We start from the raw sequence: 111,375 nt of genomic DNA on the forward strand, positions 1-111,375 counted from the left end.
TGATCGAGCACTTCAACTTCAAACGCGAACTGTTCACGCTGGCGCGCCGCGCCAACGGCGACTGTCACTACCTCGACAAGCACACCCGGCGCTGCACCATTTACGCCCAGCGGCCGGACACCTGCCGCAACCATCCGCGCATCGGGCCGCGCCCGGGCTACTGCGCCTATCGCAAGAAAACCACCGCATGAGCACGCCGCAACCCAACAATCCGCTGCACGGCGTCACGCTGGAAAGCATGCTGACCGAACTGGTGGCCCACTACGGCTGGGCGCGGCTGGGCGAACTGATCGAGATTCGCTGCTTCAACCACGACCCCAGCATCAAGTCCAGCCTGACCTTTTTGCGTCGCACCCCCTGGGCACGCAGCCAGGTCGAGGCGCTCTACCTGCAGCTCAAGCGCGCGCCCGCCGCCCCGGCGGGCGGCAAGGCCAGCTTCATCAAGCCACGCCGCGGCTGAACACCTAACGCCGGCCGACCACCTCCCCACGCCACACTCAAAGAAAACGGCCCGCTCAGCTGCTGCCGACCGGGCCGTCACCTTCACCGCATCGCCTCCAAGGTTGGCCGAAGCCTCGACCAACCCCGGCTGACACTCAGAACAGCAGCTCCTTGACGTTCTCCACCGCATCACGCGCCGGTGGTGTCTGGCCATCCTGAGGCTCGGCACCACCATTGCTGGCATCGCTGGCCGCACTGCCACCCGGCACGGTACCGGAGTTATCCAGTCGTAATTCCGGATTGGTGTGCTGGAATTCCTCGTAGTAGAACTCGTCGCCACCGCGCAAGCCGCCCCCCGGACGCACCACCACCCCTTGCGGCGGCGGCAGATCGATCTCGGGCGCGCCCTTCAGCGCATTGGCCATGTAATTGATCCAGATCGGCAGGGCAGCCGTGCCGCCGTAGCCGTAGCGGCCCAAGCTGCGCGGCTGGTCATAGCCGACCCACACCACCGCGGCCAGGTTCGGGTTGAAGCCAGCGAACCAGGCATCGCGAAAATCGCTCGTGGTACCGGTCTTGCCCGCCAAATCCTGCCGCCCCAACGTCATGGCCCGGTTGGCGGTACCGAAGCGCACCACATCCTTCATCATGCTGGTCATGATGAAGGCGTTACGCGGATCGATCGCCTGCGGCGCATTCTGGCCCGCCACCGTCGGCACGGTCTTGGCCAGCACGCGGCCGTTCACATCCTCGATACGGTCAATGAAGTAGGAACGGGTACGATAACCGCCGTTGGCGAAGGTGGAATAACCCTCCGCCATCTGCAGCGGCGTGGCCGACCCCGCCCCCAGCGCCATGGTCAGGTAAGCCGGGTGCTGCTTGGCGGCAAAGCCGAAGCGCTGGATGTACTGCTGGGCGTAGTCGGTGCCGATGGCCATCAGCACACGGATCGACACCAGGTTCTTCGACAACGCCAGCGCACGGCGCATCGAGATCATGCCGGCGAACTTGCCATCGTCGTTCTTCGGTTCCCAACGCTGCCCGCCCAGCGCCTGCGGATCGATCGTCAGCGGCGCATCGTTGATCAGCGTCGACGGTGTGAAACCCCGCTCGATGCCGGCCGAGTAGATGAACGGCTTGAAGGTCGAACCGGGCTGACGCCAAGCCTGGGTCACGTGGTTGAAACTGCTGCGGTTGAAATCGAAGCCCCCGACCAGCGACTTGATCGCGCCGGTGCGGGTATCCATCGACACGAAGGCGCCCTCCACTTCCGGCATCTGGCCGATGCTCCAGTCCCCCTTGTTCTCGGCCCGCACGCGCACGATGGCGCCCGGCCGCAGCTGCTGCGCCGGGGTGAGCTTGCTACTCAGTGCACGGCGCGCAAAATCCAGGCCGCGTCCGCTCACCGACACCTCCTGCCCGCCGCGCAGATACACCTTCACCGCGCGGTTCGACGCTTCGAGCACCACGCCCGGCTGCAGGTCGCCGCTATCGTGAATCTCCGCGAGCGCCTCGTCCAGCGCCTCGATCCGGTCATCGCCCTCCAACCCGGACAGGTCGACGAAACCCTCCGGCCCGCGGTAGCTGTGGCGGCGGTCGTAATCCATCAGGCCGGCACGCAGTGCGTCGTATGCCCACTGCTGATGCTTGCTGTCGATGGTGGTGAAGACCCTGAAGCCCTGGGTGTAGGCCTGGTCGCGGTAACGGTCATACATGGCCTGGCGTACCATTTCCGCCACATATTGAGCCGGCATGCTGGCTTCCGCCCCCTGACCCGCCACGTGCAGTTTCTCCGCCAGCGCGTTGTCGTACTGTTCCTGGCTGATGAAGTTCAATTCGTGCATGCGGCGCAGCACATACTGCTGACGCAGACGGGCCCGCGCCGGGTTCACGATCGGGTTATACGCCGACGGCGCCTTGGGCAGGCCGGCGAGCATGGCCATTTCCGCCACACTCAAGTCTTTGATTGATTTGCCATAATAGGCCTGCGCCGCCGCGGCAAAGCCGTAAGCACGTTGCCCCAGGTAGATCTGGTTGAAATACAACTCGAGAATCTGGTCCTTGGAGAGCGCGTGCTCGATCTTGAAAGCCAGCAGTGCTTCGTTAAATTTGCGGCTAAAAGTCTTTTCACTGGAAAGGAAGAAATTTTTTGCCACTTGCATGGTGATGGTACTGGCACCGGAGCGCGCATGGCCTGATACGATATTGCCGACGGCGGCACGCATCACGCCGACATAATCGATACCGCTATGCTGATAGAATCGATCGTCCTCGGCGGCCAGCACGGCCTCCTTCATCAGCACCGGGACCTCCTGGATGCGCATGAATGAACGTCGTTCTTCGCCGAATTCGCCGACCAGCTGGCCATCCGCGGCAAAGACGCGGAGCGGCATCTTCGGCCGGTAATCGGTAAGGACGTCAAGACTGGGAAGACGCGGATACGTTATGATGATTGCGATTGCCAGGCCACCTGCAGCAAGGATGGCACCGCCAATAAGCAAGCCGGCAAAAATCGCAAAAATTCGTTTAAGCATGATCAGAATGGGCTTTCGCTGGAAAGCGGATTATAACGTCTTGTAAGTCAGGACAAGACACAACATTAGATTGCGATACCGTCCCGACGGATCGCCACTTAAAAATACTTGGGGCCCTCACCGATGCTATCCGACAAACTTGGATTCGGCGCCAACTGGTTGAGCCAGCTTGGATTAGGGAAATCCAGCAATGTTCCGCTGCTAGGACTGGATATCAGCAGCAGCGCCATCAAGCTGGTAGAACTTTCCCGTTCCGGCAACAGCCTGCAAATCGAGCGTTACGTCAGCGAGCCCCTGCCCAAGGAAGCGATCACCGAGGGAAACATCAACAATATCGAAGGCGTGGCAGAAACCATCCGCCGCGCCTGGCAGCGCCTCGGCAGTTCGGCCCGCAACGTCGCCGTCGCCATACCCACCACCATGGCGATCTACAAGAAGATCCTGGTGCCGGCGAACCAGGCCGACGACCTCGAAGCACTGGCCGAAACCGAAGCCAACCAGATCATTCCCTTCCCACTGGAAGAGGTCAACCTCGACTACCAGATTCTCGGCCACTCGCCGGCCAGCGTCGACGACCTGGAAGTCCTGCTGTGCGCCGCCCGCAAGGAGAAGGTGGAAGAACGGGTGGCCGCGGCGGAAATGGCCGGACTCAAGGTCAAGATCGTCGACGTCGAGTCCTTCGCCATGATGACCGCGTTCGAGCAGATCCAGTTGCACTTGCCGGAGCAAGGCCACAACCAGACCTTCGCCCTGTTCGATATCGGCAGCAGCAAGCTGCACTGCAGCGTGCTGCGCAACGGCCAGCAGATCTACTTCCGCGAACAGGCCTTTGGCGGCCAGCAGCTGACGCGCGATATCCAGCGCCGCTACGGCATCTCGTTCGACGAAGCCGAATCCGGCAAGCGCGCCATGACACTGCCCGACGGCTACGAATCCGAACTGCTGCACCCCTTCGTCGACTCGCTGGCGCAGGAAATCCAGCGTGCCCTGCAGTTCTTCTACACCACGGTCAGCGTCTCGCAATACCTGCGAGTCGACTACATCCTTCTGGCCGGCGGCTGCAGCATGTTGAGCGGGCTTGACGACACGGTGGCCGCACGCACCCAGATCAGCACCATGATCGCCAACCCCTTTACCACCATGGTGCAGTCCTCCTCCATCCGCCTGAAGGAACTGCTGCTCGATGCCCCTTCGCTGCTGGTTGCCTGCGGCCTGGCCATGAGGAGGTTCGACTGATGATACGCATCAACCTGTTACCGCACCGTGAGCAGAGCAAGGAAGCCCACCGTCACCGCTTTCAGCTTCTCCTTGCGGCCGCCATCTTCGTCGCCGGCGTGGTGGTGGCCTCGAGCTATTTGGTGCTGAACAGCCGGATCGACCACCAACAGCATCGCAACCAGTACTTACAGGATGCCATTGCCCAACTGGACGGCCAGATCAAGAAGATCGAGGGACTCAAGAAGGAACGCGACGAACTGCTCGCCAGGAAACAACTGGTCGAACAATTGCAGCAGGGTCGCAACGAGGCCACCCACATCTTTGACCAGCTGGTACGCCAGACCCCTGACGGCGTCTACCTCAGGGACTTCAGACAGACCGGCCGCAGCTTCGACCTGTCGGGCTACGCCCTGTCCGGCGCACGCGTCTCCAACTATATGCGCACCCTGGCGCAATCCACCACGCTCGACGCCCCGGTCCTGGTCGAAGTCAAGGCCGCCATCGTCAACAACCAGCGTGTCAGCGAGTTCACCCTGCGGCTGGGCATGAAGGGACAAGAAGCAGCGGCCCCCGCCCCAGGGAAGAAAGGAGCACGGCCATGACGCTCGACGAATTGCGCAACCTCGACCCCAAAGACATGCCGAACTGGCCGCTGCCGGCCCAGTTCGGGGCCTTGGCGTGCCTGATCGGGCTGGTCGTTTTCCTCGGCTATTACCTGGTCCTGGGAGATCAGCTCGATACTCTGAACAGCGCCCAGCGCCAGGAAGAACAGCTCAAGCAGACCTATCTCGACAAAAAACGCCAGGCCGTCAACCTCGCCGCGCTGGAGCAGCAGCTGGCCGAGATTCAACGCTCGTTCGGCGCCCTGCTCAAGCAGCTCCCCAGCAAGTCCGAAATGGAATCCCTGCTGACCGAGATCAACCAGGCCGGCATCGGCCGCGGCCTGCAGTTCGAACTGTTCCGCCCCGGCGGAGAAATCAAGTCCGCCGAAATGGCCGAACTGCCTATCAGCATACGTCTGACCGGCAATTACAAGGAACTGGCATCCTTCGTCAGCGACGTCGGCCAGCTCTCGCGGATCGTCACACTGAGCGACATCAAGCTCACTCCTGCTGACAGCAAGACGGGGCCGACAGCCTCCCCACGGCTGAACCTGGAAGCCACGGCCAAAACCTACCGTTCGCTGGAACCGGAAGAGCGCCTCGCCGCCCTCAACAAGAACAAGAACGAGGCCAAGAAATGAACAAACCTGGCTTCTTGTGCCTGCTACTCCTCCTCTCCGGCTGTGGCAGCAGCAGTACCGACGACCTCGACCGCTGGATGAACGAAGCCGGCAAGGGCCTGGCCGGTCAGATCGACCCCATTCCGATGGCGCAACCCTATCAGCCCTTCGTGTACCAGGCCTTCGACCTGCGCGACCCGTTCGACCCGCAAAAATTGCTGGCCGCCAAGCGCCAGAACAGTGCCAACGCGCCAGACTTCGATCGTCCGCGCGAGACGCTGGAAAACTACGACCTGGACAAACTGAAAATGGTCGGCATCCTGAAGCGTGGCGGGGTGACCTACGGCCTGATCCGTACACCGGAGAACACGGTCTACCGGGTTCAGCCTGGCAACTTCGTGGGGCCCAATTTCGGGCAGATCAAACACATCTCCGAAGCCGGAATCGAGTTGGCCGAAACGGTGGAAGACCTGAACGGCGAATGGGTACAGCGCACAACGACCATGTACCTCGTAGAACAAGGGCAGAAATAATGAACACGCATGCCATCAAACTGCTATCCGGACTGGGTCTTGCCCTCTCCTTCAGCCTGGCCCATGCCGGCGTTGCCATTACGGGGATCAACATCAGCAAAACCGACGGCAACGAACAGGTTCTTCAGCTGACTTTCGACGGTCCGGCCCCCAAGCCCAACAGTTTCGCCATCTCCAATCCCCCCAGGATCGCGCTCGACTTTGCCGATACCGAGATCAAGCTACCCAATAGCTTCACCGAACTGGGCAACCCCCTGGTTCCCTCTGCCGTTGCCATCGCCAGCAATGGCCGAGCTCGTATCGTATTGAATCTGGCCAAGAACGCCTCCTATTCCACCAAAGTCAGCAACAATACGCTGCTGGTCAGCCTGAACAGCAACCTGCAGGCAGAGCAGCGGACCGCCGCCCCGCTGGACACCACCCCCGCCAGCCCGACACCAACGGCAAGCACCCCCTACCGCACACCACTCGCTCTCGACTTCCGGCGGGGCCATAACGGCGAGGGCCGGGTCGAGATCAACCTGCCATCGAACGATGTCCCGGTGGATATCAAGCGCCAGGGCAAGAACATCGTGGTAGACATCCAGGGCAGCAACCTACCCGCCGACCAGGATCGCAAGCTCGACGTCACCGACTTCGGCACCCCGGTCAGCAAGATTGATCCCATGAACCAGGGCAAGAACAGCCACATCGTCATCCAGCCACAAGGCGACTGGGACTATTCCTCGTACCAGACCGACCGCAAACTGGTAGTCGAGGTGAAGAAACTGACCCCGGACCAAAAAGCACAGAACGAGCTGGACAAGCCGGTCTACAAGGGCGACAAGCTCTCGCTCAATTTCCAGGATATCGAAGTCCGTACCGTGCTGCAGGTCATCGCCGAATTTACCGGGCTCAACATCGTCACCAGCGACTCGGTCAACGGCAAGATCACACTGCGCCTGAAAGACGTACCGTGGGATCAGGCACTCGACCTGATCCTCGACAGCAAGGGCCTGGACAAGCGGCGTAGCGGCAACATCATCCGCATCGCCCCGCGCGAAGAGCTGCTGGCCCGGGACAAGCAGGTTTACGAGGCCAAGAACCAGCTCACCACGCTGGAACCGCTGCGCTCGGAAACCTTCGTGCTGCGTTACCGCAGCGCCGAGGATTTCAAGAAAATCCTGGAAGAAGACAGCAAGGGGGGAACCGGTAGCGGCAGCGGACGGCGCAGTACCCTGCTCTCCGATCGTGGCAGCGCCCTGATCGACCCCAAAACCAACACCCTGATCATCAACGATACGACAACGGTTATCGACAAGATTCGCGATCTGATCACAAAAACCGACACCCCGGTCAAACAGGTCGTGATCGAGGCACGCATCGTCGAAGCCACCGACAACTTCAGCCGCGAACTGGGCGTCAAGCTGTCATACGACCGAATCGGCCGTCTGAGTCTGGGCGGCAATATTGCCGGAGCCGGCAACGGCAGCCTCACCGACACCTTGGTGAATCTACCGACCAACAGTGCGGCTACGGGAACCATCGGCGCCGTCTACAAGGCCGGTGCCAGCCACCTGATCGGCCTGGAGCTGCAGGCATTGCAGACCGAGAGCCAGGGCAAGATCGTCGCCAGTCCGCGGGTGCTGACTTCCGACCGTACCGAGGCCACCATCGAGCAGGGTCAGGAGATCCCTTATCAGGAAGCCACCTCCAGCGGAGCCACCTCCACTTCATTCAAAAAAGCGGTACTGAGCCTGAAGGTGAAGCCGCAGATCACCCCTGACAGCACCATCCTGATGGACATCCAGATCAACAACGACACCGCCGACTTCGCCAACCTATCGAATGGGGTTCCCTCGCTCAAGACCAAGAAGGTCAATACCCAAGTGCTGGTCGAGAACGGAGGTACCGTGGTGATCGGAGGTATCTACACCCAGGACGAAAATGAAGGCCTCAGCAAAGTGCCTCTGCTCGGTGACATTCCCGTGCTGGGCGCCCTGTTCCGGAGCCGGACGAAGAAAGATAACCGCACGGAGCTGCTGGTTTTCCTGACGCCACGCGTCGTCAGCGATTTCGACATCAACAGCCGCTAGGACAGCGCAGACGATCGAGCGTGCTTCCGTTACAATGCCTGCCATGGATACACTGGCAGGCAATTTTTTTCTTGTCGGACTGATGGGGGCCGGCAAGACGACGGTAGGCCGTGCGCTGGCGCGCAAGACCGGCAAGACCTTTTACGACTCCGATCACGAAATCGAGGCGAAAACGGGCGTCAAGGTCGCCACCATCTTCGAAATAGAAGGCGAGCAGCGTTTTCGTGATCGGGAGAGTTGTGCCATCGCCGAACTGGTGCGACGCGACAACATCATCCTGGCGACAGGAGGCGGGGCCATCCTGCGCCCGGAAAATCGCCAGTTGCTGAAAGCCAATGGCGTCGTGATTTACCTGCGCGCCAATATCGATGACCTGTTGGCCCGAACCCAGCATGACCGCAATCGCCCCTTGCTCCAGACCGCCGACCCCAAGGCCAAGCTGGAAAGTCTGCTCAAGGAACGCGACCCGCTCTACACCGAGGTGGCGGACCTGATCGTCGACACCACCCAGCAAAACGTCAACCTGCTGGTCAGTCAACTTGAAGCACAGCTGTTCGAGCGCCAACACCGCCATCAAGACTCCCGACCATGATCACTCTAGACCTGAAGCTCCCCGACGCCCACTACCCTATCCATATCGGCCGCAACCTGCTGACGCGGACCGATCTGCTCAAGCCCCATCTGCCCATTCCCAGTGTTGCCATCGTCACCAATAGCACCATTGCCCCGTTGTATCTTGCTCCGCTGGAACAGGCTCTCAAGGAGGAAGGGATTGCAACGCGCGTCGTCGTGCTGCCCGATGGCGAGTCGTACAAGACCTGGGACACCCTCAACCTGATCTTCGACGCCCTGCTTTCCGGCAATTGCGAGCGCAAGACCACCCTGATCGCACTCGGGGGAGGCGTCATCGGCGACATGGCCGGGTTTGCCGCCGCCTGCTACCAGCGCGGGGCGCCGTTTATCCAGATTCCGACCACACTGCTCGCCCAGGTGGACTCGTCGGTCGGAGGCAAGACCGCCATCAATCATCCGCTCGGCAAGAATATGATCGGGGCGTTCTACCAGCCGCGTGTGGTCATCGCCGATATGGTGCTGCTGGATACGTTATCAGACCGCGAGCTGTCTGCCGGCTTGGCCGAGGTCATCAAGTATGGCCTGCTGGGTGATGCCGAATTTTTGGCCTGGCTGGAAAACAACATCGAACAGCTGCGGGCTCGCGACCCCGCTTCGCTCGAATATGCCGTGAAGCGCTGCTGCGAAATGAAGGCGGAGATCGTCGGGCAGGATGAAAAGGAAAGCGGCGTGCGCGCCTTGCTGAACCTGGGCCACACCTTCGGCCACGCCATTGAGGCCGGGCTGGGATACGGAGCCTGGTTGCACGGCGAGGCGGTGGCGGCCGGAATGGTCCTGGCAGCAGCGACCTCACAGGAGCTGGGCTGGCTGAGTGCCGCCGACGTCGAACGCGTGATCTTGCTCATCCAACGTGCAGGCCTGCCCGTCAAGGCTCCTGACCTCGGCCTGACAAACTGGCTGGAGCATATGGGGCACGACAAGAAAGTCGAACAAGGTAAATTGCGCTTCGTGCTGCTGAAGCAGCTGGGCCAAGCTGTCATCAGCAGCGAGGTCAGCCATGACGTGCTGCAACGGGTGTTAAGCGGACAGAACGTCACCGCTTGAGGCACCGACACTACGAATTTCTACGGATTGATCGGCCCGGCGACTAGACTTGATAATCCTCCGACCGCTTTTAAATAGACAGGGGGAAAAGCAATGGACGTTCTGGCAGGATTGACCGCAAGTTTGGTGCTCATGGTGGCTTTCTCCCTTCTACGCAAGCTGTGGAAGACGATCACGTATAAGCCGCCCAAGGCCCGAGGCATCGACCCCGTGGCCGAAGCCGAAGTGTTCCTCGCCTATGGTAAAACCGGCGAGGCCGTCAGGGTACTCAAGGACGTGCTGGACGAAGATCCGGATAATATGCCGGCCAAGGTCGCCCTGCTCCGTGCCTACTCCAGCAACCGCAATGCCAAGGCTTACTCGCAGTTGGCACGCGATGTCCACGCTCGGCTTCACGGCCAACCGGTCTGGAAGACCATTCAGCAGAATGGCCGGGACCTCGACCCGGCCAATCCCTTGTTCAATGCCTGAACCTGCCTGAACCTACCAGATTGAACAGCAAGCCGAATCAATGACAAAAGCCTGTCGCATCCGACAGGCTTTTGTCATTTTGTGCAGCCGCCGTGGGCTCCGAAAAAGAGCCGCTGCCACCGCTCACAGGCGCCAGTAGCGCGCCCCGGCCTCCACCAGCGCCGCTTTGTCGAGCCGGCCCTTGACGTCGATGATGACCGGCACGCCGCGGCATTGGCGCAGCCAGTCGGTTGCCGACAACTCGGCAAACTCGTGATGTGCCACCGCAACGATCACCGCATCCGCCGGAGCCAATTGCGCCATCGGCACCAGATCGACGCCATACTCGTGGCGAGCCTCGGCGGCATCGGCCTGCGGATCCGCCACCTGTACCTGGACACCGAACTCGCGCAGTTCGGTTACCACGTCGATCACACGCGAATTACGCAGATCAGGGCAGTTTTCCTTGAAAGTCAGGCCCAGCACCGTGACGGTACTGCCGAGGATGTTGATGCCGGCATGGATCATCTCCTTGATGGTGCGCTGCGCGATGAAGGTGCCCATGCCATTGTTGATGCGGCGTCCGGCATGGATCACCTGCGGGATGTAGCCCAGTTGCTCGGCCTTGTAAGTGAGGTAGTACGGATCGACGCCGATGCAGTGGCCGCCCACCAGCCCCGGGCGGAACGGCAGGAAGTTCCACTTGGTACCGGCCGCTTCCAGCACGTCCAGCGTGTCGATGCCCATCTTCTCGAACAGCACAGCCAGCTCGTTCATCAACGCGATGTTGAGGTCGCGCTGGGTATTCTCGATCACCTTGGAAGCCTCGGCCACCTTGATCGACGAGGCCTTGTGCACGCCGGCCGTCACCACCGAGACATATACGTTCGCTACAATCTCGAGTGTTGCCGCATCCTGACCGGAGACGACCTTCTTGATCTTGGTGAAGGTGTGTTCCTTGTCGCCCGGATTGATACGCTCCGGGCTGTAGCCGACGGTGAAATCCACCCCGCACTTGAGACCGGATACCCGCTCCAGGATCGGCACGCAGACTTCCTCGGTCACCCCCGGATAGACGGTGGATTCGTACACCACGATCACACCAGGACGCAGCGCCTTGGCGACACTCTCGGACGCTTTCTCTACCGGCGTCAGGTCAGGTTGGTGCGCATCGTCAACGGGGGTCGGCACAGCAACGATATGGAAATCGGCTTCGGCCAGCACCGCGATGTCGTCGGTGTAGACGATATCGGCGGCAGCCAATTCGGCATCGGCCACCTCCAGGGTACGATCATGTCCGCTCCTGAGCTCGGTCAGGCGTTGCGGGTTGATGTCGAAGCCGATCACACGGCTTTTCTGGCCGAAGGCAACGGCGACAGGAAGGCCTACATAGCCCAGGCCAACGACGGAGACTTTGCGATCCGGCACGATTCGATTCCCACAAAAAAAATTCTCCGAATTATACACCGCGACACCCCCTTCATTAGCCTATGCCGTTACAGCTGCGGCTTTCGAACGATAACTTTTGCGGCAAAAGGCGGGCACGAGCGCGATGGCACGTGGTTTGGGTATAAAATCGCTTTTTGAAATTCACTCACGACCCTGATGACCTGCTTGTTACGCTCCCTAGGGTGGCGCTCCGTCAGTCCAGAAGACTATAGCCTTGCGTATAGAAAATATGGTGGAAGCGTCATCAACCATCCGGACATTCTGGCCTTCATCAACCGCCGCTTCGATTGTGCTCCCTCCTACTGGGGCAAACCCGGCTCGCCAGGAGAATTGTCGGCTGTCGTGGCCACGTGGGGAGCCTACTTGGCCGGCGAGAAAGAGGCTCTTAAGCGGTTTGGCATCGACACTCGCTTCGACTTTGGCACCCCGGAAGTCGTGCTCCCGCTAGCCCCGGATTTCCGATCCTCCTTACTGTTTCGCAGCAAGCATCTTGCCCTTGATCATCAGCCCCAGATTGCCAACCTCAGTCAGCGCAACCGGGGTCGTACGCTCTGCTTTGCCAAGGGCCTGGGGGAGAACGGGATGTCCAAGCGCAGTTGCCAGCGACGCCGCAACGAGGCGAAAAAACTGCTCGAAGCAGGAGGAGAAATCCAGCCGGTGTCTGCATTTGACCCGGATCAACTAGCGACCCTCTACTCACATCTGTTCGAGAAACGCTGGCAACGCCCGTACCCTCTACGGCCTGGCTTGACAGACATGATGTCTAGCTTACGGCACCTCATGACTGGCCACGTTATCCTGATCAAAGGCCAGCCAGTTGCGTTTCAGTTCCTGCTCGCAGCACATTCCGGCAATCATTACTCCGTCGAGTACATTAATGGCGGGGTAGATCCGGCTGCTCACGAGTTTTCTCCAGGTACTGTGCTGACGTGGCTGAATGTCGAGCAAAGCTGGAATCTGGCCCAAGAGTTGGGGGCTCAATTGCGCTACTCATTCGGACGCAACTCGGCCGATTACAAAGCCCAATGGGCCTATGAAGTCCCTCTTCTGAGAACGATCACCCTGTGATGAACGCTGTCCCATCCCCTCGCCGCATCCTGGTGATTAAATTGCGCCACCACGGTGACGTCCTGCTGGCGACCCCCGTTGCCAGAACACTCAAGAGCCGCTTTCCCACATCCCGCATCGATATGCTGGTCTACAAGGAAACGAGCCCGATCCTGGATGGCAACCAGGATCTTGAACACGTCTGGACACTGGATCGCGGACTGCGCGGCTGGCGCAGACTGGCCCACCAAATGCGCCTGCTGATGACTTTGCGTCAACAACGTTATGACTGGGTCATCCACTTGTCCGACCAGTGGCAAGGTGCCGTACTGGCCCGCCTGCTGTCCAAGCAGAAAGCGATCGGTTTCGATTACCCGAAACGCAAAGGCAGCCGCTGGGCACAATTCTTTACCCACCTCGCCCCGGTGGCTCCCAGCAATACCTGCCATACGGTGGAGCAGAACCTGATGGCTTTGCTCCCCCTCGGCATTACCGCCCATGCCGATGAGGCTCGCTGTCATTTGCCCGTGACCGATGCCAGCCTGACATCGGTCAGGCAAAAGCTTGCTGTGCTCGGGGTGAAGACACCCTATATTGCCGTACATCCCGCATCACGCTGGTTCTTCAAATGCTGGGAAGACGAACGCTTCGCCCAGGTGATCCAGACATTGGCCGAAGAAGGCTGGCCCATCGTACTGACCTCCGCTCCAGACCGACAGGAACGGGAATTGATCAAGGCCATCATGGGACACACCCGCTCGGAACAGATCGTCTCGCTGGCGGGACAGCTCAGCTTGCCGGAACTGGCCGCAGTGATCCATGATGCCCGCCTCTTCCTCGGGGTGGACTCGGTACCGATGCACATGGCTGCCGCACTGGGAAAAGACACGGTAGCGCTATTCGGCCCCAGCAAGGTCAATGAATGGCGCCCCTGGATGACCCGTTTCCGTCTGGTCTATGCCGCCGATTATGGCCCGCTCATCGACCCGGATGCCGTCGACACCTCGACGAACCAACGCTACTTGGCCAATATCCCGGTAGAGCCCGTATTGGCCGCGGCGCACGAACTGCTAGCACGTGGAAACCCCGCGGCATGAAGGCGCAGACCATCCTGTTCATCATCGATGGCCTGGCCGGCGGTGGAGCCGAAAAAGTGGTGCTCTCCCTGGCGGGGGCGATGGCGGTACGTGGCCATGACGTTACCATCGCCAGCCTGCGCAAGGAATGCGCTTATCCCATCCCGGAGGGGGTGACCTTACTCCAGGTGGAAGACCACTATCGCGGGCCATTCCGCCGGCAAACAGAAATTGGCCGACGTGCCAGGCAACTCGACCAAGCCCTGGCAGGATACTTTGCCGAGCGCCCCATCGATCTGGCGATCTCGAGCCTACCGAAGACCGACCGTATCGTTGCCGCATCGAAACGGCTACGAAATGCCTGGATGTGCCTTCATGGCGCGGTAGTGCAAAGTCAGTTGGGACGGCGCCACGGCATCTCGCGCTGGTTCAAGCGGAGGCAACTGACGGCGACCTATCACCAGCGCAAACTCCTGCTGGTCTCCCCCGGCCTACAGCAGGATCTGGCCCTGTTGCCGGCGATAACGGCACAATCCCTCGTCACCATTCCCAATCCGTTCGACTTTGGCGAGATTGCCCGGCTGGCCGCGGCGCCATGTCCGCTAGACAACCAACCGTTCCTGTTGCACGTCGGTCGTTTTCATCCTGTGAAACGTCACGATCGGTTGCTGCAAGCGTTTGCACGCAGTCATTACAGCGGGCAACTCGTTCTGCTGGGCAAAGGTACCAAGCAAGAAACTTCGACGATCCGGCACGAGATTGCACGCCTTGGCCTGACGCAACGGGTGCTGCTCGCCGGATTCCAGGAGAACCCCTACCCTTATCTGCGGGCAGCCGAAGCGCTGGTGCTGAGTTCGGACACGGAAGGATTCGGCAACGTCCTGATTGAAGCACTGGCCTGTGGCACACCGGTGGTCAGTACCGATTGCCCGTTTGGCCCCCGCTCAATCCTCAGCGGTCCTTTGGCCACGGGGCTGGCCGCATGCGATCCGGACAGCTTGGCAGCCGCGATCGACCGCGTCGTGGCCACCCCCCCGCAGCTCCCCCCGGGAGCACTGGACCGATTTGCCATCGACCATGTCGTCGACCAGTATCTGGCTCTCGCCACCCTCAACACCGCGACGGACGCTAAGCCATGAAACGACCTGCATTTATCATCACCATCGACACTGAAGGCGATAATCTGTGGGGCAGCCCAACAGACATTACCAGCCACAATGCCCGCTTCCTGCCTCGTTTTCAGGAGCTGTGCGAGCAGTATGACTTCAAACCGACCTATCTCACCAACTACGAGATGGCCATCGATCCGGACTATCAGCGCTTTGCCAAGGACGTACTGGCTCGTGGCACAGGTGAGGTCGGCATGCACCTGCACGCCTGGAACAGCCCGCCGTTGGTCGCGCTGACCAAGGATGACTACCGCTACACCCCTTATTTGATCGAATATCCTGCCGAGGTGATCCGGCAGAAAATCGACTTCATGACCAAGCTGCTGGAAGACACCTTCGCCACCAAAATGGTGAGCCATCGTGCCGGACGCTGGGCTTTCAATGAGTTCTACGCGGAAGAGCTGCGCCGTCACGGCTACCGGGTGGATTGCTCGGTGACCCCCGGCGTCGATTGGAGCCGCACCATGGGTAACCCCCAGGGTGTGGGCGGGACCAACTATCGAGACTTTCCACGCCAAGCCTATTTCATGGCGGAAGACGATATCGCACGCCCGGGCAATAGCACGCTGCTACAAGTCCCCATGACTATTCGGCCAAAATACTCGCCGCTGGTGGAGACATTGAAGAATGGCATGAATAAACTACGCGGCAAAGACAAGCCGCGTTCGATGCAGTGGCTGCGTCCACGGGGAGGGAATGCTGCCGAGATGATCGATATTGCCGAAGCCGCACTGAACCAGGGAAGTGACTATGTCGAATTCATGCTGCATTCGTCTGAGTTCATGCCTGGCGGTAGTCCGACATTTAAAGACGAAGCCTCGATCGATAGACTTTATCAAGATCTTCGGAAATTTTTCGACCACATCTCCAAACGCTGCAACGGGCAAACCCTGAGCCAGTACCATGACCACTTTGTAACAACCCTCGGCAATATGGCTCAATGATGGCTCCACCAGTTATCTCGATTATCTTACCGACGTATAACGACAAAGCTTATCTTCCTGCTGCACTGGAAAGTATCACGTCACAAAGCTACGGCAATTTCGAACTCATCATCATTGACGACGGCAGCAGCGATGGGGGCTGCAATCTGTCGCGAATACGCGAGCAAGGACCACCGAGTACGTTATTTCTGACAACCCAACCAAGGCGCAAGTAGCGCCCACAATCTCGGCTTAGAACGGGCTCGTGGAGAGTGGTTATGCTTTGTCGATAGCAATGACATTATTTATCATGACCTCTTACAAAACATGCTCCAGGTTGGCGCTAATCAAGAAGCAGACGTCGTAATATGCCATGCCTAGGTTTTCAACGATCAAGACTCTCCGACATTCAGCCAAAACGCTAAAATCGAGATTGAAAATCTCGATCAAACTACTGCGCTTGCCAAACTGCTCGACGGTACCCTGATACCAAACATCGGAGCACGCCTATACCGTCGACAGCCTACGCTTCGAGACATCACTGATCAATGGGGAAGACTTCGAATTTGGCTGTCGTGTCTTCCTCGCTAGCGTGCGCATATCAATCACCAACGAGTCGATTTATGCATATAGCAAGCATCCAGACTCAGTCCTCTCTACACCCAAACCGAAGCTGCTCGAAGATCGACTGGTATTCTGCCGCTTAATCCACAGGCATCTCATGCAAGCAGGGCTGGGTGAACGACTAAAACAAGGAATCAGGATCATGGCAGCCACTCATATTGGCTATTACGGGATGAAAGATCTGGTATGCGGCCAAAAAATCGACTGGGGTTGGTTTGATCGCATGCGGCAGCAATTATGGCAAGAATTTGGGTTACGCCAGAAAAGCATTCTGGCTTTGCCATTAGCCAAAAACCCCAAAAATGGCTAGCCTTGGCATTAAATCCATCTTTAATGGCACGCGCCTTTATTGTTTACCAGCATTGGAGCCTGCACCATAAAAAGAAACAAACCAAATCACTCAGCTTAGATAATCGAGCAAACACCCATAAAGGCTATCAAGGTACTGAGAATAACTCCGCACTTCCGCTAGAGAAGAAAGAGCCTCCATGCTGAATTTCTTATATTCATCATTATTGGCCGCAATACAAACCACTGCATCTGCGATCTGCTCAGGAGAAAGTAAGGCAGTAGGAATCAGCTCATCCTGATCAGGTGCATAAACAGTGTGAGAAAACGAAGTGCTAGCTCCCGTTAGCACCCCATACTCATGAATACCTAATTTTGGATTCAGCAATAAGCCGTTATAACCAGAGCGGACAATTTCAGGAAACCCATCTACTCGACTTGCAATCACTGGCACCCCATATGCCATTGCCTCCAAACAAACCAACGGCATGGTCTCATGCATTGAGGTACTGACAAATACGTCAATATCGCGATAAAACGATGGCATGTCATCGATCAGGCCCAGCAGACGCACGTGCCGCTCCAATCCTTCACGCCGGATAAGGGTTTCGAGTACCCCCTTCTCCGGTCCCTCACCCGCAATGACCGCCTCGACGGCGATGCCACGGGCCAGGAGGTGCTTCACTGCCAACACGACCAAGGGTACGGCCTTGAGCGGCACCAGCCTGCCGGCGATCCCAATCCGCAAAGGCCGTAATGGATCGCGCTCCTTTGGTTCGATGGTGGCCGAAAGCATGCCCCGGCGCAGCGGATTGGGGCATTCACGAATATCGAATGGCACGCCATGTTTCAGCTGCAGCATGCGCGCCGCAGCGTGCGAGGCGGCTATCGCACCATGCACATGAGGTAAAAAGCTGTCGAGTTGCCGCTGACTGTGGGTATACCAACTCATGCCGTGTTCGTAATAGATCAACGGACAACCCAGTTGCACATCGGAGCTACCCAAGTCGGTAAACTGGTTCCACACCAGCACCAAGTCCGGCTTGACCTGCCGAATCAGCTGCATCCGCCGCCACTGCCTGACCCCACGAGGTCGTCGTGGCAATTTGAAGCCGAGCCAGTGGCGCGGCGTGGCCAGCAGGCGACTGAATCGGCGCACCGGCTCGACAAAACGCGGAGCCAGATCGAGGCTATCCACAATGGTGTAGTGCTCTGCCGCAATACCCTCAGGTGGCATTGCCTGAATGAAGTCGACAAACATCGACTCGACCCCGCCGACCTTTTCCAGATCAATCAGATGCAGTATTTTCAAGCGCCGCATCAGGCCAGGTTCCTCCCAGCGCGCCGCACGGCCTGGCGGTAGGCCCCCAACATTCCCTGCATCATATAATCGAAAGACATGTATTGAAGGGCGTGCTGGTAAGCTGCTTCGCGCAGATTGGCCGCCAACCCAGGCTCAGCAAGCAAACGATCGATAGCTGCCGCAAGAGCCTCGGCATTGCCAGGCGGGCACAACAGACCGGTACGCTGATGATCGATCATCTCGGGCAAACCGCCCGTAGTGGTGGCAACAATGTTCTTTTTCATCAGGAAGGCCTGGGCCACCAGACGTGTCTGTGCCTCGGTCGCAACCGACGCCACGACAACGAGGTCGGCGACTGCCAGCCAATTCTCGATATCGGGCTGATAGCCTAGGAAGCGGATGCGCCCCGCGTCCAGTGCCGAGCCGGCCTCGTGCAGCACTGCCTCCTTATAATCGGCGGTTTGCCCGGTTGCCTCTCCCAACTGAATGCAGGTGATGCCGGCATGCCGTACCAAGAGTTCCTTACAGGCACGCACGAAGTAAAGTTGCCCCTTGTCCGGCCTGATCATCCCGACGTTGGCGATCACCATGTGGTCAAGCGGAATACCAAGCCGCTCACGCAAAGAGCGACCGTCCCGTTCGGGACTGAAGCGACTCTCGTCGACGCCAGCGGCCGCGACATACACGCGCTCGGATTCAGCTAGGCCAGCCTCGGCCAGCATCTCCCGGATCTTGCCGGCAGTCACCACGATGCCATCGTTGCCACGGCGCCAGATCAATCGACGCAACGCATCGGCTCGGATCGGATCGGTAACATGGCGCGAACGGACTACCGGCACCTGTTGAAGCCATTTCACATAGGCACCGTAGGTACTGTCACGATTGCCATGACAATCGAGCAATTCGATACGTTCTCGTTTGAGAAAGCGCGATAATTCTCGGTAAGTGACTGGATTGACCGAACCTCGGATTTCCATCGCATGCGTCGGCACCCCACGCCCGCGTGCCTGCTCCAGAATTGCCGAGCCAGGACGTGCGATCACCCAAGTCGGGTGCCCTTCCCTGTTGAGCCACTCACTCTGCTCGACAATCCGCAACTCCTGTCCACCCCAGTCCATCGAGGACTCGATGTGCGCAATGCGCATGTAACCACCACTCCTAACTGATCAACTCAAGATTCAAACGCAATCCGACACGGCCCTCTGACAATGCTCCGCAATAGAGCTTTCCACAGCAGCCACCTTGCCGGCCTTCTCGCCATGACACAACGAGAGCAACATCATCGACAGAAAGAAGAACATCTCCAGCATATGATCGCGCAACACGTCGTCGATCAGGCTGCGACCGGCATAGCTCAACACCAGCATGGAAAGGAAGAGGCCCGGCACCAAGCCGTCATGATAGAAGGCACGAAAACCGCAATACATCAAATAGGCAAGCACTATCAGCCACATGAGCAGCCCCGGGATGCCATTGGCCAATGCAAAATTGATGAGGCCGGAATGACTTTGGCTGGTCGTCTTGCTCTCACCATAGTGCCGTTCCACCATTCGGTGAAAGTTGTCCCCCGCAATGCCCTGCCCTAACGGCTCTTTCAGAACCAGCAGACTACCGATCTTGATCCAGGCCAGACGCTCGTAATTGGATACATCGACCGGCTGACCATTCGGCAGGATGGGCAGGGGATACGTTTCGCGGTCCCGCCAACTCTGGAAGTGTTCGGTATCGAGCGAAATCGGCACCGTCTGCAGAAACGTTTTCCAGCGTGGATCAGATTTCCACGATACAGAGGCAACCACAACAATGAGAGCCAGACCGACGAACAAGCCCGACAAGGTCTTGACGAATCCCCAGTCACGCCCTCGGAACAAGACTGCCATCATCGTTACGGATAGCACCATGCCCAACAGACCGATAGATGCGTTGCGTGTCGCGATGACAAGGCCACTGAAGAGGCAAACGCCCAGCATGAAAAGCAGCATCCCCCCGTGAATCGGCATCCAGCGACGCTTAAGCAGCAACCGTGCCGCCAACTCGGCGAACAGGAAACTCGCGACCAGATTGATATGGACACTCATCTCCATCCTCGAATAGCCAAGGCGGGTCTGCTGCCACGGCAAGCTTCCTTGCCTGAACCACTGCCATAGCACATCCAGAGACTGAAGGAAGGGCACCAACCACATGGCAACCAGCAGGTAGCAGAACAGCATCCGGCCTCGCCCATCGCCACCAGAACGCGGAGCAAACAGGGGAAGAACAAGTAACCCCATCAAGCCTGTCTGCAGTACACGAAACCACTTGCCATTGAATGTGCCGATAAAAGCCCATTGTTTTGGGGAGTGCCATATCCCCGTCGCCAATATCCAGAGCGACAAAATAAGGATGCCCCAACCGAGTACCCGGTACGGTGAGAGGTAGGCATTACGCTCCGCTATGGGCAGTTTAAAAAACAGGTACACCATGGAGCAGAACGCCAACAGCAACGGAAAGTTGCGGTGAAATGGCAGCTGGCCATTCGGAATCGGCCAGATGAAAGCTAACAGCATCAACAGACACCAGACCGCCCACGACAACCATGCCGGAGAGAACCGCGGCGAGACGGCAGGCATCAATACAGGGAGACCCATCACTTCACTCTCTCGCAGTATCTGCCCCCAACACACTGGCGTGGGCAGAGTGGTCATGAAATTGAATCGCGTGCAACTGCGCATAGCGCCCCTTCGCTGCCAGCAAGGTCCGGTGGTCGCCGACCTCTATAATCCGCCCCTGATCCATCACCGCGATACGGTCGGCGTTCTCGATGGTGGAGAGGCGGTGTGCGATGACGATGGTGGTGCGGTTCTGCATCAGGCGCTCCAGCGCCGCCTGCACCAGCCGCTCGGACTGGGTATCGAGCGCGCTGGTGGCCTCGTCGAGGATCAGGATCGGCGCGTTCTTCAGCAGGGCACGGGCGATGGCCAGGCGCTGGCGCTGGCCGCCGGACAGGCGCACGCCGTTCTCGCCGATCAGGGTGTCGAAGCCTTCCGGCATCGCTTCGATGAAGTCGAGCGCGTTGGCAGCGCGTGCCGCGGCGACGATCTCCTCGCGGCTGACCTGGCCAATGCGGCCGTAGGCGATGTTGGCGGCCACGCTGTCGTTGAACAGCACCACGTCCTGGCTAACCAGAGCGATGTGGCTGCGCAGGCTGGCCTGTTCGATGTCAGTGAGCGGCACGCCGTCCAGGCTGATGCTGCCGGCGTCAGGATCGTAGAAGCGCGGGATCAGGCTCACGAGGGTGGTCTTGCCGCTGCCGGAGCTGCCGACCAGCGCCACGGTTTCGCCCGGCTTCACGTCCAGGCTCAGGTCGGCGATGGCGTCGCGCTCAGCATGCGGATAACGGAAGCTGACGTGGCGGAACGACAGTGCGCCACGGGTTTCGGCCAGTCTTTTCGTGCCGAGATCGGCTTCCGGCGCCTCGTCGAGAAAGCCGAACACGCTCTCGGCGGCGGCCAGGCCACGCTGCAGCGCCTGGCTGATGCTGGTTATGCGCTTGACCGGCGCGAACAGCATCAGCATCGCGGTGAGGAAAGACATGAAATCGCCCGCAGTGAAACTGCCGTGCTGCGCACGCGCCGTGGCGAAGTACAGGATCAGTGCCAGTGCCATCGAGATCACCAGCTGGGTGACGCCGGTGTTGAGCGAGGACATCGAACTCTGCTTCACCCCATTATGGCGGATCGACTCGGCGGCGCGCTGGAAGCGCTCGGCTTCGTAAGCCTGGCCACCATAAATCTTGACCACGCGCTGGCAGTCGATGGTCTCGCCCAGCACCTGGGTCAGCAGCGCCATATTGTGCTGATTCTGGTGCGACAGCCCGCGCAGGCGCTTGCCGACCACGCGCACGATCAACGTCACCAGCGGCAACACAGCCAGGCAGATCAGCGTCAATTGCCAGTCGGTATACAGCAGCAGACCCAACAGGCCGAGCACGGTGATGCCGTCCTTGACCACGACGGTAATGATGTTGAAGCCGGCCTCGGTGACCTGGTTGACATCGAAGGCGATGCGCGACAGCAGCCGGCCGGAGGGATGGTCGTCGAAGTAGCGCACCGGTAGCTGCATCAGCTTGCCGAACATCTCCTCGCGCAGGCGCTGCACCAAGTGGCCGGACAAATAGCTGGTGGAGTACTCGTTGATGTAGCTGGTCACCCCACGCAGCACGAACAGGCCGACGATGGCGAGTGGCGTCCAGATCATCGCCGCGCTGTCCTTCTGGACGAAGCCGCCGTCGATCAGCGGCTTCATTAGCCGGGCGAACGCCGGTTCGGTGGCGGCCGCCACCACCATGGCCAGCAGGGAGGCAAGAAACACGCGCCAATAAGCGCGCAGATAACGCAGCAGCCGCTTGTACAGCTCCAGGCTGCCGATCGCTTTGGAATCCGGCATGCGGGTCAAGGTATCCAAGTAAAAACAGCGGATTATACCGCGATGTGGGGATCGGGGAGGAAACGTTGATAGACGTTAACCAATTGCGCGGCCATCGCCTCCAGCGTCAGCGGCTCGGCCGTGGCACGGGCGGCGGCGGCGAGCTCTGGCCAGTCGGCGTGGCGTGACAGCCAGGCGCGCAGCGCGTCGACCAGCGCCGCCTGGTCCAGCGCGTCGTGTACCCAGCCGTTGCGCCCCGGCTCGATCAGCTCGGCCGCGCCGCAGGTGGTGGTGGTGAACAGCGGCAAGCCGCAAGCCAACGCCTCGACGCAGACGTTGGGGAACGGGTCGTACAGGGTCGGCAGGATAAAGGCATCGGCCAGGCCGTAGTAGGGCTTGACGTCGCTCTGGGCGCCGGTGAAGCGCACCCGTTCGACGACGCCCAGCGATTCGGCCAACCTTTGGTAGCGCGCGGCGTGCTTGTCCTTGCCCACCACCACCAGGTACACCCCGTCCAGCGCGGCCACGGCGCGCACGGCGCGCTCCACGCCCTTGCGTTCGAAACCGGAACCGACGTAGAGCAGCGTCGGCGCCTCGGCGGGAATGACCAGCTCGGCACGCAGCCGGACGCGGTGCTGCTCGCGCAGGCGCGGGTGGAAAGTTTCGGTGTCGACACCGTTGTAGATCACTGCCAGCTTGCTCTCGGGCAGGCCAAAATGCTGCTGGATTTCGTGCTTGATCAGGTGCGCGTTGCAGATCACCAGCTTGAGGCGCGGATCGAGGAACATGCGTCGCTCGGCGGCACACACGTAGTGGTGATAGGGATTCAGCTTGAGCGCGCAGGCGGCCCAGCCGGACAGTGCACGGCGGCGGTGCTGCAGCCAGGCGGCGTGTACGCCGTCGCCGGCACGGTAGATGTCGCAGCCGGGGATGCGCTCGTGCGACTGCACCAGATCGAAGCCCTCGTGCTGCCACAACTGGCGGGCAGCACGGGCGAAGCCCCAGTCGCGCCAGACGTTGCCAAGGTAGAACGGGTCGGCGGTCAGCGCCGCCACCCCCTCGAGCTTCTCCCAGCGCCGTGCGATCAGGCTGACCTCCAGCGCGCCGTTGGCCTGCAGGGCTGCCAGGGCGCGGCTGACAAAACGCTCGGCGCCGCCGGCGGGGTTGTACTTCTGACGCACGATGGCGAGCCGCGTCATGCAGCCACCTCCATCAACGCATAGAGTGGGCGGACCATGGCCAGCTCGGCCTTGAGTTGGCCTAACATTCCGAGCGTTTTCCACTGGCGGTCGATGGTGAACACCTGGCTGACGGCGGGGTGCGGCGTGATCATGTCGCGCGTGTCGTGGTACACCCGCGCGTCGAGTTCGGCGGGCAGGGCGTATTGCTTCAGCACCGAGAACACCGGGGAGGTCAGCAGCACATCGCCGTGATGGCGCAGCTTGATGACCCGCACCCGCTTCACGGTGGCAAGATCGATGGCGTCCTTGAGCATAAGAAAAACAGCCGGCTGTGGGGCCCTTAAAATACGCCGACGCCGCCATTCCGCGAGCAGCGGAAGGCGGCGTCAGACCGGATGAATCGGGTCGCAGCGTCGCGCAGGGAACGCGCAACGCCACCCGAACGGTACGACTAGAGCGCCGGCTCAGCGTTCAATTGTTGTAGCAGGTCGGCAATCTTATCAGGGTCCTCGCTTCTCAGCATGCGTCCGACGAGCGGCGCGATCTGGTCGAGGTGGGTCTTGAGCACGATGTCCTTGACCGACAGCAGGTTGGCCGGGTGCATCGAGAATTTGCGCAACCCCATGCCCAGCAACAGCCGGGTCAGGCGCGGATCGCCCGCCATCTCGCCGCACACCGACACCGGCGTGCCGGCCTTGATGGCGGTGCGCAGCGTGTGCAGGATCAGCTTGATCACCGCCGGATGCACCGGGTCGTACAGGTGGCTGACCGAGTCGTCGTTGCGGTCGATGGCCAACGTGTACTGGATCAGGTCGTTGGTGCCGATGGAAATGAAATCGACGTGCTTGAGGAAGCTGCCCACCACCAGCGCCGCCGACGGGATTTCGATCATCACCCCGACCGGCAGCTCGGTGGAATAGGCGATGCCCTCGTCGCGCAACTCCTCGCGCGCGTATTCCAGCTGTACCAGCGCCTGTTTCAGCTCGTGCAGCGAGTTGATCATCGGGAACAGTATCTGCAGCTTGCCGAACATCGAGGCACGCAACAGCGCCCTGAGCTGGGCGCGGAACAATAGCGGCTCGGCCAGGCAGAGGCGAATGCCGGTCAGCCCCAGCGCCGGGTTGTCAGCCACGCCGTGATTGAGCCAGCGCGGATTCTTGTCGGCGCCCAGGTCCATGGTGCGGATGGTGACCGGCAGGCCCTTCATGTTCTCCACCACCTTGCGGTAGGCCTCGAACTGTTCGTCTTCGGACGGCAGCGTGTCGCGGCCGAGGAACAGGAATTCGCTGCGAAACAGGCCGACACCGACCGCGCCGGCGGAGAGCACCCCTTCGACATCCTGCGGCAGTTCGATATTGGCCAGCAGGTCAATCGGGGTGCCGTCGAGGGTCTTGGCGTTGGACTTGCGGATCGACGACAGCTTGCGCCGGGCATCGCGCCAGGCACGCTGACGGCGGCGGTACTCGGTCAGCACCACCTCGTCCGGGTTGATGATGATGACGCCGCTCTGTCCGTCGACGACGATCATCTCCTCTTCGCGGATCAGCTCGCGCGCGTGGTGCAGCGCGATCACCGACGGCAGGTCGAGGCTGCGGCCGAGGATGGCGGTATGCGAAGTGGTGCCGCCGACGTCGGTGACGAAGGCGGCGAAACTGGAATCCTTGAAGTACACCATGTCGGCCGGCGACAGATCGTGCGCCACCAGGATCATGTCGTCGTCGAACGCCTCCGGAGCGGCCAGCGACGAGGCCTCGCCCTTGAGGTTCTTGAAGATGCGCTCGACCACCTGCAGCACGTCGTGCTTGCGCTCGCGCAGGTACTCCTCCTCGATCGCCTCGAACTGTTCGACCAGCGCATCGCATTGCAGCTTGAGCGCCCATTCGGCGTTGCAGCGCTGGGTGGCGATGATGTCGCGCGGCTCGCGCGAGATCGCGACGTCGCCCAGCAGCATGATGTGCAGCGACAGGAAGGCGCCCAGCTCGGCCGGGGCGTTTTCCGGGATGCTGCCCCACAGCATCTCGAGTTCCTTGCGGGTCGCCTTGACCGCTTCGTCGAAACGGGCGATTTCCTCCGGCACCTCGTCCGCCACCAGCACGTAGTGGGTCACGTCGTCCATGCTGCGGGACATCAGATGGGCACGCCCGATGGCCACCCCGCCGCCGATGGCAACGCCGTGCATGATGATGCTCATGGTCCCCGTCCCTCCGTTACCCGGCAGTTATCACTCTGCCTCGTCAAAGCGGTTGTTGATCAACGTCATCAACGCGTCCAGCGCGGCCTGCTCGTCGTCGCCCGCCACTTCCAGCAGCACGGTCGAGCCCTTGGCCGCGGCCAGCATCATCACCCCCATGATGCTTTTGCCGTTGACGCGACGGCCGTTGCGCGAGATCCAGACCTCGCTCTTGAAACGGCTGGAGGTCTGGGTGAACTTGCTGGAGGCACGCGCGTGCAGCCCGAGCTTGTTGATGATTTCAACCTCTGATTTAAGCATTTGCCTCCCCGGCAATAATATTGATCACGCCTTCCAGTCCGCCGGTCACGGCCTTCTTGACCACCAGATCCAGCGGCTGGCTGCTGTAACACAATGCCCGCACCAGCATCGGCAGGCTGACGCCGGCAATGGCCTCCACCCGCCCGCTGTCGACCAGGCGACTGGCGATGTTGGACGGCGTACCGCCGTACATGTCGGTCAGCACCAGCATTCCCTCGCCCTGGTCGAGCTGCTGGATCAGCGCCCGCGCCTGAGCCAGCTTGCGGTCGGGGTCGTCGTTCTTGTCCACCGCCATGGTCGCCAGGTTTTCCGGGTTGCGGCCCAGAATGTGCCGGGCACAATCGGCCAGGCTGTCGCCCAGCCCGCCGTGAGAAATAATCAGTACGCCAACCATGTCTATCCAGTTTCCTGCAACCGCCAGCCCGCGCGGAGAGTCCTTGTTTTGAAATCAGTTTCTGATTGTAACAGGCTCGCTTTCGATGCGGCGGTACCAACTGAGCGTTTCGGCCAACTTCACCACCTCGCCGATGATGATCAGCGCCGGCGACTGCACGCCATGCCGGGCGATCACCTCGGGCAGGCTGGCCAGGGTGCCGGTGACGGTGCGCTGGCGCGCCGTGGTGGCCCACTCGACCACCGCCGCCGGCGTCTCGGCCGGCTTGCCATGGGCGATGAAAGCGTCGCACAGCTCGCGCGCGGTGGAAACGCCCATGTACACCACCACGGTCTGCTCGGGACGGGTCAGCGCCGGCCAATCGAGGTCGATGCTGTCGTCCTTGCGGTGGCCGGTGACGAACACCACCGATTGCGCGTAATCGCGGTGCGTCAGCGGGATGCCGGCGTAGGCCGCCGCGCCGCTGGCGGAGGTGATGCCCGGCACCACCTCGAACGGGATGCCATGCGCCGCCAGCGTTTCGATCTCCTCGCCGCCGCGGCCGAAGGTGAACGGGTCCCCGCCCTTGAGGCGCACCACGCGCCTCCCTTCCTGGGCCAGCCGCACCATCAGCTGGTTGATGTCCTCTTGCGGCAACGCGTGGTTGGCACGCGCCTTGCCGACGTAGATGCGCTCGGCATCGCGCCGCACCAGCTCCAGCAGTTCCGGCGCCACCAGCTTGTCGTACAGCACCACGTCGGCCTGCTGCATCAGGCGCAAGGCGCGGAAGGTCAGCAGGTCGGGGTTGCCCGGGCCGGCGCCCACCAGGTAGACCGCGCCAGTCGGCTTGTCGTCGGCGCTGGCGAGACGCTTTTCCATCTCGGCACAGGCGGCCTCGTCGTTGCCCAGCATCACCGCGTCGGCCACCGGGCCTTCCAGCACCGATTCCCAGAAGATGCGCCGTGCCTCGACGTCGCCGAAGCGCGCCTTGACCCGGTCGCGGAAGCGCGCGGCGAAGCCGGCGAGACGGCCGAAGCCGGCGGGAATCAGGCTTTCCAGCCGGGCACGCAAGAGGCGCGCCAGCACCGGCACGCCGCCGCCAGTGGAAAGCGCGATCACCAACGGCGAGCGGTCGACGATCGCCGGGGTGATGTAGCTGGAGATGTCGGGATCGTCCACCACGTTGACCGGGATACCCTGCACCCGGCCGGCTTCGGCCACCGCCAGGTTGACGCGACGGTCGTCGGTGGCGGCCACCACCAGGCGCATGCCGGCCAGTTGTTCACCGCTGAAGCGGCCGTCGACGTGGCGGATTTCCCCCGCGCCGGCCATGGCGCGCAGTTCGGCCACCAGCTCCGGCGCCACCACGGTTACCGCCGCCTCCGCCGAGCGCAACAGGCGCACCTTGCGCAGGGCGACTTCGCCCCCTCCCACTACCAGGCAGGGCTCGCCGCGCAGTTTCATAAAGATCGGAAAATAATCCATTCAGGCGGCTCCCATCGATGCCCCAAGCATACTGCAAATGTTGTAAAAAAACGACGACCCGTGGAACTCGTCCGGAGCAACACAGGACGTCCTATGATACTGGAAGAGACTGACCGCCACGCAGAGGCCCGCTTGACACCGATTTTCCCACGCTGCACGACCGTATTTCTGCCTTTTCCAGCGGCCGCCCTTCCCTTCGGGTTAACCAGAGGTCGCCGCTGATGCCGTCATCGGGCTGGCTGCTGGCGCTACTGGCCATGCTGGCGGGCATGGCACTGGGTAGTGCCGTCACGACGCTGCAGCGCCGCCACCGTGAACGCCAACGCCGGCTGCAGGCCTGCGCGGAGATGGCTGCGCCTTGTCTGCTGCTGCACGCGGACGGCCGCATCCTGCAGGCCAACACCGCGGCGCGGCGCCTGCTAGGCGCCCCGCTCGCCCACCTCGACGACCTGCACCTGCCAGCCGCGGCCCGCAGTTGGCTGGACGAACACGGAGGCGGGGGCGAAACCCGACGCTGCGAGCTCAACCGCCCGGCCGCCGCCCCCCTCTCGTTGCGGCTGGAAAAGCGTCTTGCCGACCTCGATGGCCAGGACGCCGGCCTAACCTGGCTGCTGCTGCACGACATCAGCCAGGAGGAGGACGACGCGCGTGGCCAGCAGTTATGGCGGGAGGCCTTGCAAGATTCGCGCCTGGCACTGTTCGAGTACCGTCTGGCGCCGCGCCGCGTCTACGGCCGGGTGCTGGCGGCGGATAACGTGCTGGGGCTGCCGCCGGGCTGGGTCGACATCGGTTTCGACACCTGGCTGGAGCGGGTGCACCCGGACGATCGCGACGCTCTGCGCACCATGTTGGAGCACCCGGAGCAGCTCGCCACCGGCTCGGCCTACCTCGAGTTCCGCTTCCGCCACGGCCACGGCCATTGGGAATGGCTGGAGCAGCGCGCCCAGTTGTGCCACGAGGACGGACGTGTCAGCGCCATCGTCGGCCTGTGCCAGTCGATCTCCTCGCGCAAGCACGCCGAAATCGAGTTGCTGCGGCGCGAGCAGGTGTTCCGCACCCTGGTGGAAAACGCCGACGACGTGATCGCCCGGTATGACCTGAACCTGTGCTGCCAGTTCATCAACCGCAGCATCACCCGTTACCTGCCGCTGCCGCGCCACGAGCACCTGGGCAAGACACTGCGCCAGCAGGGCTGGCCACAGGGTGCGCTGGACACCCTGGAGCCGGCCTTCCAGGCGGTGCTGGCGCGGCACGAGGCACGCCATCTCGAGGTGGAGCTCGACGTCTTCGGCAAGGCGGCAACCTTCAGCATCCACCTGATTCCGGAGCTAGGGGCGCACGGCGAACTGGTGTCGATCCTGGCGATCGGGCGCGAGATCACCGAGCTGCGGCTGGGCTCGCGCCTGCTGGCCGACGAGAACGCGGTGATGGAAATGATCGCCAACAACCAGCCGCTGAACGATATCCTGACCCGGCTGTGCCGGCTGGTGGAGGCGCAGCGGCCGCAGGCGGTGTGCTCGATCATGCTGCTCAACGAGCAGAAGACCGAGCTCAACCTGGCGGCCGGGCCGTCGTTGCCGGCCAGCTTCAGCGGTTTTCTGCACGGCCTGACCATCGGCCCCGAGACCGGTTCCTGCGGTAGCGCCGTGTTCTCCGGCGAGCGGGTGGTGGTGAGCGACATCGCCCACGATCCGCGCTGGGAAAACTACCGCTATCTGGCGCTGCCGCACGGGCTGCGCTCGTGCTGGTCGACGCCGATCTACTCCAGCAGCCGCGAGATGCTGGGCGCCTTCGCCATCTACTACCCGACCCCACGCAACCCCGGCAAAACCGAGCTGCGCCTGGCTGACCGCTGCACCCATCTGGCATCGATCGCGCTGGAGCGCGACCGCCACGAGAAGCAGCTGTATTTCCTCGCCACGCGCGACGGCCTGACCGGGTTGCTCAACCGCCGCTCCTTCATGGAGGTCGGCGAGGCCGAGGTGCTGCGCAGCAAGCGCTACGGCCACGACCTGTCGATCATGATGATGGACCTCGACCACTTCAAGAACATCAACGACCAGCATGGCCACGCCACCGGCGACCAGGTGCTGCAGCACTTCGCCACGCTGTGCGGCAACACCTTCCGCCATGCCGACATCGTCGGGCGGCTCGGCGGCGAGGAATTCGGCGTGCTGCTGCCGTTCACCACGCTGGCCGAGGCCGGCATCCTGGCCGAGCGCCTGCGCACCGAGGTCGACGGCAGCGTGGTGATGGCCTGCGGCGTCGCGGTGCATTACACGGTGAGCATCGGCATCTCCTCGGTGTTCCCCGACGACAAGGACATCGACGGCCCGCTCTGCCGCGCCGACACCCTGCTCTACCAGGCCAAGACGCTGGGACGCAACCGCATCCGTTACGACGGCGACCCGCCGTCGCTGCCGCTGGCGGGGTAGAATGGCGGCTTTGCTTCATCGCGCCCCATCGTGACTCGCTGGCACTCGACCTACCTTCCCCATCCGCTGTACGCCCCGTTGCGCCCCTTCGCCCCGTTCGCCGACGGCGACGACTGGCCGAGCCAGACCGACTACGACCGCCTGCTGGAGCACGCCCGCGCCACCGGCTGCGCGGTACCGGACGGCCTGCGCTTCGTCTGCGACCTCGAGCCGCAGAACTATTACGAACTGCACATCGCGCAGAGCGGCGAGGTGCCGACCCGCTACGGCAACTGGCACGACTGGTTCAACGCGCTGGCCTGGCTGGCGTGGCCGCGCAGCAAGGCGGCGCTGAACGCGCGCCACGCCCGTGCCATCGCCCGCGGCGAGGTGCGACGCGGCCCGCTGCGCGACGCCGCCACGCTGCTGGACGAGTGCGGAATCGTCGTCGCCAGCGCCGACCCGGCGCTGACTGCTGCACTGGACGACATGCGCTGGCACGAGCTGTTCGTGGAAAGAAGGCACGACTGGGGGCGGCGCATCGGCGTCTTCACGCTCGGCCACGCACTGTTCGAGACCGGCCTCGACCCGCACCTGGGCTGGTGCGGCAAGGCGCTGGTGCTGCCGGTGGATGACGCCTTCTTCGGCCAACCCTACGACCGGCAACTGGCGCTGCTCGATCACAGCTTGGCCGAAGCGCTGGCCGACGACGGCTGGCTGGCGCGGCCGCGCGAGCTGTGGCCACTGCCGCTGCTGGGGATACCCGGCTGGTGGCCGGGCAACGAGGACCCGGCGTTCTACGCCAACACCGACTACTTCCGCCCGACGCGGCGCGCGAAGTCGGCCAGCGTTTCCTGATCGAGCCGTTCCAGCGCCGGCGCCAGCAAGTCGTCGAGCCCCTGGCCGATGTCGTCGTCGTAGCCGACGTCGGAACGGTAGACGAAGAGCTGGAACAGCTCCGAGAGCGGGATCGTCTCGAGCTTGCGCATCAGCACCCAACCGTCGCGCTGGCCGCGCTGGGCGTAACCCAGCTGCGCCAGCTTGTCGAGCACCAGCCCGAGTTCGTCGTAGCCCACCTGTACCTCGCGCCGCAGTTCCACCGGCGTCAGCGCCACGCCCTGGCGCTGCGCGGTGTCGAGCAGCAGCAGCACCTCCAGCGCGTCGAGGAAGCGGCGCCGCGGCTCGAAGCGGCGGCGCCACGCCTGCCCCTCCCAGTACGACAGCGAGGCGGTGAACACCGCCCCGGTCAGCACCACCAGCCACAGGCAGTACACCCACAGCAACAGGATCGGGATGCTGGCGAAGGCGCCGTACACCAGCTTGTACGACGCCACCTCGCCGATGTAGAAGCCGAACACCGCCTTGGTAACTTCCAGCAGCAAGGCGGTGGCCAACGCCCCCCACAGTGCGTGGCGATAGGGCACGAAACGGTTCGGCACCACGCGGTACAGCAGTGACAACACCAGCGTGGTCAGGAAGATGCTGCCGCCGCGCTGCAGCAGTTCGTCCAGCAGGCGCGAGTAGCGCTCGAAATGGGTCGCCTTGAGCAGCCAGTGCCAGCCGATCAGGCCGCCGCCGAAGGCGATCGGCCCCAGCGTCAGCACGCTCCAGTACACCATGCCCTGCTGCAGCCAGGGACGGCTGCGGCGCACGCTCCAGATGGCGTTGAAGGTGCGCTCGATGGTGGACATCAGCATCAGCGAGGTCAGCCCCAGCATGACGATGCCGGCGGCGGTCAGCTTCTCGGCGTTGTCTGCGAACTGGCGCATGTAGACGGTGATCACCTTGCCCGCGAACTCCGGCACCAGCGTCGACAGCAGCATCAGCTTGAAGCGCGCGCTGTAGTCGGCAAACACCGGGAACGCCGCCACCACCGTCAGCACGATGGTCAACAGCGGCACCAGCGCCAGCAAGGTGGTGAAGGTCAGGCTGCCGGCCACCTGCAGCACGCGGTGCGTGCCGACCCGGCGGGCGAGGAAACGGGCGAAGCCGCGGTAGGGTTCAATTCGATTGGCAAGACACATGAATGGATCAGAATTTCGGCAAAGGGACTAAAGAGTGCTCGGAATGACGGAAAATTCCGCCCGGCGCGGCAAACCCGCCGAATTGCACTCAGGGCCTATTTCAGCAGGCGAGCGAGCCCAAGCAGGTTGAGTGTCGCCGGAGCGCCGGAACCGGAATGTACACGAAGTACATAAGGATTCCGCATCGCTGAGCGAATTACTGCGTGCAAATCCATCGCTGAGCCAATCGAAGATTGGCACGCAGGGATTTGCTCAGCGAGAGATTCGCACGCAGTCCGCCGACGCTCAAGATGCAAAGGCGTAGCCGCCTGATGGAATGGGCTCTAAGATTGATGCTTATGGCTTTATGGTAACGATTCGGACGACGATATGCAGGATATTCTGGTTCTCTACTACAGCCAGCACGGCGCCACGCGCGAGCTGGCCCGGCTGATCGCCCGCGGCATCGAGAGCGTGCCCGGCTGCCAGGCGCGGCTGCGCACCGTGCCCAAGGTGTCGACGGTGTGCGAGGCGACCGAGGCTGCGGTGCCCGAGGCCGGCGCGCCCTACGTCGAACGGCGCGACCTGGCCGAATGCATCGGCCTGGCGCTAGGCAGTCCGACCCGCTTCGGCAACATGGCCGCGGCGCTGAAGTACTTCCTCGACGGCACCAGCGCGGAGTGGATGGCGGGCACCCTGGCGGGCAAGCCGGCCTGCCTGTTCACCACCTCCGCCAGCATGCACGGCGGCCAGGAGTCGACGCTACTGTCGATGATGCTGCCGCTCATGCACCACGGCATGCTGATCCTCGGCCTGCCCTACACCGAGCCGGCGCTGTCCTCGACCCAGTCCGGCGGCACCCCGTACGGTGTCAGCCACGTCGCCGGGCTCAACAACGACCGCCGCATCAGCGAGGACGAGAAGACGCTGGCCATCGCCCAGGGCAAGCGACTGGCCGAAGCGGCGCTGAAGCTGGCGGCCGGGCGCGGTTGAGAAGGCAACGAGGGCATTACCGTTACGCCGCTACGCTACCTTATTCAGTCCAAGCTGGAGCACATTGATGATGGGTTGCGCTACGCCTTCGAAGCCAAAATAGAGGTGAGTCACCCCACTCCCCCGTTGGCCCGTACCGCTTGGGCTGGGTGGGGCAAGGTTTTAAGCCGCCGCTTGTTTGAGCGATTTGACGTTAGCAAATGGTCCGCTGAGCAAATCTCCGCGTGCCAATCCATCGCTGAGCAAATCAAAGATTTGCACGCAGAGATTGGCTCAGCGATGGATTTGCACGCATGGAGTTTGGCGGCGCCTGGCCCCATCCTGACCACGCGGGAATTCACGGGCTGTCGGGGTCGCCTGGGGTTGCAAGGGGGCTGGCGAGACAGCTCCCTTGCCTGCCGGCGGTCAGTACCGCCCCTAAACGTCGTCCGCCTAAGAGAACACTTACGCAGTAGTTCTCAACCGTCGTCGCGCCCCCACGGCGCGACCTTCGCCAGCAACGCCATGCCCGGCAACGCCAGCAGCGTGCACAGCAGGAAGAACGGAGCCCAGCCGATGGCCTCGACCAGGTAGCCGGTGGCGGCGTTGGCCACGGTGCGCGGCACCGCCGCCAGGCTGGTGAACAGCGCGAACTGGGTGGCGGTGTAGGCCGGGTGCGTGGTGCGCGCGATGTAGGCGACGAAGGCGGCGGTGCCGAGGCCGACGCCGAGCGCCTCGAAGCCGATCACCAGCGCCAGGCGCGACAGCTCCGCCGCTCCGATGGCGGTGAACGGCCCCTGTCCGGCCAGCCAGGCAAAGCCCAGGATCGACACCACCTGCACCACGCCGAACGCCCACAGCGCGCGGTTGATGCCGAGCTTGATCATCCACACCCCGCCCAGCAAGCCGCCGATCACCGCCGGCCACAGCCCGGCATGCTTCGCCACCAGGCCGATCTCGGACTTGGTGAAGCCCATGTCGAGGTAGAACGGCGTGGCCAGCGCGGTGGCCATGCTGTCGCCCAGCTTGTAGAGGAAGATGAAGCCCAGCACCAGCGCGGCACCCTTGAGGCCGCTGCGGGTGAGGAATTCGTGGAACGGCTCGATCACCGCCTCGCGCAGCGTCTTCGGCGCCGCCGCGGCCAGTTTCGGTTCGCTCACCGCGAGCGTCATCGCTACCCCCGGCAGCATGAATAGCGCCGTGATCCAGAACACCGTGCCCCACGGCAGGTGGTCGGCCAGGATCAGCGACAGCGAGCCGGGAATCAGGCTGGCCAGGCGGTAGGCATTGATGTGGATGGTGTTGCCCAGCCCCAGCTCCTGGTCGCGGAGGATCTCGCGACGGAAGGCGTCGAGCACGATGTCCTGGCTCGCCGAGCAGAACGCCACCGCCAGCGCCAGCGCGGCGATCGACCACAGCTCCTGCTTCGGCGTGAACACGCCGAACGCCGCCATGGTCGCGATCAGGGCAAGCTGGGTCAGCAACATCCAGCCACGCCGGCGGCCGAACAGCGGCGGCACGAAGCGGTCCATCAGCGGCGCCCAGACGAACTTCCAGGTGAACGGCAGCTGGATCAGCGCGAACAGGCCAATCGCCTTGAGGTCCACCCCCTCGCTCCGGAGCCAGGCCGGCAGCAGGTTGATCAGCGTGTAGAGCGGCAGGCCCGAGGCGAAGCCGGTGAACACGCAGGTCAGCATGGTGCGCGAGAAGATCAGGTGGCGCCAGTCGATAGCGCGCGGCCGGAGGGCCTCCCCCGCGTCGCCGTCGGGACGCGCCCCGACCGGTCCTGCGTCCAGTACGTTTTCCCGTTTCTCGTCGCCAAACCCTCGGCTCATCGTGCAAATCCCTTCAAATTACAGCAGCAAGGGGCCGTGCCCCCGGCCAAACCCTCATCCGCGGCGCGCCACGCGGTAGAACGCCAGGCTGCCGCGCAGGTTGGGCAGGACACGGATGCGCCGCCCCTCGTTCATCACCACCCGCTCCAGCACGCCGATGCCGTTCTTGGCGCACAGCGCCTCGAAGTCGCCCAGCATGCACCAGTGGATGTTGGGGGTGTCGTACCACTGGTAAGGGATGGTTTCCGATACCGGCATGTGACCCTGCAGGATCTGCCAGCGGTTTTCCCAAAAGCCGAAGTTGGGGAAGGTAACGATGGCCTCGCGCCCGACGCGCAGCATCTCCAGCAGGATTTCCTCGGTGTGCTGCATCGCCTGGATAGTCTGCGACAGGATGACGTGGTCGAAGCTGCCGTCGTGGAAATCGGCCAGCCCCGCCTCCAGGTCGCCCTGCACCGCGTTGACGCCGGCGGTGACGCAGCGCGCGATGTTGCCGACGTCGATCTCCACACCGTAGCCGACCACCTGCTTGTGGCTCTGCAGATGGGCCAAGAGGGCGCCGTCGCCGCAGCCCAGGTCGAGCACGCGGGCGCGCGCGGGAATCCAGTCGGCGATCAGTTGCAGGTCGGGGCGCAAGGTCGTAGCGGAGTGCTGGCTCATGCCGCCACCTCCTTGGCTACACGGTCGAGGTAGGCGCGCATCAGGTCCACGTAGGGTTGGTCGGTCATCAGGAAGGCATCGTGGCCGTGGGTGGATTCGATCTCGCCGTAGGCCACGCGCTTGTCGGCGGCGATCAGGCCCTGCACCAGCTCGCGCGAGCGCAAGGGCGAGAAGCGCCAGTCGGAGGTGAAGCTCGCCACCAGGAAGTTGGCGGTCGCCTTCTTCAGCGCCACCACCAGGTCGCCGCCGTGGTCCTTGGCCGGATCGAAGTAGTCCAGCGCCTTGGTCATCAAGAGGTAGGTGTTGGCGTCGAAGTAGTCGGAGAACTTGTCGCCCTGGTAGCGCAGGTAGGACTCGATCTCGAACTCGACGTCGTAGCCGAACTTGTACTCGCCGGAGCGCAGCATGCGGCCGAATTTCTCGCCCATGCCGTCGTCCGACAGATAGGTGATGTGGCCCAGCATGCGCGCCAGGCGCAGGCCGCGGCGCGGGATGGCGTCGTTCTGGTAGAAGTCGCCGCCGTGGAAATCCGGGTCGGTGAGGATGGCCTGGCGCGCCACGTCGTTGAAGGCGATGTTCTGCGCCGACAGCTTGGGCGCCGAGGCGATGACGATGGCGTTGGCGGCGCGGTCGGGGTAGTCGATGCTCCATTGCAGCGCCTGCATGCCGCCGAGCGAGCCGCCGATGATCGCCGCCCAGCGGTCGATGCCGAGGCGGTCGGCGAGCCGCGCCTGCGCCATCACCCAGTCCGGCACCGTCACCACCGGGAACGCCGAGCCCCACGGCTGGCGCGTGGCCGGGTTGATGCTGGAGGGGCCGGTGGAGCCGTGGCAGCCGCCCAGGTTGTTGAGCGCCACCACGAAGAAGCGGCGCGTGTCGATCGGCTTGCCCGGCCCGATCATGCTGTCCCACCAGCCGGGGCTCTTGTCGTCCGGCTGGTAGCGGCCGGCGGCGTGATGGTGGCCGGACAGCGCGTGGCAGATCAGGATGGCGTTGCTCTTGGCGGCGTTCAGCTCGCCGTAGGTCTCAAAGATCAGCTGGTACGACGTCAGCGTCTTGCCGCAGGCCAGATCGAGCGGCACGTCGAACAGCGCCTGCTGGGCGCTGACGATACCGACCGACGATTCGGTTGTGGACATAGTGAAAACAGTGCCTCTTTGATATGGTTTTGTCGGCTTCAAGGCGTACGTGTTATGGCCGGTCCAGGCCGGCGCGGTTTTGACCGATTATATCTGCATCGGCTTGTGCGCATAGCACCGGCGCCGGATAATCGCCTCTCCTTCCCGCCAGGGTCCCCCATGATCGGTCGCCTGTTCAAGTTCTTCGTGCTCTGCGCCGTGCTCTACGCCGTGGCGCGCTGGCTGCTCAACCGCCGCCAGAAGGAGACGCTGCGCGAACTGTTCCAGACCCTGGCGCAGGCGCTCTTGATCAGCTCGCTGATCTTCGTCGGCCTCTACCTGGCGGGCTTCCAGCGGCTGTAGCCCCCCCCGAAGCGCGCCCCGCGCCAGACCGGCGCCGCGCCCCGGAATCCTTGATCCGGCTCAGGCCGGCGGCGCGGCAAAGCCGCTAGACTGCCGGCTTTTCCGCCGACGAGGCCGGCCGCGCATGGATCTGACCCGCCACCTTCACACCTTCGGCCATTACCTCAAGACCCGTTTCGGGGAAAAGGTGCACAAGCTGTCGCTGGCCGGCGACTTCACCTGCCCCAACCGCGACGGCACGCTGGACCGCGGCGGCTGCACCTTCTGCGACGTCAAAAGCTTCGGCCGCGACGCCGCCGCCCTCTCCATCGCCGAGCAGATCGCGCGCGAAAAGCACAAGACCGACCGCGCCCGGCGCTATCTGGCCTATTTCCAGGCCTACACCAGCACCTACGCCGAAGTGAGCACGCTCAAGGCGCTGTACGACGAGGCGGCGACGCAGAGCGACGTGGTCGGGCTGTGCGTCGGCACGCGCCCGGACTGCGTGCCGGACAGCGCGCTCGACCTGCTCGCCGGCTACCAGCAGCAGGGCTACGAGATCTGGCTCGAGCTCGGCCTGCAGACCGCGCACGACGCCACCCAGGAGCGCATCCGGCGCGGCCACGGCCTGGCCGACTACCGCGACGCGGTGCAGCGGGCGCATCGGCGCGGGCTCAAGGTCTGTACCCATTTGATCGCTGGCCTGCCCGGCGAGGACAATGCCCACGTGCGCCAGACGCTGGCCACGGTGCTCGACATCGGCGTCGAGGGGCTCAAGCTGCACCCGCTGATGATCGTGCGCGGCAGCCGCATGGCGGCGCAGTACCGGCGCGGCGAGATCGCCCCGCTGACGCAGGAGCACTACGCCGCGCTGGCGGCCGAGCTGATCCGCCACACCCCGCCCGAGGTGGTCTATCATCGGGTCTCCGCCACCGCGCAGGCCCCGACCCTGATCGCCCCGGCGTGGTGCGGCCCGCGCTGGCCGGCGCTGCAGGCGATCGCCGGTCAGCTGGCCGCCGCCGGGCCGCAGGGCAGCGCGCTCGGCCGCCCCTGGTCGGGTGCCTGAACGCGACGGCGCAACCGTTTTAGCCGCCGGCTGTCAGATCAGACCGGGTGCGCCGACTAAGGCGTATTCCCCGTGGAGATTGCCCATGCTGATCCAGAAGCCGTCCGACATCCCGCCCTCCGAGATCACCCCGGAAGCGGTCTACCTGAACCGCCGCAGCTTCATGCTCGGCGCCGCCGGCCTGTTGCTGTCGGCCGAGACGCTGGCCGCGCTCGCCGCCAAGAAGAGCCCGCTGTCGACCGGCGAGCCGCCCAACAGCCTGAAGGACATCACCGGCTACAACAACTACTACGAGTTCGGCACCGACAAGGCCGACCCGGCCGCCAACGCCGGACGGCTGAAGACGCGGCCGTGGAACGTGGTGGTCGACGGCGACGTGATGAAGCCGCGCAGCTTCGGCATCGAGGAACTGCTGAAATTCCCGCAGGAGGAGCGCATCTACCGGCTGCGTTGCGTCGAGGGCTGGAGCATGGTGATCCCGTGGATCGGCTTTCCGCTCGCCAGCCTGCTCAAGCAGGTGCAGCCCACCGGCCAGGCCAAGTACGTCGCCTTCGAGACGCTGCAGCGCCCGGCGGAGATGCCCGGCCAGCAGCGCCGCGTGCTGGACTGGCCGTACCGCGAGGGACTGCGCCTGGACGAGGCGCTGCACCCGCTGACCCTGCTGGCGGTCGGCCTCTACGGCAACCCGCTGCCGAACCAGAACGGCGCGCCGATCCGGCTGGTGGTGCCGTGGAAGTACGGTTTCAAGAGCATCAAGTCCATCGTGCGCATCCGCCTCACCGACAAGCAGCCACCGACCAGCTGGAACCTGGCGGCGCCGGACGAATACGGCTTCTACTCCAACGTCAACCCGGCGGTCGACCACCCGCGCTGGAGCCAGGCCAGCGAGCGGCGCATCGGCGAGTTCTTCAAGCGCAAGACGCTGCCGTTCAACGGTTACGCCGACCAGGTCGCCGGCCTGTATCGGGGAATGGACCTGCGCCGTGATTTCTGACAAGACCCTGCCCGCCTCCACCCTCCCCAGTGCTTCGGCCAACCTTGCCCGCCCCGCGTCACGGCCGCTCGCCCTCGCCAAGGCGCTGGTCTTCATCGCCTGCCTGCTGCCGCTGGCGCGCACGGCGTGGATCGTCGTCGACGGCCAGGCGGTCAACCCTATCGAGTTCATCACCCGCTCCACCGGCACCTGGACGCTGGTCTGGCTGCTGGCCACACTGGCCGTCACGCCACTGCGCCGGCTCACCGGCTGGAACGTGCTGCAGCGTTTCCGCCGCCTGCTCGGGCTGTTCGCCTTCTGCTACGCCGCGCTGCACTTCACCACCTATCTGTGGCTGGACCAGTTCTTCGACTGGCACGCCATCGTCAAGGACATCGCCAAGCGCCCCTTCATCACCGTCGGCTTCGCCGCGCTGTTGCTGATGACGCCGCTCGCCGTCACCTCGACCGACGGCTGGCTGCGCCGGCTCAAGCGCAACTGGGGGCGGCTGCACCGGCTGGTGTACGCGGTGGCGATACTCGGCGTCACCCACTACTGGTGGCTGGTGAAGAAGGACATCCGCCAGCCGCTGATCTACGCCGCGGTGCTGGCGCTGCTGCTGGGGCTGCGGCTCTACTGGCGCGCCCGCCCGGCCCGGCACGCGGCCCAGGGCAGGCCAACGACATGAAAAAGGCCGCCTCGCGGCGGCCTTTCGGCACGGAACGGACGACTCAGAGGGGAGAAAGAAATCGTCGCGAGCGATCCTCAGCGGGGTAAAGAGCAGCACAGGAACCGGAGTGGACATGGAGTCCATGAGGATTCCGCATCGCTGAGCGAATCTCTGCGCGCCCATCTTTGAAGATGGGCTCAGCGATAGATTCGCACGCAGAGCGCATGAACCCCGCTCAGGGGCGCGCAGCAGATTTACTCATCAGCTCTCACTCGATGGTCAGCCGGCGCGAAGTACCGCCGGCCTTCTTCGGCAGCGTCAGCTCCAGCACCCCGTCGTTGTAACGCGCCGTGGCCGTGCTCTGGTCCACTTCCTGCGCCAGCTGGAAGCTGCGCGACACCTGGCCGTAGTAGCGCTCGGAACGCAGCACGCGTTCGCCTTCCTTGGTCTCGGATTCTTTCTTCACCTCGGCAGAAATCTGCACCCGTCCGCCTTCGATCTGCACGCTGATGTCTTCTTTCTTCACCCCGGGAATCTCGGCGTGCACGGTGTACGCCTTGTCGTCTTCCTTGACGTCGAGTTTGATACCGCCGGCCAGGTCGGCGCCGGCTTCGAAGCCGAACGGCCGTACGAAGAAGCCCTTGAACATGTCGTCGAGCAACGGTTCAAGACTGGTGCGACGAATCAGGTCTTTCATGGTGTCCTCCTCTCGGGTTACAAGAAACAGTCCTCCGGCCGCCGGCATAACCGGTAGCCACTCACCTTAGGTATGGCCCTTAGCCGATGATTTTCAAGACCTTAATCCGGGCTGGCTTGACCTGGCGCAAATCGGCGGCGGCATCTTGGCAGACACGCGGTTTCGCCCTACCCTGTCACCCTTTCTACCGCCACAACAACAGCCATGAGCAAGGACAAGACCCCGGTGACCCAGGCGGTGCGCGTGCTGCGCGAGCACGGCGTGCCCTTCAGCCCCCATCTCTACGCCTACGAGGAAAAAGGCGGCACCACGGTGTCGGCGCGTGAACTGGGGGTCGACGAACACGTCGTCATCAAGACCCTGGTGATGGAAGACGAACACAAGAAGCCGCTGATCGTGCTGATGCACGGCGACCACGAGGTGGGCACCGGCATGCTGGCCAAACAGATCGGCGCCAAGAAGGTGAACCCGTGCGACCCCAAGACCGCCGACAAGCACAGCGGCTACCAGGTGGGCGGCACCAGCCCGTTCGGCACGCGCCACACCATGCCGGTGTACATGGAGGCGAGCATCGCCGAGCTCGACACGCTCTACATCAACGGCGGCAAGCGCGGTTTCCTGGTTGCCATCAGCGCCGCCGACCTGGTGCGCGTGCTGAAGCCGACGCTGGTCAACGCCGCCGCCTAGAACGGGCGCAAAAAAGCCGGCGCCTCGCGGCGCCGGCTTTGTGGAGGGTCGTTCGTCCTCGAAGCCTATCCTGGCAGGCAAGCGAGCCAAGGCAGGTTGGGCGCTGCCAGCACACAGGAACCGGAATGGACATAGGGTCCATGAGGACTCCGTATCGCTGAACGAATCTCCGAGGGCAATTCGCACGCAGTACTGCCGGCGCTCAAGATGCGAAGGCGCAGCCGCCTAATGGGATAGGCTCTCACCACCACCAGAACATCCAGCCCCAGGCGCTGTCCACCCAGGCCAGCGTGCCGAGGAACGGCAGCAGCGCCGCAAGCCAGCGCACGCCGCCGCGCCAGCGCCGCACGATACGCGCCGCCAGCCACAGCGACCACAGGTTGGCCACCGCCAACAACAGCAGGCGGAAATCGTTGACCCAGAACACCGGCACCCCTTCGTTCTTGAGCAGCGTCACCGTCAGTGCCGACAGGCCGAGGAACACGCCGCAGCCAGCGAGCGGGATCAACGCCTGCGCCAGATGATGGAAGCGCTGGCGCTGCCACGGGCCAGCCAGCCGCACCGCCAGCGCCAACAGCATGCTGATCACCGTGCCCATCGCCAGCGCGGTGGCAAACACGTAGCCCAGCAGCATGGCGCCGTCGAGCCAGGAGAAGCTGTCGTTCAGTTCCGGGTAGTGAGTCAGCAGCCACCACGGCGCGTTGCTCTCGAACGGCCACCAGATGTCGCGTTCGATCAGCCACTCCGCCGCCACCTGCTTGAGCGTGACGAACCAGGGGCTGGCGCTCCAGTGGAAGGCGCCGATCGCCACGCCAAGCAGGCCGTAGACGATCAGCAGCGTCTGCCAGCCGTCGGCCTCGCGCTCGGCCACTTCGACCACCTCCGCGCTGGGCGAGCGCAACGACAGCGTCACCGCGTCGCGGTGGCTGCTGCAGCGCCCGCACATGTGACAGCCGCTACCGCCCTTCATGTGGCGGATCGGCTGCAGCGGCGCGCAGTTGACCGCCTGGATGCGGATCACGTTCTTGTTGGCGATGGACGCCTGCCAAGCCTCTTCCTGCACCTTGAAGTGCAGTGGGGCGAGCTTGGACAACAGCCCGAACACGCCGTTGACCGGGCACAGGTAACGGCACCAGGCGCGCTTGCCGCGGGTGTAGACAAACCCCACCGCCACCGCCGCCACGGTCGAGCCGCCCAGCACCAGCAGGGCGGCTTTCGGATACTGGTAGACGCTCACCAACTGGCCGTACACCGTGGTCAGCACGAAGGCGACGAAGGGCCAGCCGCCCCAGCGCATCCAGCGCGGGATCGGCCGGCCCAGTCCCTTCTGCGCCGCCCATTCCGACAGCGCCCCCTCGGGGCACAGCACGCCGCACCAGACGCGGCCGAACAGCACCATGCTGAGCAGCACGAACGGCCACCAGATGCCCCAGAACACGAACTGGGCGAAGATGGTCAGGTTGTTGACCATGCGCGCCGCGTCCGGCGGCAGCGGCAGACAGGCCGGCACCACCAGCAGGAAGGCGTAGACCAGCACCACCACCCACTGCAGACGCTGCAGCAGGCGGCCATGATCGCGCAGCCAGTCGCCGCCCTTCGCCAACAGGCGGCTCACGCCGCCGGCTGTTGTTGCCGCCATCTCATCAACCCCGTAATCAGCAACCAGAACAGGCCGTAGGCCAACAGGCTCATCAGCGCCGGATGGGCGCGATAGCCGGTGAGCGCCGCCACCACGCCGCCCGCCGGCGACATGTCGTCGAGCAGCATCGAGCTGTCCCACAGCGGATCGACCAGCGCCGGCAGGTAGCCCATCGAGATCAGGTGCTCGATGCCGTTCATGAACAGCGCCGCCGCCAACAGCAGCAACATCACCTCGGTGACGCGGAAGAACAGTTTCCACGACAGGAAACGCCCGCCCAGCTGCAGCAGGAAGAAGGTCAGCAGCGCCAGCAGGAAGCCCAGCAGCGCCGCGCCGCCCATCGACAGCAGCGTGCTGCCATCGGCCCCGGCCAGCATGCCGTACAGGAACACCACGGTCTCGCTGCCCTCGCGCGCCACGGCGATGGCGGTCAACGTCAGCACGCCCCACCAGTTGTTGCGCGCGGCGTTGTCGGCAAGCCCGCTTTCCAGCTCCTTCTTCAGCGTACGGCCGTGCTCGCGCATCCACAGCACCATGTGCACGATGAGTGCGGCGGCGCTGAATACCATCACGGTCTGGAAGAGGTCCTGCCCGCCGCCGAACAGTTCGGCCGCGCCGAACAGGCCCAGCGCCAATACAATGGCGCACAAGAAGCCGACCAGCACGCCGCCCCACAGATAGCGCTTGCCGCGCGCACCCACTTCGCCGTGGTTATTCAGCCAGGCGTAGAGGATGCCGATGACCAGCATGGCCTCGACGCTCTCGCGCCAGACGATGAACAGTACCTGTCCCATGGTTGTCTCCCTGCCGGCTTACTTGGCCACGATCACGCCTTGCGCCGTGGCCATGTGGAATTCGTCGAAGAACTTGTACTCGCCGGGGCTCAAGGACTGGACCACCACGAAGGACTCGACGCCAGGGCCTAGCACCTTTTCCTTGCGCAGCTGGGTGCTCTCGAACTCCACCGGGGTCTTGCCGGAGTTGATCAGCTCGATCTTGAACTTCTTGCCGGCCACCACCTGCAGCCGGGCGGGATTGAGCTTGCCGTCCTTGAGTTCGAGACGGTAGACCGGTAACTCTTCGGCCAACACGTTGGCCGAAGCCAGTCCCAACGCCACTACCATGAGCCATGCACGCATCGTCAAACGCTCCTGCCAGAAAGGGCAAAAGCGCCGCAGTTTGCCTGCGGCGCTGAGATGGTAGACAACCCCCTTTTGCGAAGCGCAAGGGGGTTGTCATGTAAACAGGAAGGCTGCGGATTCAATAACTGATCAGGAGCGGCCCGGCTTTGCCGGGTCCGGAAAATCTGAACAGGGTACTTTGTCGGCAGCCTGAGCGCCGCAGGGCACTGCAACGCTATCGGTCGGATCATCGAACCGGGGCTTAGTAGCCGCCTTTTTTGCCGGTGCCGGCGTAGGTGAACTCGTAGTTCAGCTCGAACGGCTTGAACCAGGCGCCGACGCCGGTTTCCTTATCGACGTGGCGGCCGAAATGGGCATGCTCGTTGGCGCTCGGCGCCTGGATGGTGTACTTCAGCTTGTACTTGCCCGGCCCCATCAGCTTGACGTTGTCGCCGTAGTGCGGGCCATCGGAGGCCACCATCGGCATGAAGTCGCCCTTGATGGTCTGGTTGGAACCGACCTTGCTGACCTCGTACTTGATCACCAGGTACGGCATCCAGTCGCCTTCGGCGAAGCCGTTCGGGTTGTTCTTCACGGCGTGGATGTCCGCTTCCAGGTGCACGTCGGACTCGGCCGCCTTGCGCATCATGCCTTCCGGTTCCATTTTCACCGGCTGCAGGTAGACGGCGCCGATTTCCATGCCGTTCTTGATTTGCGGCTTGCCGATCGGGTATTCGGCGGCAAGGGCGGACGAGGCGGCGGCGACACCGGCAAGGGCCAGCGCGACGAGGCTCAGACGACGGATCATTCGGTTCTCCCAATGAAGGATGGCGGACTGCCGGCAACGGCCGGCGCAGATCAATTAACGGGAGTCATTATCATTCGTAATCTCACCTGGCGCAATAGATGAGAATGAATTTCATCTTGATCCAGATCAACGCGATGCGCCGGCCAGCGCCACCTCACGCGCCAGGCGGCGCCGGAATGCCATGCGGAAGCCGAAGCCCAGGCTCAGGAACAGCGCCATGGTCAGCGCCAGCGAGAGCGGACTGCCCCATACCAAGGGTGCGATCGCCCCGGCGACCAGACTCGACATCATGGTCTGGGTGAAGCCCTGCAGCGACGACACCGTGCCACGCAGCTCGGGGAACTGGTCCATCAGGTTGAGCGTGATCGACGGTGCCACCAGCGACATGCCGGTGGTGTAGAGCATCAAGGGCGCTAGGTTCCAGAACAGCGCGGGCGGAAACAGCAGGTTGTAGAGCAGGTTGGCCGCCAGCGCCGCGAACATCACGCCGTAGCCCAGGTTGACGATCTGGCGCGCATCGCGCCGCCCGGCCAGGCGCCCGGACAGGAAAGCGCCCAGCATGATGCCGCCCACCGCCGGGCCAAACATCCACAGGAACTGCTCCGGCCCGAGCCCCAGGTGCTGCATCAGGAACACCGGCGCCGCCGGAATGTAGACGAAGAAGCCGGCGAAGTTGAACGACACCGCCGCCGCCAAGAGCTGGAACTCGCGTTTTCGGCCAACCCGGGCGTAATTGGCGAGCAGCGTGCCCAGGTGCAGGCGCTGGCGCCGCTCGTGGCCGTGCGTCTCCGGCAGCGAGAACCAGCTGATGACGAACAGCCCGAAGCCGATCAGCGCCATGAACACGAAGATCGAATGCCAGCCGAAGGCGCCGAATAGCCAGCCCCCCACCACCGGCGCGATCGCCGGCGACAGCGAAAACAGCATGGTCACCTGCGACATCATGCGCTGCGCCTCGGCGCCGTCGAAACGGTCGCGGATGATGGCCCGCCCCACCACCAGCCCGGCCCCGCCGCACAGCCCCTGCAGGCCGCGGAAGATCAACAGCGTGGTCAGGTTGTCGGCCAGCGCGCAGCCGACCGAGGCCGCCCCGAACAACAGGGTCGTCACCAGCACCACCGGACGACGTCCCACGGCGTCGGAAATCGAACCGTGCCACAGCATCATCATGCCGTAGCAGAACAGGTAGACGGTGAGCGCCTGCTGGATTTCCACCGGGGTCGCGCCGAGCGAGGCGCCGATGGCGCGCATCGCCGGCAGGAAGGTATCGATCGAAAACGGCCCGAGCGTCGCCAGCAGCGCCAGCACCAGGGCCAGGCCGCGCGAACGCGTGGCGCTCGGGGAAGTAACAGTCTGTGAAGGCATCAAATCGTCGTTTTCCAGTAATGAAAGTGGCCCCGGCCGCGCGGATGGCGGCGGCTTGGCCCCGGCCGGCCTATTGGGTCACAATAGCCGTCCGCTAAAAAAGGGGAACCCCGCATGATTCGCCTCTACCACAACCCGCGTTGCTCCAAGTCGCGCGAGGCACTGAAACTGCTGCAGGACGCCGGCGCCGACGTCGAGACCGTCGACTACCTGAAAACCCCGCCCAGCGCCGAGGAACTCGACCGGCTGCTGACGCTGCTGAAGCTCGAACCGCGCGAGCTGATGCGCCACAAGGAGGACGAGTACCAGGCGCTGCACCTGGACGACGTCACGCTGGAACGCCGCCACCTGATCGCCATCATGGTCGAGCACCCGCGCCTGATCGAGCGCCCGATCGCGGTGCAAGGCGACCAGGCCGTGATCGGCCGGCCTCCGGAGCGGGTCCTGACCCTGCTCGGGCAGTAAACCTGCCAACCGGCAAAATGTTTCTTGCGAAATAGTAACACGGTTTACTATAATCGGGCCATGAACAAATCCTTCCACCAGCTCGAGCAGGCGATAGACCGTGTCGACAGCCGCTTTCCCGGCGTGCCGCGCCAGGAGGTCATCCTCACCCGGCTCTATTACCACATCATGCCGCGTCTCGGCGCCTACCTGAACGAGGCGCTCAAGGATTACGGCATCCACGAGTCGGTGTGGATGACGCTGATGACGATGTACGCCTGCCCGGACCACGTGCTGTATCCGTCCGACATCAGCGACACGCTGGACTCCTCGCGCACCAACGCCACCCGCATCTCGGACGAACTGGTGAAGAACGGCTGGGCAGAGCGCCAGCCCTGCGCCGAAGACCGCCGCAAGATCCGGCTGGTGCTGACCGACGCCGGCATCCGGTTCGTCGAGCGCATCATGCCGGTAGCGCGTGACCGCAACCGCTCGCTGTGGTCCGACTTCAGCGGGGATGAAAAAGCGCAGCTGGAGGGTCTGCTGCGCAAATTGCTCGCCCGCCTCGGCGGCTGAGCAGGAACCGGCCTGGCCGGTTTTTTGTCGACCATATAGTAACCATGGTTATTATTTTGCAAATGAATAATTGCATGACCAAGCCCCCACTCCCCCGCCCCCACTGGCAGCCCGCCCTGGGGATGCTGCTGCTGTCCGGCCTCTTGGCCGGCTGCGCCACCCCGGCCCCGAGCGCCGCCCCCGCCACTCCGCTCAACGCCGAGCGCCTGGCGCTGCCGGCCGCCAAGACGGACACGGTGCACGACAACTGGTGGCAGGCGCTGGGCGACCCGGCGCTCGACCGGCTGATCGCCAGCGCACGCCAGCAAGCGCCGTCGCTGAAACTGGCCGCCGCCCGCGTGCGCGAAGCCGCCGCGCTGAGCGGGCTGGCCGACAGCCGGCGCGGCCCGCAGCTCGACGCCAATGCCTCCATCGACCGCGAACGCTATTCCGCCAACGGCCTGTTGCCGCCGCCGATCGGCGGCAGCTACCAGACGCTGTACTCGGCCTCGCTCGACGGCAGCTGGGAACTCGACCTGTGGGGCAAGCACCGCGCCGAACTGGACGCCGCGCTGGGGCAGCAGCGCGCCCAGGCGCTCGACGCCCGCCAGGCCGAACTGCTGCTGACGCAGGCCGTGGCCAGCCAGTACACCGCGCTGCAGCGCACCCTGGCGCAGCAGCAACTGACCTCCGCCCGCCTCAAGCTGGCCGACAGCCGCCTGCAACTGCTGCGCGCCCGCGCCAGCGCCGGCCTGTTGAGCGCCGACACCCTGCGCCCGCTGGAAGTGCAGCAAGCGCAGCTGAAGCAGCAGCTGAGCGCCCAGCAAGGCGACGCGGCACGCGCGCGCCATGCCCTGGCGGCGCTCACCGGCCAGGCGCCGAACGCGCTGGATAACCTGACCCCGGCCCCGCTCGGCACCACGCCAAGCCTCGACGAGGCAGCGCTCACCGCCGCCCTGCTGGGGCAGCGCCCGGACGTGGTGGCGCAGCGCGAGCGGCTGGAAGCGGCGGCGCACAGCGTCAAGGCGGCACGCGCCGCGTTCTACCCCAATGTGCAGCTGAGTGCCTTCATCGGCCTGTCGTCGCTCGACATCGGCCAGTTGCTGCAAAGCGAATCGCGCATGCTCGGCATCGCCCCGGCGGTCACCCTGCCGATCTTCCACAGCGGCGCGCTGCGCGCCAACCTGAGCCGCGAGCAGGCGCGCTACGACGAGGCGGTGGAGAGCTACAACCAGACCGTGCTCGACGCCCTGCGCCAGGCCGCCGACGCACTCTCGGGCCGCGACCAGGCGCGCCAGCAGCTGGCCGACGCGCGCCAGGCCGAAGACAGCGCCCGCCGTGCCAGCGACGCCGGCGCGGCACGGCTGCGCGCCGGCCTGAGCAACAAGCTCGACCTGCTCGGCACGCAGGAGGCGGAGCTGGTGCAGCGCGCCGCCCGCCTCGACAGCCAGGCCACCGGCCAGCTCGCCTTCGTCAACCTGAATACCGTGCTGGGCGGCGGCCTGCTGGCCCCGGCGCAGCCCTGAGGAGCACCCATGAAAAAACCCGCCAAAAACCCTTCGCGCCAGCGCGGCCTGATCCTGGCCAGCCTGGTGTTCGCCATCGCCGCCATCGGTTATGGCGCCTACTGGGCCACCGTGCTGCGCTACCAGGAAGACACCGACGACGCTTACGTCAACGGCCACCTGATCCAGCTCACGCCGGAGATCGCCGGCACCGTGGTCAGCATCGCCGCCGACGACACCGACCGCGTCAACGCCGGCCAGACCGTGGTGACGCTGGAAGCCAACGACGCCCGCCTGGCGTTCGAACGGGCGCGCAACGAGTTCGTGCAGGCGGTGCGCGAAACGCGCCAGCTGATCGGCAGCGAGCGCCAGCAGAACGCCCAGGTCAGTCTGCGCCAGAGCGAGCTGGCGCGCGCCGAAGACGACCTGAAGCGGCGCCAGCAGCTGGCGGGCAGCGAGGCGCTGTCGGCCGAGGAACTGGCGCACGCGCGCGACGCCGTGGCGACCGCGCGCGCCGCCTTGGCGGTGGCGCAGGAACAGGCCGCCAGCACCCAGGCCCTGCTCGGCCAGGAAACGCTGGCCAGCAAGCCGGCGGTGGCGCGCGCCGCCACCCGCCTCAAGGAGGCGTGGCTCGCACTCAAGCGCACCGAGGTGCGCGCCCCGCTGGCCGGCTACGTGGCGCGCCGCAGCGTGCAGGTCGGCCAGCGCGTCAACGCCGGCAGCCCGATGCTGGCGATCGTGCCGCTCGACAAGGTGTGGGTGGACGCCAACTTCAAGGAAAGCCAGCTGCACAAAATTCGCCTCGGCCAGCCGGTGGAACTGCACGCCGACATGTACGGCGGCGACGTCACCTATCACGGCAAGGTGGCCGGGCTGGCCGCCGGCACCGGCAGCGCCTTCTCGCTGCTGCCGGCGCAGAACGCCACCGGCAACTGGATCAAGGTGGTGCAGCGCGTGCCGGTGCGCATCGAGCTCGACGCCGCCGAACTGAAGACGCACCCGCTGCGTGTCGGGCTGTCGATGCAGGTCGAAGTGAATACCCATGACCAGAGCGGCGCCACCCTGGCCGAGGCGCCGCGCACGGCGCCGGCGCAGATGACCCGCGCCCTGCCCCCGGACCTGGCGCAGGCCGACGCGCTGGTGGCGCAGCTGCTCGCCGCCAACGCCGGCAGCCACCCCTAAGCCGGAACGCCCGCCATGACGCCTTCCCCGCTCACCGGTTCGCGCCTGGTATGGATCACGCTGGCGCTGTCGCTGGCGACCTTCATGCAGGTGCTCGACACCACCATCGCCAACGTGGCGCTGCCGACCATCGCCGGCAACCTCGGCGCCGCCACCAGCCAGGGCACCTGGGTGATCACCTCGTTCGGCGTCGCCAACGCCATCGCCGTGCCGCTCACCGGCTGGCTCGCCAAGCGCGTCGGCGAGGTGCGGCTGTTCGTCGCCTCGACCGTGCTGTTCGTGCTGGCCTCGTGGCTGTGCGGGCTGGCGCCGAACCTGCCGCTCCTGATCGCCTTCCGCATCCTGCAGGGCGCGGTGGCCGGGCCGCTGATCCCCTTGTCGCAGAGCCTGCTGCTGGCCTGCTATCCGCCCGAGAAGAAGGGCATGGCGCTGGCGCTGTGGGCGATGACGGTGATCGTGGCGCCGATCTTCGGCCCGCTGTTGGGCGGCTGGATCAGCGACAACTGGCACTGGGCGTGGATCTTCTACATCAATATTCCGGTCGGGCTGTTCGCCGCCACCGTGGCGCGCCGCGAGCTACAGGGGCGCGAGAGCGAGATCAAGGCGCTGCCGATCGACCGCGTCGGCCTGACGCTGCTGGTGCTCGGCGTCGGCGCGTTGCAGCTGATGCTGGACAAGGGCAAGGAGCTCGACTGGTTCCACTCCAGCGAGGTGGTGATGATGGCCATCGTGGCGGTGGTGGCGCTGACCTACCTGGTGATCTGGGAGCTGGGCGAGGAGCACCCGATCATCGACCTGTCGCTGTTCCGCATCCGCAACTTCACGGTCGGCGTGATCTGCATCAGCCTGGGCTACATGATGTACTTCGGCGGCGTGGTGCTGCTGCCCTTGATGCTGCAGACCCAACTGGGCTACACCGCCACCTGGGCCGGCATCGCCTCGGCGCCGGTCGGCATCCTGCCGGTGCTGCTCTCCCCGATCATCGGCAAGAACGCGCACCGCCTCGACATGCGCTGGCTGGTGACGGTGAGCCTCGGCGTGTTCGCGCTGTGCTTCTTCTGGCGCACCCACTTCTCGCCGCAGATGGACCTGGCCTACGTGATCTGGCCGCAGTTCGTGCAGGGCATCGGGTTGGCCTGCTTCTTCATGCCGCTGACCACCATCACGCTGTCGCGCGTGGCACCCAACCACGTGGCCAGCGCCTCCAGCCTGTCGAACTTCCTGCGTATCCTCGCCGGCAGCATCGGCGCCTCGGTCAGCACCACGCTGTGGGACACGCGCGAGGCGGTCCACCACACCCAGCTCACCGCCGCCATCGACAGCGGCGGCAGCGTCGCGCAGCAGTGGTTCGGCATGCTGGGCCAGGCCGGGCTGTCGGCCGGCCAGCAGGCGGCGCTGACGGCACGCGAGATCACCACGCAGGGCTATGTGCTGGCGTCCAACGAGGTGTTCTGGGGCGCGGGTTGCCTGTTCGTGCTGCTGCTCGGGCTGATCTGGTTCGCCAAACCGCCGTTCGGGCATTCCGGCGGCGACGGCGGCGCACACTGAGAACCCGTTCGCAAGGTGGGCAAAGTCACCAGGATTGCTCCACCAGCAATAACCGAACTCGACGCCAAGGCAACAATGACTCGTCCCCATTCCCCGTTGGCACGTGCCGATTGGACAGGGTTGGGCAAGGTTTTAAGCCGCCACCTGTTTGAGCGATTTGACGTTAGCAAATCGCGAGTTTGGCGGCGCCTTGCCCCACCCTGACCAAGCGGGAATTCACGGGCCGTCGGGATCGCGTGGGGTTGCAAGGGGACTGGCGAGACAGTCCCCTTGCCTGCTGGCGGTCAGCACCGCCCCTCAACATCGTCCGCGTAGCGGACACAACACCCGCCCCATGAACGTCATGCCTGAACATCGAAAACAACGTGCAAACTCGCTCGTCTAGGGACGGCCGAAACCTTAGCGGAACGTCGCCGGATGCTAGAGAGTACATTGCTCCTTGCCGTCCTTCCCGGTCTGGCACAGCTTGATGTTGCCGTCCTGGTCCAGCGTCAGCGTGCCGCCGACCCAGTCCTTGCCAGCCTTGGGCGAGGCCTCCAGCTGGTACTCGCCGTCGTCGGTGTTCTTGGCCGTGCTGGCGAAGGCGATGTCGTAGAACTCGGTGGCGGTCACCGGCAGGGAGGGCCAGGCGGTGGACGATTGCTTGAAGGTGCCCTTCTCGCTGTACCAGCGCTCGAGGAAGTGGGCATTGTCGAGCAGCGCGGCGCGTGCCTCGCTCTGGCGCGCGCGGATCACGTGCTCGCGGTACGAGGGCAGCGCCAGCGACGCCAGGATGCCGACCACCGCCAGCGCGATCAGCAGTTCGATCAGGGTGAAGCCCCGGCTTCGGCCAATCTTGTACCGCATCAGAATATCTCCCGCCAGGCGATGCGCCTGCCTTGTTTGCCAGCGTCGCCGGGGATGCCCACCCCCGCCGGCGACCCGTCGTTGCTGCCGCCGAACGCCAGCCGCAGCCCCCTGCCGGCCTTGGCGATGACGGCGTTGTCGCGGTTGGTGACCTGGCCGTTCTGGTCGGCATAACTCTGCCATTGATAATTGCTGGCGGCACTGACGTAGAGCCGCAGCGCCGACGGCATGCCCACTTCGGAGCGCACGCCGCTGGGGATCTGGGCCGCCTTGCCCGTTTCGAACACCGCCCAGTCGGCGACCGTGCCCTTGTCGTCGCCGTTCAGATCGAACGCGGTCTTGAGCGGGGCCGCCCCGGAGAGCGGGTCCAACGACATCAGCCAGCCGTCGCCGCCGACCGAACACTGCAGGTTCGCCACGAAGGGAAGCTGCGTGGTGAAGTAGAGCCGCTCGCCGACCAGCACCGGGGCGTGCAGCAGGCGCTCGCCGCTGGCGGCCGCCAGGTCCAGGAACCAGCCGCCGGCCGCCTTCTCGCCGATGGCGACCGGATGGCTGGTGGTGCGGCGCACGGTGTAGTCGTGCAGGCTGCCATCGGCCATCTTCACCGTGCTGCCGACTTCGCCGTCGAGGCTCTGGCGCACGATCAGCCCCCGCCCGCCGGCGCCCTCGCGGTCGCCGTACTGGTAATACTTGCCGCTCTGCGGCGTGTCCCACAGCCCGTACACGCTCTGACCGGTGATGGAGCGGCGGTCAGTGTCGTACAGCAGCTGGCCGCTGCCGAACAGCACCATGTAGCCGTCGCCACCCGGGCGCCGGTACAACGCCGGCGTGGCGGTGACCGGCTGGCTGGCGTCGCCCTGCCAGAACGGGCTGGCCGGCGCCGCCCAGTCGCCGCGCAGGTCGAAGCGCCACACATTGCCCTTGAGGTCGCCGGCGTAGACCACATCGGCCACCTTGTCGCCGTCGAAGTCCAGCACCGCCGGCCCGGACAGGCCGTTGCCGCTGGCGCGGCCGACCTTGATCTCGCCGAGCAGGGTGCCGCTGTCCAGTTCGAACACCAGCAGCGCGGCCTGGCCGCTGGCGCTGTCGTAGCCGTTGCCGCTGATCGCCGCCCACACGCTGGCGCCGCTCGCGGGATGACGCACCTTGGCGATCACCGGTTGGCCGAAGACGTAGCCGAGCGCGCTCGCGCCACTGGCCGCGCCAGCTTCCCAGCGCACCACTTCGGCCGGCGCGGCCGCCTTGCCGCCGGCCGACATCAGCGAGCTGACGTCGAGCGCGAACAGCGCCTTGCCGCCCTGCGCCAATGCGCCCACCAGGTAGGTGCGGCCATTGTCGAGGGTCTGCGCCACGCTCGCGCCGTTGACGTAGTAGCGGTGCGGCTTGGCCGAAGAGCCGTAGTCGGGGTCGGTGAGATCGACAAGCCGGGTCAGCACCTCGAACGGCACGTAGCCCAGCACTTCCTGGTAGGCACTGTCGCCCGTCTCCTTGCGGAATACGTGCAGCATGCCGTCGTTGCCGCCCACCGCCACCAGCTGGGCGCCCGTGGCCGAGAACGTGGTCAGCGGCGAATCGATGACGTCGCCGAGCCAGGGCGAGGTGCGCTTATCGAAGCGCTGCCCCGGCATGGCGTGGCCCAGCACGAAGTGGATCACGTCGTTGGGCTGGCTGCCCAAGGTGAGCTTGTCGTTGTCGGCCATGCCGGGCTTGAACGCCTGCGCCACCACGTTCACTTCGGCCGGCTTGCCGTTGTTCTTGCCGCACAGGCCGTTGTTGCTGCGGTTGTCGTAGTAGCGGGTATAGACGGTGCGCTTGTCCCAGTCCGGCAGCAGCGCCTCGCTCGGCCGGCTGAAATCGGGCTTGCCCTTGGCGTCGACCGGGTAGCTCAGCAGGCGCGAGGTCCAGCTGCGGGTGTCGTAGGTGGTGTGCAGCAGCGCGCTGGTCTGGCGCTCGCCGCTGACTGGCGGCGTCGAGGTCGAGTTCTGGCGGTAGATGTCGTCCATCGCCGCGGTGAAGCTGGCCTTGAGCTGCTCCCGGTTGCTCGCAGTGAAATAGTGCCCCCGGCCCTGCGTGGCCGTTTTCTGCAACAGTGGATTATCGACGGTGAAGCCGATGGTGTAGGTCTTGATCGACTGCCGCGCGAACGGTTCGGCGTCCCAGCCCTGCCCCTCGCCGTCGCTGCCCGAGGCGAACAGGTCGCCGGCAGCAGCGCGCCCGGCGAAGGACGGCAGGGGATTGTCATTGCCCGGCGACAGCCCCGCGAAGAGAGGGTCGCCAGACAGCGGAAACTCGTTGTCCTCGGTCGGCTCGCCGTCGGTCATCATCAGCACGAAGTTGGCCTGGCAGCGGTATTGCACCGGGCTGGCGTAGCGGCCGGAACCGCGGCTGCCCGACGCCGGATTGACCGGCTTGTAATAGGCCGAGGCCATGCCGCGGTAATAGCGCGTCATCTCGTAGTAGGCCTCGGCCAGCGGCGTGTTGGTGTCGGCGCCGAGGCTGTCGATGGCGCTCTTGACCAGGTCGAGATGGGCCTTGCCGCCACCGACCTCCGCCACCAGCCGCCCGGCCCGGTTATAGCGCAGATCCTCGCGGTCGTTGACGTAGTCCTTGTTGCTGGACGGATCGAACGAGAACAAGCCCCAGCGCATGTCGGGATAGGCATCGATCATGCTCTTGGTGACGTCCTTGGCGATCGACAGCCGCGTCTCGCCCTGCAGCGGGTCGAGCACGTCGCCATACCAGCAGCCACGCCAGTTGCAATACCTCTCGCGCTTCTGCCCGGTGTTGCCGTACACATCCCATGCCATGCTGCCCGAGTTGTCGAAGAACAGCAGGATATTGGGGGTAACCTTGACCGACAGCTGCAACGGCGCGCCCGGGTAGGGGCTGCTGTAGGCAGGCAGCGTGCAACTGTTGGCCGGATAAGCCGACAGCGGGAGCAGCAGCCCGGTCAGGCCGAGCAGGGACAGGAAGCGGGAGATCATCACGGCACCACGTAATAGCTTTGCAGCGTCACCACGCTGTTGGCGTTCTTGCCCCAGGCGCGCACGGTGAGACGGTAGAGCCGTCCGCCGCCGTCGCTGTCCTGGTAGTTCCGGTCGACCAGCTCGACCAGGTAGCGCGGGTTGGCCCACACCCCGTCCAGCGTCACCACGTCGGGACAGCGGTTCTGCACCGCGCCGCTCTTGAAGGCGTATTCCAGCGCGTTGCCGCAGGGGTGCAGCGTGGGCACGCTCTGCTTGCCGACGCTGACGTTGCGCTCCCAGGGCTGGAGCGCGCCGCCGCCCGCCTGCGCGCTGGTGGCGCACAGCCCGCTCTGCCAGCCGGCCGGATTGGCGTCGTTGCGGCAGCTGGCGCTGAACACGCCGCCGGCGCCGAACAAGGCGTCGTCGCTCTTGCCCGCCACGTCGAGCGCCTGGTCCATCTCCGCCAGCCGGGCCTCGGCCGCCTTCAACGCCAGCTCGGCGAGCTGGAAGGTGGCCTGACGGTCGCTCTGGTTGCTGCCGATACGCTGCTCGTCGACGATCAGGCGCGACGACGCCAGCACCACCAGGGTCATCATGATCAGCACCATCAGCGCCACGATCAGGGCGCTACCGCGCTGCCTCAGCCCTGCAGCGGACGCTGTGCGCATTGCACCCCTCCCCGCAAGGCCACCGTCAGCGGATAGGCCACGCTCACCTTCTGCCCCGCCTGCAGCGCCGAGGCCTGCTGCAGCGTCAGCGTCAGGCGCACCGTGCCGACCTGCCGCCAGTCGGCCACCCCGCCGGCCGCGGCGTAATGCAGGCGCGGCGTCGAGTCGGCGTCGCAATCGTCCAGCACACCGTAGTCCACGCTGAGCGACTCCACCCCGTCCGCCACCAGCGTGGCGGCGCCCAGGCTGCCGTCGGCCAGCATCTCGCGGCGCAGCAGCTGCTTTTCCCCACCGACCGCGGCCACGAAATAGGCACGCGACACCAGCGCCATCACTTCCAGCGAACCCAGCTGATGACCGGTGGCGCGGCTGGCCGTCCGGAGCGGCAGCGCATGGGCTTCGTCCAGCGTCAGCGTCTGCGCCGTCTCGCTCTTGCCCAGGGTCATACCGCTGCCGCTGGCCAGCACGTCGATCTGCGAGCAGCTGGCCAGCGCCAGCCGGGTCCAGTTGGCCCAGTCGCCCTGCTCGGGCGGCTGGAAGGTGAGGCCGGTGACGGCGTCGCCCGCGGCGTTGACGGTGCGGGTGCCGAGCGGAAACGCACCCTGGCCGTACTGAACGATCAGCAGGTCGCTGTCCGCGCTCAGGCCGCCGAGCCAGGCATTGGCAGCGGCGCTGCCCTTGGCGAGGCCGCGCAGGCCGTTGCTGTCCTGGTCGACCTGCTGCCAGGCACTCGCCCCGCCGCGGTTCACCACCTGCCAGTCGTCGCCGCGCTCGCCGAGCACGGCGCAGCCGAAGTTGCCGGCCATGCGCAGGTCGCGCGCCAACAGCTGCAGCGCCGAGCGGGCGTCCTGCTGGCGTGTAATGCGCTGCTCGGCGGCGCGCAGGCTCTGGCGCGTCGAGACGAAACTGCCGAACACCACGGCGACGATGATCGAGCCGATGGCCATCGCGATCATCAGCTCGATCAGGGTGATGCCGCGCTGACGCACTTCAGGGCTCGAACACGAGGACATAGCGGTTTTCAGCGAGTGGAGAGGATGCCGTGGCGGCACGCTGGCCGCTGTCGACCAGCGCCTGACGGCTCTTGCCGTCGAGGCGGGACGACCACACCACGCGGATCGACAGGGGGCCGCTGCCGCTGCAACCCGGATCGTCTTGGCTCGGGGCGGCGCTGCCGCGGCATACCGCCGCCTGCACGGCGTTGCCGGCGGCTAGTCCGCTGGCCAGCCCGGACTTGAAGGTCCACAGATCGAGCGCGGCGAGGTTCTGCTGGCTGCAGCCGGCGGCCTCGCGGCAGCTGCTGGCGGGAGCGCTGGCGTCGTGGCTGGCGTAACCGCTCTCGACGTAGTGCTCCCAGGACAGCACGGTGGCGCCGTTGGCATCCCGCTGACGCAACGGGTTGGCACGCATCGCCTCGGCCAGGCTTTCCGCCTGCAGCGCCACCAGGCTGCGAATCTCGGTATCGCGGGTCTGGCTCAGGGTGCGCACCTGCAGCCCGGCCAGGGCCAGCAGGCCGACCAGCAGCACGAACATGGCGATCAGCACTTCCAGCAACGAAAAGCCGCGCTGGCGGGACACGGAACCTGTCCACGATCTGTCGCGAGCGCCCCTCCGCGAGGTGAAGAGCAGCACAGAAACCGGACTGTCCTGGAGTGCATGACGATTTCTGATCGCTGTGCGAATCTCTGCGGGCACCTCTTCGGATGTGTCCCGCGATGGATTCGCACGCCGTGCACATGAGCCCCGATCAGGGGCGCGCAGCAAGATCGTGAACAGGTTCTCACGCGCAGCCGGCACAATCGCCCCCCTTGCACAGCCGTGGCCGGCCGTTGGCCAGCACCGTGACGCTGGCGCATTGCCCCGAGGCGGCGTCGCGCACCACCCAGGACGGGCTGACCCCGGTGGGCAGGCGCCCTTCCGGGGTCAGCATGAACTGCTCGAGCGCCGAGCTGACCGTCGGCTCGCCGCTGAACATGACGTGGCGGCGGCGCTCGCCGCTGTTGTAGCGCCCGGGGTTGCCGCCGGGCCGGTCGGCGTACAGCAGCACGCCCTCCGACCACGAGGTGTCGCCCTTCTTGGCCTTGCCCTGGCAGCCCTGCACGTCGAGGTTGCTCTTGGTGTTGAGCGCGCACAGGTAGACGTTGGCGTTGCTGCGGATGGCCTCGCTGCGGGCGAACTGCACGCTGGAGAGCAGCGCCTGGGTGCGGCTTTCCATGCGCGAGTCCGCCAGCAGGGCGTTGAAGCCGGGCACGGCCAGCGCCAGCAGGACGGCGGCGATCGAGATCACGACCATCATCTCGATCAGGGTGAAGCCCCGCTCCCCTCGGCGAAACACGACATCCATCATAGTAAATAATGCTTAATTATAGTTTTGTCATATAAGTTCATCAGGTTATCATGATGGATGGGCTTTTCCAAGCCGCCGGCGTTGCTAGGACCGAATGGCAGGGGGCGATCAACGCTGGCTCATTACCCGCCCCCCCCCTGCCGCGTCGAGCGGACAAGAAAAAACCGCCCGCAGGCGGTTTTGGTCGGCATGAGGCGGACGCGCTCAGTGCGCCGCCTCCCAGCTCTCCCCGGCCCCCACTTCGGCCAGCAGCGGCACCTTGAGCTCGGCCACGCCGGCCATGATCTGCGGCAGCCGCTCCGTGACCCGCGCCAGCTCGGCCGCAGGCACTTCCAGCACCAGTTCGTCGTGCACCTGCATGATCAGCTTGCTGGCCAGTCCTTCCGCCACCAGCCAGCGCTGCACCGCGATCATCGCTAGCTTGATCAGGTCGGCGGCGGTGCCCTGCATCGGCGCGTTGATCGCGGCGCGCTCGGCGCCGCTGCGCCGGCCCGGATTGCTGGCGCGGATTTCCGGCAGGTAGAGGCGACGCCCGAACACGGTCTCGACGTAGCCCTGCTCGCGCGCCGCTTCGCGGGTGCGCTGCATGTAGTCGGCCACGCCGGGGAAGCGCATGAAGTAGCGGTCGATGTACTGCTGCGCCGCGTTGCGCTCGATGTCGAGCTGGCTTGCCAGGCCGAAGGCGCTCATGCCGTAGATCAGGCCGAAGTTGATCGCCTTGGCGGCGCGGCGCTGCTCGGACGTCACCTGCTCGCGCGTCACGCCGAACACCTCGGCGGCGGTGGTCTTGTGGATGTCCTCGCCGCTGGCGAAGGCCGCCAGCATGTTGGCGTCGTCCGACAGGTGCGCCATGATCCTGAGCTCGATCTGCGAGTAGTCGGCACTGACGATGCGGTGGCCCGGCGGCGCGATGAAGGCTTCGCGCACACGCCGGCCCTCGGCGGTGCGCACCGGGATGTTCTGCAGGTTGGGGTCGGAGCTCGCCAGCCGCCCGGTGATCGCCACCGCCTGCGCGTAGTTGGTGTGCACGCGGCCGGTATCGGGGCGGATCAGCGACGGCAGCTTGTCGGTGTAGGTGGACTTGAGCTTGGCCAAGCCCCGGTACTGCAGGATCAGCTTGGGCAGCGGGTGGTCGAGCGCCAGTTGCTCGAGCACCGACTCGTCGGTGGAGAAGCCGCCGGACGGCGTCTTCTTGACCCCCTTGGTGTCGATGCCGAGCTTGCCGAACAGGATTTCCTGCAGCTGCTTGGGCGAGTTGAGGTTGAACGGCTGGCCGGCCTGCTGGTAGGCCTCCTGCTCCAGTTGCAGCATCTGGCTGCCGAGCTGGTGGCTTTGTTCGGCCAACCTTTGGCGGTCGATCAGCACGCCGTTGCGCTCCATCGCGAACAGCACCTCGGCCACCGGCAGCTCGATGTCGCGGTACACACTAGCCAGGCGGCCCTCCAGCTTGCCGGCCAGCGCCCGGTTGAGGCGCAGCGTGATGTCGGCGTCCTCGGCGGCGTAGTTGGACGCCACCGCGATGTCGACCTCGGCGAAACCGATCTGCTTGGCGCCCTTGCCGCAGATGTCCTCGTAGCTCACCGTGCTCTCGCCCAGGTGGCGCCGCGCCAGGTCGTCCATATTGTGCGTCAGGTGGCTCTCGATCACGTACGACGCCAGCAGCGTGTCGTCGGCGACGCCGGCCAGCGCGATGCCGTGGTTGGCCAGCACGTGGCGGTCGTACTTGAGGTTCTGGCCAAGCTTCTTCCTGGCCGGGTTCTCCAGCCAGGGCTTGAGCCGGGCCAGCGTGGCGTCGAGGTCGAGCTGCTCGGGCACGCCGGCGTAGTGGTGCGCCAGCGGCAGGTAGGCGGCCTCGCCCTCCGTCACCGAGAAGCTCATGCCGACCAGGCGCGCTTCCATCTGGTCGAGGCTGGTGGTTTCGGTGTCGAGCGACACCACCGGCGCCGCCTCCAGCTTGGCCAGCCAGGCCTCGAGCTCGGCCTCGGTGAGAATGGTGTGGTAGCGGCGCTCGACGGCGGCGACGGGCGCCTCATCATCCTCGTCCGCGCCGAACAGCTCGCCGTTGACGCCGGGGTTGGCCGAAGCCATCGTGGCGGCATCGGCAGGGGCCTCGCCGTTGGCGTCGCTCACCTCGCGCAACCAGCTGCGGAAACCGAAGCGCGTGAACAGTTCGACCAGCTTCGGCTTGTCGCGCTCACGGTGCAGCAGCGTGGCCATGCCCTGCGGCATCTCGCCGTCGAGCGGCACGTCGCACTTGATGGTGATCAGCTCGCGCCCCTTCGGCAGCCAGTCGAGCGCGGCGCGCAGGTTGTCGCCGACCTTGCCGGAGATGGCCGCGGCGTTGGCCATCACGGCGTCGAGCGAGCCGTACTGTTCCAGCCATTTGACCGCGGTCTTGGGGCCGCACTTGTCGACACCCGGCACGTTGTCGACCTTGTCGCCGATCAGCGTCAGGTAGTCGATGATGCGGTTCGGCGGCACGCCGAACTTCTCCTTCACCCCGGCCTCGTCGAGCGTCTCGTTGGTCATGGTGTTGACCAGCGTCACCGCCGGCGTCACCAGCTGGGCGATGTCCTTGTCGCCGGTGGAGACGATCACCTGCATGCCGGCCGCCTCCGCCTGGCGTGCCAGGGTGCCGATCACGTCGTCGGCCTCGACGCCGTCCACCACCAGGATCGGCCAGCCGGACGCTTGCACCACGTCGTGCACCGCCGTAATCTGGCTGGCCAGCTCCTCCGGCATCGACGGGCGGTTGGCCTTGTAGTCGGGATAAAGCTCGTCGCGGAAGGTCTTGCCTTTTGCGTCAAAAACGCAGGCGCTATAATCGAACCGGACCTCCTTCTCCAGGCGACGCAGCATGTTGACCATGCCGTAGATCGCTCCCGTCGGTTGGCCTTCCGGAGAACGCAAATCGGGCATGGCGTGAAAAGCGCGATACAGATAAGAAGAGCCGTCGATCAATAATAACGTTTTCATAGAAGGCGAATAGTTATGAGCTTGTCCGATAAATTGCCGCAGACGAGCGACCGTCACGCCGCGATGCAGCGTTTCCGTTCGCGCGAAGCGTGGCACGTGATGAAGATTCTGGCCGAATTCGTCGAATCGGCGGAAGAATTGCAGGGGATCCAGCCCGCCGTCAGCATCTTCGGCAGCGCCCGCACCCCGCGAGACCACACCTATTATAAGCTGGCCGAGGAAATCGCCCGCCGTTTGTCGGATTCGGGCTTTTCGGTCATTTCCGGCGGCGGCCCGGGCATCATGGAAGCCGCCAGCAAGGGCGCCTTCTACGGCCGCAGCCCGTCGGTGGCGCTCAACATCGTGCTGCCGCACGAGCAGAAGCCGAACGAATACCAGGACCTGTCGATCAAGTTCAACCACTTCTTCCCGCGCAAGGTGATGTTCGTCAAGCACGCCATCGCCTACGTGGTGATGCCGGGCGGCTTCGGCACGCTGGACGAGATGTTCGAGGCGCTGACGCTGATCCAGACCGGCAAGAGCCGCAAGATTCCGATCATCCTGTGCGGCACCGAGTTCTGGAAAGGCCTGCTCGACTGGGTGAAGGAGCGACTGGTCGGCGACCAGCTGATCAACCCCAACGACCTCGACCTCCTGAAGCTGATCGACGATCCGCAGCAGATCGTCGAGGCCATCTTCAAGCACTACGAGACGCGAGGCTTCGAGGCACTGCCCGAAGAACGCGAACAATTGCTCAATCTGTAATCTTCATGACCTCAAGGAACGCCGCCATGCGCCGCCTGCTCCCCCTCCTCCTGCTCGTGGCCGTCCCGGCCCTGGCAGACACGCCCCCCGCCAAGGCGGTGGTCCCGCCGCCGCCCAACGTGGCGACGGACGCCAACGCCGCCGTCGAGCCCGAAGTCCGCATCATCCAGAAGGGCAGCGACAAGATCGAGGAATACCGCATCAACGGTCAGCTCTACATGATCAAGGTCACCCCCGCCCATGGCGTGCCGTACTACCTGATGGACGAGGAAGGCAACGGCAGCATGAGACAGATCGACTCGAACCAGCGCCTGGTGATCCCGCGCTGGGTCCTGTTCCGATTCTGACGGGGGCGGCATGTCGGTTTACACCACCGTCGACAACGACACCCTGGCACAATGGCTCGAGCGCTACGCGCTGGGCGAGCTGGTCGAGCTCAAGGGCATCGCCGCCGGCATCACCAACACCAACTACTTCGTCACCACCACGCACGGCCGCTACGTGCTGACCATCTTCGAGGTGCTGAAGCTCGACGAGCTGCCCTACTACCTCGAACTGATGAGCCACTTGGCGCGCCACGGCGTAGCCTGCCCGGCGCCGATCGCCGACCACACCGACAACTTCGCCTCGCTGCTGGCCGGCAAGCCGGCCTGCCTGGTGACCTGCCTGCCCGGCAGCGACGTGGAGGCGCCGAGCGCGGTGCAGTGCCGCGCCGTGGGCGAGATGCTGGCGCAGCTGCACCTGGCCGGCACCACCTTCCCGCGCAAGATGCACAACCCGCGCGGCCCGCACTGGTGGAGCCAGACCGCCAGCGCGGTCTACCACTACATGGACGAGGCCGACGCCGCCAGCCTGCGTGCCGAGGTGCACTTCCAGGACAGCCACCGCTTCGACCACCTGCCCACCGGGGTGGTCCACGCCGACCTGTTCAAGGACAACGTGCTGATGAACGGCGACGCCATCGCCGGCTTCATCGACTTCTACTACGCCTGCAACGACGTGCTGCTGTACGACGTGGCGATCGCCGTCAACGACTGGACACGTCAGGCCGACGGCGAGATCGACGGCGAACTGGCGCGCGCGCTCCTGGCCGGCTACCAGGCGATCCGCCCGCTCAATGCCGAGGAGAAGCGCTGCTGGTCGGTGATGCTGCGCGCCGCCGCGCTGCGCTTCTGGACCTCGCGTCTGCTGGATCTGTACCAGCCCCAGGAAGGCGAACTGACCTACACCAAGGACCCCAAGGTGTTCCAGCGCCTGGTCGAAGCACACCGCGCGCGTAGCGACTTCTGGCTGTAAGCGCACCGCACCCGGTCTCGGCGATCCCGAGCCCGGGCGCTGCCGCCAGCCGGCTGGCGGCTTCCGTCCCCGTTTTGCCCCAACCCTCCTCCTCGCCCCCCCCAACTCCGCACCGACACTGCGCCATACCTCTGACGATCAGCCATAGCGGCGGTCGCAATGCGAGGCAGGACGTTCCTGCCGCCGCCAGCCTGAACCCGTCGCTTGGCGTGATGCCGCGCGCCGTAGCCTGCCGTGCGCTTTTGCGCGGCATGACGGACTGATTTACCGATATTGCGCGGCATTTCGTCTAATTCAGGTGCTTCTTCGACGTCTGGCAGAACTGTCACCACGGCAAAATGGAGCGCAACCGCGGCGTCGCGACGCCCCGCCTCGTTGCCGCGAAACGCGGTGGATCGCGAGCCCGGCCGCCGCTGCAAGACGAAGGAGGAGATATGTCCGAACTGCCGTTTGCCCTTTCCCGGCGCGTCGAACAACGCGTGGCCGCGCTGGCCGGCGGGGTCACGCTGGCGCCGATGGCGGCCGGCCCGAAATGGGTCTGCCAGCTGGTCGCCGAGGCGCCGGCACCAGGCCAGGAACAACTTGCGGCGGCCCGGCCCTGGCTGGCGACGCTGCGGCCACTCAACGTGCCGCTGCAGGACTGGAGTGACGAGGCCGCCGCCGCGCTGGTCTGCTCGGCGCGCGATAGCGCGGGCCGGGTCGGCGCCTACGCCGGGGTGGGCCGCGACGGTGCCGTCGAAATCGTGGCGACGCTGCCCTGCGGGCTGTGGTCGAGCGAGCCCTGCGTCTGGTGGCCGGGCTCGTACGAAATCCCGCTGCTGCGGCAACTCGACACGGTGTACGCCCCGCTGTGGCAGGCGTTGCGGCCGGGCGCGCCGGGCTATCTGTGCATGAGCCTGCTCGGCATGCGGGGCACGGCGCTGATCGCCAAGGGCGAGCTCGGCAACGAGCGGCCCTATCGCCTGCCGCACGAAATCGATACTCTGGCGCTACCCCCGGTGCAGTTCGAGACTGCCGCGGCGGATGCGCGGGACGCGCTGATGGCGGCACTCGATCAGGTCAGAGCGTACGCCGGGGTGAGCCCCGCGCATCCGTTCTACCTGTAACCCCGCTGGATTGGACTTCGCCATGCCCGCTACTCTCGATGCCTTCGACCGCAAGATCCTGGCGCTGGTGCAGCGCGACTGCTCGCTCAAGGCCGAGGCGATCGCCGAGCAACTGGGGCTGTCGACCTCCGCCGTGCAGAAGCGCCTGAAACGGCTGCGTAGCGAAAAGATCATCGCGGCGGAGATCGCGGTGCTGGACCCAGCCGTGGTCGGCCGCCCCATGACCTTCATCGCGGCGCTGGAAATTGAGCGCGACAACTACGACACGGTGGCGCGGTTTCGCGAGTGGGCTCGCCACGTCGACGCGATCCAGCAGATTTACTACGTGACCGGCTCGGCCGACCTGATCGCCATCATCACCACGCGGGACGTGGAAAGCTACGACCGGCTCACCGCCGAGGTGATGAAGGGCAACCCGATGATCCGGCGCATCACCACCAACGTGGTGCTGAATACCCTGAAAACCAGCCTGTTCGTGCCGCTCGAGGGCGCGGAGGAATAGCCCGCGCCGCGCCCCGGCAGGCGCCCTCATTCCTGCCCTGTCCTTGATCCGGCGCCACCTGCCCGGAGGGAGATACCATGCACGACAACGAGCTGGACACGATCGACCGCAAGATTCTCAACGAACTATCGCGCGATGCGCGCACCCCGGTGTCGACGCTGGCGCTGAAGGTGGGGCTGTCGCGCCAGGCCACGCGCCAGCGCATTGACCGCCTGGAGGCGCACGGAGTGATCGCGGCCTATACCATCCGCCAGCAGCGCCCGCGCGGCAGCGAGACCCTGGTGCCGGCGGTGATACAGGTCTACCGCAAGGACCGCATGCGCGGCAGCGACGTCACGCGCGCCATCGCGGCCATTCCCGAGGTGACCTACTGCGCGGTGCTGAGCGGGGACATCGACCTGCTGCTGACGGTGGAAGCGCGCTCGCACGAGCGCATCAACGAGATCTGGTCGGTCATTTCCAGCCTGCCCGGGGTGGAAAACACCAAAACGCATTTCGTGCTGTCGTCCGTGGTCGACCGCCTGCACCCCTGATCCCCCTGACGAGGCTGGGGCACCCGGCCCCGGTCTCATCCCGTTCCGCCGTTACAGCCGTTCCAGCGCCTGCAGCACGTCGGCCTTGATGTCGTCGATATGCTCCACACCGACCGCGTAGCGGATGGCGTTGAGCGGAATGCCCGACGCGGCCATCTGCTCGGGCGTCATGGTGCCGGCCCACATCGCCGCGGTGTGGATCACCAGCGAATCGACCCCGCCCAGGCTGGCGGCGTTGAGCGGCAGTTCGAGCAGCGACACGAAGCGCTCGGCCTCGGCGTAGCCGCCCCGTACCGAGAACGCCACGATGCCGCTGCCTCCCTTCATCTGGCGCTGCGCCAGCGCGTGCTGCGGGTGGCTGGCGAGCCCCGGGTAGAGCACCGTTTCGATCTTGGGATGGGCTTCCAGCGTTTCGGCCAGCGCCTGGGCGTTGGCGTTGATGCGCTCGATGCGCATCGGCAGCGTGCGCAGGCCACGCAGCAGCAGCCAGGCGTCCATCGGCGACAGCACCGAGCCCAGCGTGATGTGCGTCTTCCAGATGCGCTCGGCCTGTTCGTGACTGCAGCAGATCACGCCGGCGGTGAGGTCGTGGTGGCCGCCCAGGTACTTGGTGGCGCTGTGCACCACGATGTCGACGCCGAGGTCGTGCGGGCGCTGGTTGAGCGGGGTGGCGAAAGTGTTGTCGGCGATGGTGAGCACGCCGTGTTCGCGCGCGATGACGGTGATCGCAGCGAGGTCGGTCAGCGTCAAGAGCGGGTTGGCCGGCGTCTCCAGCATGATGAACCGGGTGTTGGGGCGGATGGCGCGGCGGAACGCCTCCGGATCGCCCTGATCGACGAAGCTCACCTCGACGCCGAAACGGCGCAGCATCTCGTCCATGAGGCGCGTGGTGCTCATGTAGTGGCTGCTCTGGCCGATGACGTGGTCGCCGGCCGCGACGAAGGTGAGCAGGGTGGCTGCCACCGCGCCCATACCCGAGGCGGTCACCAGCGCGGTTTCGGTGCCTTCCAGCTCGGCCATGATCTTCTTCACGCGCTCGTGCACCGGGTTGCCGTAGCGGGTGTAGTTGCGCGGGTGCTGCGGGATTTCCGACATCGCCGCGAACTCGGCGGCGTCGGCCGCCTTGAAGGTGGCGGAATAATGGATGGACGGTGCCACGGTCTTGTCGTCGGTGACGTCGTAGTCGGCGTGCACCACCAGGGTTTCGGGCCTGAATGCCATGTTCTCTCTCCAGAAATCGCCCCATCCGGCCCCTTGCCGGACGGCGGCGAGTGCCTCAGCTCAGCGCGGCTGATGGCAATTGATCCTGCGCTCGGCCAACCTCACCAGCAGCGAGAGCAGCAGCGTGACCGCAACGTAGAGCAGGCCGGCCACGATCAGCGGATCGGTGCTGTAGCTCTGCGCCGAGAAGCGCCGCGCCACCCCGGTCATTTCCAGCACCGTGATCACGCTGGCCAGGGCGCTGGCCTTGAGCTGCGACACCACTTCGTTGCCCAGCGCCGGGGCGGCGATGCCGATGGCGCGCGGCAGGATGATGTGGACGTAGCTGCCGAAACGGCCCATGCCGTAGGCCAGCGCCGCCTCCTTCTCGCCGTGCGGGACCCCGATGATACCGGCGCGCAGGTCTTCTGCCATATAGGCGGCGATATTCAGCGTCAGCGCCAGCAGCGCGCAGTTGAAGGCGTCGGCCAGCACGAACCACGCCGGCGAGGCGCGCACCGCCTCGAACTGGCTGAAGCCGTAGTAGAGGATGAAGATCTGCACCAGGAGCGGAGTGCCGCGAAACAGCGCCGAATAGCCGCGCGCCAGCGCCGCCAGGGTGCGGTTCGGCGACACCCTGGCCACCGCCAGCGGCAGCGCCAGCAGGAAGCCGCCGAGCGAGGACAGCAACAGCAGCTTGAGCGTGATCCACAGCCCGTCCACTAGCGCCTGGCCATGCTCGAACACGAATCCCAGGTAGTCGTAAAGCATCGTCGTTCTCCTCAGCGGAAGCCCTTGTTGGCGGATTTTTCCAGCGCCCCGAACAGCGGGTTGGAGGCGGCCAGCAGCAGCAGGTAGACCAGCGCCACGGCAGCGTAGAACACGAACGGCTGCTTGGTGTACTGCGCCCCGATCTGCGCCTTGCGCAGCATGTCCTCCAGCCCTACCACCGAGATCAGCGAGGTGTCCTTGAGCAGCGACTGCCACATGTTGTTGAGGCTGGGCAGCGCGGTGCGCCAGGCCAGCGGCAGGCGGATGAAGCAGAACAGCTGGACGCGGTTCAGCCCGTACGCCTGGCCGGCCTCGAGCTGGCCGCGACCGACCTCGAGAAAGGCGCCGCGGAACACCTCGGACGAGTACGCCGCGAAGATGATCGACAGCGCGAACACGCCGCCGAAGAAGGGGCTGATCTCGATCGCGCCGTCGAAATGGTCGGCGAGGAAGTTGGAGAGGCCAAAGTAGAAGATCAGGATGATCAGGAACTCCGGGATGCCGCGCAGCACGTTGCTGAGCAAGGTCACCGGGTGGCGCAGCCAGGGGCTTGGCGACAGCTTGGCCCACGCCGCCGTCAGGCCCAGCAGCAGCCCGAACAACAGCGACGTCAGCGCCAGCTCGATGGTCACCAGCGCCCCGGCCAGGAGCTGGTTGGCGTAGTCGGCCAGATCGTTCATGGTTGTGTTCCTCGTGGTGGAAGAGAAGGCCGGCGCGCGGGCGCCGGCCCGGGCCTTACCTGGCCGCCACGGGGGCGATGCTGAACGGGAAGTACTGCTTGTTGACCGCGGCGAAGCTGCCGTTGCCGTGCACGGTGGCGATGGCCTGGTCAAAGCGTGCCTTCAACCTGGCGTCACCCTTGCGCACCGCCACCGCGGTACCCTCGCCGAAGATTTCCGGGTCGGAAACCGGCTTGCCGACCAGCACGAAGCCGCCCTTTCTGCCTTCCTTGGTGATCCAGTCGAGTCCCACCGTGCTGTCCGCCAGCACCGCCTGGATGCGGCCGGCCTGCAGGTCGAGCCAGGCCTGGTCGAGGCCCTGGTAGACCTTCATCTCGATGCCCGAGCTGGCGCTGGGCAGGCGCGTCTTCAGGTAACTCTCGTGGATCGAGCCGCTTTGCACCCCCACCGTCTTGCCGCGCAGCGAAGCCGGGTTGTCGCTGATGCCGATGAGGCCCTTGGCAACGTACTGCACCGGGGCGATGGTGAAGATACGGCTGAAGTCGACGGTTTTGAGGCGTTCCGGGTTGACCGACATCTGCGCCAGCGCGGCGTCGATCTTGCGCGCCTTGAGCGCCGGGATCAGCGCGTCGAAGTCCATCGTCACCCACTGGCACTTGACCTGCATGGACTGGCACATCTGCTGGCCCAGTTCGATCTCCATGCCCTTGAGCTGGCCGCTCGGATCGCGGTATTCGAACGGCGCGTAATCGGCGAGGGTGCCGATGCGGACGACGTCCTGAGCGTAGGCGCTGGAGGTGGCGACGGCGGCGCCGACGAGCAAGGCTTGAACGATACGTTTCATGGTCTATTTCTCCTGGAGTTTTACTTGTTGGACATGCTGGACAGGAACTTCTGGAATCGGGGCGACTTCTGGCTGGCGAACACCTCGTCGGGGCTGCCGTCCTCCTCCACCCGCCCCTGGTGCAGGAACACCACGCGGTTGGCCACCTCGCGCGCGAAACCCATCTCGTGGGTGACCACCAGCATGGTGCGGCCATCCTCGGCCAGTGCGCGCATCACCTTCAGCACCTCGCCGACCAGTTCAGGGTCGAGCGCCGAGGTGGGCTCGTCGAACAGCATCACGTCGGGTTCCATCGCCAGCGCACGGGCGATGGCGACGCGCTGCTGCTGGCCGCCGGAGAGCTGGCTCGGGTAGTGGTGGCGCTTTTCCGCCAGGCCGACCTTCTCCAGCATCGCCAGCGCGGTGAGCTCGGCGTCCTTCTTGTCGATCTTCAGCACGCGCATCGGGGCGAACATCACGTTCTGCAGCACCGTCATGTGCGCCCACAGGTTGAACTGCTGGAACACCATCGCCAGCTTGCGGCGCATCTTGACGATCTGCGCCGGGTCCTCGGCGACGAAGGCGCCGCGCTTGCCGTCCTGGCGCAGGCGGATCTGCTCGCCGTTGACGCTGATGCGGCCGCAGTCCGGGGTTTCCAGGAAGTTGATGCAGCGCAGGAAGGTGCTCTTCCCGGAGCCGCTGCTGCCCAGGATGCTGATCACGTCGTGCGGCTTGGCCGCCAGCGTGATGCCCTTGAGGATTTCGATGCCGCCGAAGGATTTGTGCAGGTCCTCGACCCGCAGCACCTCGCGGCTGTTGCCGTCGCTCATCGCGTTCTCCTTGGTGGATGCCGCGCCGCCGCCGGGTGGCGGTGCGGCGCAGGTTCAGGGTCGGACCGCCGGCTGGCGGCGCAGGCAGAACACCTTGGGCTGCGACATCTCGTGCACCGCGAAGCGCACCCCTTCGCGCCCCAGGCTGCCGTACTTGGCGCCGCCGAACGGCATGCCGTCGAAGCGGTAGTCGGAGGAGTCGTTGATCATCACGCCGCCGGCCTCGAGCGCTTCGGCCAACCTCAGCGCCGTGTCGAGATCGCGGCTGAACACCCCGGCCTGCAGGCTGCTTTCCGAGTCGTTGGCGAGCGCCACAGCCTCGTCGAGGTCGGAGAACGGCACGATCGACACCACCGGAGCGAACACCTCGTCGCGCCACACCCGCGCCGTGCGCGGCACGTCGAGCAGCACCGTGGGCGCGTACAGCGCGCCGTCGCGGCGGTGCCCGGTGAGCACGCGCGCGCCCTGCCCGACGGCCTCCTCGACCCAACTCTCGATACGCCGCGCCGCGGCCTCGCTGATCATCGGCCCCATGTCGGCGTCCTCGTCGAGCGGGTTGCCGACGCGCAGGCGCCGGGTGGCGAGCGCGAAGCGCTCCACGAACGGCGGGTAGATCGCGGCGGCGACCAGGATGCGCTGGGTGCCGATGCAGTTCTGCCCGGCGGCCCAGAACGCGCCGGAGACGCAGCTTTCCACCGCATCGTCGAGGTCGGCGTCGGCGGTGACGATGACCGGCGCGTTGCCGCCCAGGTCCATCGCCATCTTCTTCAGCCCGGCCTGGCGCGTGATGGCCTCGCCGGTTTCCGGGCCGCCGGTGAACGACACCATGCGGATGCGGCGGTCGGCCACCAAGTGCTCCACCAGCGCGCGCTCGCCGTGCACGATCTGCAGCGCCTGGCGCGGCACGCCGGCGCGCCAGAACGCCTCGACCAGCCGTTGCGCCGACAGCGGCGCCAGTTTCGACGGTTTGAGGATCACGGCGTTGCCGGCGGCCAGCGCCGGGCCGAGCTTGTGCGCCACCAGGTTGAGCGGGTCGTTGAACGGGGTGATGGCGAGGATCACGCCGAGCGGCTCCAGCGTGTAATGGCCGCTGCGGTTCTCCGAGCCGAGGTAGGCGCTGAACGGAATGACTTCGCCGGCCAGGCGCTTGGCCTCCTCCGCCGACAGGCGCAACGTGTTGACGCAGCGCGCCACTTCCTTGCGCGCCTGGCGCATCACCTTGCCGGCTTCCAACGCGATGATGCGGGCGAACTCCTCGGCCTGCTGCTCGATCTCGTCGGCCACGGCGCCAAGCAAACGGGCACGCTCGTGGCGCGGCAGCGCGCGCGCTTCGTGGCGCCCGGCTTCGGCGCGCGCCACGATGACGTCGGCGGCCTCGGCCGGGGTGAGCGCCACCTCGCCCAGCGGTGCGCCGTCGAACTTGGCGTACACCGCCAGCGTCGACTGCCGCGCGGCGGCCATGATCGGGGGTTCTGCGCGGTCCATGGTCACTCCTTGTGTTGGGTGGCGAGCTCGTCGGCGAGCTCGATCAGGTCGGACAGGATGGCGAAGGCGGTTTCGGTGCGGCCGGCGCCCGGTCCGCTGATCGTCACCTGGCCCAGGAGGTCGGTGTCGAGGGCGATGGCATTGGTGGCGCCGGTGGCGGCCAGGAGCGGATGACCGGCGGGCAGGCGCTGCGGCGCGACGCTGGCGGCGAGGCGGCCGTCGGCCTGGCGCGCGGCCTGGCCGACCAGCTTCCAGGCGCCGCCCTCGGCGCGTGCGGCACGGATCTCGTCCTCGGACAGGTGGGTGATGCCGCGGCACGGCACGTCGCCCGGCTGCAGGCGGACGTCCCACAGCGCGTTGGCCAGGATGGTGACCTTGAGCTGCACGTCGTGGCCTTCGATGTCCGCCGCCGGGTTGGCCTCGGCGTAGCCCAGCCGTTGCGCCTCGCGGATCGCCTCGGCCATCGAGCGGCCCTGCTCGACTTGGCCCAGCACGAAGTTGGAGGTGCCGTTGAGGATGCCGGCGAAACCGTTGAAGTCGCAGCCGCGCAACGTGGTGGAGAGCTGGCGCAGCACCGGGGTGCCGCTCATCACCGCGCCCTCGTATTTGAAGCAGGCCTGGCCGGCGGCGGCGAGCTGCCGCAGCGAGTCGAGCGCCAGCGCCACCGGCCCCTTGTTGGTGGTCACCACGTGCTTGCCGTGCGACAGCGCGGTCTTGCAGTGCGCCAGCGCCGGCTCGCCGCTGGCGGGGTCGGTGAAGGTGGCCTCCACCACCACGTCGATGAAGTCGGCAGCCAGCAGCTCGAGTGTGCGCTCCAGGGTGAGATCAGGGTGGTAGCCGCCGTCGCTGCCGGCCAGCTCGCGGAACGAGAAGCCGTTGGCCGGCACCGCAGCCAGCGCATCGAGATCCAGCCCGCCGCGGTTCCACACCAGGCCGCCGCGCAGGTCGGTCACTGCGACGATGTTGAGCGTCAGGCCGTACTGCCGTTGCAGCAGCGCCCGCTTCTGCCGGAGCACGTCGACCAGTCCCTGGTTGACGCCGCCGTAGCCGATTAATGCCAGATTCAATTGCATCGTATTTCCCCGTCGAGTTAGTGGAACCGCAGGGAAATTCTAGGCATCCGAACGCTCGCGCACAGCTTGCCAATCGACTGATTTAACGGGGTTTTCCAGGCAAAGCGACAAGCCGACCTAACACTCTGTCAGGTCGGCGCCGCCACCGGGCGGAATGGCCAGGGCAGGACGCGCCGCGACGCGAGAAGGTTGGCCGAAGCGTGGGTTCAGTAAGCGGCCATGTCGAGGAACTGGCTGAGGCCCTGGGTGAGGGTCTTGTCGCGGTGCACGATGCGATGGAAGCGGCGCATCAGGCGCGGCAGCGCGGTGGCGAGCTCGACCACGCTGCCGGAGCGCAGCAGGTCGTCGATCACGCGCCGCGACAGGCAGCTCACACCCAGCCCGGCCGCCACCGCGCGCTTCAGCGCCTCGGAGTTGCCCAGCTCCATCACCAGGTTGACGCGGCCCAGCTGCGCCAGCAGCAGCCGCTCCACTTCCTCGCGCGTGCCGGAGCCGGGCTCGCGCAGCAGCCACGGCGCCGCCGCCAGTTCCTCCAGCGTCAGCACGCGCCCCGCCAGCGGGTGACCGGCGGCGCAGAACGGCACCAGTTCGTCGTCCAGCCACGGCATCACCACCAGCTCGGGGTGGTGGCACGGCCCCTCGATGAAGCCGGCGTCGACGCGGAACGCCGCCACTGCTTCGACGATGTCGCGGGTATTGGCCACCTCCAGCTCGACCCGTGCCTGCGGGTGCGCCAGGCGGAACGCGGCGATGCGCTCCGGCAGCAGGTAATTGGCCACCGTGGTGCTGGCGCCCAGGCGCAGATCGATGGCGCCGCCGCTGAACAGACCCTGCAGCTCCTGCGCCTGGTCGAGCAGGGCGCGCGCCCGCGGCAGCAGCAGCCGGCCGTGCTCGTTGAGCAGCAAACGCCGGCCGACACGGTCAAACAGCGCCGCCGCCAGCCCGCTCTCCAGCGACGCCAGCGCCTGGCTGGCGGCCGACTGGGTCATCGCCAGGGTATCGGCGGCACGCGTCACGGTGGCGCAGTCCGCCACGGCGACGAACACCGCCAGTTCGCGCAGGGTGAGTTTGAGCGTCATGGTCGCGCCTTATTGATCGGTTTTACTAATTGATATCAGTAATTTTATCCGTTTTACCACTGAATGGCCGAGCGCTATCGTGGCGTCACCCCCACTTATTCCATTTGACGCTATGTTTATTCCATCAATACGAAAAACGCTGCCCGGCTTGGCACTGACCCTGCTGCTGGCGACAGCGGCGCTGCTCCTGGCCACGCTCCCGGCACTGCAAAAGCTCGGCCTGTCGGCCCTGACGCTCGCCATCGTCGGCGGCATCGCCTTGGGCAACAGCGTCTACCCGGCACTGGCGCCGCGCTGCGACAGCGGCGTGCAGCTCGCCAAGCAGCGCCTGCTGCGCCTGGGCATCGTACTGTTCGGGCTGCGCCTGACGCTGCAGGACATCGCCGCGGTCGGCCCGGCCGGCATCCTGATCGACGTCGTGATGCTCTCCAGCACCTTCCTGCTGGCGTGCTGGCTCGGGCCGCGCTGGTTCGGGCTGGAGCGCGACAGTGCCATGCTGATCGGCGCCGGCAGCGCCATCTGCGGCGCGGCGGCGGTGCTGGCCACCGAGCCGGTGGCGCGCGGCGGGGCCGAGAAGGTGGCGGTGGCGGTGGCCACCGTGGTGGTGTTCGGCACGCTGGGCATGTTCCTCTACCCCGGGCTCTACGCGCTGGCCCAGGCGGCCGGACTGCACGGCCTGGACAGCCGGCATTTCGGGCTGTTCGCCGGCTCCACGCTGCACGAGGTGGCGCAGGTGGTGGCGGCGGGGCGCGCGGTGAGCGAGCAGGCGGCCGAGGTGGCGGTGATCGCCAAGATGATGCGGGTGATGATGCTGGCGCCGTTCCTGCTGCTGCTGTCGGCGTTCCAGGCGCGGCGCGAGCGCGGCGCCTGCGGCGGCAACGCGCGTCGCCTCACCATTCCGTGGTTTGCGCTGGGTTTCGTGCTGCTGGCCGGCGTCAACTCGCTGGGCTGGCTGCCGCCGGCCTGGCGCGCCGGGTTGCTGCAGCTCGATACCCTGCTGCTGGCGGCGGCGATGGGCGCGCTGGGGCTACACACCCAAGCGTCGGCGATCCGCCGCGCCGGACTCGCCCCGCTCGGGCTGGCAGCCTGCCTGTGCGGCTGGCTGATCGTCGGCGGCGCATTGGTCAACGCCGGGGTCGGGGTGCTGCTGAAGTGAACAACGGTAGGATGGGTGAAGCGCGGCGCAACCCATCACCGATGGGTGACGGCACTGACTGGGCGAAGCGTCGCGAAGTGAAGAATGATTCCACCCATCCTGCGCAGCTGCGATGAGCCTATTCCAGTAGACGAGCGAGCCAAAGCAGGTGGAGCGCTGCCGGAGCGCAGGAACCGGAATGGACACGGAGTCCATGAGGATTCCGATCGCTGAGCGAATTACTGCGTGCAAATCTTCGATTTGCTCAGCGATAAATTCGCACGCAGTCCGCCGGCACTCAAGAGGCGAAGGCGCAGCGGCCTAACGGGATAGGCATAGCGCCGCGAACAAAACCCAGCGCAGCGATCTTGGCTAGGCGCGCGGCCGCAGAAAACAAGGCGTAGCCGAAGTTTCAGCGAAGCTACATGCAAGTAGTACGGCAAGTGCTTGCTGGGCGAATCTCTACCGAGATTCGCACGCGAGCGCAACACCGCCAAGAGGGTTTTGTTCGTGGCTCTCAGCCCGGCACCGCCATGCCTCGCACTACCGCCGGCCGCGCGCCGATCTCGCGGTACCAGCGCTCGACGTGCGGATAGGCGGCAAGATCGATATCGTGCCACTCGTGGCGCGCCGCCCAGGGGTAGAGCGCCATGTCGGCGATGCTGTAGTCGCCGGCGACGTAAGGGGTTTCGGCCAGCCGGGCGTCGAGCACGCCGTACAGACGCTGGGTTTCCTTGTGGTAGCGCTCCATGGCGTACGGCACCTTTTCCGGGGCGTAGCGCAGGAAGTGGTGGGTCTGCCCCAGCATCGGCCCGAAGCCGCCCATCTGGAACATCAGCCACTGCAGCGCCTGGTAGCGCGCAAAGCCCGAGGGGGGCAGGAAGCGACCGTGCTTCTCCGCCAGGTAGATCATGATGGCGCCGGACTCGAACACGGTGATCGGACCGCCTTCGGGGCCGTCGCTGTCGACGATGGCCGGAATCTTGCCGTTGGGGTTGACCGCCAGGAAGGCCGGCGAGAACTGATCGCCCTGACCGATGTCGACCGGCTCGACCCGGTAGCCCAGACCCAGCTCTTCGAGCAGGATCGAGACTTTTCTTCCATTGGGCGTGCCCCAGGTATACAACGTGATCATGAATGCTCCTTGCCGGGCGGCGCTGTCGGTTACAATGCCGCGCTAACGATCACGCTAGGATACCGCGAATGAGTCACTTTTCCTCTACGGTGGTGCACGCCTTCCTCACCGACCTGCAGGACCGCATCTGCGCCGCGCTGCAAACGGCCGACGGCGGCGCGTCGTTCGTCGAGGACAGCTGGCAGCGCGAGCAGGGCGGCGGCGGCAGGAGCCGCGTGCTGACCGGCGGCGCGGTGTTCGAGCAGGCCGGCGTCAACTTCTCCCACGTCACCGGCGATACGCTGCCGCCGTCGGCCACTGCCCATCGTCCGGAGCTGGCAGGCCGGCGCTGGGAGGCGATGGGCGTGTCGCTGGTGGTGCATCCGGAGAACCCCTACGTTCCCACCAGCCACGCCAACGTGCGCTTCTTCATCGCCGAGAAGGAAGGCGAGGCGCCGGTGTGGTGGTTCGGCGGCGGCTTCGACCTGACGCCGTTCTACGGCTTCGAGGAGGATGCGGTGCACTGGCACCGCGTGGCGCACGACCTGTGCCAGCCGTTCGGCGCCGAGGTCTATCCCCACTACAAGCAGTGGTGCGACGAGTACTTCTTCCTCAAGCACCGCCACGAGGCGCGCGGCGTCGGCGGCCTGTTTTTCGACGACCTCAACGCCTGGGGCTTCGAGCAGAGCTTCGCCTTCCTGCAGGCGGTGGGCAACGGCTACCTCGACGCCTACCTGCCGATCGTGGCGCGGCGCAAGGACACGCCGTGGGGCGAGCGCGAGCGCCAGTTCCAGCTCTACCGGCGCGGCCGCTACGTCGAATTCAACCTGGTGTGGGACCGCGGTACGCTGTTCGGCCTGCAGTCGGGCGGGCGCACCGAGTCGATCCTGATGTCGATGCCGCCGCTGGTACGCTGGGAATACGGCTACCAGCCCGAAGCGGGTTCGCCCGAGGCGGCGCTGTACGAGAAGTTTTTGCCGGCGCGCGACTGGCTGTAATACGGCAGCCAGGATGGCGGCGCGCGTCCTGCGCTCCGGGTGGGCGATGGCTTGCGCTGCGCTGCATCCATCCTGCAACCTGGCTGTCAGCGGACTCTCCCCTGGCGGGGCGCAATCGTAGGATGGGTGGAGGGGCCACTCTTCGCGACGCCATGCTTGCCACGCTCGGTCAGCGCCGTAACCCATCAGGTGATGTCACCCTTCGGGCGATGGGTGACGCGGCGCTTCGCCCATCCGACCATCCCATTCCCTCTGCTGAATCGAGCGTTGGCCGTGCTTCGGCCAACCTTTCGCCTCGCACTCACTCCAGCCCGTCGAGCGGCAGCGGCGCGCCTGTCTTGACCGGGCGGATCGCGAAGTTGCTGGTCATGTCCTGCACCATGCTCAGCGTCTGCAGCTTGCGCACCACGCGCTCGTAGCCGGGCAGGTCGGGCACCACCACTTCCAGCAGGTAATCGTAGGCGCCCGACACCACGTGACAGCTGATCACCTCGTCCATCAGTTGCACCGCGTCCTCGAACAGGCGCGAGGCGTCCTCCCTGTGATGCATCAGTCGCACGCTGACGAACACCGTGGTGGCGAGCTTGAGCCGCCGGCGGTCCAGCACCGCGCGGTAGCCGCTAATGAACCCCTCCTCCTCCAGCCGCTTGAGTCGGCGCGCCACCGGGGTGGGCGACAGCGCCACGCGTTCGGCCAGTTCGGCGGTGCTGAGGCGCCCCTCGCGTTGCAGCAGTTCCAGCAGTTGCCGGTCGATGCGGTCCATGGCCATGCCCTCGTTGGTCGAATCAACCAACTATAGCGATTTTTGCGCCGGCTTCCACCAATAAAGACGGCATCTTTACCGCATTTTGCCGGATAACCCTCCGCTGGTGCGCCGATAATCGGCTTATTCCACCTACGGAGCCGTGCCATGTCCGCCGCCACCCTCGCCCTGCCCGCCGCCGCCCCGCGCTCCGGCCTCGTCGCCGGCCTCGCCGCGCTGGCCGTGACCGTGCTGATCTGGTCCAGCTTCTTCGTGTCGCTGCGCGCCGGCGCACGCGCCCAGCTGCGCCCCGAGGAGCTGGCACTGATCCGCTTCGCCCCGGCCGGTCTCGGCTTCCTGCCCTTGCTGGTGCGGCGCTGGCGCCGCATCGCGGCGGTGCCGTGGCCGCTCTTGGCGTCGATCCTGGTGGGAGCCGGGCTGCCCTACTTCCTGATCGCCGGCCTCGGCATGCGCCATGCCCCGGTGGCCGATGGCAGCACGCTGATTCCCGGCACCCTGCCGCTGTGCGTCGCCCTGCTCGGCACGCTGCTGTACCGCCAGCGCCCGCCGGCGGCGCGGCTGCCGGCCTTGCTGCTGATCGGCGCCGGGGTGCTGGTGCTAATGACGCTCAACCACGGCCAGGGCGAGCTGGGGCGGGGTTACGCGCTGTTCCTGCTGGGCAGCCTGATGTGGGCCAACTACACGCTGGCGCTGCGCCGCTCCGGGCTGTCGCCGCTGGAAGGCGCGGCGCTGATCTCGACCGGTTCGCTGGCGTTGCTGCTGCCGTGGCTGCTGCTGCATCCCCCGCTCGGGCTGCAGACGCTGCCGGCCAGCCAGCTGGCGCTGCAGGGACTGATCCAGGGGCTGGGGGTGGGGCTGGTCTCGACGCTGTGCTACGCCATCGCCATCTCGCGCCTCGGCGCCGAGACGGCTTCTGCCGCTGGTGCGCTGACCCCGGTGCTGGCCTCGCTGCTAGCCCTGCCGCTGTTCGGGGAAATGCCCGGCGCCGGCTCGCTGCTCGGCATGGCGCTGATCGTGGCCGGGGTGATCGGCGCCAGCCGCGCCGCGCCCCGTTGAGTCCCCGCTGCGCCACGGTGTCCCCCTCCCTGCTCGAACGGATCGGGGGCACGTCGGAGTAAGGCCGCCCGGGAAAAAACATGGCCGCCATCGCGCAAGCGACGGCGGCCATGATGCTGTCCGGCCGTGGTGGAAGACGGCGGACTCAGCCCAGCCTGGCGCGCAGCGACTCCAGCAGCGCCTGGCACTCGGCGTCGGTGCCGACGGTGATGCGCAGGAACTGCGCGATGCGCGGGGCGTTGAAGTGGCGCACGATGATGCCCTCGCTGCGCAGCGCGGCGGCCAGCGTGGCGGCGTCGTGGCCGGGATGGCGCGCGAACACGAAGTTGGCGGCCGACGGCAACACCTCGAAGCCCAGCGCTTCCAGCCCCGCCGTCAGCGTGTCACGGCTCGCCATCACGGCGCGGCGCGTGCTGTCGAAGTGCTCCTCGTCCTCGATCGCGGCGGTCGCGCCGACGATCGCCATGCGGTCGAGGGGGTAGGAGTTGAAGCTGTTCTTGACCCGTTCCAGCGCGTCGATCAGTGCCGGGTGGCCCACCGCGAAGCCGACACGCAGCCCGGCCAGCGAGCGCGACTTGGACAGCGTCTGCACCACCAGCAGGTTGGGGTAGCGCTCGACCAGCGAAATCGCACTGTCGCCGCCAAAGTCGATGTAGGCCTCGTCCACCACCACCACGCGCTGCGGCTGGGCCGCGAGCAGACGTTCGACCGCGTCGAGCGCCAGCAGCCGGCCGGTCGGCGCGTTCGGGTTGGGGAAGATGATGCCGCCGCACGGGCCGAGGTAGTCGTCGATATCGAGGCTGAAATCGTCGGCCAGCGGCACGGTGCGGTAGTCGATGTCGTAGAGCTTGCAGTAGGTCGGGTAGAAGCTGTAGCTGATGTCCGGGAACAAGAGCGGCAGCTCGTGCTTGAGCAGGGCGCAGAAGGCGTGCGCCAGCACCTCGTCCGAGCCGTTGCCGACGAACACGTGGGCCGGCGTCAGGCCGTGGCGGCGTGCGATGGCGGCCTTGAGCGGCGTGCTGTCCGGATTGGGATAGAGACGCAACGACGCGCCCAGCTCGCGGCCCATCGCCTCGACGGCGCGCGGCGACGGCGGATAGGGGTTTTCGTTGGTGTTGAGCTTGATCAGGCGCTGATGCTGCGGCTGCTCGCCGGGGGTGTACGGCGTGAGACGGGAAACGGTGGAACTCCAGTATTGACTCATGGCGGGTCCGGGATGACGGGATGGATGGCTGGAAAACCTCCATCCTAACAAACGGCGCACCGCTGCGGCAGCGCCGTTCGTCCCGCTAGCGCTCCAGCCGGCGCAGCAGCTTGGCGCCGTACGCCCCCTCGGCACTCACGGGAGGGAGCCCCACCTCGGTCAGACGCTGGTTGAGCAGCGCCAGGCGCTTGAGTCCGCGCGAGAGCGCATCGCCCTCGGCGTCGGCCAGCGTCATGGCCAGCTGCACCGCCTCGCGCCGCGCCTCCAGTTCCGGCGGCAAGTAGCCAGCGTTCTTCAGGATGCGCCAGGCCATGCGCTGCTCGGGCGGCACCAGGGGGCTGATGTCGTCCTCCGGCAACGGCTGGCCCTCGCCGGCCAGATTGCTTAGCTCGCCCTTTTCCGCCGCTTCGGCCAACCTTTGTTCGCCGATCAGCGCCAGGATGTCCATACCACGCCCTCCTCTACCCTGATGCTAGCGCGGACTCGGCGCGGGCGACAGCATGAAAAAAGGGGCCGAAGCCCCTTTTGGTTTCCTGCGTAGCGTGATTTACACGGCAATGGAAGCAATCGCCGACTTGGCCGCATGAATCGCGGTGGCGCGCTGGTCTTCGCCCATGTTGACTGCTTCGGCACGGACGATCTCGACGTCGGTGATGCCGAGGAAGCCCAGCACGGTCTTCAGGTAGTCTTCCTGGAAGTCCATCAGGCGGCCCTGCTCGGTGGAGTACACGCCGCCACGGCTGGAGGCGACCAGCACCTTCTTGCCGCCGGCCAGGCCGACCGGACCGTTCTCGGTGTACTTGAAGGTGCGGCCGGCGGCGGCCACGCGGTCGATCCAGGCCTTGAGCTGCGACGGGATCGAGAAGTTGTACATCGGAGCACCGATCACGATCACGTCGGCGGCCAGGAACTCGGCGATCAGCTCGTCGGTCAGCACCTTCTCGTTGCGCTGGGTGGCGGTCCAGTCCGCTTCCGGCGTGAAGTTGGCGCCGATGATCTCGCCCGACAGGTGAGCGATTTCGGCCCCGGCCAGGTCGCGGTAGCTCACTTCGAGAGCCGGATGCTGGCGACGGACGTTGTCGACCAGGGCGGAGGTCAGCTGACGCGAAACGGAGTTGCCGAGGATGCTGGAATCGATGTGAAGCAGTTTCATGGTGGTGCTCCTGTAAAAAGTGGGTACAGGTGCATAGTAGGTTTTATCGCCAATCGCCACTAGACAGCTAAAATAAGAAGCATTGTTCCACTCATAGGACAATCGCCATGCGCGACCTCAACGATCTGCTGTTCTTCGCCAAGGTAGTCGAACACGGCGGCTTCAACGCCGCCTCCCGCGTGCTGGGGATTCCCAAGTCGCGCCTGTCGCGGCGCGTGGCCGGGCTGGAAGAAGAGCTCGGCGTGCGCCTGCTGCAGCGCACCACGCGCAAGCTGGCGCTGACCGAGGTCGGCGCCAGTTTCTACGACCACTGCCAGGCCATGTTGGCCGAAGCCGACGCCGCCGAGGAGAGCGTCTCGCGCGTCACCGCCGAGGCACGCGGCCTGATCCGCGTCAGCTGCCCGGAGCTGCTGGCCAAAACCGAACTCGGTCCGATTCTGCCGCGCTTCATGCAGCAGCATCCGCAGGTGCGACTGCTGCTGGAGGCGACCAACCGCCGCGTCGATCTGATTGAGGACGGCATCGACGTGGCGATCCGGGTGCGCAGCGTGATCGAGGACAGCGCCAGCCTGGTGGCACGCCGGCTCGGCATCGCCCGCCAGGTGCTGGTGGCGAGCCCCGCCTTGCTGGAACAGTACGGCACCCCGGCGAGCCCGGCCGACGTGGCGCGGCTGCCGGCGCTGTCGATGAACTGGCCGGACGGGCGCGGCCATCTCGCACTGCTCGACGAGGTCGGCCACAACTACAGCGTGCAGATCGAACAGCCACGGCTGATCACCGACGACCTGATGGTGCTGACCGAGGCGGCCGAGGCCGGGCTGGGGGTGGCGCTGTTGCCGGCGCAGCTGTGCCACGAATCGCTGGCGACAGGACGACTGATGCGGCTGCTACCGAACTACGTCATCCCCGGCGGCATCCTGCACGCGGTGTTCCCGAGCCGACGCGGGCTGGTGCCGGCGGTGCGCGCCTTCATCGACTTCCTCGCCGCCGAACTGGTGCCGCCCGGCCATCCTGGCTACGACCGGTTGGGCTGAGCCACCGTCATGGCCGGTGGAGCATGACGACCGTTCGGAACCTGTTCTCAACGTGTAACGAGCGGTCGTCAGCGAGGGGCGGCTGGAGCGCAGGAACCGGCATGGACACGGAGTCCATGAGGATTCCAGATCGCTGAGCAAATCGAAGATTTGCACGCAGTCCACCCAACCCGAGATCACGACCCGCAGTCACGTTGAGAGCAGGTTCTCACACCGGCATCTCGTCGGCCAAAGGCTCCGCCGGCTGCAGGTGCAGCCACGACGACCACAGCACCCCGCCCAGCAGCAGCAGCATCGCCAGGCCCTCGAACGGACGCGGCCAGCGCCACTCGTAGAGGAAGCCGTAGAACAGCGCGAACAGCGTCTCGAACACGATCAGCTGGCCGCTCAGGGTGAGCGGCAGGCGGCGGCTGGCGGCGTTCCAGAAGCCGGTGCCGAGCACCGAAGCCCCCAGCGCCACCGCCACCGTAATGCCGGCGAACAGCCCCCAGTCGCGCCTGGGCGACGCCGGCGCCGACAGCGCCAGCCAACCCGCCGGCAACGCCAGCAGCAGCGCCAGCGCCCCGGTGCACACCCCGGTCAGCAACGACCATTCGTGGCTGTTGAAGCGCGGGTGGCGGCGCAGGTAGCGCGCATTGGCCACCGCGTACCAGGTCCACGACACCAGGGCAGCGACAGCGCAGGCGAGGCCGCCAAGCTTGACCAGCCAGCCGGCGCCGCCGTGGGCCGGGTCCGGCGCGTAGAGGAACACGTCGAGGTTGATCGCCGCCACCCCCGCCATGATCAGCGCCAGCGGCAAGGCCAGCGCGGAGAGGCGCAAGGCGCCGTGCTCGCGGCTGCCGATCAACGTGGTCAGCACCGGCAGCACGCCGATGATGAGCGAGGTCGGCGCGATGCCGACCAGTTGCACCGCGCTGATCAACAGCACGTAGTAGATGATGTTGCCGATCAGCGAGAGGCGCAGCAGCGCCAGCCAGTCCTCGCGCTGCAGTTTCCCGCGCACGGTGCGCCACACCGGCCACAGCATCAGCCACGACACCACGCCGTAGCTCAGGTAGCGGCACGAGGCCAGCTCCAGCGGCGAGAACGCCGACAGCGCGCGCGGCGCCAGAAACACCATGCCCCACAGGGCGCCGGCCGCGAGGCCGTACAACACACCTTGAATCACCATCACTCCCGTTGGTCCGTTGCGGGCCGGCGCGCGCACGCGCTCTGCCCCATTACGTCCGGCAGTGTAGTGAAGGAAAGAGAAAAAATCTGTCGCGGGGCTACGCCGGCTTGGCGCGCGACTCCGCCCGTGCGGCACGGCGCAGCGCGCTCGGCGTCTCGCCGTACTCGCGCACCAGCGCGCTGGTGAAGGCGCTCTGCGAGGCGTAGCCCGTGCGCGCCGCCACCTCGCCCACCGGCAACGCGGTGGTGGTGAGCAGCAGGCGCGCCAGGCGCAGCCGGCGGCGGCGCACGTACTCCATCGGGCGCAGCCCGGTCTCGGCGAGGAAGCGTTCGTGAAACCGCGACGGCGCCAGTCCCGCCTGCTCGGCCAGATCGCGCACCTGCAGCGGATGGGCGCAATGGCGGTCGATGAAGGCGTCGAGCCTGGCCAGCGGCAGGCCCGGCAAGGCCAGCGCCGGCTGGGGCTGGGCCAGCCCGGCCAGCAGCAGGGCGGCACCGTGGCGGCCGATGGCCTGGTCGTCGAGCGACGGCAAGGCCGCCAGTCCGCTCACCAGCGTCCCCAGCGCCGGCGTCAGCGCCCGCGTGCCCGGGGTATCGAGCAGGCGGCACACGGCGTCGGCACCACGGCCCAGCAGCCGCGCCAGCGCGTCGGCGTCGGCGGGGACGTCCAGCACCAGGCAGGAGCTGGCACCGTCGCCGGCGAAGGCGTGACGGCAGGCGGTGGGAATCACCGCCAGCTGCTGCGCCGCGACGCGCCCGGCACGCCCTTCGACGTCCACCTGCAACGCGCCGTCCAGCCCGAACACCAGTTGGGCGTGGTCGTGGCTGTGAGCCTGCGTTTCGGGCAGGTAATGGCGGACGGACAGCGAGGGATTCATCAGACGAACGGCGTAGCGATGGCGAATAAGCGCTAGTCTGCCTGACAAGCGCGTCGAGGAGAACCGCTACGGCATCGGGAACGGGGCCGCAGCGGCGGCCAAGGCGTCAGAGCATGCGAAAGAAATCGTCGCGAACGCCCCTCGGCGAGGTGAAGAGCCGCGCAGCAACCGCAATGGACATGCGATCCATGAGGATCATGGCTGGGCGAATCGCCACCGGAGATTCGCACGCACCGAGCAGCCCATGAGCCTCGATCAGGGGCCGCGCCGCCGATTTATTCACACGTTCTCAGGCCGGCCGATCCGCCCACTGCAGCAGGCTCGCCAGCAGCGCGCGCAGCACCGGCTGCACCCGTGCCGCCCGTACCTCGTCGTAGGCGTACGGCGCCTGCTCTTCCATGTAGGTGGCGAGCGACAGCTCGAGCTGGATCGCATGCACGCCGTCGGCCGGCTGGCCGTAGGCACGGGTGATGTAGCCGCCCTTGAAGCGGCCGTTGAGCACCGCGCTGTAGGCCGGGAAACCCTGCGCCACCGCCAGCAGACGCTCGCCCAGGCCCGCGCCGCAGGACGCGCCGCTGGCGCTGCCCAGGTTGAAGTCGGGCAGCTTGCCTTCGAAGAAGCGCGGCACCTCGGAACGGATCGAATGCGCCTCCCACAACAGCGCCACGCCGTGCTCGGCCTTGATGCGAGCCAGCTCGTCCTGCAGCGCCTGGTGGTAGGGGTGCCAGTAGCGCTCGACGCGGCGCTCGATCTCGGCGCCATCCGGCTCTTCGCCCGCGCGGTATAGCGGCACCTTGGCGAAGGTGTCGACCGGGCACAACCCGGTGGTGTCCTGGCCCGGGTAGAGGTTGGCGTTGTCCGGCGGGCGGTTGAGGTCGACGACGTAGCGCGAGTAACGCGGGATCAGGATCGAGGCGCCCAGTGCGACGGCGAAGTCATACAGCCGCGGCAGGTGCCAGTCGGTATCGTCCAGTTCGGCCGCCACCGGCGCCAGGCGCCCGGTCAATTCGGCCGGCAGTTCGGTGCCGACGTGCGGCATCGAGATCAACAGCGGCGCGCTGCCGCGGTGCAGGGTGTAGATCGGGGTATCCATTGTCCAATTCCGTGCAGAAGTGGTAAGAGCCCATTTCATTAGGCGGCTGCGCCTTCACATCTTGAGCGCCGGCAGTACTGCGTGCCAATCTATCGCTGAGCAAATCGAAGATTTGCACGCAGAGATTGGCTCAGCAATACGGAATCCTCATGTACTCCGTGTACATTCTGTTCCTATGCGCTGGCGGCACCCAACCTGTTTTGGCTCGCTCGCCTACTGAAATAGGCTTAAGAGTCAGAACGGGTGAAAGAAATCGTAGCAAGCATCGCAGAGCCGGGATGGAAGCGCGCCGCCGATTTATTTACCCGCTCTCAGCCCAGCAGCTCGGCCAGCGCCTGCCGATAGCCCCGCGCTGCTGCTGCCTCGGAAACGTGGCGTCGCTCGGCGACGATGCGCCGGCCGCCGGCGTAGACGTCGCGGATCGGCGTCTCGCCGTGCTGGCAGAACACCAGCCCGGCCAGCAGTTGGTCAGCCACGCGCTGCGCCAAGTTGGGGTGTTCGGCATCGAGCACCAGCAGGTCGGCACGTTGACCGATCGCCAGCCCCGCCACCGGCCGCCCGGTCGCCAGGGCGCCGCCAGCCACCGCCTGGGCGTAAAGCCGGTCCGCCACCACCGGGGCGTCGGCGCTGGCGAGCGCGTTGCGGCGCCGGTCGCGCAGGCGCTGGCTGTACTCCAGGAGGCGCAGTTCCTCGACCAGCGACACGCTGACGTGGCTGTCCGAACCGATACCCCAGTTGCCGCCGGCAGCGAGGTAGTTCACGCCATCGAAGATGCCGTCGCCGAGGTTGGCCTCGGTGGTCGGGCAGATGCCGGCCACCGCGCCGCTCGCCGCCAGGTCGGCGGTTTCGTCCGGCGTCATGTGGGTGGCGTGCACCAGGCACCAGCGTTCGTCGAGCGGCTGGTTGTCGAGCAGCCAGCGCACCGGGCGCTTGCCCAGCTCGGCCACGCAGTCGTCGACTTCCTTGGTCTGCTCGGCGATGTGAATGTGGATCGGCGCGCCGGGGTCGGCACCGTGCAGGCCGCTGCGCAAGGCTTCCAGCGTGGCCGGCGTGACGGCACGCAGCGAGTGCGGTGCCACGCCGTAGCGCAGGCCGGCATGCTGCGGATGGTCGCGGCGCAACCGTGCCAGCAGATCGAGCATCCAGTCGGTACTAGCGATGAAGCGTGCCTGCTCCGGCAGCGGCGGCTTGCCGCCGAAACCGCTTTGCTGGTACAGCACCGGCAGCAGCGTGAGGCCGATGCCAGCGTCGGCGGCGGCGGCGATCAGACGCTCGCAGTGCTCGGCCGGATTGGCGTAAGGCTTGCCGTTGGCGTCGTGGTGCACGTAGTGGAACTCGCACACCGAGGTGTAGCCGGCCTTGGCCATCTCGACGTAGAGCTGGCGTGCCACGGCCTCCAGCGTGTCCGGCGTCAACCGTCCGGCGAAGCGGTACATCAGGCTGCGCCAGCTCCAGAAGCTGTCCTGCGGATGGCCGAGGTACTCGGTGAGTCCGGCCATGGCGCGCTGGAAGGCGTGCGAGTGCAGGTTCGGCATGCCGGCGATCACCGGCCCGGCGGCACGCTTGACGCCCTCGGGCGGTAGCGCGTCGGCCTCGACGGAGCTCAGCAGGCCATGCGCGTCCCAGCGCAGCAGGACGTTACGGCGCCAGCCCTCGGGCAGCAGCGCGCGTTCGGCAAACAGGGAGTGGGTGGAAAGTGTCATCGGCCAACCTCAAGAACGGTCTGAAGGGGTGAGCGGCAGCAGGCGGATGCTGACGGCGAGCAGTGCGCCGTCGCCTTCCACGCGGCAGGCAAGCGCGGCGGCGGCGTCGAGGCGCAGGGTGTCGTCGGCTTCGAGCGCCATCGGCGCGTCGTCGCCGAGAGATAGCTCGACCCGGCCCTGCGCGCAGAACAGCAGCACCACATCGCCGTCGAGCACGTGGCGGCCGGCCCCCTGCCATACCTCAACGCGGCCCCGGGCGGCGTCGCGGCGCAGCATCAGGTTGAAGTCGCGCGTGGCGCCGCCGTGCAGGGTGGCGTCGATCGGCGTCTCGCCGGCAAAGACGGCCAGCTCGAGCGGACGAGCCAGCGCGTGCTGCGTGCCGTCGTCCTGATGCAACACCATGCCGTCGCCGGAGAGCAGCACCAGAGTACGGTCGACGCCGGGAAAACGCGAGAACGGCCCGGCCGCCGCGACGTCGGCCAGACTCACGCGCCAGACGAAATCGTCCATGCCGGCCCCCTCGGGGAACACGGCGATCTCGCGTGTCACCCCGCCGCCGTTCTTCCACGGCCGCGCCTCCAGCGCCGCACGGCGGATCAGCGTGTAGCGAGGGGGGCGACCCGGCACCGTCGCCGTGTCGCCGGCGTCGTGCTGCGGCTTGCTCATCTGGCTTCTCCCGTCGGGCGACCGCCAGGGCGCCCTAATGTCTATACAAGTTCAGCCAGTGTAGCGCAGCTCTATTGTCTATACAAGTGCACGGCCACCGCACCAGCGCGCCGACAGCCCGACCGGGAAAAACCGCCTCAGAAGCGGCCGCTGAACTGGAAGCGCGAGCCCGGGTGCCACAGCATGACGTCGGTCGCCACCTGATCGTGCGCCCAGGTGCGGCGGTGCAGCACCAGGCAGGGGTCGCCGATCTCCATCTGCAGGCGATGGCGCGCCACCGCGTCCGGCAGGCGCGCGGTGATGACGTACTCGGCGCGCTGCAGTGCCGCCTCGCGCGTCATGTATTCGTTGGGGGTGATGATGTGGAAGTCCTGCTCGAGGTAGTGCGGGTAGAGGCGCGGATTGACGAAACGGTCTTCCAGCTGGATCGGCACGCCGTTCTCGAAATGCACGATGCGCGAGTGGAAGGCGTAGGCCTTGGCCGGCAGTTCCAGCGCCGCCAGCGCCTTGGCGTCGCTGGTGCGCTCCAGGATCAGCACCTCGCTGCTGTGCTGGTCGCCGCGGCTCTTGATCTCCTCGGCGATGCTCTTGATCTCGATCAGCGTCGACTGGTACTTCTGCCCGGTGACGAAGGTGCCCGCCCCCTGTACCCGGGTGAGCACCTGCTCGGCGGTCAGCTCGCGCAGCGCGCGGTGCACCGTCATGCGCGACACCCCGAACTGCTTGACCAGCTCGTGCTCGGACGGGATCAGGCTATCCACCGGCCAGGCGCCGCTCTCGATCTGGCGGCGGACGTAGTCCTTGATTTGCGCGTAGGCGGGAACGGGTTTGGTGGCGGTGCTGGACATGGAGGCGCGCTCTCGGCGTAAGGAAACGATGTCCGACACTATAGCACGCCCCCAACTTGTCTAGACATAATCGCCCCCGGCGGCCGGACTTCGGCCAACCCGGCGCGCCGCTAGTCGCGGCGGCGCAGCTTGATCGTCAGCGTCAACCCGCCCTCGCCGTCATCCAGCGAGTGGAAATTCTGCAGGCCGAGCGAGGACGGCAGCAGCATGCTCACACCGTGCCCCACCCCCACCTTGCTCAGGGTGCGCTCCAGGCGCCGCGCCATGCCCTGCGCCGGCACCGCCGCCTCATCGTCGAGCGCGAAACCGTACGACTCGGCGGCGCTGTCGAAAGCGTGGTCGACCTGCTGGCGCGGCACGAAGCGCTCCGCCACCTCGCTCACCTGGCCCGCCGACACCGCTTCTTCCGCCTGGCACAGCGCCAGGCATTCGTCCTTGAAACGCGCCTGCGCCAGCGGATCCTCGATCTCGCCGGAGATCTGCTCCACCACCTCGGCCACCATGCGGCTGCGCGAGGCGGTATCGGGCACGCGCAGCGCCTGCAGGAAGTCGTCGAGCCAGAACTTGGCCTGCTGGCCCAGGCGGTCCACGGCGTACACCGTCGGCCCGTGCTCCAACAGCAGCGCCCCCTTGTCGATCAAGCGCGGGTTGATGCCGGAGGCGTGGCCGAGATCGAACACTGCCCCGGACTCGATCACGGTGAGGAAATCGTCGCGGATCTCCGACTTGAACACCCCCAGCGCGCGCTGCGGCTCGTCGCCGTCGGCGAGCCCGGAAAACAGTACTACCAAGAGGTCGCCGGCGCTGATGTTGGGATGCTGCGAGCGCGCGTAGAGGTGGCGCGCGATGCGCCGCGACAGCTCGAGAAAATCCAGCTCGTCGCGGAAGAACTGGCGCGAATAGTGATAGAGCTCGTTGAGGTTGAGGTCGGACTCGTGCACGAACTGGTACTTCTTCTTGTCCGACACGATACCCTTGAGGTAGCCGTCGAGAATCAGCGCCGACACCCCGTCGTCGGCCGCGGTGGTGCGCTCCGACAGCTGCAGCGGCTCGCCGCGCGCCGGATTGCCCACGCGATGCACCACCAGCCGCTCCACCCTCGCCTCACCGATCACCATGCCCGTCTCCCTGTTCGCCAACGAGCCGCGATTATTGCCGCCGCCTCCGCGCGTGGCAAGCGGTGCGCTCACGCGTCTCGGGCTGGCGGGCGGTACCGCACCATCACCGCGAGCAGGCCGAAACTCAGCACCGCCGAACAGTAGAAATAGCCTGCCGGCCCGAGCCCGTCCATGAACAGCGACACCAGCAGCGGGCCGGCGATGCCGCCGGCGGCAAACGCCAGCAGCAGCACCGAACTGGTATCGATGCGCGACTCCGGCGGCATCACGTCGTTGACGATGGCGCTGGCGACGCCGTACAGGGTGAAGGTGACGCTGACGTAGGCCAGGATCAGCCACAGCATCCACGCCGTCTTGCCGCTCAACGCGATCACCAGGGCGATGGCGCCGATGGCCAGGCACAGCCGCGCCAGCAGCGTGCGCCGGTCCACCCGGTCGGACAAGCGCCCCACCGGCCACTGCAGCGACAGCGCCGCCAGCATCGACAAGCCCATGAACTCGGCGATGTCCGCCTCGCCGTAACCGTGGCGCGCGAAGAACACCGGGATCATGGTGTAGAACGCCCCGCTCAGGCCGCCCGCCACCAGCGTTGCGCCGAGTCCGATCGGCGCCAGCCGCGCCATCTGACGCACCGTGGCAAGCAGGCGGAAGATGGTTTCGAGCAGATTGGGCGACACCCCCAGATGCGTCCCCGGCGTGGTCAGCGTCACCGGAATCGCCGACAGCGCAAACAAGATGCCCACCACGCTGAACAGGCTGCCGCTCGCCGACAGCGGCACATTCAGCAGCCACTGCCCGGCGCTGATGCCGAGATAGCCCGTGATCATGTACACCGACATCACCTGGCCGCGCAGATGGTTGGCGGCGCAGCCGTTGAGCCAGCTCTCCATCACCATGAAGATGCCCACCAGCGCCATCCCGGTCAGCAGGCGGCACAAGGCCCACAGCCAGGGGCTGACCCCGAGCGACTGCGCCAGCGCCACGCAGGTGATGGTCGCCGCCATCACGGCGAAGGCGCGGTGATGGCCCACCTGGCGGATCAGGCCGCCGCAGGCGAAGGTGCCGGCGAAGAAACCGACGTAATACAGCGACTGCACCAGACCGGTCAGCGTCGTGGACAAACCGCTGCCGATCAGCCGCAAGGCGGTGAGCGTGGTGAACAGGCCGTTGCCGGCCATCAGGATGGTATAGCCCAGCAGCAACGCCGCCACCGAGCGCAAGACGGTGCGCCAGCCACCCACGGCCGACGCCTGCACAGGAAAAGTCGTCATCAGGAATACAAACCCAAAGCCCCCGCCCGGGCGGGGACGCATTGCAAAGACGCGCACGCCCATCCCGCCCGCGACCACCCTAGGGCCAGCGGCGGCCGGACAGGCGTAGGCATGCCCCCATCATGGCCATTGCTTCGCCCAAGACATGTCTTGAAACGACGACTTATTGCCTTGCAGCGACCTTCACTCCTCCCTCCCCGTTCACCCCCCGCGCTGCCGCAGGCGGCGCCACAGACCGAACGCCACCACCAGGGCGGCGATCAGCAGCAACGCCCCCTCCTCGTAACGCTTGATGTCGGCAAACAGCCATTGCAGCGCGTGCCCAAACAGGAAACCGGCGCCGGCGACCAGCAGCGCCCAGAGCGCCGCACCAATCAGGTTGAGCACGGCAAAACGCCACACCGGCACCCCGCTCATGCCGATCGCCATCGGCCCGACCACGCGCAGCCCGTACAGGAAGCGCACGCCGATGATCAGCGCGGCGTGAAACCGCCGCAACAACCGGTTCGCCCGCTGCGCCCCCGGCTTCCAGCGCGGGAAACGCTCCAGCAGCGCCGTACCGTAGCGCCGCCCCAGCCAAAAGAAGGTCTGGTCGCCCAGCGTGCCGCCGCACAAGGCGAGCGCGACCACCCAGAAAAACGACAGATAACCCTGGTGCGCGGCAAAGCCCGCCAGCACCAGCACGGTCTCGCCCTCCAGCAGTGCACCGACGAACACCGCCAGGTAACCGTACTGCGCGAGCAACTGGGTCCATGTCATCGCGTATCCCCCGTCTGGCCGCCATCCGGCCCCGGCACCGGAAAGGTCACCCCGGCCGGGCCCGCCGTCCGCGCCGGCCGCCCAGCAGCAGCAAGGCCGACAGCGCGAACACCGCCCCGGCGTAGAAGGTCGTGGCCGAGCCGTGCGCCTGCCACAGCCAGCCCGCGATCACGCTGGCGCACAACATGCAGCCGCCACTCACCAGGTTGAACACGCCGAACGCCGTGCCCTTCAGCCCACCCGGCGTGGTGTCGGCCACCAGCGTGGCCAGAATGCCCTGGCTGAACCCCATGTGCAGCCCCCACAGCGCCACGCCGGTCAAGAGGCCCGCCACCGAGCCCGCCCGGGCCAGCACCAGGTCCGCCAGCACCAAGAACAGCAAGCCCACTCCCAGCAGGGCGGTGCGGCTCATGCGGTCCGACAGCCGGCCCACCGGATACGCCGCCAGGCTGTAGACCAGCGACATCACCACCATCACCGCCGGCACCCAGGTGGCCGACAAGCCCAACTGCTGGGCACGCAGCACCAGGAACGCCTCGCTGAAGCGGGCCAGCGTGAACACCGCGCCGATCCCCACCACCCACCAGTACGGCGCCGGAAACTCGCGCAGCACGCGCCAGTGGATCGGCGAGCGGAAACGATGCGCCGCCGGGCCGTGTCCGGGCTCGTCCACCCCAGCCACGATCAGCCCCACCGCCACGGTGGCGGGCGCCACCGCGAACCACAACACCAGCGGAATATTGCCGGCGAAAGCCGCCATCAGCGCGATCGCCAGCAGGGGACCGAGAAACGCCCCCACCGTGTCCATCGACTGGCGCAGGCCGAAGCAGGCGCCGCGAATCTCGGCCGGCGCGATATCGGCCACCAGCGCATCGCGCGGCGCCCCCCGGATACCCTTACCGATGCGGTCGAGAAAGCGCGCGACGAACACCGTTTCGGCCGAGGTGGCGAGCGGAAACAACGGCTTGGTCAGCGCCGCCAGCCCATACCCCAGCAGCAACAGGCCCTTGCGCCGGCCGATGAAGTCACTGATGGCCCCAGAGAATATCTTGACGATCAGGGCAGTCGCCTCGGCGATGCCTTCGATCACCCCGATGGTCAGCGCGCTGGCGCCAAGCGTCCCGGCCAGAAACAGCGGCAGCAAGCTGTGGGTCAACTCCGACGACACGTCCATGAACAGGCTGACGAAGCCCAGCGCCCACACCGTGCGGGGTATCGCGGGCGTCGCCGCGGGCATTTTCAGCGCGCCGGGCTGGCGCGAGGGTTCGGTCGACATGCGAGGCGCCTCGAAAAAGAAGTGGCCGTCCCGTCCGGCCAGGCCGGGTTCAGAGGGGCGTTGGCGGCGGCCTGCCGTTGCAGGCGAAGTGTAGGCAAGACGCGGAACGAACTCAAACACGGAAGGCGGGAGCCTGGCCACGCGGCAAGCGCCCAGGCCCTCACCATCCCCGTCCTGCCAGCTGCTGCCCCAGGAACAGCCGCCCTTCCTCGGTCAGCTCCAGCCGGCGCGTGGTGCGGTTGAGCAAGGTGGTGGCGAGCTTGTCCTCCAGCCGGCTCAAGGCCCGGCTCACCCCGGAGGTGGTCTGCCCCAGTTGCCCGGCCGCCGCCGTGATGGAGCCGGCGTCGACGACGCGGACGAAGGCCAGCAGTTCTTCGGTACTGGTTTTTATTGTTGCATTTCAGTCAAATATCCTTGCCATCAGACCGCATTTTTCTGCAACAGTAAAGCCGCGATACTCAGCACTCCCTCATCCCACGGAGTGCTCATCATGCCGATCGCCCTGTTGGCGCTGACCATCAGCGCCTTCGCCATCGGAACCACCGAATTCGTCATCGTCGGCCTGATTCCGACCATCGCCGCCGACCTCAAGGTCAGCCTGCCCTCGGCCGGCTTGCTGGTCAGCCTCTACGCGCTCGGCGTCGCCGTCGGCGCGCCGCTCCTGACCGCGCTCACCGGCCGCCTGCCGCGCAAGCAACTGCTACTGGCACTGATGGCGTTGTTCACCGTCGGCAACCTGCTGGCCTGGCAAGCACCGGGCTATGCCTCGCTGATCGTGGCCCGCGTGCTCACCGGTCTGGCGCACGGCGTGTTCTTCTCCATCGGCTCCACCATCGCCACCGGCCTGGTGGCCAAGGACAAGGCCGCCAGCGCCATCGCCACCATGTTCACCGGCCTCACCGTGGCGCTGGTCACCGGCGTGCCGCTGGGCACCTTCATCGGCCAGCACTTCGGCTGGCGCGAAACCTTCCTCGCCGTCTCTGCGCTGGGCGTGATCGCCTTCATCGGCAGCCTGCTGTTCGTGCCCGCCACCATCCGCCACAGCCCGCCGGCCTCGCTGCTGCAGCAGCTCGGCGTGCTGCGCCAGCCGCGCCTACTGATGGTGTACGCCAAGACCGCGCTCGGCTACGGCGGCTCCTTCGTCGCCTTCACCTTCCTCGCCCCCATCCTGCAGCAGGTGTCCGGCTTCAGCGCCGGCGCCGTCAGCCTGGTAATGCTGGTCTACGGCGTGTCGGTCGCTGTCGGCAACCTCTGGGGCGGCCGCCTCGCCGACCGTCACGGCCCGATCCACGCGCTGCAACGCATCTTCCTGCTGCTGGCCGGCGTGCTGTTGCTGCTGACCTTCACCGCCCACAACAGCTGGCTCGCCCTGGCCACGGTGCTGCTGTGGGGAGCGGTCGCCTTCGGCAACGTGCCCGGCCTGCAGCTCTACGTGGTGCAACAGGCCGAACGCCACGCCCCGCACGCGGTGGACGTCGCCTCCGGCCTCAACATCGCCGCCTTCAACCTGGGCATCGCCGGCGGCGCCTGGGGCGGCGGGCTGATCGTCGAACACGCCGGCCTGATGACCACGCCCTGGGTCGGCGCGCTGGTGGTGCTGCTGGCGCTCGCCATCACCCATTGGAGTGGCCGCCTGGACCGCCGCGCCGTCGCCGCTGCGTCGTAATACGCGTCGCCCCCTCTACTACCATCCAAGCAAAGGAACACTCATGACCATTCCCGCATCGGACTCGGCACCTTCCGCCAGGAGGACCAACAAGTCATCGACTCGGTAACGACCGGCCTCGAACTGGGCTACCGCCACATCGACACCGCCCAGATCGACGACAACGAAGCCGAAGCCGGCCAGGCGCTGGCGCACAGCGGCGTGCCCCGCGCGACGAGGTCTTCGTCACCACCAAGGTGTGGGCCGAACACCTGGGCCGCGACCAGCTGATCCCCTGAAGGTAATGCAGGAGCCGGTGCTGCAGCGCATCGCCGCCCGGCACGGCGTCACCCCGGAACAGTTCACCCTCGCCTGGCTGCGGCAGCAAGGCTTCGCGGTGATCCCGTCGTCGACCCAGCGCGCCAACCTGGCAGCCAACCTGAATGTGCCAACCCTCACCCTGAGCGAAGAAGAACAGCAGGCCATCGCCGGGCTCGATCGCAGCGAGCGCATCGCCAACCCCGACTTCGCACCGGGCTGGTACTGATGGGTTCTCCACCAGATCAGCATCCACAGGCTGAGGTCGTGCTCGAACGGGTCTGACAGTCGCACCGGCCCCTACACGGCGGGACGAAGAGAGACGGCCCCACCGCTACGGCTGAAGCCGTAGCGGCTACTGGACCAAAGAAGGCGGGGGAAAAGCTGTAAGGTGGGAAGCGAGGAGATAGGGTCAGGTCATGCGTGACCTACCCGGCACGTACGGGTGCCAGAGGCTCCGCACGGGGATGGCAGAGAATGCCGAGTACAAAAGGCAAGAGTCGACCCAAAGCAGTAGTAGCAGATTTGGAGAAGCAGACGTTCAGGAACATTTTTGCGAACCGGCGAGCAAAGGCATAGCTTTTTCGAGTCCAGCGAGCGAAGTGATCGTGGGTTGAGCACATAGTTATGTGCTTTCTGAAGAGCTTTTCGAGATTCGCTCATCTATTTTTTTGATAAGTGCTGAGCTGTTATACTTCCCCATTTGCGCCACTGCATCGCCAATTAGTGTTTTATTTCCTTTCAGCATATCCTTTACAAAATCAGGAACTACTGAATTCTCATTTATAGATTGTGCAACCATGATGGAAACGTCTTGATTACCAACCTCAAAAGATAATGGATTGGCTTCGATTATCTCTTTTATTATTTTTAATAAATCTAAATAAAACCGCTTACAAACAGTAACGATTTCCTCGGCTGGGCAAGGTATCTCAACCTCATTATTTTTATCATCATAGCGCCTCAGTGAGCCACCCGCGTGCTCAACGTAATATCGACCATCGTTAAAGGTGCTAATTAGTTGAAGCCCGTCATGAGTGATTGCATTCCTTGAGTTTTTGATAAAGGAGAAATTTTCAATTGACGAGAACGCACTCCAAGGGGCAGCCCCAGTTATAGAGTTCAGGACATCTTTTATTGATTGAAATGAGTTGGAGAATCCACTGAAGAAATAATTTACTCTTTCTTGATGGGTGAGGTCTTTTAACTGGCCTTTTTGTTCTAGCTCCAAGATGGTGGCTTTCCACTCTGACTCAATCATCTTTAGGAAGAACTCCATCTCGCCGAGTTTTGCCTCGAAGCTAAGAGTAACTCTGGCTTTAGCGGTAGACTGTGACATTGCGTTTTCTCACATACTAATTAATAGGCGGCCCCAAAGGCCCGCTTACCCCACCTTCCTAATCCCCCGGCACGCCGGGAATCGCGAACAGCCCCAGAACTTCTCCCCCGCCCGCTCGCCCTTCTGAGCCGTGCGCAGCACCATAGGGCTGGCGCAACTTGGACACACCGGCACGGACGAGGTAGCGGGTGACGGTGTGCTCTGCTGCCCCGCCTGCTGCTGGAGCATGGCCAACACCTTTTGCGCCGGCACCAACCGTATGGAGCGCCCTTCGGCGAAGTGCTTGGCGTCCTCGGTGAATTCGCCCGACGCTACGACGTAGCCGCCCACCGCATGGCGAGCGGTCATGACGCCGTACAGCTCGCGCACGATGGCCACGCCGACCTTGCTGGTTTTCCACTGCTTGCACTGCACCAGGTATTTGTCTTTGCCCATGTACAGCTCCAGGTCCACGCCGCCGTCGGGGCCATCCCCGCCCTGCTGCACGACACGGAAGCCCTCGCGCCGGAAGAGTTCGGCAGTGAGGTGTTCGAACTCTCGCCACGACAGCTTTTCCAGCGTCTCCCGGCTTGGATTGGCCGACACGTTGCGGTGCAGTTCAGCTTGCCGGCGGCGGGTACGGTAGGAGATAAAAGCGCCCAAGACGAAGCAGAGTGGGACGAGGTACTGAAAGACAAAGGAAAACGACACCAGCAACTGGCGGCTCATTCTATCGCCCAGCGTGGGGCCGGGGCCGTTGCTGCCCAGGGAAGCGGGGATGATGGGGGGGTAGTAAGGCGAAGTGATGAAAGATGAGGTAAGCGACGAAGGCCAAGGCGAGGCCGACCTGCCACGGCAGCTTGGCCGCGATCTCCATCAGGACTTCGAGCAGGGATTCCTTGCGCCGTGCCATAGCTTTACCCTCCATGCATTAATACAAAAGCATACTAATGCCCCTTGAGAGCAATTCCTACCAGGGAAACAGCTTGGCTTGAGCTAGTACAAAATCTGCGCTGGCCAGATGCTGGAAACGGAAATCAATGAGGGATATGTCGTCTGTCGCGGGAGAGCACGCTACATGATGCGACAGGCGTCGATTGCGCCCACCAGTCAAACTCAGTTTTCTCCGCCGGCATCATGCTCGTTGTAGGTCTGCATCACTGTCGTGACCACCGCCCTGCCCCGCTCATCCAGCTTGCCCCATTGAGCGAGCAAGGTCTGCTGCTCGTCCGATAGCTGGTCGACGCTGCGCTTCCCAGTCACCACGTATTGAACGTCAACCCCCACCAAATAAAGGCTGGCAAGGGTATCAGCATTGGGGAAACGCCCGGTTTGCTCGTAGGTTTGATAAGTGCTGAACCCCACACCGGCCGCCTCGGCCATCTCGGCTTGCTTGAGGCCAAGACGCATGCGTTCTTCTCTCAGCCGATCTTGAATACTCATTTTAATAGGACTTCTACTTGCAATATCCTAATTAACTAGGCATATTGTCGTTGCAAACTTACGATCCTAAGCATCCTAACATCGCATTCCCTGCGGAAACACCACCGCAGGTGACCCTGCGCGCCCATGATATGGCGAAACGTCAGGCCGCCCCACGCCCGGTGCGCAGCAGAAAGGAGCCAAGCCATGGCATTGAGCCCCCTGCAGCGGACCACTCGGCCCGGCATGACACTAGCCGTTACCGAACTGTTCACCCAATGTCGCCACATCGCGTGCTACATCGATGGCGACCAGAACGGACTGCCCTTCTCCGTCGTGATCGGGCAAGCCACCCTCAGTCAGCAGCCCGAGTCGCTGGCCCTGCCGTTCGAGAAATTCCTCGATGCCCAAGCCATCGCCAGACCATTGGCCGGTCTGATCGACCTGACCGTGCCGCTGCAGTTGTTCGGGCTCCGCCTGAAGAACGGCCTCCCCGACATTGTCTGGCCGTGGACCGACCACTATCAGACCGTACTGCAGCACTCATCCCACACCAGACAGCTACAGTTCGACCAGTATGAACGCCCGTTGCCGAACCTCTACGCCAAGCAGCTCTACATCGCCCAGCACCGCAACCTGATCTGGCACGACACCAAGAGCTTCGCCAGCTGGGTTATCCGTCATGGGGGCAATTGGAACCTGTAATGGAGTCCGCTCCGGTATGAGCTAGAGGCCGAAATACCGTGCAACATCGGCGCGGCATAGCCGGATGTGGCCAAATCCGATACGGCCAAGCCCTCTCGGCCGCATGGCCAAAAAGCGAAGAAGCCGCCAGCAAACCGCAAAGAGTGAGAAGTGGTGAGCATGGGACGGCGATCGCATACCCGCTAGCCCGACATCAGAACCGCCCTCAGACTCCTGATCCCCGCAGCAAACTTGTCCGGCTCCAGGCTCGCGTAACCAATGCGGATTCCCGGCACGGCGGCGCTGTCGGTAGCATACTGCTCGGACGGCACCAGCCGGATAGGGTGTGCCAACGCCCTCGCCGTCAGCGACGAGGCATCCTGCCCATTGCACAACCGCAACCACAGTGCCAAGCCGCCTGGCGGAATATCGAACTCCACCAAACCCTCCAACTCGCTGCGAATGACCTGAACCGCCGCATCGCGCCGCTGTGCATAAACCCGGAGCGCTCGCCGCAAATGCCGCTTCAGTTCGCCACTCTCCAGCAACTCGTTTACCGCCAGCTCGGTAATCGCATTCCCTTGGCGATCGATCTGCCGTACCGTAGCCGCACAGCGATCGACGATAGACCGAGCGGCGGCAACATACCCCACCCGCAATCCTGGTGCGAGCCCCTTCGACATTGACCCGATATAGATGACCTTGCCACCGCGATCAATACTAGCCATGGGCAACATGGGACGGTGGTCGAAGTGGAATTCATGATCGTAGTCATCCTCGACGATGGCAAAATCGAACTGCTCCGCCAGGGCCAGCAGTCGCAAGCGGCGCTCGGCCGGCATCATGACCGTGGTCGGATACTGGTGATGGGGCGTAACGTAGACCGCCCGCACCCGATGCGTTCGACACAGCCGCTCCAGCTCGTCCGGAATGAGCCCGTATTGGTCCTGACCGACGGCAAGAAGCGTTGCCCCACAGGCCCGGAATGCCTCCCTTGCCGGGGCATAGCTCAAGGCTTCGAACGCAACGGCATCCCCGGGGCGAACCAAGACCCGGGCCGCCAGATAGATGCCCATCTGGCTACCCCGGACCAAACATAGCGTGTCTTCATTGCACGCCAAGCCACGCTCCAGGTTCAACATCCTGGCCAAGGATTGTCGCAACGCCAACGCTCCCCGGGGATCACCATAACCGAGCTGATTGTTGCGCGCGGTTTTGATCAACGCGTGCCGGAAAGCGCGTGCCAGTGCCGCGTAGGGGATCATCCGCGAGTCCGGCACGCCGTCGTTGAAGTCGATCACGCCGGCGTTGGCCTCGCCATGCCATTCCGTATCCAGTACCGGCATTGAGCCTTCAGAACCAGAGCCGACGGGATCGGCACCCTGGAGCAACGCCGCGGGGTCCAGCCCCTTTTCAGCAACCGGAAATTCCGCGGCCACAAAGGTGCCGCGACGGGCCTGTGCTTCCAGCCACCCCTGTGCGGCCAGTTCCTCATAGGCCAGCACGACGGTCTTCCGGTTCACGCTCAGCCGTTCGGCCAACTCGCGGGTACCCGGCATCGGAGCGCCCCGAGCCAAACGGCCCCGCCGTATTTCCTCGATGATGGCCTGCACGATCTGGCGGTGCAGAGCGGTACCGTGTTGGTGCTGAAGCTGGATAGCCAAATCCCAAGGGCGAAGCATCGATCTCCTCATGAGCAAAACAAAGCCGCAATCGTCCAGCCAACTGGACCAGTAAATATTATAAATCTGGATGTTTTTTGTGGTCCACGTAATGGCGATCATTGGCTCATCCCCAGACCCGATGAGTTATTGAACGCATGACCTCACTGAAACCACCTGGCCAGATCGCAGGGCAACGTACCGTCGCCATCCACCACATCGAACGGCTCGGCAGCGACGCCGTGATGCTCCAATTGGGCATCCCCGACGGAACGGCATTGAGCTACGAAGCAGGGCAATTCATCGCCATTCATTTGCCCTGTGGGGCAACACGCTGTTATTCGATGGCGCACCGCCAGCAAGCGGGCGCCCCCCTGGAGTTCCACATTCGACTGCAGCCACAGGGCGTGTTTTCTCAATGGCTGGTCGATGCCCTGAACGACGCCAAGGTGTTAGGGAGAACGCTATCCATCAGCGGGCCTTATGGCGATTGCACCTGGCGCCCCCTACAGTCTTCAGCGGACATGACCATCCTGCTGGGAGGCGGCACCGGTATCGCTCCGTTGACGGCCCTGCTCGAGGAGGGGCTGGCGCAAGAAACCCGCGGACCGATCACCCTCTACTGGGGTGGAAGACAACCAAACGACTTTTACTGCGCGGCTTACTTCGAGGCCCTGGCTCGACGCCACCAGAATTTCCGCTTTGTTCCGGTCGTTGATACCCAGGACACACGCTGGAAAGGGCGTCGCGGTTTTGTCCAGGATGGTGCCGCCGACGATTTTCCCAACCTGACCAAGGCCAACGTCTACGCCTGTGGCTCGCCCATCATGGTGAGCAGTGCACGGCAGAAACTCATCACGCAATGCGGGCTAGACCCAGACCGCTTCTATGCCGATGCGTTCGAGCCTTCGGTGTCGATCCGCGACGATGCCCGATCTTCTCCTCGCCTCCGGGTACAACTGCAGCTTGCCGACGGCAGCGAACGAATAGTCCAGGTCGCGGCGGGAACCTCCTTGATGTCCGCGCTCCGCGCCGAGGGCTTGATGCAAGGCATTTGTGGCGGCCAGAAATCCTGCGGTAGCTGCCGCATCGAGACCGACGCGGCCTGGTCCGCACACCTCCCACCGCCGGACCGGATCGAGACACGCCTATTGGCGGCATTGAGCGATCCCAGACCAGCAGACCGGCTGGCCTGCCAAATCCATCTGACACCGGCACTGGACGGGCTGCGCATCGCCATCCCGGATCGACCGCTCTGAATCCCCCGTTTTGTCCAAAACCACACCGAAAGGAAACATCGTGATATCAACCCAACCCGTAACCCCGACGCAAAGCGACCTGGAAAAAAGCGGCTCCGCCTTCGATGCCGAGCAGTTACTGAAGGTGCGCCAGATGACCAGAGACGCCATTCACCGAATCGCTCAGGCCATCCGTCCCGGTATGCTGGAAGAGGATGCGGTGGAAATGGCCAAGGACATGCTGGCCGACGCCAATATGGTACGGGGCTGGCACGACGTCTACGTCCGCTTCGGCCCGAATACCACCAAGACCTTTGGAGCACCGTCGGAGCCAGGAATCGTGCTTGGCAGCGATGACATTTTCTTCATCGATATCGGCCCCGTCTGGAAACAGTGGGAGGGCGATGGCGGCGACACGTTTGTCACAGGCAGCAATCCCGGGATGCGTCGTTGTGCCGATGATGCCCGACAGATTTTCCATGCGGTTCGCCAGTACTGGATTGAGCAGGGCGCAACCGGCAAGGAGCTCTATAACTTTGCCTGTCAGCAGGCCGAACAACGGGGCTGGAAGCTGAATCTGGACCTCTCGGGCCACCGCATTGCCGACTTTCCGCATGCTTCGGTCTATGAGGGGGCGCTGGCGGATGTGGATTTCAGTCCGTCACGGCTGCTGTGGGTACTGGAGATTCATATTCGCCATCCCTCGGAACCATACGGTGCGTTCTTCGAGGACTTGCTGCTTGAAGATGACTATTTCATCTAAACCAAGTCGAACCGACCCTGAATCATTCGTACTCACCACGCGTAGCCGTATGATGCAGGCGCAGCCAACCTGAAAAGCAAAAGGGGCCAACGGCCCCTTTTCTTTGCTCAGACTCCGACGAACTTTATTCGGATCCGACAGACTTTATTTGCTCAAGTCATTGAAGAGTGACAAAAATGTCTGCACTACTAATTTATTAAAAATCAAAGAAATACGGCAGCCTAAAATACTGAGAAAGTTTGCACTCTCATGGGTTAGGAACGCTTCGCAGTGACAAATATGTTGGCACTCTTTGGAAATTTCTCTCTTTCTCGACTCACCCCCCCAGTCGCTGAGCCAACGCCATGACGGGCTTCAGTCCCGAACCGAAACGGACAATGGCTTCACGATGGCACTCCAACTCGCCGTACGGAAGATAGAGGATATCCAGTTCGGATACACGCGAGAACGCTGGCCGGGTGAGTTGTTGCCTGACCTCGTCCTGGCGTCCATCGGGTGCAACGAGAAATAACTTGGTACCAACCCCTGGCTGGGTGCCAAGCGCCAAGTCCAGCATCCGGACGATGCCGGAGTAAATTGAAGTGGAATGCTCAACCTCAAAGGCGGCGACGGCACATTTTGCTTGTTTATCCAACCAGATGACATCAATCAGCCGCACCGAGTCTCCCACCGCAGCAAGGTCTCCCGGCAATTGATCCAGACAACCGTCAGCCAGCAGTCCATCATCGCAACGGCGGGTGCGATCATTGGCAGCAATCCAGACGTCAAATCCCAGGGCGTGGCCCATGTCGCGAAGCCATGCCTGCATTCTAGTATGGGTCACGTCGTTGCTGCGAGCCGCAGCCAGTTGCTGTGTCAGCGTTGCCGCTTCGCTTCTCACACGGTGTAAATCTTCGAGCCAGGCCTGCTCAGCCGCAGCATCGTCGACAAGCGGCGGCGCAGTGTAACGGCCGCTGCCAACGTCGAACATAAGACCGGCAACAGCTCCTAGATCGTTAGAGAGCACTTTACGATGCTGTTGGTTTAGTCTTAGCAAGCCCTCTCGCATCGAAAGGTAGTGGTCCCAACGACCTAGCTTCACCCCTGCGCCTGTGACGGCGTTGTAGCCTTTCACGATTGCCGTATTGAAAGGGCAAACCAGCGTCGGGTGGATGAAATACAGCAGATTGGCAACCGCAGGCCCCAGCCCCTTGATGCCTTTGGAGTCAATCTCGTGGATTGCATCAAGCACGGCTTCTGCGGTAGTGCAGCAGTCGCATGCATCGAGCAATCTCGCGAAGGCTCGTTGATTTTCTGGATTCTCGTAGATGTCGGGAATACGTAGTTTGGGCTTCCATAGGAATGCATGGTCGGCCCCTTTAAAAATCTGCCGTTGTTCGGCTACTGACCGAACAACGGTCTCCAGAGACGAGCCCCGATAGGCATTGCCAAACCGATCCGCTTGTATTTCCTTGACGACCTGCCCAATGCCGCGACGGATAGACCGAAAATTCTTCAGCCTTTCTTCCCACAAAAACCACGTCTGGTAGGTGCCATTAGGGTCATTCTTCCAATGGTCAATAAGTCGCGAAAGTGAGTCGTGCATGGATGGTGAATGTAGAAACCAAATGAGCTCAGACTAATGGAGTAGCTTAGAAATATCAATTGGCCATTGACAATGATTTTACGACCACGACTTGCAATGCTGACGGGATGGGAGTGATACAAATCAAGGTTTCAAGAAATGAGGGTAGTGCACTTGGGGCAACGCTTCTACACTCTAACTCATGCAAGTCTTACGTCGTGCCATCCTCTCCTTGTTGCTCCTGTTGCAGCTACAGCCCATGCTTGCAACCGGCACGACAGCCTTATCTGCTAGACAGGTTAGGGGACATGCCATGACGACGTGCAGCATGCCAGCCCCTTCCAAGATGGCAACCATGCATGAGGACTGCGTCAAACAGTCAGCAAGTGTCGACGTATGCTCAGCTGCTGGTGGCTGTCTCCAGCATTGCACACCCATTGCGACAAGCGACAAGAATATTCCCATCCTTGCATTGCTCGTATCTGGGCCATGGCCCACAGGGGAGACGGTAATGCAAAGCATTTCCCTTCCTCCTCCTTATAAGCCCCCCATTCAAGTCTGATTCTCGCCGTTACTCAACATCTGTTGCCGTATAAGGCACAGCGATTCTCCGCGATATTAGATTTGAAGGGATTTTGTCATGTCCAAACATCAGTTGAAGCTTACCGCCCTTGTTTTAGCTCTGGCCACTAGCATGTTGCATGCTGCCAATTTGCCGAACGGCTTTGTCTACAGTGCCAATGAAGATGACAAATCGATCAGTGAGATTAGGCTTGGCAATGGCACGGTGCGTAGCAAAAAAGTACCGATCGTACCGCACAATGTGCAAATCGCCCCAGATGGCAACACGCTGCTGGCGGTGGGAATCCCCGCAGCCAGTCATGGTGCGCATGACATGAATGGCATGGCCGCAATGCCTGGTGGAACAATAGCCAGCGCTGCCCACAAAGACAGCGAGGGCAAACTATTGATCCTTGATATCGGGCAATTTGGCAAGGTATTGGCTACGCTCCCCGCCGGCGAACATCCCGCCCACGTGGTAACAGATCCGAAGGGGAAGCGGGCCTATATCACTAGTTCCGAAGACAATCAGGTTACCGTAGTCGATATCGCCCGGAAGCGCATCGTAGCCAAGGTCTCCACCGGAGCCTTTCCCCATGGCCTCAGACCGAGCCCCGATGGTCGCGAGTTGTACGTCGCCAACGTGAAAGATGGCAGCGTCTCCGTCATCGATACTGCGGGCCTCAAAGAGGTGACGCGCATCCCAGTCGGCCGTGCTCCTGTTCAGGTGGCCTTCACCCCGGATGGAAAACGTGTCTATGTGTCGCTACGAGATGACAATCAAGTCGCAGTCATAGATACATCGACCCGCCAAATCGTCGGCCGCCTCGCAGTCGGGCGTAACCCGATCCAGGTGTATGCCACCCCTAACGGCAGCAAGGTGTATGTCGCCAATCAAGGAACAGAGAACAACCCGGATAATACGGTATCCGTGATCGAAACTGGAGGTCAAAAGGTACTGGAAACAGTCACGACTGGAGCAGGCGCTCACGGTGTCGTCGTGAGCAACGATGGAGCCGCCGCCTTTATTACCAATACCTTGGCGGGAACAGTCAGCGCCATAGATACGGAAACCCAACGCGTCGTCGCCACCTATAAGGTTGGGGCCGGCCCCAACGGCATTACGTACCGCGCAATCCCATAATCATGGTGGCCGCCCGTCGATCGGGCGGCCTGTTCCAAGGCGGGAGTTTTTCTAACCATCGCCCCTCAAATCGAGAGGAGAATGATGTCGGCACCACCCCTCCTCTCTCGTTCCCCCTCTCCACATCCCGCTCACTGGAACACTATTTGGCGGCAAGGCGACTTTGCCGTCTTCCCCATGACTTCAGCCCGGATTTCATGAGGGGGAACTACCTGCGTTCCACATCCCCTCGGGGCCCGACCGTTTGGGCACTCAGCTTCGGGAAGAACGGAGGAGTATGCCGCCAATAATGCTCATATTCTTCTCCGAATTCGGCAGCGACTTCGCGCTCCTCGCGGAAGGCAAGACGAACATACATAACCACCAGAATCGGGAACATTACCAGTGTCAGCAGCGTCGGCCACTGTAGCAGAAAGCCGAACATGATCAGCACAAAGCCGATGTACTGCGGATGCCGCACCCGAACATAGGGACCGGTCATGGCCAAGCGATGCGCGCGTTGTGCATCATAGAGAACCCTCCACGAGGCCGCGAGCAGCCAGAATCCACCGCCGATGAACGCAGAGCTCAACAGGTGGAACGGTCCAAAATGGGGATTGGATCTCCAGCCAAACATGACTTCGAGCAAGTGACCAGAATCGTGGGCGAAGAAGTTGACGTCTGGAAATTTGCTGCTTAGCCAGCCGGACAATAAATAGATCGTCAACGGGAAACCGTACATCTCGGCAAACAGCGCCACGATAAACGCTGAGAAGGCGCTGAAGGAGCGCCAGTCTCGCTTTGACTGGGGCTTCGCGAAGCTGAAGGCGAAAATGATAAAGACCAGAGAATTAATGAGGACCAGCGACCACAAGCCATAGGCAGGCGTGTCTTTCATTTCCGATCTCCTTGGTTTCCCCGCGGGGAAGTGTTGCTGTTGACATCGTGACCTTCTCCATGCCCAGCGTGACCACCATGCATGAAAAGATGCATCAGGGGACAAGCCAGTAGCAGAAGGAACGGCAGCCAACCGAACAAATGGGCCCGGTGTTCGGAAAGCAGGAAGAAGGCCGCAACAGCAATAAAACCCCAGAAGACCCAACTCCCTCGTAGTCCACGGGAATGGCTATGCTCACTGTCCTGGTGTGTCACGTGTTCGTTTTTCTGCATCGGTTCCATTGCGATGACTCCAATCGATCATTCGGAATGACAGCATTGCTCCCTCGGGAGCCCAATCAACAGCAGCCACCGCCATGGCGATGAGTTTGGCCTTGTATAAACTGTTGTGGGTTCTTCTCGAATTCGGTGCGCGAACTCTCCGATTCGAATAAATACTTCTGGCCTTGATATGTCGAAATAAGCGCTTTGGCTTTGTCAACGGGCCGACCAGTCACCGGGTCACGCGGGGAGTCATCCTGATGTGAGTGTCCACCTCCAGCACCATGCCTATGCCCCCCCATGCCACACCCCATCCCTCCACGTCGCATTAAAAAAACTAGGCCGACTGCCAACAACAGCCAAATCGCGTTCTCCGATAACCATTGCATGATATGTTTCCTTATCGAGCAAGATTGCGAACAAAATATGCCAACAAGCGGAGGGCAAACTTACTATCATTCGAAAACCCTTGCTGCAGTGAGATAGAAGTTAATTTCACGTATTTCTTCTTTCATGCCCTTTTCGCATTCCGCTGGCGATTTCTTCCTCGCTGCGTTTAGCAAGGCGCAAAGTCATCCAAACGACGACCGGGCAACTGAATAACACCAACGCAAGAACAAGCGTGAGCAGCGAAAAGCCGTAGAAATAAAACATCCCGATCGCTACAGCAACAGCAATAACGGCACACATCCCATAAGCCAGTTGTTTCATCGCTATCTCTTCCCTGTATTGATTGCTCCCGACGATGTGATCAGCACCAGACTAGAGTCCAATCTGCGCCCGTTTGAGCAATGCCGAGTTAACAATTACCGACAAAGAGCTCAACGCCATCGCTGCCGCCGCGAGAATCGGGTTCAAGAAACCCAAAGCCGCCACAGGAATACCGATGCTGTTGTAAATGAAGGCCCAGAACAGGTTCTGCTTGATCTTGCGCATCGTGGCGCGGGACAACTGAATCGAGGCCATCACATCACGCACGTCGTTCTTGATGAGGATGATGCCGCCGGTTTCCTTGGCTACGTCCGAACCGGAGCCGATAGCGACGCCAATGTCGGCAGTAGCCAGCGCTGGCGCATCGTTCACCCCGTCACCGACCATGGCAACCACCTCACCCTCGCCCTGAAGTTGGCGGATCACGTTCACCTTGTCGTCCGGCAATACCTCGGCAATGACACGATCGATGCCGATCTGTTTGGCTATGGCATCGGCGGTGCGCTGGTTGTCACCGGTGAGCAGCACAACCTTAATGTTGCGAGCCTTCAGTGCCGCGACCACTTCCACGGCCTCCGGTTTCAGAGTGTCCGCGACTGCGATGACACCAATTAAGGTGTTCCCGATGCCAACCAGCATGGCTGTCTTGCCGTCCGCCTCCAGGCGAGTCAGTGCTGCTTCCGCCTCCTCGACCGGGACGTTCCGTTGCGCAGCGAGTCGGCGATTGCCTAGAAAAACCAGTTGGCCATCGACGGTTCCCTGGATGCCATGACCAGCAATAGCGGTGATGCCACTTGCCTTTGGCAGAGCCCCGCCGCGGTGCAGAGCAGCACGAACAATCGCCTCACCCAGCGGATGCTCGGACCCGCTTTCCACGGCACCCGCCATGCTCAGCACTAAAGACTCGCTATTGCCCTTGAACGGGATCACATCGGTGACAGTAGGTTCTCCGCGGGTAAGCGTGCCGGTCTTATCAAACACGATCGTGCTCAACTTCTCGGCTCGCTCCAGCACTTCGCCGCCCCGAATCAGGATGCCGCCATCGGCGCCCTTGCCTACCCCCACCATCAGCGCGGCTGGCGTCGCCACGCCCAGCGCACATGGGCAGGAAATAATCAGGACCGCGATGAAAGCCAGCAACCCTTGCGGGAAGTTGCCGGCCAACCACCAACCGACGAACGCCAGCAACGCCACGGCTACCACGGCCGGCACGAAATAGCCGGTGACGGTGTCGGCCAACCGCTGGACCTGCGCCGTGCTCGCCTGCGCCTCTTCCACCATCTTGATGATCTGGGCCAGCGCGGTATCGGCGCCAATCTTGGTCGCCTTGAAGGTGAACACCCCGCTGCGGTTGAGCGTTCCGCCGATGACCGATGTGCCCGGCCTCTTTTCGACCGGCATCGATTCGCCGGTAAGCATCGACTCATCAACAGTCGACGCCCCTTCGGTAACCTCACCGTCGGTCGGGATTTTCTCGCCCGGCTTCACCACAACAAGCTCTCCCACCATAATGCTCTCGGCGGGAATCTCGACCTCTTGGCCATCGCGCATTACGTGAGCAGCGGCCGGCTTGAGGTCTAGCAGTCGCCGCACCGCTGCAGACGACTTCTTCTTGATGATTTCTTCCATGTACTTGCCGAGCAAGACGAAGGCGATGATGACCGCCGACACTTCAAAGTACACATCGCGTTCCGCCACCTTGACCGGCAGCACGTCGGGGAAGAACAGGACGGCGACGCTGTAGAAGTAGGCCACTGAGGTGCCTAGCGCGATCAGGAAATCCATGTTGATGTTGCGGGTGCGAATAGCATTCCACGCCCCCTTGTAGAACCCCCACCCTCCGATGAACTGCACCGGTGTCACCAACAAGAACAACCACATCCCCCAGGTAAACCAGGGCAAGGCCGGAATCGGTGCCCACGTCAGCAGCGTGGCGCCGGCGGCAAGTGCAATGAAGGCTCCGGCACGCAGTATCGCGAGCGCCAACACCCCGGTCAGGGCAATGGCGACACGCGCCTTCATCGCCTTCAATTCAGTCTCGGGGGATTCGAAGGTCCGCAGACAGCTATCGCTGCAGAAATAATAGGTTCGACCACCACGCTCCGCTTTCAGGGCGGATGCCTTGTCTACCATCATGCCGCAGATTGGATCCTTGGCCCGGTCACCACCGCCGACCATCTTGGCCGGCGTAGGCACAGTAGTGACGTGGTGGTGGTGTGCTGTAGCTGTGGTTTGACCGTGAACTTCCACCAATACGGGCTGATCAACGTATCTCTTCGGTGCTGCAGCGAACTGTTTCTGGCACCGAGTGGAACAGAACCAATATTTCCGACCTTGGTACTCCTGGCTGGCTTGTGCTGTCGTGGTGTCAGTCTGCATGCCACAGACCGGATCAATAACGGTTGCCATGTGCTTTCTCCTTGCCCCCGCGATATGGGGGAAGTTGTCGCCAATGCTTTCTAGATTTAGTATCGATTACCTTGCAACAGGCCATGCAGCCATGCGAACACCGTACCGACCATGAATCCCCACACCGCCAGCACCACGAGGGGGTACATGAACTTCGCGAAGGTAAAAGGCTCTGGAGTATCCAGCTTGTGGAAGTCGAGGCCATGGAACAGTGCGTTGAGAAAATCGACACCCCGATCCGGCCACAAGGCATACAGTACAGCGCACACGCCATAGCTGATCGCCATGGTCGAAGCCAGTGCGACACCAATTTTCCAGGGGGCATTCGTATTCATGACACTCTCCTTACACTGAGATACCAAACAGTCGATATGAGCACATGGCCTCGGTGAACCCCTTACCGCCCTATACCACTTTGAGCTGCCCCATCATTCCCAGCCCTTCGTGTTCAAGGATGTGACAGTGGAACATGCGTAGACCACGCCAGCGCTGAACAGCCTTGATCCGTACCGTCTCCCCCGACTTCAGGTTCACGGTGTCGTGCCAAGCACGGAAGGGCTCCGGCGTCACCACACCATGGATCTCCCGTTCAACGACCTGGAATTGGGTACCATGCAGATGGAAGGGGTGATCCATATCCGCTTGGTTGACGATTTCCCATAACTCGACTTCATTGCGCCGACTAGTCAGATCAACCCGCTTCATGTCATAGGTCTTGCCGTTGACGAGGAAGGACATTTGATGGCGGCCGTCCTTCATCGACATCTGTTCAGTGAACACGACCCTTTTGTGTGCCTTTACTGGCCCAAGATCTGCGATAGAACACAGTTGCAGGGGCAAAGGTGGCTGAATAGTGGATCTGACTGGGGAGAAATCCACCGTCAACAGACTGAGCGCCTTGTCGGGCGCTACTTCCCCCATTTTCCCGCGAGGGTAGACTGCCGCCGTCAGATCGACCCGATCACGGTGCGTGCCCGCATCGACGATAAGTTCGGCACGCTGGGCTGGTACCACCAGAAACTCCTGCAGACCCGCGATGGGATGCTCGATCAAGCCGCCATCGGTTCCCACCAATGCGAAACCGATACCCGGCAGAGTCAGGCGCAGGTAGCGTGCACTGCACGCATTCCAGATTCGCCAGCGTTCCCGCCCCCCGGTGTCGAATCGCACTACCGGCATGTGCTGGGCATTTACCAGCACAAACTGCCCTTCACGGCCATTCATCCAATCATCCGCATCGTCTGCCGGAATCTTGCCCTGCTGATCAAGCTTGAGATCGGAAGTCACCAGCAAACGCTCAGGGATTCCGTTGAGTGGGTCTTGCCTGGCACGCACGATAAAAAGCCCTGCTAGCCCACGGAAAGCCTGCTCGGCGGTGTAGGTATGAGGGTGAGGGTGATACCAGTAAGTGCCTGCGCAGCCATCCGGTAAGGTGAAGCGATAAACCCGTTTGCCTCCAGGGGGTACTGGATTCTGGGGATTACCATCCTGCTCGGGCGGCACCGGCAGGCCATGCCAGTGTATGGATGAAGGTTGCTTGAGTCGGTTTACAAAGGTGATCTCGATGGTATCCCCTTCAAATACTTCAATCAGGGGCCCTGGCAGGCTACCGTTGTAGGTCCAAAACTCAGTGGCATGACCTGCGACCAATTCGGCTCTCAGTGGCGCGGCCGTCAAGGTGGCCCGGAATAGTCCTAGCGTCTTGCTTTCGTTGGTGAGCTTGCCCAACTCCCGTAGAGGTAGTCCCCGCGGCAAGGCATCAACCGGTAATAAGGAGGCAGGGGCAGCGGTCTCTCCCATGGACATTGCTCCGGCCCAAACCTTGGTCGAAGCAGCCCCCATCACTACAAGACGGCTAATGGCAGTCAGAAATTGCCTACGCTGCATCACTTACTCCTTGGCATCGCTACCCATCGGGCCCATCGGCATCGACATCATGGATGTTTGCTGATGCATCATTTGCATCATCATGTCCATCATCTTCATGCGATCGTCCATGCTGGATGGTTTGCTGGATTTGGCTTTGCCTTTAACCGGGCAATCCATCCCTGCATGCATCGACTTCATCA

At 64.4% G+C, this 111,375-nt stretch carries 111 protein-coding genes, 1 other RNA gene and 1 pseudogene (2 of these 113 only partly in view); 46 read left to right on the forward strand and 67 right to left on the reverse strand.

Translation table 11 applies throughout. The annotated features are described in order from the left end of the window. Both B9N72_RS03860 and B9N72_RS03865 read left to right on the forward strand, forming a co-directional pair. Positions 1-191 carry the 3' portion of a YkgJ family cysteine cluster protein gene (locus tag B9N72_RS03860; protein WP_085275118.1) on the forward strand. 193 nt of this gene lie to the left of the window's left edge, so only the last 191 of its 384 coding nucleotides appear in the window; the start codon falls outside the window, past its left edge; the stop codon is at positions 189-191. After that, entirely contained in the window at positions 188-460 is a 273-nt protein-coding gene (locus B9N72_RS03865) for a VF530 family protein (protein WP_085275119.1), read from the forward strand. Before B9N72_RS03860 ends, B9N72_RS03865 begins: the two co-directional genes overlap by 4 nt. Positions 461-596: 136 nt before the next feature. On the opposite strand, the gene B9N72_RS03870 is transcribed toward B9N72_RS03865, so the two are convergent. Beyond that, on the reverse strand, positions 597-2,834 hold the full coding sequence (locus B9N72_RS03870; RefSeq protein WP_085275120.1) for a penicillin-binding protein 1A: 2,238 nt from the start codon (positions 2,832-2,834) through the stop codon (positions 597-599). 264 nt (positions 2,835-3,098) lie between these two features. Between B9N72_RS03870 and B9N72_RS03875 the strand changes: the two genes are divergently transcribed. The 8 genes from B9N72_RS03875 to B9N72_RS03910 all read left to right on the forward strand — a co-directional run bounded on the left by B9N72_RS03875 (position 3,099) and on the right by B9N72_RS03910 (position 10,171). Next, complete coding sequence (locus B9N72_RS03875; protein ID WP_085275121.1) at positions 3,099-4,211, forward strand: pilus assembly protein PilM; 1,113 nt, start codon at positions 3,099-3,101, stop codon at positions 4,209-4,211. Next, on the forward strand, positions 4,211-4,795 hold the full coding sequence (locus B9N72_RS03880; RefSeq protein WP_085275122.1) for a PilN domain-containing protein: 585 nt from the start codon (positions 4,211-4,213) through the stop codon (positions 4,793-4,795). Before B9N72_RS03875 ends, B9N72_RS03880 begins: the two co-directional genes overlap by 1 nt. Further along, entirely contained in the window at positions 4,792-5,436 is a 645-nt protein-coding gene (locus tag B9N72_RS03885; protein WP_085275123.1) for a type IV pilus inner membrane component PilO, read from the forward strand. The genes B9N72_RS03880 and B9N72_RS03885 overlap by 4 nt, the downstream gene beginning before the upstream one ends. After that, positions 5,433-5,948, forward strand: coding sequence for a pilus assembly protein PilP (locus B9N72_RS03890; protein ID WP_085275124.1), 516 nt, complete (start codon positions 5,433-5,435; stop codon positions 5,946-5,948). The genes B9N72_RS03885 and B9N72_RS03890 overlap by 4 nt, the downstream gene beginning before the upstream one ends. Continuing rightward, positions 5,948-8,023 carry a type IV pilus secretin PilQ gene (pilQ, locus tag B9N72_RS03895; RefSeq protein ID WP_085275125.1) on the forward strand — a complete coding sequence of 692 codons (2,076 nt, stop codon included), beginning with the start codon at positions 5,948-5,950 and terminating at the stop codon, positions 8,021-8,023. The genes B9N72_RS03890 and pilQ overlap by 1 nt, the downstream gene beginning before the upstream one ends. Positions 8,024-8,057: 34 nt before the next feature. Further along, a complete protein-coding gene (locus B9N72_RS03900) occupies positions 8,058-8,615 on the forward strand; it encodes a shikimate kinase (protein ID WP_085275126.1) in 558 nt (185 codons plus the stop codon). Further along, positions 8,612-9,700 (forward strand): 3-dehydroquinate synthase, encoded by a 1,089-nt coding sequence (gene aroB / locus B9N72_RS03905; protein ID WP_085275127.1) that lies wholly within the window; start codon positions 8,612-8,614, stop codon positions 9,698-9,700. The genes B9N72_RS03900 and aroB overlap by 4 nt, the downstream gene beginning before the upstream one ends. Positions 9,701-9,793: 93 nt before the next feature. Further along, the gene (locus B9N72_RS03910) at positions 9,794-10,171 is read left to right on the forward strand and encodes a type IV pilus assembly protein FimV (RefSeq protein WP_085275128.1); all 378 of its coding nucleotides are present in this window, start codon (positions 9,794-9,796) and stop codon (positions 10,169-10,171) included. 123 nt (positions 10,172-10,294) lie between these two features. Here B9N72_RS03910 and B9N72_RS03915 read toward each other — a convergent pair whose 3' ends face one another. Next, entirely contained in the window at positions 10,295-11,578 is a 1,284-nt protein-coding gene (locus B9N72_RS03915; RefSeq protein ID WP_085275129.1) for a nucleotide sugar dehydrogenase, read from the reverse strand. Between the two features lie 177 nt (positions 11,579-11,755). Between B9N72_RS03915 and B9N72_RS03920 the strand changes: the two genes are divergently transcribed. From B9N72_RS03920 to B9N72_RS21070, 7 genes and pseudogenes are all read left to right on the forward strand, one after another. After that, on the forward strand, positions 11,756-12,667 hold the full coding sequence (locus B9N72_RS03920; protein ID WP_085275130.1) for a GNAT family N-acetyltransferase: 912 nt from the start codon (positions 11,756-11,758) through the stop codon (positions 12,665-12,667). After that, positions 12,667-13,743 (forward strand): putative lipopolysaccharide heptosyltransferase III, encoded by a 1,077-nt coding sequence (gene rfaQ, locus B9N72_RS03925; protein WP_085275131.1) that lies wholly within the window; start codon positions 12,667-12,669, stop codon positions 13,741-13,743. The genes B9N72_RS03920 and rfaQ overlap by 1 nt, the downstream gene beginning before the upstream one ends. Next, complete coding sequence (locus tag B9N72_RS03930; protein WP_085275132.1) at positions 13,740-14,861, forward strand: glycosyltransferase; 1,122 nt, start codon at positions 13,740-13,742, stop codon at positions 14,859-14,861. Before rfaQ ends, B9N72_RS03930 begins: the two co-directional genes overlap by 4 nt. Then, positions 14,858-15,835, forward strand: coding sequence for a polysaccharide deacetylase family protein (locus tag B9N72_RS03935; protein WP_085275133.1), 978 nt, complete (start codon positions 14,858-14,860; stop codon positions 15,833-15,835). The genes B9N72_RS03930 and B9N72_RS03935 overlap by 4 nt, the downstream gene beginning before the upstream one ends. Beyond that, positions 15,835-16,050 (forward strand): glycosyltransferase family 2 protein, encoded by a 216-nt coding sequence (locus B9N72_RS21665; RefSeq protein WP_407681296.1) that lies wholly within the window; start codon positions 15,835-15,837, stop codon positions 16,048-16,050. The genes B9N72_RS03935 and B9N72_RS21665 overlap by 1 nt, the downstream gene beginning before the upstream one ends. Next, positions 16,046-16,195: pseudogene (locus tag B9N72_RS21670) on the forward strand (glycosyltransferase); the annotation flags it as partial. The gene B9N72_RS21665 and the pseudogene B9N72_RS21670, both read left to right, overlap by 5 nt. A gap of 385 nt (positions 16,196-16,580) precedes the next feature. After that, the gene (locus tag B9N72_RS21070; protein WP_159453014.1) at positions 16,581-16,748 is read left to right on the forward strand and encodes a hypothetical protein; all 168 of its coding nucleotides are present in this window, start codon (positions 16,581-16,583) and stop codon (positions 16,746-16,748) included. A gap of 90 nt (positions 16,749-16,838) precedes the next feature. On the opposite strand, the gene B9N72_RS03950 is transcribed toward B9N72_RS21070, so the two are convergent. The 10 genes from B9N72_RS03950 to cysG all read right to left on the reverse strand — a co-directional run bounded on the left by B9N72_RS03950 (position 16,839) and on the right by cysG (position 27,963). After that, entirely contained in the window at positions 16,839-18,047 is a 1,209-nt protein-coding gene (locus B9N72_RS03950; RefSeq protein WP_085275135.1) for a glycosyltransferase, read from the reverse strand. Next, positions 18,047-19,174, reverse strand: a complete 1,128-nt coding sequence (locus tag B9N72_RS03955) for a glycosyltransferase family 4 protein (protein ID WP_085275136.1) — start codon at positions 19,172-19,174, stop codon at positions 18,047-18,049. The genes B9N72_RS03950 and B9N72_RS03955 overlap by 1 nt, the downstream gene beginning before the upstream one ends. A 33-nt stretch (positions 19,175-19,207) precedes the next feature. Continuing rightward, positions 19,208-20,575 carry an O-antigen ligase family protein gene (locus B9N72_RS03960; protein ID WP_159453015.1) on the reverse strand — a complete coding sequence of 456 codons (1,368 nt, stop codon included), beginning with the start codon at positions 20,573-20,575 and terminating at the stop codon, positions 19,208-19,210. An 85-nt stretch (positions 20,576-20,660) separates the two neighbouring features. Further along, positions 20,661-22,454 (reverse strand): lipid A export permease/ATP-binding protein MsbA, encoded by a 1,794-nt coding sequence (gene msbA / locus B9N72_RS03965; RefSeq protein ID WP_085275138.1) that lies wholly within the window; start codon positions 22,452-22,454, stop codon positions 20,661-20,663. Positions 22,455-22,486: 32 nt separating this feature from the next. Further along, positions 22,487-23,632: a glycosyltransferase family 4 protein gene (locus B9N72_RS03970; protein ID WP_085275139.1), complete on the reverse strand. Its 1,146-nt coding sequence runs from the start codon at positions 23,630-23,632 to the stop codon at positions 22,487-22,489. Beyond that, the gene (locus tag B9N72_RS03975; RefSeq protein ID WP_234985874.1) at positions 23,629-23,928 is read right to left on the reverse strand and encodes a glycosyltransferase family protein; all 300 of its coding nucleotides are present in this window, start codon (positions 23,926-23,928) and stop codon (positions 23,629-23,631) included. The genes B9N72_RS03970 and B9N72_RS03975 overlap by 4 nt, the downstream gene beginning before the upstream one ends. 137 nt (positions 23,929-24,065) lie before the next feature. Beyond that, a complete protein-coding gene (gene ptsP / locus B9N72_RS03980) occupies positions 24,066-25,805 on the reverse strand; it encodes a phosphoenolpyruvate--protein phosphotransferase (protein WP_085275140.1) in 1,740 nt (579 codons plus the stop codon). Between the two features lie 30 nt (positions 25,806-25,835). Further along, complete coding sequence (locus B9N72_RS03985) at positions 25,836-26,105, reverse strand: HPr family phosphocarrier protein (protein WP_085275141.1); 270 nt, start codon at positions 26,103-26,105, stop codon at positions 25,836-25,838. Beyond that, on the reverse strand, positions 26,098-26,499 hold the full coding sequence (locus B9N72_RS03990) for a PTS sugar transporter subunit IIA (RefSeq protein WP_008952239.1): 402 nt from the start codon (positions 26,497-26,499) through the stop codon (positions 26,098-26,100). The genes B9N72_RS03985 and B9N72_RS03990 overlap by 8 nt, the downstream gene beginning before the upstream one ends. A 54-nt stretch (positions 26,500-26,553) precedes the next feature. Continuing rightward, the gene (gene cysG / locus B9N72_RS03995) at positions 26,554-27,963 is read right to left on the reverse strand and encodes a siroheme synthase CysG (RefSeq protein WP_085275142.1); all 1,410 of its coding nucleotides are present in this window, start codon (positions 27,961-27,963) and stop codon (positions 26,554-26,556) included. A 221-nt stretch (positions 27,964-28,184) separates the two neighbouring features. On the opposite strand from cysG, the gene B9N72_RS04000 reads away from it, so the two are divergent. Beyond that, positions 28,185-30,398, forward strand: coding sequence for a sensor domain-containing diguanylate cyclase (locus B9N72_RS04000; protein WP_085275143.1), 2,214 nt, complete (start codon positions 28,185-28,187; stop codon positions 30,396-30,398). A gap of 30 nt (positions 30,399-30,428) precedes the next feature. After that, a complete protein-coding gene (locus B9N72_RS04005; RefSeq protein ID WP_085275144.1) occupies positions 30,429-31,235 on the forward strand; it encodes a DUF3025 domain-containing protein in 807 nt (268 codons plus the stop codon). On the opposite strand, the gene B9N72_RS04010 is transcribed toward B9N72_RS04005, so the two are convergent. Beyond that, entirely contained in the window at positions 31,190-32,401 is a 1,212-nt protein-coding gene (locus tag B9N72_RS04010; RefSeq protein ID WP_085275145.1) for a YihY family inner membrane protein, read from the reverse strand. The genes B9N72_RS04005 and B9N72_RS04010 overlap by 46 nt on opposite strands. A 369-nt stretch (positions 32,402-32,770) precedes the next feature. Here B9N72_RS04010 and wrbA point away from each other — a divergent pair, with 369 nt between their 5' ends. Next, positions 32,771-33,373: an NAD(P)H:quinone oxidoreductase gene (wrbA, locus tag B9N72_RS04015; RefSeq protein ID WP_085275146.1), complete on the forward strand. Its 603-nt coding sequence runs from the start codon at positions 32,771-32,773 to the stop codon at positions 33,371-33,373. A gap of 458 nt (positions 33,374-33,831) precedes the next feature. On the opposite strand, the gene B9N72_RS04020 is transcribed toward wrbA, so the two are convergent. The 3 genes from B9N72_RS04020 to metX form a co-directional block, all read right to left on the reverse strand. Continuing rightward, positions 33,832-35,049 (reverse strand): AmpG family muropeptide MFS transporter, encoded by a 1,218-nt coding sequence (locus tag B9N72_RS04020; protein WP_085275274.1) that lies wholly within the window; start codon positions 35,047-35,049, stop codon positions 33,832-33,834. A gap of 192 nt (positions 35,050-35,241) precedes the next feature. Continuing rightward, positions 35,242-35,847, reverse strand: coding sequence for a methionine biosynthesis protein MetW (gene metW / locus B9N72_RS04025; protein ID WP_085275147.1), 606 nt, complete (start codon positions 35,845-35,847; stop codon positions 35,242-35,244). After that, positions 35,844-36,986 (reverse strand): homoserine O-succinyltransferase MetX, encoded by a 1,143-nt coding sequence (gene metX, locus B9N72_RS04030; protein WP_085275148.1) that lies wholly within the window; start codon positions 36,984-36,986, stop codon positions 35,844-35,846. The genes metW and metX overlap by 4 nt, the downstream gene beginning before the upstream one ends. Positions 36,987-37,145: 159 nt before the next feature. Between metX and B9N72_RS04035 the strand changes: the two genes are divergently transcribed. From B9N72_RS04035 to B9N72_RS04050, 4 genes are all read left to right on the forward strand, one after another. Beyond that, positions 37,146-37,328: a protein MIGRI gene (locus B9N72_RS04035; protein ID WP_085275149.1), complete on the forward strand. Its 183-nt coding sequence runs from the start codon at positions 37,146-37,148 to the stop codon at positions 37,326-37,328. A gap of 124 nt (positions 37,329-37,452) precedes the next feature. Beyond that, positions 37,453-38,373 (forward strand): tRNA modification radical SAM protein MnmL/YtqA, encoded by a 921-nt coding sequence (locus B9N72_RS04040; RefSeq protein ID WP_085275150.1) that lies wholly within the window; start codon positions 37,453-37,455, stop codon positions 38,371-38,373. An 85-nt stretch (positions 38,374-38,458) separates the two neighbouring features. Further along, positions 38,459-39,367 (forward strand): protein-methionine-sulfoxide reductase catalytic subunit MsrP, encoded by a 909-nt coding sequence (gene msrP / locus B9N72_RS04045; RefSeq protein WP_085275151.1) that lies wholly within the window; start codon positions 38,459-38,461, stop codon positions 39,365-39,367. Continuing rightward, positions 39,357-40,034, forward strand: a complete 678-nt coding sequence (locus B9N72_RS04050) for a protein-methionine-sulfoxide reductase heme-binding subunit MsrQ (RefSeq protein ID WP_085275152.1) — start codon at positions 39,357-39,359, stop codon at positions 40,032-40,034. Before msrP ends, B9N72_RS04050 begins: the two co-directional genes overlap by 11 nt. Positions 40,035-40,284: 250 nt before the next feature. On the opposite strand, the gene B9N72_RS04055 is transcribed toward B9N72_RS04050, so the two are convergent. Then, a complete protein-coding gene (locus tag B9N72_RS04055) occupies positions 40,285-40,713 on the reverse strand; it encodes an Hsp20/alpha crystallin family protein (protein ID WP_085275153.1) in 429 nt (142 codons plus the stop codon). A gap of 204 nt (positions 40,714-40,917) precedes the next feature. On the opposite strand from B9N72_RS04055, the gene ybaK reads away from it, so the two are divergent. Continuing rightward, on the forward strand, positions 40,918-41,400 hold the full coding sequence (ybaK, locus tag B9N72_RS04060; RefSeq protein WP_085275154.1) for a Cys-tRNA(Pro) deacylase: 483 nt from the start codon (positions 40,918-40,920) through the stop codon (positions 41,398-41,400). Between the two features lie 241 nt (positions 41,401-41,641). Here the strand turns inward: ybaK and B9N72_RS04065 are convergent, their stop codons facing one another. The 5 genes from B9N72_RS04065 to B9N72_RS04085 form a co-directional block, all read right to left on the reverse strand. Next, positions 41,642-43,039, reverse strand: a complete 1,398-nt coding sequence (locus B9N72_RS04065; protein WP_085275155.1) for a 4Fe-4S binding protein — start codon at positions 43,037-43,039, stop codon at positions 41,642-41,644. Then, positions 43,012-43,833 (reverse strand): FTR1 family iron permease, encoded by an 822-nt coding sequence (locus tag B9N72_RS04070; RefSeq protein WP_085275156.1) that lies wholly within the window; start codon positions 43,831-43,833, stop codon positions 43,012-43,014. Before B9N72_RS04070 ends, B9N72_RS04065 begins: the two co-directional genes overlap by 28 nt. Positions 43,834-43,851: 18 nt before the next feature. Next, positions 43,852-44,178, reverse strand: a complete 327-nt coding sequence (locus tag B9N72_RS04075) for a cupredoxin domain-containing protein (protein WP_085275157.1) — start codon at positions 44,176-44,178, stop codon at positions 43,852-43,854. 244 nt (positions 44,179-44,422) lie between these two features. Beyond that, on the reverse strand, positions 44,423-44,968 hold the full coding sequence (locus tag B9N72_RS04080) for an iron transporter (RefSeq protein WP_085275158.1): 546 nt from the start codon (positions 44,966-44,968) through the stop codon (positions 44,423-44,425). Between the two features lie 126 nt (positions 44,969-45,094). Further along, positions 45,095-46,333, reverse strand: a complete 1,239-nt coding sequence (locus B9N72_RS04085; protein ID WP_085275159.1) for a multidrug effflux MFS transporter — start codon at positions 46,331-46,333, stop codon at positions 45,095-45,097. A 114-nt stretch (positions 46,334-46,447) separates the two neighbouring features. On the opposite strand from B9N72_RS04085, the gene arsC reads away from it, so the two are divergent. The 5 genes from arsC to B9N72_RS04110 all read left to right on the forward strand — a co-directional run bounded on the left by arsC (position 46,448) and on the right by B9N72_RS04110 (position 51,567). Beyond that, the gene (arsC, locus tag B9N72_RS04090) at positions 46,448-46,798 is read left to right on the forward strand and encodes an arsenate reductase (glutaredoxin) (RefSeq protein WP_085275160.1); all 351 of its coding nucleotides are present in this window, start codon (positions 46,448-46,450) and stop codon (positions 46,796-46,798) included. Between the two features lie 60 nt (positions 46,799-46,858). After that, positions 46,859-47,353, forward strand: a complete 495-nt coding sequence (locus B9N72_RS04095) for a MarR family transcriptional regulator (RefSeq protein WP_085275161.1) — start codon at positions 46,859-46,861, stop codon at positions 47,351-47,353. A gap of 74 nt (positions 47,354-47,427) precedes the next feature. Beyond that, positions 47,428-48,858: an efflux transporter outer membrane subunit gene (locus tag B9N72_RS04100; RefSeq protein ID WP_085275162.1), complete on the forward strand. Its 1,431-nt coding sequence runs from the start codon at positions 47,428-47,430 to the stop codon at positions 48,856-48,858. Between the two features lie 9 nt (positions 48,859-48,867). Then, complete coding sequence (locus B9N72_RS04105) at positions 48,868-50,019, forward strand: HlyD/EmrA/EmrK family protein (RefSeq protein WP_085275163.1); 1,152 nt, start codon at positions 48,868-48,870, stop codon at positions 50,017-50,019. Between the two features lie 15 nt (positions 50,020-50,034). Then, a complete protein-coding gene (locus B9N72_RS04110) occupies positions 50,035-51,567 on the forward strand; it encodes a DHA2 family efflux MFS transporter permease subunit (RefSeq protein ID WP_085275164.1) in 1,533 nt (510 codons plus the stop codon). Between the two features lie 420 nt (positions 51,568-51,987). On the opposite strand, the gene B9N72_RS04115 is transcribed toward B9N72_RS04110, so the two are convergent. The 7 genes from B9N72_RS04115 to polA form a co-directional block, all read right to left on the reverse strand. Then, entirely contained in the window at positions 51,988-52,413 is a 426-nt protein-coding gene (locus tag B9N72_RS04115; protein ID WP_085275165.1) for a type IV pilin protein, read from the reverse strand. Next, positions 52,413-55,397 carry a pilus assembly protein gene (locus B9N72_RS04120; protein WP_085275166.1) on the reverse strand — a complete coding sequence of 995 codons (2,985 nt, stop codon included), beginning with the start codon at positions 55,395-55,397 and terminating at the stop codon, positions 52,413-52,415. The genes B9N72_RS04115 and B9N72_RS04120 overlap by 1 nt, the downstream gene beginning before the upstream one ends. Then, the gene (locus B9N72_RS04125; RefSeq protein WP_085275167.1) at positions 55,397-56,047 is read right to left on the reverse strand and encodes a pilus assembly PilX family protein; all 651 of its coding nucleotides are present in this window, start codon (positions 56,045-56,047) and stop codon (positions 55,397-55,399) included. The genes B9N72_RS04120 and B9N72_RS04125 overlap by 1 nt, the downstream gene beginning before the upstream one ends. Next, complete coding sequence (locus B9N72_RS04130) at positions 56,020-57,060, reverse strand: PilW family protein (RefSeq protein ID WP_085275168.1); 1,041 nt, start codon at positions 57,058-57,060, stop codon at positions 56,020-56,022. The genes B9N72_RS04125 and B9N72_RS04130 overlap by 28 nt, the downstream gene beginning before the upstream one ends. Further along, positions 57,038-57,625, reverse strand: a complete 588-nt coding sequence (gene pilV / locus B9N72_RS04135) for a type IV pilus modification protein PilV (protein ID WP_085275169.1) — start codon at positions 57,623-57,625, stop codon at positions 57,038-57,040. Before pilV ends, B9N72_RS04130 begins: the two co-directional genes overlap by 23 nt. Before the next feature lie 202 nt (positions 57,626-57,827). Next, positions 57,828-58,394, reverse strand: coding sequence for a GspH/FimT family pseudopilin (locus B9N72_RS04140; RefSeq protein ID WP_085275170.1), 567 nt, complete (start codon positions 58,392-58,394; stop codon positions 57,828-57,830). 204 nt (positions 58,395-58,598) lie between these two features. Then, positions 58,599-61,370 carry a DNA polymerase I gene (gene polA, locus B9N72_RS04145; protein ID WP_085275171.1) on the reverse strand — a complete coding sequence of 924 codons (2,772 nt, stop codon included), beginning with the start codon at positions 61,368-61,370 and terminating at the stop codon, positions 58,599-58,601. Between the two features lie 15 nt (positions 61,371-61,385). Between polA and B9N72_RS04150 the strand changes: the two genes are divergently transcribed. From B9N72_RS04150 to B9N72_RS04175, 6 genes are all read left to right on the forward strand, one after another. Continuing rightward, on the forward strand, positions 61,386-62,114 hold the full coding sequence (locus B9N72_RS04150; protein ID WP_008952207.1) for an LOG family protein: 729 nt from the start codon (positions 61,386-61,388) through the stop codon (positions 62,112-62,114). 5 nt (positions 62,115-62,119) lie between these two features. Next, entirely contained in the window at positions 62,120-62,461 is a 342-nt protein-coding gene (locus B9N72_RS04155; protein WP_234985875.1) for a DUF2782 domain-containing protein, read from the forward strand. A 10-nt stretch (positions 62,462-62,471) separates the two neighbouring features. Then, a complete protein-coding gene (gene thrB, locus B9N72_RS04160) occupies positions 62,472-63,410 on the forward strand; it encodes a homoserine kinase (RefSeq protein WP_085275172.1) in 939 nt (312 codons plus the stop codon). A gap of 434 nt (positions 63,411-63,844) precedes the next feature. Further along, positions 63,845-64,516 (forward strand): hypothetical protein, encoded by a 672-nt coding sequence (locus B9N72_RS04165; RefSeq protein ID WP_085275173.1) that lies wholly within the window; start codon positions 63,845-63,847, stop codon positions 64,514-64,516. 22 nt (positions 64,517-64,538) lie between these two features. Further along, positions 64,539-65,018 carry an Lrp/AsnC family transcriptional regulator gene (locus B9N72_RS04170; protein WP_085275174.1) on the forward strand — a complete coding sequence of 160 codons (480 nt, stop codon included), beginning with the start codon at positions 64,539-64,541 and terminating at the stop codon, positions 65,016-65,018. Between the two features lie 77 nt (positions 65,019-65,095). Next, complete coding sequence (locus B9N72_RS04175; protein WP_085275175.1) at positions 65,096-65,551, forward strand: Lrp/AsnC family transcriptional regulator; 456 nt, start codon at positions 65,096-65,098, stop codon at positions 65,549-65,551. Between the two features lie 51 nt (positions 65,552-65,602). Here B9N72_RS04175 and B9N72_RS04180 read toward each other — a convergent pair whose 3' ends face one another. The 8 genes from B9N72_RS04180 to B9N72_RS04215 form a co-directional block, all read right to left on the reverse strand. Further along, positions 65,603-66,772, reverse strand: coding sequence for a trans-sulfuration enzyme family protein (locus B9N72_RS04180; RefSeq protein WP_085275176.1), 1,170 nt, complete (start codon positions 66,770-66,772; stop codon positions 65,603-65,605). Between the two features lie 60 nt (positions 66,773-66,832). Then, the gene (locus B9N72_RS04185) at positions 66,833-67,522 is read right to left on the reverse strand and encodes an ABC transporter permease (protein ID WP_085275177.1); all 690 of its coding nucleotides are present in this window, start codon (positions 67,520-67,522) and stop codon (positions 66,833-66,835) included. Between the two features lie 11 nt (positions 67,523-67,533). Then, positions 67,534-68,202, reverse strand: a complete 669-nt coding sequence (locus tag B9N72_RS04190) for an ABC transporter permease (RefSeq protein WP_085275178.1) — start codon at positions 68,200-68,202, stop codon at positions 67,534-67,536. Between the two features lie 55 nt (positions 68,203-68,257). Further along, the gene (locus tag B9N72_RS04195; RefSeq protein ID WP_085275179.1) at positions 68,258-69,046 is read right to left on the reverse strand and encodes a transporter substrate-binding domain-containing protein; all 789 of its coding nucleotides are present in this window, start codon (positions 69,044-69,046) and stop codon (positions 68,258-68,260) included. Between the two features lie 20 nt (positions 69,047-69,066). After that, positions 69,067-69,855 (reverse strand): ABC transporter ATP-binding protein, encoded by a 789-nt coding sequence (locus tag B9N72_RS04200; RefSeq protein WP_085275180.1) that lies wholly within the window; start codon positions 69,853-69,855, stop codon positions 69,067-69,069. A 54-nt stretch (positions 69,856-69,909) separates the two neighbouring features. Next, on the reverse strand, positions 69,910-71,340 hold the full coding sequence (locus B9N72_RS04205; RefSeq protein WP_085275181.1) for an aldehyde dehydrogenase family protein: 1,431 nt from the start codon (positions 71,338-71,340) through the stop codon (positions 69,910-69,912). Between the two features lie 2 nt (positions 71,341-71,342). Then, complete coding sequence (locus B9N72_RS04210; protein ID WP_085275182.1) at positions 71,343-72,413, reverse strand: homoserine dehydrogenase; 1,071 nt, start codon at positions 72,411-72,413, stop codon at positions 71,343-71,345. Positions 72,414-72,619: 206 nt separating this feature from the next. Further along, positions 72,620-73,492, reverse strand: coding sequence for a LysR family transcriptional regulator (locus B9N72_RS04215; protein ID WP_085275183.1), 873 nt, complete (start codon positions 73,490-73,492; stop codon positions 72,620-72,622). 112 nt (positions 73,493-73,604) lie between these two features. Between B9N72_RS04215 and B9N72_RS04220 the strand changes: the two genes are divergently transcribed. Further along, positions 73,605-74,648: a YeiH family protein gene (locus B9N72_RS04220; protein ID WP_085275184.1), complete on the forward strand. Its 1,044-nt coding sequence runs from the start codon at positions 73,605-73,607 to the stop codon at positions 74,646-74,648. Positions 74,649-75,144: 496 nt separating this feature from the next. On the opposite strand, the gene B9N72_RS04225 is transcribed toward B9N72_RS04220, so the two are convergent. After that, positions 75,145-75,762 (reverse strand): glutathione S-transferase N-terminal domain-containing protein, encoded by a 618-nt coding sequence (locus B9N72_RS04225; protein ID WP_085275185.1) that lies wholly within the window; start codon positions 75,760-75,762, stop codon positions 75,145-75,147. A 68-nt stretch (positions 75,763-75,830) separates the two neighbouring features. Between B9N72_RS04225 and hemF the strand changes: the two genes are divergently transcribed. After that, a complete protein-coding gene (hemF, locus tag B9N72_RS04230; protein WP_085275186.1) occupies positions 75,831-76,739 on the forward strand; it encodes an oxygen-dependent coproporphyrinogen oxidase in 909 nt (302 codons plus the stop codon). A 301-nt stretch (positions 76,740-77,040) separates the two neighbouring features. Here the strand turns inward: hemF and B9N72_RS04235 are convergent, their stop codons facing one another. Next, the gene (locus tag B9N72_RS04235) at positions 77,041-77,502 is read right to left on the reverse strand and encodes an Lrp/AsnC family transcriptional regulator (protein ID WP_085275275.1); all 462 of its coding nucleotides are present in this window, start codon (positions 77,500-77,502) and stop codon (positions 77,041-77,043) included. 147 nt (positions 77,503-77,649) lie between these two features. On the opposite strand from B9N72_RS04235, the gene B9N72_RS04240 reads away from it, so the two are divergent. Then, entirely contained in the window at positions 77,650-78,558 is a 909-nt protein-coding gene (locus B9N72_RS04240) for a DMT family transporter (protein WP_085275187.1), read from the forward strand. A 145-nt stretch (positions 78,559-78,703) separates the two neighbouring features. Here the strand turns inward: B9N72_RS04240 and hisC are convergent, their stop codons facing one another. From hisC to B9N72_RS04255, 3 genes are all read right to left on the reverse strand, one after another. Beyond that, complete coding sequence (hisC, locus tag B9N72_RS04245; protein WP_085275188.1) at positions 78,704-79,762, reverse strand: histidinol-phosphate transaminase; 1,059 nt, start codon at positions 79,760-79,762, stop codon at positions 78,704-78,706. A gap of 85 nt (positions 79,763-79,847) precedes the next feature. Next, a complete protein-coding gene (locus B9N72_RS04250; RefSeq protein ID WP_085275189.1) occupies positions 79,848-80,210 on the reverse strand; it encodes a DnaJ family domain-containing protein in 363 nt (120 codons plus the stop codon). A gap of 99 nt (positions 80,211-80,309) precedes the next feature. Then, on the reverse strand, positions 80,310-80,915 hold the full coding sequence (locus B9N72_RS04255) for an FMN-dependent NADH-azoreductase (protein ID WP_085275190.1): 606 nt from the start codon (positions 80,913-80,915) through the stop codon (positions 80,310-80,312). 107 nt (positions 80,916-81,022) lie between these two features. Between B9N72_RS04255 and B9N72_RS04260 the strand changes: the two genes are divergently transcribed. Further along, complete coding sequence (locus B9N72_RS04260; protein WP_085275191.1) at positions 81,023-81,949, forward strand: LysR substrate-binding domain-containing protein; 927 nt, start codon at positions 81,023-81,025, stop codon at positions 81,947-81,949. 42 nt (positions 81,950-81,991) lie between these two features. On the opposite strand, the gene B9N72_RS04265 is transcribed toward B9N72_RS04260, so the two are convergent. The 12 genes from B9N72_RS04265 to B9N72_RS04320 form a co-directional block, all read right to left on the reverse strand. Further along, a non-coding RNA gene (locus tag B9N72_RS04265) (sX9 sRNA) lies at positions 81,992-82,067 on the reverse strand. A 90-nt stretch (positions 82,068-82,157) separates the two neighbouring features. Next, positions 82,158-83,120 carry a DMT family transporter gene (locus tag B9N72_RS04270; RefSeq protein ID WP_085275192.1) on the reverse strand — a complete coding sequence of 321 codons (963 nt, stop codon included), beginning with the start codon at positions 83,118-83,120 and terminating at the stop codon, positions 82,158-82,160. A 97-nt stretch (positions 83,121-83,217) separates the two neighbouring features. Further along, positions 83,218-83,997, reverse strand: coding sequence for a helix-turn-helix domain-containing protein (locus tag B9N72_RS04275; RefSeq protein WP_085275193.1), 780 nt, complete (start codon positions 83,995-83,997; stop codon positions 83,218-83,220). A gap of 289 nt (positions 83,998-84,286) precedes the next feature. Beyond that, a complete protein-coding gene (hutG, locus tag B9N72_RS04280) occupies positions 84,287-85,090 on the reverse strand; it encodes an N-formylglutamate deformylase (RefSeq protein ID WP_085275194.1) in 804 nt (267 codons plus the stop codon). Positions 85,091-85,401: 311 nt separating this feature from the next. Continuing rightward, positions 85,402-86,793 carry a formimidoylglutamate deiminase gene (locus B9N72_RS04285; protein WP_085275195.1) on the reverse strand — a complete coding sequence of 464 codons (1,392 nt, stop codon included), beginning with the start codon at positions 86,791-86,793 and terminating at the stop codon, positions 85,402-85,404. A 9-nt stretch (positions 86,794-86,802) separates the two neighbouring features. After that, on the reverse strand, positions 86,803-87,459 hold the full coding sequence (locus tag B9N72_RS04290; protein WP_085275196.1) for a HutD/Ves family protein: 657 nt from the start codon (positions 87,457-87,459) through the stop codon (positions 86,803-86,805). Between the two features lie 137 nt (positions 87,460-87,596). Continuing rightward, a complete protein-coding gene (gene hutC / locus B9N72_RS04295) occupies positions 87,597-88,307 on the reverse strand; it encodes a histidine utilization repressor (protein WP_085275197.1) in 711 nt (236 codons plus the stop codon). A 110-nt stretch (positions 88,308-88,417) separates the two neighbouring features. Further along, the gene (locus B9N72_RS04300) at positions 88,418-89,425 is read right to left on the reverse strand and encodes a nucleoid-associated protein (RefSeq protein ID WP_085275198.1); all 1,008 of its coding nucleotides are present in this window, start codon (positions 89,423-89,425) and stop codon (positions 88,418-88,420) included. A gap of 68 nt (positions 89,426-89,493) precedes the next feature. After that, positions 89,494-90,696 carry an MFS transporter gene (locus B9N72_RS04305; RefSeq protein ID WP_234985877.1) on the reverse strand — a complete coding sequence of 401 codons (1,203 nt, stop codon included), beginning with the start codon at positions 90,694-90,696 and terminating at the stop codon, positions 89,494-89,496. Positions 90,697-90,897: 201 nt separating this feature from the next. Then, the gene (locus B9N72_RS04310) at positions 90,898-91,455 is read right to left on the reverse strand and encodes a DedA family protein (protein ID WP_085275200.1); all 558 of its coding nucleotides are present in this window, start codon (positions 91,453-91,455) and stop codon (positions 90,898-90,900) included. Positions 91,456-91,501: 46 nt separating this feature from the next. After that, positions 91,502-92,731: an MFS transporter gene (locus B9N72_RS04315; protein ID WP_085275201.1), complete on the reverse strand. Its 1,230-nt coding sequence runs from the start codon at positions 92,729-92,731 to the stop codon at positions 91,502-91,504. Positions 92,732-92,891: 160 nt separating this feature from the next. Continuing rightward, the gene (locus B9N72_RS04320) at positions 92,892-93,122 is read right to left on the reverse strand and encodes a LysR family transcriptional regulator (RefSeq protein WP_085275202.1); all 231 of its coding nucleotides are present in this window, start codon (positions 93,120-93,122) and stop codon (positions 92,892-92,894) included. A 99-nt stretch (positions 93,123-93,221) separates the two neighbouring features. Here B9N72_RS04320 and B9N72_RS04325 point away from each other — a divergent pair, with 99 nt between their 5' ends. Further along, complete coding sequence (locus B9N72_RS04325) at positions 93,222-94,397, forward strand: MFS transporter (protein ID WP_085275203.1); 1,176 nt, start codon at positions 93,222-93,224, stop codon at positions 94,395-94,397. A gap of 283 nt (positions 94,398-94,680) precedes the next feature. Next, a complete protein-coding gene (locus B9N72_RS21380; RefSeq protein WP_234985878.1) occupies positions 94,681-94,923 on the forward strand; it encodes an aldo/keto reductase in 243 nt (80 codons plus the stop codon). A gap of 396 nt (positions 94,924-95,319) precedes the next feature. Here B9N72_RS21380 and B9N72_RS04335 read toward each other — a convergent pair whose 3' ends face one another. The 3 genes from B9N72_RS04335 to B9N72_RS04345 form a co-directional block, all read right to left on the reverse strand. Further along, positions 95,320-96,033: a hypothetical protein gene (locus tag B9N72_RS04335; RefSeq protein WP_085275204.1), complete on the reverse strand. Its 714-nt coding sequence runs from the start codon at positions 96,031-96,033 to the stop codon at positions 95,320-95,322. A gap of 45 nt (positions 96,034-96,078) precedes the next feature. Continuing rightward, positions 96,079-96,741, reverse strand: coding sequence for a restriction endonuclease (locus tag B9N72_RS04340; RefSeq protein ID WP_234985879.1), 663 nt, complete (start codon positions 96,739-96,741; stop codon positions 96,079-96,081). A 387-nt stretch (positions 96,742-97,128) separates the two neighbouring features. Next, positions 97,129-97,455 (reverse strand): helix-turn-helix domain-containing protein, encoded by a 327-nt coding sequence (locus B9N72_RS04345; RefSeq protein WP_085275205.1) that lies wholly within the window; start codon positions 97,453-97,455, stop codon positions 97,129-97,131. Between the two features lie 186 nt (positions 97,456-97,641). On the opposite strand from B9N72_RS04345, the gene B9N72_RS04350 reads away from it, so the two are divergent. Continuing rightward, complete coding sequence (locus B9N72_RS04350; RefSeq protein ID WP_143477743.1) at positions 97,642-98,139, forward strand: hypothetical protein; 498 nt, start codon at positions 97,642-97,644, stop codon at positions 98,137-98,139. Positions 98,140-98,321: 182 nt separating this feature from the next. On the opposite strand, the gene pdxR is transcribed toward B9N72_RS04350, so the two are convergent. Further along, complete coding sequence (pdxR, locus tag B9N72_RS04355; RefSeq protein ID WP_200810870.1) at positions 98,322-99,902, reverse strand: MocR-like pyridoxine biosynthesis transcription factor PdxR; 1,581 nt, start codon at positions 99,900-99,902, stop codon at positions 98,322-98,324. 35 nt (positions 99,903-99,937) lie between these two features. Between pdxR and B9N72_RS04360 the strand changes: the two genes are divergently transcribed. Both B9N72_RS04360 and B9N72_RS04365 read left to right on the forward strand, forming a co-directional pair. Next, on the forward strand, positions 99,938-101,038 hold the full coding sequence (locus B9N72_RS04360; RefSeq protein ID WP_085275207.1) for an FAD-binding oxidoreductase: 1,101 nt from the start codon (positions 99,938-99,940) through the stop codon (positions 101,036-101,038). 40 nt (positions 101,039-101,078) lie between these two features. Beyond that, on the forward strand, positions 101,079-101,780 hold the full coding sequence (locus B9N72_RS04365) for a M24 family metallopeptidase (RefSeq protein ID WP_200810871.1): 702 nt from the start codon (positions 101,079-101,081) through the stop codon (positions 101,778-101,780). Between the two features lie 316 nt (positions 101,781-102,096). Here B9N72_RS04365 and B9N72_RS04370 read toward each other — a convergent pair whose 3' ends face one another. Beyond that, positions 102,097-103,365 carry a type II restriction endonuclease gene (locus B9N72_RS04370; RefSeq protein ID WP_085275208.1) on the reverse strand — a complete coding sequence of 423 codons (1,269 nt, stop codon included), beginning with the start codon at positions 103,363-103,365 and terminating at the stop codon, positions 102,097-102,099. A 619-nt stretch (positions 103,366-103,984) separates the two neighbouring features. Here B9N72_RS04370 and B9N72_RS04375 point away from each other — a divergent pair. Then, positions 103,985-105,049 (forward strand): YncE family protein, encoded by a 1,065-nt coding sequence (locus B9N72_RS04375; protein WP_085275209.1) that lies wholly within the window; start codon positions 103,985-103,987, stop codon positions 105,047-105,049. 208 nt (positions 105,050-105,257) lie between these two features. Here the strand turns inward: B9N72_RS04375 and B9N72_RS04380 are convergent, their stop codons facing one another. The 8 genes from B9N72_RS04380 to B9N72_RS04415 form a co-directional block, all read right to left on the reverse strand. Then, entirely contained in the window at positions 105,258-105,926 is a 669-nt protein-coding gene (locus B9N72_RS04380) for a methyltransferase family protein (RefSeq protein ID WP_085275210.1), read from the reverse strand. Beyond that, positions 105,923-106,207: a DUF2933 domain-containing protein gene (locus B9N72_RS04385; protein WP_085275211.1), complete on the reverse strand. Its 285-nt coding sequence runs from the start codon at positions 106,205-106,207 to the stop codon at positions 105,923-105,925. The genes B9N72_RS04380 and B9N72_RS04385 overlap by 4 nt, the downstream gene beginning before the upstream one ends. A 56-nt stretch (positions 106,208-106,263) precedes the next feature. Next, positions 106,264-106,575 (reverse strand): YHS domain-containing protein, encoded by a 312-nt coding sequence (locus B9N72_RS21675; protein WP_085275212.1) that lies wholly within the window; start codon positions 106,573-106,575, stop codon positions 106,264-106,266. Positions 106,576-106,681: 106 nt separating this feature from the next. Then, positions 106,682-106,897, reverse strand: coding sequence for a hypothetical protein (locus B9N72_RS04395; protein WP_085275213.1), 216 nt, complete (start codon positions 106,895-106,897; stop codon positions 106,682-106,684). A 51-nt stretch (positions 106,898-106,948) separates the two neighbouring features. Continuing rightward, the gene (locus tag B9N72_RS04400; RefSeq protein WP_085275214.1) at positions 106,949-109,306 is read right to left on the reverse strand and encodes a heavy metal translocating P-type ATPase; all 2,358 of its coding nucleotides are present in this window, start codon (positions 109,304-109,306) and stop codon (positions 106,949-106,951) included. A gap of 56 nt (positions 109,307-109,362) precedes the next feature. Then, positions 109,363-109,641 (reverse strand): DUF5676 family membrane protein, encoded by a 279-nt coding sequence (locus B9N72_RS04405; RefSeq protein WP_085275215.1) that lies wholly within the window; start codon positions 109,639-109,641, stop codon positions 109,363-109,365. 70 nt (positions 109,642-109,711) lie between these two features. Then, positions 109,712-111,193, reverse strand: coding sequence for a multicopper oxidase family protein (locus tag B9N72_RS04410; RefSeq protein WP_085275216.1), 1,482 nt, complete (start codon positions 111,191-111,193; stop codon positions 109,712-109,714). 3 nt (positions 111,194-111,196) lie between these two features. Further along, positions 111,197-111,375, reverse strand: the 3' end of a protein-coding gene (locus B9N72_RS04415; protein ID WP_085275217.1) for a hypothetical protein. 262 nt of this gene lie beyond the right edge of the window; only the last 179 of its 441 coding nucleotides appear in the window; its start codon lies beyond the right edge, outside the window; the stop codon is at positions 111,197-111,199.

The organism is Pseudogulbenkiania subflava DSM 22618, assembly GCF_900177275.1.
GTDB classification, from domain to species: domain Bacteria; phylum Pseudomonadota; class Gammaproteobacteria; order Burkholderiales; family Chromobacteriaceae; genus Pseudogulbenkiania; species Pseudogulbenkiania subflava.

Bases quoted from the DNA above. Each gene is read 5' to 3' on its own strand.
- B9N72_RS04335 (WP_085275204.1), bottom strand. From the start codon at position 96,033: ATGTCACAGTCTACCGCTAAAGCCAGAGTTACTCTTAGCTTCGAGGCA.
- metX (WP_085275148.1), bottom strand. From the start codon at position 36,986: ATGTCCACAACCGAATCGTCGGTCGGTATCGTCAGCGCCCAGCAGGCG.
- B9N72_RS03955 (WP_085275136.1), bottom strand. From the start codon at position 19,174: ATGCGCATTGCGCACATCGAGTCCTCGATGGACTGGGGTGGACAGGAG.
- B9N72_RS04410 (WP_085275216.1), bottom strand. From the start codon at position 111,193: ATGCAGCGTAGGCAATTTCTGACTGCCATTAGCCGTCTTGTAGTGATG.
- B9N72_RS04380 (WP_085275210.1), bottom strand. From the start codon at position 105,926: ATGAAAGACACGCCTGCCTATGGCTTGTGGTCGCTGGTCCTCATTAAT.
- B9N72_RS03930 (WP_085275132.1), top strand. From the start codon at position 13,740: ATGAAGGCGCAGACCATCCTGTTCATCATCGATGGCCTGGCCGGCGGT.
- pilQ (WP_085275125.1), top strand. From the start codon at position 5,948: ATGAACACGCATGCCATCAAACTGCTATCCGGACTGGGTCTTGCCCTC.
- B9N72_RS04175 (WP_085275175.1), top strand. From the start codon at position 65,096: ATGCACGACAACGAGCTGGACACGATCGACCGCAAGATTCTCAACGAA.
- B9N72_RS04205 (WP_085275181.1), bottom strand. From the start codon at position 71,340: ATGGACCGCGCAGAACCCCCGATCATGGCCGCCGCGCGGCAGTCGACG.
- B9N72_RS03865 (WP_085275119.1), top strand. From the start codon at position 188: ATGAGCACGCCGCAACCCAACAATCCGCTGCACGGCGTCACGCTGGAA.
- B9N72_RS03920 (WP_085275130.1), top strand. From the start codon at position 11,756: ATGACCTGCTTGTTACGCTCCCTAGGGTGGCGCTCCGTCAGTCCAGAA.
- B9N72_RS04275 (WP_085275193.1), bottom strand. From the start codon at position 83,997: ATGAATCCCTCGCTGTCCGTCCGCCATTACCTGCCCGAAACGCAGGCT.
- B9N72_RS04300 (WP_085275198.1), bottom strand. From the start codon at position 89,425: ATGGTGATCGGTGAGGCGAGGGTGGAGCGGCTGGTGGTGCATCGCGTG.
- polA (WP_085275171.1), bottom strand. From the start codon at position 61,370: ATGAAAACGTTATTATTGATCGACGGCTCTTCTTATCTGTATCGCGCT.
- B9N72_RS04010 (WP_085275145.1), bottom strand. From the start codon at position 32,401: ATGTGTCTTGCCAATCGAATTGAACCCTACCGCGGCTTCGCCCGTTTC.
- B9N72_RS04310 (WP_085275200.1), bottom strand. From the start codon at position 91,455: ATGACATGGACCCAGTTGCTCGCGCAGTACGGTTACCTGGCGGTGTTC.
- B9N72_RS03935 (WP_085275133.1), top strand. From the start codon at position 14,858: ATGAAACGACCTGCATTTATCATCACCATCGACACTGAAGGCGATAAT.
- B9N72_RS04190 (WP_085275178.1), bottom strand. From the start codon at position 68,202: ATGAACGATCTGGCCGACTACGCCAACCAGCTCCTGGCCGGGGCGCTG.
- wrbA (WP_085275146.1), top strand. From the start codon at position 32,771: ATGCAGGATATTCTGGTTCTCTACTACAGCCAGCACGGCGCCACGCGC.
- B9N72_RS04285 (WP_085275195.1), bottom strand. From the start codon at position 86,793: ATGACACTTTCCACCCACTCCCTGTTTGCCGAACGCGCGCTGCTGCCC.
- B9N72_RS04075 (WP_085275157.1), bottom strand. From the start codon at position 44,178: ATGCGTGCATGGCTCATGGTAGTGGCGTTGGGACTGGCTTCGGCCAAC.
- B9N72_RS04270 (WP_085275192.1), bottom strand. From the start codon at position 83,120: ATGGTGATTCAAGGTGTGTTGTACGGCCTCGCGGCCGGCGCCCTGTGG.
- B9N72_RS04110 (WP_085275164.1), top strand. From the start codon at position 50,035: ATGACGCCTTCCCCGCTCACCGGTTCGCGCCTGGTATGGATCACGCTG.
- pdxR (WP_200810870.1), bottom strand. From the start codon at position 99,902: ATGATCGCCATTACGTGGACCACAAAAAACATCCAGATTTATAATATT.
- B9N72_RS04150 (WP_008952207.1), top strand. From the start codon at position 61,386: ATGAGCTTGTCCGATAAATTGCCGCAGACGAGCGACCGTCACGCCGCG.
- B9N72_RS03875 (WP_085275121.1), top strand. From the start codon at position 3,099: ATGCTATCCGACAAACTTGGATTCGGCGCCAACTGGTTGAGCCAGCTT.
- B9N72_RS04360 (WP_085275207.1), top strand. From the start codon at position 99,938: ATGACCTCACTGAAACCACCTGGCCAGATCGCAGGGCAACGTACCGTC.
- B9N72_RS04290 (WP_085275196.1), bottom strand. From the start codon at position 87,459: ATGAGCAAGCCGCAGCACGACGCCGGCGACACGGCGACGGTGCCGGGT.
- B9N72_RS04020 (WP_085275274.1), bottom strand. From the start codon at position 35,049: ATGCTGACCTGCGTGTTCACCGGCTTCGCCTCGGGCCTGCCGCTCTAC.
- B9N72_RS04240 (WP_085275187.1), top strand. From the start codon at position 77,650: ATGTCCGCCGCCACCCTCGCCCTGCCCGCCGCCGCCCCGCGCTCCGGC.
- B9N72_RS04000 (WP_085275143.1), top strand. From the start codon at position 28,185: ATGCCGTCATCGGGCTGGCTGCTGGCGCTACTGGCCATGCTGGCGGGC.
- B9N72_RS04370 (WP_085275208.1), bottom strand. From the start codon at position 103,365: ATGCACGACTCACTTTCGCGACTTATTGACCATTGGAAGAATGACCCT.
- B9N72_RS04325 (WP_085275203.1), top strand. From the start codon at position 93,222: ATGCCGATCGCCCTGTTGGCGCTGACCATCAGCGCCTTCGCCATCGGA.
- hemF (WP_085275186.1), top strand. From the start codon at position 75,831: ATGAGTCACTTTTCCTCTACGGTGGTGCACGCCTTCCTCACCGACCTG.
- B9N72_RS04065 (WP_085275155.1), bottom strand. From the start codon at position 43,039: ATGGCGGCAACAACAGCCGGCGGCGTGAGCCGCCTGTTGGCGAAGGGC.
- thrB (WP_085275172.1), top strand. From the start codon at position 62,472: ATGTCGGTTTACACCACCGTCGACAACGACACCCTGGCACAATGGCTC.
- B9N72_RS04305 (WP_234985877.1), bottom strand. From the start codon at position 90,696: ATGACGACTTTTCCTGTGCAGGCGTCGGCCGTGGGTGGCTGGCGCACC.
- B9N72_RS04315 (WP_085275201.1), bottom strand. From the start codon at position 92,731: ATGTCGACCGAACCCTCGCGCCAGCCCGGCGCGCTGAAAATGCCCGCG.
- B9N72_RS04340 (WP_234985879.1), bottom strand. From the start codon at position 96,741: ATGAGCCGCCAGTTGCTGGTGTCGTTTTCCTTTGTCTTTCAGTACCTC.
- B9N72_RS04080 (WP_085275158.1), bottom strand. From the start codon at position 44,968: ATGATCCGTCGTCTGAGCCTCGTCGCGCTGGCCCTTGCCGGTGTCGCC.
- B9N72_RS21665 (WP_407681296.1), top strand. From the start codon at position 15,835: ATGGCTCCACCAGTTATCTCGATTATCTTACCGACGTATAACGACAAA.
- ptsP (WP_085275140.1), bottom strand. From the start codon at position 25,805: ATGAGCATCATCATGCACGGCGTTGCCATCGGCGGCGGGGTGGCCATC.
- B9N72_RS03870 (WP_085275120.1), bottom strand. From the start codon at position 2,834: ATGCCGCTCCGCGTCTTTGCCGCGGATGGCCAGCTGGTCGGCGAATTC.
- B9N72_RS03910 (WP_085275128.1), top strand. From the start codon at position 9,794: ATGGACGTTCTGGCAGGATTGACCGCAAGTTTGGTGCTCATGGTGGCT.
- B9N72_RS04040 (WP_085275150.1), top strand. From the start codon at position 37,453: ATGGATCTGACCCGCCACCTTCACACCTTCGGCCATTACCTCAAGACC.
- B9N72_RS03990 (WP_008952239.1), bottom strand. From the start codon at position 26,499: ATGGTTGGCGTACTGATTATTTCTCACGGCGGGCTGGGCGACAGCCTG.
- B9N72_RS04070 (WP_085275156.1), bottom strand. From the start codon at position 43,833: ATGGGACAGGTACTGTTCATCGTCTGGCGCGAGAGCGTCGAGGCCATG.
- B9N72_RS03890 (WP_085275124.1), top strand. From the start codon at position 5,433: ATGAACAAACCTGGCTTCTTGTGCCTGCTACTCCTCCTCTCCGGCTGT.
- B9N72_RS04185 (WP_085275177.1), bottom strand. From the start codon at position 67,522: ATGCTTTACGACTACCTGGGATTCGTGTTCGAGCATGGCCAGGCGCTA.
- B9N72_RS04215 (WP_085275183.1), bottom strand. From the start codon at position 73,492: ATGACGCTCAAACTCACCCTGCGCGAACTGGCGGTGTTCGTCGCCGTG.
- B9N72_RS04055 (WP_085275153.1), bottom strand. From the start codon at position 40,713: ATGAAAGACCTGATTCGTCGCACCAGTCTTGAACCGTTGCTCGACGAC.
- B9N72_RS04345 (WP_085275205.1), bottom strand. From the start codon at position 97,455: ATGAGTATTCAAGATCGGCTGAGAGAAGAACGCATGCGTCTTGGCCTC.
- B9N72_RS04180 (WP_085275176.1), bottom strand. From the start codon at position 66,772: ATGGCATTCAGGCCCGAAACCCTGGTGGTGCACGCCGACTACGACGTC.
- B9N72_RS04095 (WP_085275161.1), top strand. From the start codon at position 46,859: ATGAACAAATCCTTCCACCAGCTCGAGCAGGCGATAGACCGTGTCGAC.
- B9N72_RS04195 (WP_085275179.1), bottom strand. From the start codon at position 69,046: ATGAAACGTATCGTTCAAGCCTTGCTCGTCGGCGCCGCCGTCGCCACC.
- B9N72_RS04115 (WP_085275165.1), bottom strand. From the start codon at position 52,413: ATGCGGTACAAGATTGGCCGAAGCCGGGGCTTCACCCTGATCGAACTG.
- B9N72_RS04125 (WP_085275167.1), bottom strand. From the start codon at position 56,047: ATGCGCACAGCGTCCGCTGCAGGGCTGAGGCAGCGCGGTAGCGCCCTG.
- hisC (WP_085275188.1), bottom strand. From the start codon at position 79,762: ATGAGTCAATACTGGAGTTCCACCGTTTCCCGTCTCACGCCGTACACC.
- arsC (WP_085275160.1), top strand. From the start codon at position 46,448: ATGATTCGCCTCTACCACAACCCGCGTTGCTCCAAGTCGCGCGAGGCA.
- B9N72_RS04400 (WP_085275214.1), bottom strand. From the start codon at position 109,306: ATGGCAACCGTTATTGATCCGGTCTGTGGCATGCAGACTGACACCACG.
- B9N72_RS04140 (WP_085275170.1), bottom strand. From the start codon at position 58,394: ATGATGGATGTCGTGTTTCGCCGAGGGGAGCGGGGCTTCACCCTGATC.
- B9N72_RS04170 (WP_085275174.1), top strand. From the start codon at position 64,539: ATGCCCGCTACTCTCGATGCCTTCGACCGCAAGATCCTGGCGCTGGTG.
- B9N72_RS03975 (WP_234985874.1), bottom strand. From the start codon at position 23,928: ATGCTCAAGGACGCCATCGATCTTGCCACCGTGAAGCGGGTGCGGGTC.
- B9N72_RS04260 (WP_085275191.1), top strand. From the start codon at position 81,023: ATGCGCGACCTCAACGATCTGCTGTTCTTCGCCAAGGTAGTCGAACAC.
- rfaQ (WP_085275131.1), top strand. From the start codon at position 12,667: ATGAACGCTGTCCCATCCCCTCGCCGCATCCTGGTGATTAAATTGCGC.
- aroB (WP_085275127.1), top strand. From the start codon at position 8,612: ATGATCACTCTAGACCTGAAGCTCCCCGACGCCCACTACCCTATCCAT.
- B9N72_RS21070 (WP_159453014.1), top strand. From the start codon at position 16,581: ATGGCAGCCACTCATATTGGCTATTACGGGATGAAAGATCTGGTATGC.
- B9N72_RS03960 (WP_159453015.1), bottom strand. From the start codon at position 20,575: ATGCTGTTAGCTTTCATCTGGCCGATTCCGAATGGCCAGCTGCCATTT.
- B9N72_RS04035 (WP_085275149.1), top strand. From the start codon at position 37,146: ATGATCGGTCGCCTGTTCAAGTTCTTCGTGCTCTGCGCCGTGCTCTAC.
- B9N72_RS04350 (WP_143477743.1), top strand. From the start codon at position 97,642: ATGGCATTGAGCCCCCTGCAGCGGACCACTCGGCCCGGCATGACACTA.
- B9N72_RS04100 (WP_085275162.1), top strand. From the start codon at position 47,428: ATGACCAAGCCCCCACTCCCCCGCCCCCACTGGCAGCCCGCCCTGGGG.
- B9N72_RS04405 (WP_085275215.1), bottom strand. From the start codon at position 109,641: ATGAATACGAATGCCCCCTGGAAAATTGGTGTCGCACTGGCTTCGACC.
- B9N72_RS04120 (WP_085275166.1), bottom strand. From the start codon at position 55,397: ATGATCTCCCGCTTCCTGTCCCTGCTCGGCCTGACCGGGCTGCTGCTC.
- B9N72_RS21675 (WP_085275212.1), bottom strand. From the start codon at position 106,575: ATGCAATGGTTATCGGAGAACGCGATTTGGCTGTTGTTGGCAGTCGGC.
- hutG (WP_085275194.1), bottom strand. From the start codon at position 85,090: ATGGATACCCCGATCTACACCCTGCACCGCGGCAGCGCGCCGCTGTTG.
- B9N72_RS04235 (WP_085275275.1), bottom strand. From the start codon at position 77,502: ATGGACCGCATCGACCGGCAACTGCTGGAACTGCTGCAACGCGAGGGG.
- B9N72_RS04375 (WP_085275209.1), top strand. From the start codon at position 103,985: ATGTCCAAACATCAGTTGAAGCTTACCGCCCTTGTTTTAGCTCTGGCC.
- B9N72_RS04155 (WP_234985875.1), top strand. From the start codon at position 62,120: ATGACCTCAAGGAACGCCGCCATGCGCCGCCTGCTCCCCCTCCTCCTG.
- B9N72_RS04250 (WP_085275189.1), bottom strand. From the start codon at position 80,210: ATGGACATCCTGGCGCTGATCGGCGAACAAAGGTTGGCCGAAGCGGCG.
- B9N72_RS03885 (WP_085275123.1), top strand. From the start codon at position 4,792: ATGACGCTCGACGAATTGCGCAACCTCGACCCCAAAGACATGCCGAAC.
- B9N72_RS03900 (WP_085275126.1), top strand. From the start codon at position 8,058: ATGCCTGCCATGGATACACTGGCAGGCAATTTTTTTCTTGTCGGACTG.
- B9N72_RS04105 (WP_085275163.1), top strand. From the start codon at position 48,868: ATGAAAAAACCCGCCAAAAACCCTTCGCGCCAGCGCGGCCTGATCCTG.
- msrP (WP_085275151.1), top strand. From the start codon at position 38,459: ATGCTGATCCAGAAGCCGTCCGACATCCCGCCCTCCGAGATCACCCCG.
- hutC (WP_085275197.1), bottom strand. From the start codon at position 88,307: ATGTCCAGCACCGCCACCAAACCCGTTCCCGCCTACGCGCAAATCAAG.
- B9N72_RS04395 (WP_085275213.1), bottom strand. From the start codon at position 106,897: ATGAAACAACTGGCTTATGGGATGTGTGCCGTTATTGCTGTTGCTGTA.
- ybaK (WP_085275154.1), top strand. From the start codon at position 40,918: ATGAGCAAGGACAAGACCCCGGTGACCCAGGCGGTGCGCGTGCTGCGC.
- metW (WP_085275147.1), bottom strand. From the start codon at position 35,847: ATGAGCCAGCACTCCGCTACGACCTTGCGCCCCGACCTGCAACTGATC.
- cysG (WP_085275142.1), bottom strand. From the start codon at position 27,963: ATGGATTATTTTCCGATCTTTATGAAACTGCGCGGCGAGCCCTGCCTG.
- B9N72_RS04225 (WP_085275185.1), bottom strand. From the start codon at position 75,762: ATGATCACGTTGTATACCTGGGGCACGCCCAATGGAAGAAAAGTCTCG.
- msbA (WP_085275138.1), bottom strand. From the start codon at position 22,454: ATGCCGGATTCCAAAGCGATCGGCAGCCTGGAGCTGTACAAGCGGCTG.
- B9N72_RS04165 (WP_085275173.1), top strand. From the start codon at position 63,845: ATGTCCGAACTGCCGTTTGCCCTTTCCCGGCGCGTCGAACAACGCGTG.
- B9N72_RS03985 (WP_085275141.1), bottom strand. From the start codon at position 26,105: ATGCTTAAATCAGAGGTTGAAATCATCAACAAGCTCGGGCTGCACGCG.
- B9N72_RS21380 (WP_234985878.1), top strand. From the start codon at position 94,681: ATGCAGGAGCCGGTGCTGCAGCGCATCGCCGCCCGGCACGGCGTCACC.
- B9N72_RS04255 (WP_085275190.1), bottom strand. From the start codon at position 80,915: ATGAAACTGCTTCACATCGATTCCAGCATCCTCGGCAACTCCGTTTCG.
- B9N72_RS03950 (WP_085275135.1), bottom strand. From the start codon at position 18,047: ATGCGGCGCTTGAAAATACTGCATCTGATTGATCTGGAAAAGGTCGGC.
- B9N72_RS04200 (WP_085275180.1), bottom strand. From the start codon at position 69,855: ATGAGCGACGGCAACAGCCGCGAGGTGCTGCGGGTCGAGGACCTGCAC.
- B9N72_RS04130 (WP_085275168.1), bottom strand. From the start codon at position 57,060: ATGTCCTCGTGTTCGAGCCCTGAAGTGCGTCAGCGCGGCATCACCCTG.
- B9N72_RS04385 (WP_085275211.1), bottom strand. From the start codon at position 106,207: ATGGAACCGATGCAGAAAAACGAACACGTGACACACCAGGACAGTGAG.
- B9N72_RS03970 (WP_085275139.1), bottom strand. From the start codon at position 23,632: ATGACGCGGCTCGCCATCGTGCGTCAGAAGTACAACCCCGCCGGCGGC.
- B9N72_RS04210 (WP_085275182.1), bottom strand. From the start codon at position 72,413: ATGCAATTGAATCTGGCATTAATCGGCTACGGCGGCGTCAACCAGGGA.
- B9N72_RS03880 (WP_085275122.1), top strand. From the start codon at position 4,211: ATGATACGCATCAACCTGTTACCGCACCGTGAGCAGAGCAAGGAAGCC.
- B9N72_RS04085 (WP_085275159.1), bottom strand. From the start codon at position 46,333: ATGCCTTCACAGACTGTTACTTCCCCGAGCGCCACGCGTTCGCGCGGC.
- B9N72_RS04220 (WP_085275184.1), top strand. From the start codon at position 73,605: ATGTTTATTCCATCAATACGAAAAACGCTGCCCGGCTTGGCACTGACC.